Genomic DNA, 112,509 nt, shown 5'->3' on the forward strand with positions numbered 1-112,509 from the left:
TCGGCCGTGAGCTTGCCTTCACGCGTGGCGCGATCCATGAACTCGGTAAAGACGGAGATCTTGGTCATGCGGCTGTCCATATCGGCTGCAAGGGCCGGGTCGCGGATCGTTTCGCTCATGACCATGCGGGCCAGGCTCATGAAGCACGGGTTGATCATGAGCTCGCCTTCGGCCCAGCCGAGACGCACCAGGGCATCGCGAATGGGCGCCGCCGGGTCGTAAGCGACTTCAAGCGCCGAGTTGATCTGATCGGCAAGGCACTGGTTGATCTCCTTGAAAAGCACGTCCTTGCTTTCAAAGTGATTGTAGACCGTGCGCTTGGAAACCTGGGCTCGCTCGGAAATCCGGTCCATGCTGGCTCCGGCATAACCCTTTTCCTGAAACTCGGCGATTGCAGCCTCGACGATCTGCTTCTTTTTCTGATCCGATACGGACATTACCTACTCATATATACCCCGTTGCATTATCTGTCAGACGACAGGACCCCCGCCTCTTTAATCCCAAAAATCGCGCCCTATGTAAACTCTGGCGTTTACAGATGTGCAGTTACGAACTAAACTGCACGGTGTAGTTTACATCCTTTAGCCAGAATTGGCCAGCCAAAGGAGACGCCTCCTCATGTCAGTGACATTAAAAATCAACGGGGAAACGCGTACGCTCGACGCGGATCCCGAGAGCCCCCTGCTGTGGGCTCTGCGCGACGAGCTGGGAATGACGGGGACAAAGTTCGGTTGCGGCATCGCTTCCTGCGGTGCCTGCACGGTTCACATGGACGGTATTCCGGTCCGGTCCTGCCAGACGTTCGTCGGCGACCTTGAAGGTGCTGAAATCACAACGATCGAAGGTATCGACGGCAAGGCGGCTGCTGCTGTCCAGGCCGCCTGGAACGAGCTGGACGTGCCGCAATGCGGGTATTGCCAGTCCGGCCAGATCATGGCCGCAACAGCCTTGCTTGCCGAAACGCCCAAGCCGACCGACGAGGACATCGACGCAGCCATGGACGGCAATGTCTGCCGCTGCGCCACCTATGCCCGGATCCGCAAGGCCATCCACCTTGCTTCAGACAAGATGGAGGCCTGAGCCATGCTGCATCTCCTGAAACAACCGCTGGCAGCCGCAATGCCGACACGGCGCACCTTCCTGAAGATGTCCGCCGGTACCGTTGGTGGCCTGGTGCTTGCCATGAACCTGCCGCGCTCGACTGCCTCGGCCGCCGAAGGCGAGTTCATCCAGCCCTTCGTTCACATCCGTCCGGACAACACGGTCGTGGTGCTGTCCAAGCACTTTGACATGGGACAGGGGACTGCCAGTGGTCTGTGCAGTCTGGTCGCCGACGAACTCGACGCTTCCTGGGAGCAGGTCAGTGTCGAATTCGCACCGTCCAATCCGCAGGTCTATGCCAACTCGCTGTTCGGCGTGCAGGGCACCGGCGGGTCCACGGCCATGGCGAACTCCTTCATGCAGTACCGTCAGGCCGGTGCCGCGGCAAAGGCGATGATCGTTGCCGCCGCGGCAAAGGAATGGGGTGTGCCGGCGGGTGAAATCACCGTGTCGGGCGGTGTGGTCTCTCATGGTGCGGACAAGTCCGCGACCCTGGGTGAGCTTGCCGGTCTTGCCGCCAACGAGGACGTTCCGGCAGAGCCGACACTGAAGACTCCGGACCAGTGGGTCTACATCGGCAAGTCCTTCCCGCGTCTCGATGTCAAGAACAAGACCGTCGGCGCGCCCAGAACCTACACGATGGACTTCCAGCGTGATGACCTGCTGGTTGCCGTCGTTGCCCGCTCTCCCCGTTTTGGCGGCAAGGTGAAGTCGTTTGACGCCACCGAAGCCAAGAAGGTGCCGGGCGTCGTCAATGTGCTGCAGATCCCGAACGGGGTTGCGGTGATCGCCAAGTCCACCTGGCCGGCAATCAACGGCCGGTCCCTGCTCGAAATCGAGTGGGATGATGCCGAGGCGGAAACCCGGTCCAGCGATGCGATGATCGCCGAACTGAAGGACATGACCACCAAGCCGGGTGTGAAGGTTCGCGAAGACGGTGATGTCGACGCGGCGCTGGAAGCTTCGGCCAAGGTCATCGAAGCCGACTATGACTTCCCGTTCCTGGCCCATGGCGCCATGGAACCGCTCGACATCGCCATGATGTTCGACGGTGAAACGGCGGAATTCTGGTTCGCTTCCCAGATCCCGACCATCGACCACAACGTGGCGGCCACCGTACTCGGCATTCCGTTCGAGAACGTCAAGATCAACACCCTGTGGGCAGGCGGGTCCTTCGGGCGCCGCGCCCAGGCCGATGCGCATCCGGTCGTGGAAATCACCACGCTGGCCAAGGCGATGCAGGCCGCCGGCATGGCGCCGGCTCCGGTGAAGATCGTCTGGACCCGTGAGGACGACATGGCCGGAGGGTACTACCGTCCGATGTCGGCTCACCGGCTGCGGGTCGGTCTTGATGACCAGGGCAACGTGACGGCGTTCAAGTACAACATCGCCGCCAAGTCCATCGTCAAGGGCACGCCTTTCGAAGCCATGCTGATGAAGGACGGTGTCGACCACAACATGACCGAAGGCGCGCATGACACCACCTATGCGTTTCCGCTGATGAACATGGACCAGTCCTTCCAGGAAACGAAGGTGCCGGTTCTGTGGTGGCGTTCGGTCGGTCACACCCACACGGCTTACGTCATGGAAACCATGATCGATCGTCTGGCCAAGGAAGCCGGCAAGGATCCGGTTGCCTATCGCCTCGAGATGATCAAGGACGATCCGCGCAAGGTGGGCGTGTTGAAGCTGGCGGCTGAAAAGGCGGGCTGGGACACACCTTTGCCTGAAGGGCGCCACCGCGGTGTCGCCGTGCACAAGTCCTTCGGCTCCTTTGTGGCGGAAGTGGCGGAAATCTCCTTCCGCGACGACGGCACTGTGAAGGTGGAAAAGGTGACGGCAGCGGTCGACTGCGGCACGCCGATCAACCCGGACAATATCCGGGCACAGGTCGAAGGCGGCATCGGCTACGGCCTTGGTGCGATCCTGCGGAACCAGGTGACGCTCGCCGACGGTGTTGTCGAGGAAACCAACTTCGACACCTACGAGCCGATCCGGATGTCCGACATGCCGGAAATCGAGGTGCATATCGTTCCTTCGAACGAAGCACCGACCGGTATCGGTGAACCCGGTACTCCGCCAATCGGCCCGGCTGTCGCCAACGCGATTGCCGCTGCCAAGGGCGAGTGGTCAACCAGCCTGCCGCTGGCAAAGTCCGGTCTCGTCTGAGCCTCGCCAAAGAATACAAAAAGGCCGCCTGCGGGCGGCCTTTTTCATGAGAGCGTAACATTTGCCGGAGGTGCCAAGCGCCGGATTAGAGGCAAATGTGCGATCTATCTATGGTGGTATTATTTCAAGATGAATCCTCAGGTATAAGCATTGATGTAGGAATTAATCTTATTTTCTACCGTTAGTTACATTATTATTGTTTTCAACTTCTCTATTTTTCTAATTTTATCAATATTAACCAACATTAAATTGCTGAGATCTAGCCTTCTCATAATAATTCTACTTCGGGAGGGTGCCTTGGGAACCCGAATCTCAAAACTCAGTTTTCGTCTGCCGGCCATCATCTCCGGTTGTTCGGTTGTGGCCGCGCTGTTTGTAGGCACCCTTGCCTATTGGGTCAGTTCAACGGATCTGGAAGAGCAGGCGGAAGAGCGGCTTTCGGCTCTTGCAAGTGCGCGCGCCGGAGATCTTTCGCACTATCTGGACTCCATCGTGCAGGATCTGCAGGTCACCGCCGCAAGTCCGTTCGTGAAATCCGCACTGGCGGATTTCAAGGAAGGGTGGGCAAGCCAGGAGGGCGATGCCACGGCGAGCCTGCAGAAAGCCTACATTCACGACAATCCGCATCCGACGGGCCAGAAAGACGCGCTGATGCGCGCTGGCGACACCGCCTACGACGAGGCGCATGAACAGTATCATCCGTGGTTCAGCAAGATGCTGAAGACCCGCGGTTACTACGACATCTTCCTGTTCGCGGAGGACGGCTCGCTTGTCTACACGGTGTTCAAGGAACTCGACTACGCAACCAACCTGACCACCGGCAAATACAAGGATACGGATCTGGGCAATGCCTTCCGGGCGGCGTTGAACGGTGGGCAGGACGAAGTTCGCTTCTTCGATTTCAAACCCTATGCTCCGAGCGCGGATGCACCGGCAAGCTTCATTGCGACACCGGTTTTTGAAGGCGGCAAGCGTGTTGGCGTGCTGGCCTTCCAGATGCCCATCGACAACATCAACAGCGTGATGAGCAGCGCGGCGGGTCTCGGAGAAACAGGGGAGGCCATTCTTGTCGGCGCAGACAAGCTGTTCCGGAACGATTCGTCCAAGACACCCGGACAGAACGATATCCTGACCGCAAGCCTCGATTCGTCTCTGGTGGATCAAGCCCTTGGCGGCAAGCCGGCTTCCGGAAACCTGGAAGGGTTCCGCGACACGGACTATCTGGCCGCTGCAGTGCCTCTGACGTTTTTTGGAGCCAATCTCGCGGTTGTCACGGTCGAGGCACGCGATGAAATTCTCGCGCCGGTGCGGGCGCTGCGCAATCAGATCGCACTGATTTGCCTCGGGATCTTCGGCATCATGATGGCAATCGGCTGGCTGGCTGCACGCTCGATCGTTGCCCCGATCAAAAGCCTTGTCGCCAATGCGGCTCGCCTCGCCGGTGGTGATGTATCCGTCGTCTTTGCGGAAGCAGACCGAAAGGATGAGGTTGGAGAAATCGCGGCCGCCATTGCAGGCTTCAGAGATGGCGTCGCCGAGCAGGCGCGCCTGGAAGAAGCACGAAAGGTTGAAGAACAGGCTCGTACGGACCGTCAGCTCCGTATCGAGGCGCTGATCGAGGGTTTCCGCACGCAGTCGTCCGAAATGCTCGGTTCCGTCGATGCTGCCATGTCTGAAATGCAAGCCAATGCAAGTTCCATGATGGAAACGGCCTCAGGGGCTTCTGAAGAGGTGAGCAGCGCTGCTGCGGCAACAACCCAGGCATCGGGCAACGTGCAGCTTGTTGCGGCCGCCACTGAGGAGCTGTCGTCGTCGATCTCGGAAATCGGTCAACGTGTGGAGGAAACCACGCGGGTGATTGCCGATGCGACCAGCCAGACCCAGGCAAGCACCCAGAAAATGGAAATGCTGTCGTCGGGTTCTGCCAGGATCGGCGAAGTGATCGGCCTTATCCAAGCAATCGCTGAGCAGACCAACCTTCTGGCGCTCAATGCAACAATTGAAGCGGCACGGGCCGGCGAAGCCGGCAAGGGCTTTGCGGTGGTGGCTGCCGAAGTGAAAGAGCTGGCCACCCAGACCTCCAGGGCGACCGAGGAAATTTCCAACCAGATCGCGGAAATCCAGTCTGCCACCGAGCAGGCAGTGACCGCGATTGAAGGCATCGCTTCCATCATGGTTCGGGCGAACGAGAACACCACCTCGATTGCCGCTGCCGTTCAGGAACAGGATGCGGCCACCGGCGAGATCAGCCGCAGTGCTTCGGAAGCTTCCTCGGGCACACGCGCGGCCAGCGACAACATGTCGAATGTCAGCACTGCCGTGGAAACGACGGCCAATTCGGCGCAGTCGGTGGATCAGGCGACGCAGGTCGCCTCCGAGAAACTGCGTTCGCTGAATACGGCCGTAAACGACTTCCTGCGCGAGGTCGCTGCGGCCTGACGGATCAGAATCTGAAAACAGGTACGGCGGCTCCAGCGAGCCGCCGTTTTTCGTTCAGCAGATGATGTTGCCTCAGGAGGCTGCCAGGGCCTCACGGTCCTTCTTTCGCATGCGCTCGGACGCGGATTTCAGCTGTCCGCAGGCGGCGAAGATGTCGCGGCCGCGTGGTGTGCGGATCGGAGAGGCATAGCCGGCCCGGTTGACGATGTCGGCAAATTCCTCGATCCGCTCCCAGTCGGAGCATTCGTAATCGGTGCCCGGCCACGGGTTGAAGGGAATCAGGTTGATTTTGGCCGGAATGCCCTTCAGCAGGCGGACCAGTTCAAGCGCGTCCTGATTGCTGTCGTTGACGCCCTTCAGCATCACATATTCGAAGGTGATGCGCTTGGCGTTGGACAGGCCCGGATACTGCCTGCAAGCGTCCAGCAGTTCCTTGATGTTCCATTTCTTGTTGATCGGCACCAGCACGTCGCGCAGCTCGTCACGAACCGCGTGGAGCGAAATGGCCAGCATGCAGCCGATTTCTTCACCGGTGCGGAAGATTTCCGGCACGACACCGGAGGTCGACAGGGTGATGCGGCGCTTGGAGAGCGACAGGCCGTCACCATCGGACGCGATCAGAAGCGCCTTCTTGACGTTGTCGAAATTGTAGAGGGGCTCACCCATGCCCATCATGACGATGTTGGTCACCAGACGGCCTTCGGACGGCACGATGGCGCCCTGCGGGGTGTCCGCATGCGGGAAATCGCCCAGCCGGTCGCGCGCAATCAGGATCTGCGACAGAATTTCTTCGGCCGTCAGATTGCGGACCATCTTCTGGGTGCCCGTGTGGCAGAAAGTGCAGGTGAGGGTGCAGCCGACCTGGGAAGAAACGCAGAGCGTGCCGCGGCCTTCTTCAGGAATATAGACGGTTTCAACCTCGACCGGGCGGCCGGCGCCGCGCGCGGGAAAGCGGAACAGCCACTTGCGGGTACCGTCGACGGAGATCTGCTCGGACACAATTTCCGGACGGGCGATCGTGAAGGCTTCGTCCAGCTTCTGACGCAGGTCCTTCGCGATATTCGTCATATGCGCAAAGTCGGACACGCCGCGCACATAAAGCCAGTGCCAGAGCTGGGAGGCACGCATGCGCCATTGCTTCTGCGGCACGCCGATTGTACCGAGCGCTTCACCCAGTTCCTCGCGCGACAGACCGATCAGCGTCGGCTTGTCTTCGCCGGGCAGGACGGCTTCGGCTGAAACGGTGTGCGCGTTCGGATTGTCCCGCGCGATGTCGAGCGTAATTGCCATGTCGTGATCCGTAATCTCTTCCGGCAGGGTCTTCAGGCGTCTTGGAACAAGACTACGCGGTCGCCGGGCACCTGACTTGCAGGTCTGATTTCAAGGGCTCCCAAAACCACAAAAAGCGCCGAAAATCAAGTTTGCTGACGTGCAGGGGAGCTATGCAGAGCTGTTTTTACGCAACGACAACGACCCGGATAGGCCGTTTGGCCCGTCCAGGGTGACGTCGAGACTGAAAGGAAACCACCGGCCGACTTCGGCTTTTCGCCCTGCGGATGCAGGGGAAAGCCGGAGAAGCTGCTGCCTGAACGCGTTAGCGGCAGGCAGCGTTGGAGTCGTCGATCGCGGCTGTGACGCCGGACAGCGAGAACTTGTAGGTGGTGCGGGTGCCGCGGCTGGATTCGCCGGTCACCGTCATTTCCCGGCCTGCCCTCATGGCAGAAACGAGTTGCGCTTCGGTTGCAGCATTTTCGACCCAGGCACCGTCATTGTTGGTGAAGAGCGTGAAGCCCTTGCCGTCAATGTCTACGCTGACCGAGGATTTGTCCTTGAAAGGATAACCGACCAGCAGGCTCGGCTCGGACGAGACGCCTTCCGCCGGGCGGGTGGTCACGAAAAAGAATACGTCCCCGTGATTTCGATCTCCCGGAAGCAACGTCGTCGGTTTGGTAAGCGCGTAGCAAACCTTGCCGCCGCCACTGGTCAGCGCATAGGCCGCCCAGTCCTTGTGCTGCTTCAGAAGTGTCGGGGTTTGTGCGAAAGCCGCTGCACTCGAAACGGCAAGACCTGCTATGGCCAGAACCAGCGATTTTGCTTTCATCATCTCCACACCGTTGGATTTGAGTTTCCGTCAAATTTAGTTCAACTGCCGTCTGACATATAAACCTTGCTTTAATGATAACTTAAAGCGGGTTACGAAAGGGTTGAAGATCGACAATTGTATTTTCTGTTTTTCGGTGCGTGCACCAACCTAATCGCTTTGCGGTTAAACGCGGCAACAGTGTGGCAGACCTGCTTGACCCCCCTTTCGAATTATGCCGAACCTGATAAAGAAGATGGATCGGCAGGGGGATTGATTGTCTTTGACGCAGGTGCAGTATTTTTCCGATCTCATTGTCAAAGTGGCGGAAGACCGGGACAAGGCGGCTTTCATCGAGCTGTTCGATCACTTTGCGCCGCGCCTGAAGGGCTACCTGATGAAGCAGGGCGCCGATGAGGCCCTTGCCGAAGAAGTCGCGCAGGACGTCATGATGACGCTGTGGCGCAAGGCCGATTTGTTCGATCCGAAAAAATCCAATGCCAGCACCTGGCTGTTCCGGGTTGCCCGGAACCGGCGTATCGACAGGATCCGCCGCCAGAAGTCTGCCGCGCTCGATCCCGAAGATCCGTCTCTGCACCCGACGCCCCTGCCGGACATTGCCGAAGAGATGGATGCGAAGCTGCGGGAAAAACGCGTGCGTGCTGCTTTGTCGCAGTTGCCTGAAGAGCAGCGGAACGTGGTTCGGCTGGCTTTTTTCGCAGGACAGTCGCACAGCGAGATCGCCGAACACACGGGCTTGCCGCTTGGCACGGTCAAATCCCGTATCCGGCTTGCCTTCGGACGGTTGCGCCAGCTTCTGGAAACCGACACGTCCGTGGATGTGGACTAATTGGGACCCCGTGCAAGAGACACCCAAAATTCTGGTGGCCTGAAGTTCAGGCACAACTCATTCAGGTTCCTGGCACTTTCCGTCCCGTGCGCATTACCGGACCGCCGCTGACATGTTTCGGACGTTCGATCCTGGGAGCGCCGGCCGTGGTCGAGCGGTCCGCGTAGCGACCCAGCGCCCTGTGACGGTCGTACATGACGATCGCGCCGGCCATGGCGACATTGATGCAGAACTTTGTCGGGATCTTCACCACGTGGTCGCAGCGCGCGAGCATCTGCGGTGAAAGCGAGCCTCTTTCAGGACCAAGAACGTAGGCCGCTTGAAGGGGATGTCCGAAGCTCGGCAGCTCGATCGATTCGTCCGTGAGCTCGATGCCCACAAGCTGGCAACCTCTGGGCAGGTCCATCGTGTCTACGCTGTCCCAGGTGAAGACAGGCAGGTGGCCGGGGCTCTTGGAGGTGTCGGAGGGGGGCGCCTTGCGCAGCTTCTGGTCGGCATCCACCGTGAAGAAGAAGTTGGCGCCGAAGGCATGGGCAGAGCGCATCAAGGTGCCCAGGTTCATCCGTTTCGAGAGGCCTTCGGCCCCGATTGCAAAATATCCGCGCATCAGTTTGTCCGTTTTCGATTTGGCTGCCTCATAGCCGACTTTCGCCATGGCCGAAAGTTTTCAGCTTATCCGGAAAGCCAATTCCCGCCTCGAACAGGGCTTGCTAACGTCTCACCCCGCGCAGCGCGAGCGGCGCTTTACCCGTAGAATGTCATGAGGATGCCGTGAAAGCCTGTCTCTGCAAAACCTTCGGTCCGCCTGCCAGCCTGGTTGTCGAGGAGATTGCCGATCCGGTTGCCGGGCCGGGGGAGGTCGTGGTGCGGGTGAAGGCCTGTGCGCTCAATTTTTTCGATACGCTGATCATCAGGGGCAAGTACCAGTACAAGCCGGAAATGCCGTTTTCGCCGAGTGCTGAATTCGCCGGTGTGGTCGATCAGGTGGGCTCCGGCGTTGAAGGGGTTTCGCAAGGTGACAGGGTCATGGGCTACATGCGCTGGGGGGCGGCGCGGGAAAAAGTGGTGGTCGTAGCTGGCGATCTTGTCTCGCTGCCGGACGATATTTCCTTTGAAGTCGCGGCAGGTTTGACCGTGACCTATGGCACCACGCTGCATGCCTATCGCGACCGGGCCGGGTTGAAGCCTGGCGAGACTGTTGCCGTTCTGGGCGCATCGGGCGGTGTCGGCCAGGCTGCAGTGGAAATTGCCGCGATCATGGGGGCAAAGGTGATTGCCTGCGCCTCATCTGAGGAAAAGCTCGCTTTCGCCCGCTCGCTCGGCGCTGACATGACGGTCGATTATTCGGTTGAGCCGCTCAAGGAAACCCTGAAGGAGCTGACCGGTGGAAAGGGCGTTGATGTTGTCTACGACCCGGTTGGCGGAGAGCTGTCGGAACAGGCCATCCGGGCAACCGCCTGGGAGGGGCGGTTCCTGGTGATCGGGTTTGCCGCGGGCGACATTCCGAAAATTCCGCTGAATATCGTGATGCTGAAAGGTTGCGACATTCGCGGTGTCTTCTGGGGCGCAGCACTCGACCGGGATCCGGAAGGCCATCGCCGCAACATGAAGGAACTTTTGACCTGGGTGTCTGAAGGCAAGCTGAAGCCGTACATCCACGGCGTTTACAAGTTGGAAGAAACGGCAACCGCGCTTGAGGAAATCGCTGCGCGCCGGGTGCAGGGCAAGGTGATCGTGACGCCTTGAGGCCTGCGTTGCGCCTGATTGATGGCGCGGGGTCTTTCCAGGTTTAGGCAGTTCAGGTGCGGTTTTCGGGTATGTGGCCCATCCTTCGAGACGGACCTTGCGGTCCTCCTCAGATGAGGCTCTGGTTTTGGCAAATCCGGGAACATGCAACAAGGATGACCTCATCCCGAGGAAGCGCGAACCGCTTTCTCGTAGGATGGGCCACTTGCTAAGACTGACCTCAGATCGCGAATTCGGCGATCACCGGCGCGTGGTCCGACGGCTTTTCCCAGCCGCGTGCGTCGCGCAGGACCGTGGTGCCCTTCACATACGGGGCGAGTGGCTGAGACACCCAGACGTGGTCAAGACGGCGGCCCTTGTCGGCGGCAGACCAGTCCTTGGCGCGGTAGCTCCACCAGGTGTAGAGCTTTTCATCCAGCGGGGTGAACTGGCGCATGGCGTCCAGCCAGCCGCCTGCCTCGCGCACCTGCTCGAACAGTTCCGTTTCGACGGGGGTATGTGAGACCACCTTCAGGAGCTTCTTGTGGGACCAGACGTCGTGCTCGTAAGGCGCGACGTTGAGGTCGCCGACCAGAATGGCGGGTTTCGAGGTTTCCTCGCCTTTCAGCCATCCCAGCATCTCTGCCATGAAGTCGAGCTTGTGGCCGAATTTCGGGTTGATCGTGCGATCCGGCTCGTCACCACCTGCCGGCACATAGAAATTGTGCAGCCGGATGCTGGAGCCGTTGAAAGGCACGTCCGCCGCCACGTGACGGCTGTCACCCACCTGGCAGAAGTCGCGTTTCTCGATGTTGCTCAGCGGCAGCTTGGAAAGCGTTGCGACGCCGTGGTAGCCCTTCTGGCCGTGGATGGCCATGTGTTCGTATCCCGCCTTGCGGAAGGCGTTTTCCGGGAAATTGGCGTCCGGGCACTTGGTTTCCTGCAGGCAGATCACGTCCGGTGCGACTTCCTCGATCAACTGTTCCACAATCGGCATGCGCAGACGCACGGAATTGATGTTCCAGGTGACGAGTTTGATCCGGTCTGTCATGGGAAATTTGCCAAGGCTTGTTGCGGGAATAGCCAAGTCATACGGATTCGGCCACCGAGTGCAAACGAATTCAGGTCTCGGGATCGTCTTCCCCGGCCTTGCCGGTTTCGCCGACCCGTCTCAGGGCGAGCTGAGTAGCCGCGGGGCCGAGCAGTTCGAAGACGATGGTTGATCCGATGGCGACGGTCAGAATTTCGTCCCGGTACTGCGGCAGCACTTCGGCAGCGACCAGGGCCATGCCAAGCGCGACGCCCGCCTGGGGCAGAAGCGAGAGGCCGAAGAGATAGCTTCGGTCGGTTCCGGCCCCGCCGCTGAGCTTGCCGCCCAGCCAGCCTCCTGCCAGACGTCCGGCGAGCCGCAGCAGAACATATGCCGCACCAAGGAGACCAAGCTTCAAAAGCAGGTCCGGCTGCAGCGCTGCGCCGGCCAGCACGAAAAAGAAGATCATGAACGGCCATTCGATATGTTCGATCTCATAGAACGGCCGGGTATGGTGACGCCCGGTGTTGACCACCATGGCCCCGCAGGCAATGCCGGCAAGCAGGAACGAGAGGTCGAGCCAGATGGCCAGACCCGCCGTCAGGAACACGATGCCAAGCGCCTCGGCAAGGGTCGGGTCGCCGGGTTGGAGGCGGCCTGAAAGGTAGCCCGCCGGGAGGCCGACAATCGCGCCAAGCAGGAGCGATCCGGCAATCTCCCAAACCGCATGCAGCAGGGCGCCCGAGCCATCGCCGCCCATGAGCGCCTGTGCTCCCATGAGACAGAATGCGAAGACCAGAATGCCCCAGATATCGTCCAGCGCAACGATGCCGGACAGGATGGTTGTGAAGGGTCCCTTTGCGCGGTACTGGCGGATGACATCGCTGGTGGCTGCCGGGTCGGTGGCGGTCGCCAGGGCTGCCAGAATCAGTGCCAGTTCCAGCGGAAAGCCGAGCAGGGCGAGACCTGCAAAGACGACGATCGCTGTTGACACGACCGCTGAAGCCGAAACGACCGTTACGGCCTTGCCGCTGTTTTGCAGATGGACCCTGGAGAGTTTGCCGCCCAGAACGAAGGCGACCATCGACAGGGCCAGAACGGCGAGGGTTTCGTAAAGCTGGGTCAGGTTTTCAGGCAGAAGATCCAGAAAGGCGGGGCCCGCGGCCAGTCCGCACAGGATCAGCAGCGTCACGCGGGGCATCTGCGTCCTGTGGCCGATTTCGTCGGCCAGCATGCCGAGCAGCAGCAGGGCGCCAATGGCGATCAGGGTGGTCGCGATTTCCATGCTCATACATTGAGGGAAAGAGACCAGACGTCTTTGATCCGCCGCAATCCCGCCCTATTCGATTGCCGGCACGATAACAGATACGTGTTTATGCGGAGAAATCGTGATTTCGTCTACGCTCCGTTAGGAAATCCCGCGCATTTTGTGCGGTGAGTGAAAGCCTTTCTTAACCCTGCCGAGGACGCTGTGCTGGCAATCGTAAAATCGTTTTGTTCCATTTTCGGGTTCATCTTTTTAAGCTCGTGCGCGGCTTACGACTTTCCGGATCCAACGCCAGAAGACTACGCGGTACACGGCATCGACGTGTCCCGATGGCAGGGCGATATCGATTGGGCGGCCGCAAAACAGGGCGGTGTCGCCTTTGCCTGGATCAAGGCGACCGAAGGCGGCGACCACGTCGACCCGCGCTTTGTCGAGAACTGGGTAGCAGCGCGCCAGGCGGGCATGCCGCGCGGGGCCTATCACTTCTATTATTTCTGCCGTCCGGTTGAAGAACAGATTTCGTGGGTGAAGGAAATCGTTCCCGTCGACCCGCAAGCCCTGCCGCTTGTTCTCGACATGGAATGGAATGCGCATTCCAAGACCTGCCGGGAACGGCCGGAACGACCGCAGATCCTGCGGGACATGAAGATCTTTCTCGACGAAATGGAAAAGCACTACGGCAAGCGCCCGGTGATCTATTCCTCGGTCGATTTTCACCGAGACAGGCTGGTCGGTGCGCTCAAGAACGAGCAATTCTGGCTGCGCTCGGTCGCCAGCTTCCCGAACAACATCTATGAGCAGCGCGACGACTGGGTGTTCTGGCAGTATACGGCCGAGGGCCGGGTGCCGGGCGTCAAAGGTGACGTCGACCGGAATGCGTTCTTCGGAACCAAGTCGCAGTACCGCGACTGGCTGAACGGCAAGCTGAGGCGCTGACCGTTCCCTGAGCCAATACCGCTAGCGCACCTTGATCTGGTGCGTGACGTCCTTGCCGTTGCTGACCGTGACCTGGGTGAAGCCGATCATCTTGCAAAGATCGAGGAAGTTCAGGTCTTGCGGCTGGTTTGACCGTGCGAAGAGTTCCGTCGTGCGGGCCATCGAGGTCAGCGAGGCAAGCAGGGCCCGCAGCCGGAACAGCGTGTCATAGCGCCCGTCGCCGGTTGCCACCACAATCAGTTTTTCCAGTTCGGTGCCCTTGGCGAACAGGTGATATCCGGGCGGATACCCCAGTTTTGCGTTCTGGGATGCAAGGCCGCTGACGAAGGCTGCCCGCGACCGCTTGCCCGTGTCAGGTGCAAGGCCCAGTTCTGAGACATAAACCTCCTGGGTCTGCACCTCCGGGTAATAATAGCCCGCATGCGCATCGAAGGCCGACACCGGTGCAATGGATGCAGCAAACCAGAGCGCCGCCAGCGCCATGGCAGACGCAACAGATTGAATTCGTTTCACTTCACAAAGCCCCCCGGCTGTTCGTGCGCCTATCAAGCCCGAAATGCAGACCGAACGCAAATCGGACGCAAGCTGGGCGCAAGCTGGGGCGGGCAGCATTTGGCGTGAGAAGGAATAGAGACGCCTGCAGCGCTATACTTTTGCCATGATGCTAGCCGCTTCTTGAAAGCGTCAGGGCGCAGAACTTTGGAGTTTTGAACATGTTGATCCGCTTTTCGCTGGCATTTGCCGCGATCGTGATGATGGTGCTGCCAGCAAGCGCACAATCACGGCCGGCCATTGCCTTCACGACGGCCAATCTCAACATGCGCGCCGGACCGGGAACCAATTATCCCGTGATGGCCACCGTGCCGCGCGGGGGTGGGGTAACCATTTTCGGGTGTACGGCCGACTTCGGCTGGTGCGATGCCGCCTTCACCAATGTGAAGGGATGGGTTTCCGGCCAATATCTCAGCTATGGCGGTGAAGGCATCTATTATGGCCGGCCGATCCCCAGCGCGGGCATCAACCTGGGTGTGCAGCGCTACTACCGGGATTACCCGATCTATGCGGAGGCGCCTGCGCCTGCCTATCGCGGCGGGCCAGTCTACAAGGGCGATCCTCCCTATGATCCGCCGCCGGTTGAACCGGGCCCAGTCTATGCACCGGAACCGCTTTACGAAGCGCCGCCTGTCGTGGTCGCGCCGCCGCAGCCGATCATTATCCGGCCCTATTGGGATTCATTTCCCGGTTATCCGCAAAGGTATTTCGAGCCGCGTATCTATTGACGCGGGCTGTTACCGGGCCGGTTTCGGTCCGGCCATGACCAGCGACCAGAAAACCTTGTGCTTGGCATTGGGCGCGTAAGCCGTCGCGATGCCAAGCCGGGTGGCGTCTTTCGTCAGCAACACCTGGTTATGCTTCGGGCTTTCCCGCCAGCCTGAAAAAGCTTCGGCAAAGGTTCTGTATCCGGCGCTGACGTTTTCGGCGGCAGCCGTCTTCGGCTCGCCGATGGAGGCCATGCGGGTTGCCAGCTGCTGGTTCGGGGCGAGCGATGCCTGAACGTTTCCGGCCGCGGCCATTGCGTCGGCCTGCGATTTTGCAATGGATGTCAGCTGCGGATCGGCAATCACGGGCGACAGTCCGTTGTTGATCCGGTATTGCGAGATCATCTGAGCGGCCGTTGCAGCATCCACCACACCGTCGACACGCGCCATGTCCTCGTAGAAGGGCGGTGTCTGCATGCGGTCGCCCATGCAGGCGGCAACCGAGAGCAGCAGCGCTCCGGCGAGGGCGAGTTTCAGGGATCGATGGACCATCGGATTGTCAGCCACGCTGTTGAAGCTCCCGCTCAGGATCAATGAGATTTAGTGAGGCACATGATTCGCCTCACTTTGGAAGGTGATGGGACGACAGTTGAGCAGAATTGCGGCGCAAGGCTCCTGAAACCGGTGCACAAGCCTTTCAGCTGGGGTGTGCGCGCAATGGGTTGGAAAAAATGGAGCAGGTTTCTTGAATGGCAATTTTCAAGTTACATATAAAGTAACATGATGGTGCCGAACGTCTTGGTATGGATCGGAGCACCAGGCACACATTGCTTGAGGACCTTTTCCATGTCCCTGTTTTCCGGAGCCGCATCAACCGCCGGATATGCGGAAAGAACGGCGAGGCTCGTTCCCGGGCTTGCAGACATGCACAAAATGACCGGCCTGCTGCTGGCGGAGCGGGCGCCATCGGACGGGACAATCCTGGTGCTTGGTGCCGGTGGCGGCGTTGAACTGAAAGCCTTTGCCCGCATGCACCCGGACTGGCGTTTCCTTGGTGTCGACCCGTCCGCCGACATGCTGGAAAAGGCGCATGAGCATCTTGGTCCCCTCGGGGCAAGAGTGAGCCTGCTGGAGGGATACATCCATGATGCCCCCGAGAGACAATTTGATGGCGCTGCCTGCCTGCTGACGCTTCATTTTCTGGATCGGGAGGAGAGGTTGAAGACGCTTTCCGGACTGCGGCAACGGTTGAAGCCTGGAGCAGCCTTCGTTTCGGTTCATCACAGCTTTCCGACCGACCCTGCGGGCAAGGACAGGTGGCTGGCAAGATATGCCGCGTTTTCCACCGAATCCGGTACTTCCCGTTCGCTTACCGAAAACGGCATGGCTGCGATGAAGGAGCGATTGCCGGTGCTGACGCCCGAGCAGGATGCGGATCTGTTGAGGCAGGCCGGATTTGTCGACGTCGAGACCTTCTACACGGCCTTCACCTTCAGAGGCTGGGTCGCTACCGCCGGGTAATCAAAAAGAAAAGACCAGCCCGTGAGACACGGGCTGGTCAGGCTGCATGAGGCTAAGGGGGCTTGAGGCCCCCAGCCTTTCAGGGAGCTTGTTGAGCCCGCCGCCTGCAGGTGGTTGCCCTGAAGGCGACGTGCCGGATCAGCGGGTGGAGGCTTCCAGAACGTCCTCATAGGTCCGAAGGCCGGTGGTCGGCGCGCAGACCAGGACGGACATGTTGCCCGGTGCGTGCTGGTTCTTCCACATCTTGGTATGGGCCTTCGGGATCTGATCCCAGGGGAAGACCTCGGACATGTAAGGGTCAATGCGCCGTTCGATCATCAGCTTGTTGGCGGCCGAGGCCTGCTTCAGATGGGCGAAGTGTGACCCTTGAAGGCGCTTCTGGTGCATCCACATGTAGCGGACGTCGAAGGTGCAGTTGAAGCCTGACGTGCCTGCGCAAATGACGACCATGCCGCCCTTCTTGCAGACCAGGGTGGAGACCGGGAAGGTTGCCTCGCCCGGGTGTTCGAAGACAATATCGACGTTGTTGCCCTTGCCGGTGATGTCCCAGATCGCCTTGCCGAACTTGCGCGCTTCCGCGAACCATTCCGCATATTCGGGCGAGCCGACCGTCGGCAATTGACCCCAGCACTTGAAGTCCTTGCGGTTGATCACACCCTTGGCACCGAGATCCAGCACGAATTGGCGCTTGTCCTCGTCAGAGATGACGCCAATGGCATTGGCACCGGCTGCCGTAATCAACTGGATGGCGTAGGAGCCAAGGCCACCCGAGGCGCCCCAGACAAGCACGTTCTGACCCGGCTTCAGCTCATGCGGGTGATGGCCGAACAGCATGCGATAGGCGGTCGCGAGCGTCAGCGTGTAGCAGGCGCTTTCTTCCCAGGTCAGGTGGCGCGGCCGGGGCATAAGCTGCTGGGCCTGCACGCGGGTGAACTGCGAGAACGATCCGTCCGGTGTCTCGTAGCCCCAGATCCGCTGGGAGGTGGAGAACATCGGGTCGCCGCCGTTGCACTCCTCGTCGTCGCCGTCGTCCTGGTTACAATGAACCACGACCTCGTCGCCCACTTTCCAGCGCTTGACCTTGTCACCGACGGCCCAGACGATGCCCGAGGCATCGGAGCCGGCAATGTGGTAGGCGGCGCCGTGACCGTCGAACGGGCTGATCGGCTGGCCGAGGCCTGCCCAGATGCCGTTGTAGTTGACGCCGGCGGCCATCACCAGAACTAGAACCTCGTGGCTGTCGAGTTCCCAGGTTGGCACGACTTCCAGTTTCATGGCGTCTTCCGGCGGCCCGTGGCGTTCCCGGCGGATGGTCCAGGCATACATGTTTTTGGGAACGTGTCCGAGCGGCGGGATCTCTCCGATTTCATAAAGATCTTTCACCGGCGCGCCCTCTCGCGTTTGGTTGTCATTGGCTTCCGCGGTCGCTGTCATTCTCCCCTCCCAGGGCTTCTTTTGGGCCTCAGAATTTCGCATTTGCACAAGTCGTAATCGGGCAAATACCCAATTTTGCGCAACTATTGTTCAAAAACGATCACCGTTCTATACGACTATTGCTTAACTTGCGTTTTGATGCCAACCATATTTTGCATTGCACATTGGGGTTTCGCAGTCGCGTAAACTCCGGCAGACTGCTGACTGTTCGGGAGAAACAGGCTGACGCGGTGCTGCCAAATCAAGAAAAAACAGGCAGCAGAACGCCTTAGGAGGATGAGTGGCATGAGTGCATCGGGTGAGAGCCGGCCGGAGAAAGATCGTCCATGGATTTTCCGGACCTACGCGGGCCACTCGACGGCGGCCGAATCGAACAAGCTCTACCGTGGCAATCTTGCCAAGGGTCAGACCGGCCTGTCCGTTGCGTTCGATCTGCCGACTCAGACCGGCTACGATCCGGATGACGCCCTGGCGCGCGGTGAAGTGGGCAAGGTCGGTGTTCCGGTGGCTCATCTCGGTGACATGCGCACCCTGTTCCAGGACATTCCGCTGGAGCGGATGAACACCTCCATGACGATCAATGCGACCGCACCCTGGCTGCTGTCGCTCTATATAGCGGCTGCCGACGAACAGGGCGCCGACCGCAAACTGCTGTCGGGCACGACCCAGAACGACATCATCAAGGAATATCTGTCCCGGGGCACCTATGTGTTTCCGCCGGCGCCTTCGCTCAGGCTGACGACCGATGTCATCGCCTGGACCTATTCCAACATGCCCAAATGGAACCCGATGAACGTCTGCTCCTATCATTTGCAGGAAGCAGGCGCGACACCGGTTCAGGAGTTGTCCTTCGCGCTGGCAACGGCGGTGGCCATTCTGGATTCCATCAAGGCGAGCGGTGCCATTCCTGACGAAGATTTCCCGAAGGCTGTCGGCCGGATTTCCTTCTTCGTCAATGCGGGCATGCGGTTCATTACCGAGATGTGCAAGATGCGCGCCTTCACCGAATTGTGGGACGAGATCTGCCTGGAGCGCTATGGCGTTGAGGACGAGCGCTATCGCCGCTTCCGCTATGGGGTTCAGGTGAACAGCCTCGGGCTGACCGAGCCGCAGCCGGAAAACAACGTCTACCGTATCCTCATCGAGATGCTGGCGGTGGTCTTGTCCAAGAATGCGCGAGCCCGCGCTGTGCAACTGCCGGCATGGAACGAGGCGCTGGGCCTGCCGCGACCGTTCGACCAGCAGTGGTCGCTGCGGATGCAGCAGATCGTTGCCTATGAGACCGACCTTCTGGACTATGCGGACATTTTTGACGGCTCGGCCGAAATTACCCGCAAGGTGGAAGAGTTGAAGGCGCAAGCCCGCGAGGAACTTGCCCGGATCGATGCCATGGGTGGTGCGGTTGCCGCGGTCGATAGCAGCTACATGAAGCGCCAGCTTGTGGAAGCCAATTCCGCACGCCTTGCCGCGATCGAAGGCGGCGACCAGGTGGTGGTCGGTGTCAACCGCTGGACGGACAGCGAGCCTTCACCTCTGGCCGCCGGGGAAGACGGCGGCATTCTCACCGTTTCCGAGCATGTCGAGGAAGAAGCGGTCGAGAAGGTCAAGGCCTGGCGCGATGCACGCGATCAAGCCGCGGTCGAAACCGCGCTGGCGGACCTGAAAGCCGCCGCCCAGGAAGGCCGCAACATCATGGAGCCCTCCATTGCCGCGGCCAAGGCCGGAGCGACCACAGGCGAATGGGGCCGGACACTGCGCGAGGTCTTTGGCGAGTACCGTGCACCGACCGGTGTCGGCCAGGCCGTGCGGGACAATGCCGGCACTTTGGCAGACATCCGCTCGGACGTGGAGGCGGTATCAAAGAAACTTGGCCGCCGGCTGAAGTTCCTGGTCGGCAAACCGGGTCTCGACGGGCATTCGAACGGTGCGGAACAGATTGCCGTCAGGGCGCGCGACTGCGGCATGGAGGTGGTCTATGAGGGAATCCGGTTGACGCCGGCGCAGATCGTCAACGCCGCGGTGGAAGAAGACGTTCACGTGATCGGTCTGTCGATCCTGTCCGGCTCGCACCTGGCCCTGGTGCGTGACGTGATGGACCGCCTGCGGGCAGCCGGTGCGGACGATATTCCGGTCGTGGTTGGCGGGATTATCCCTGACGAAGACGCCGCACAGCTCAAGGCGCAAGGCATTGCGGCGGTCTATACACCCAAGGATTTCCAGCTCACCGATATTATGGCCGATGTGGTGAAGATTGTCGGCAACCGTGCAGAACAGGCTGCTTGAACCGGCCTTCGTCGAAAGTGACAATAATGCCGATTGAAGTATTTATTGGCGAAAATTATTCGCTCTTCTAGTCTCGGATAAACTTTCAGTTGCAACTGGCGCAGTCGTGGCTGCGTCGGTTTCGCTGGCGGGTTCAAGATTTATTTATACTTGGCCATTAGTAGTTTCCCTTAGCGCGGGTCTAAGCAGGAAGCGATCCGATGATACGTAAGCCAATTTCCAGAATAACTTCAGTCCTCATCGGATTGCGGGACGGGACCAGTCTGCGCCAGCAGATTGCCCTTCTGGCGGCTTCGCTTTGCATCCTTTCGATCGCGGTGGCCGCATTCGGTGCGGCCCTGATTGCACGCGGCGAAGCCATCCGGGAAAACCGGTGGGACCTGACCCTGGTTGCGCGCAGCATGGCGCAGCGGCTGGACCAGACGATGTTCGACCGTTACCGCGAAGTGCGCAACGTCGCAGACATGGAACTGCTGAAGCCTGTCTGGACCCGCAATCCCGACATCATCCGTGAAACGCTTGACCAGCTGCAGCGCAGCCTGCCGCAATATGCCTGGATCGGATTTGCATCTGTCGACGGCACGGTCGTGGCGGCAACCAAGGGCATGCTGGAGGGCGCATCCGTTGCCGAACGGCCCTGGTTCATCAGTGGCCTGAAAGGGCCCGCGGTCGAGGATGTGCATCTTGCCAAGCTGCTTGACCACCTGTTGCGGACAAGCCCCGACGAAGCACCGTTTCGTTTCGTTGACGTGGCAATGCCGGTAAAAGACGAAAACGGAAAACTGGCGGGCGTACTCGGTGCGCACATGAGCTGGAGCTGGGCGGAAGAAACCCGGCGCGATGTTCTGGAAAACAATCTCGGCAAGGAAGGGCTCGATCTCTTCGTGCTTGCGCGCGACGGCACGGTGCTTGTCGGGGAAGACGCCGAGGGCACGAGCCTCTCCCAGGAAACTACTGCCTACGATCCCGGCAATCCCGACATGGTGGTCGCGGAGGTCGAAACCTCGGGCCTTGGCGATTATCCGGGGCTGGGCTGGAAAGTTGCCGTGCAGCAGCCGGTCAGCGTCGTGTCCGCTCGGGTGGCGGCTCTGGTTCGCAATATCTTTCTGATCGGATTTGCGGTTGCCTGTCTTTCCGCGCTGCTGGCATGGCTTGCGTCTCGCACCATCTCGCAGCCGCTTCTCGGCCTGGTCTCAGCACTGGACAGGATCGGGCGTGACGAAAAGGAAACGACAGTTCCGCGCCTGCACGGGTTCCGGGAGCTTTCGCAGGTGTCTGCCTCCGTCAGGTCGCTGCTGCGCCGGCTCGGTACCGTGGAAGAAAGCGCAAGAACAGCCCGGGACATGCTGGCGGTTCTGAAGGACGAATACAGCCGCAACATACGGTCCAGTGAGGAACGGAACCGGCAACTGGGAGCCGACATCCGCTCCTTGAGAACGCTGGCGGAACACGATTCCCTGTCGGGCCTCCTGAACCGGCGTGCGTTCCAGCCATTTGCGGAAGATGCCTTTGCGACCTTCCAGCGCCATGACCGGCTGTTCAGCGTGCTGATGATCGATGCGGACCATTTCAAGACCGTCAATGACCAATTCGGGCACCGGGCCGGTGACGACGTCATCCGGGCCATCGGGGATGCCATCGTTGAAGAAATCCGTTCGACCGACAAGGCTGCCCGGTTCGGCGGGGAAGAATTCGTTCTCCTGCTGAGGGAAAATGACGCAAACGGTGCCTGGGTTCTGGCTGAGCGCATCAGGTTGAGAATTGCAGCCCTCACCGTGGATGCCGGCGTTGGCAATATCTCCGTCACGGTCAGCATTGGTCTGGCGGAAGTCACGGCTGATGATCGTGATGTCGAAGACACGATCGCCCGGGCGGATCAGGCGCTTTACATCGCCAAATCGTCAGGCCGCAACCGGGTCTGTGTCGACTATCCGACCCCTCGGTCCCAGTCGGCCTGAGGCAGTTGCCTTTGACAATACCGAGGGTTAACTTAACGTAAAGTTTTGTTAACCCTTTGTTGAAACAATTGGCGGGTTCCGCCAGAAGGCGGCAATTCTCTGAGGGCCAGGAGGCCGGAATGGCGACGATCGAAAGGCCGCAATCGGCCCAGGTCGTGGCGCATGCGACAGAGTACCCCGCGGACCGTGACGGTGACGGCACCGGTTACGACCGCAGAAAGAAGCGTGACACCGCAGAGCGCCACGAAAATGAAAACGGGATGTCCGAGGACACTCCGGCAGTTCTTGTTGACGATCACCACACCGTAAATCATGTGCTGGATGGCGTTGCCGCCTATCGGGCTGTCGCGTTGCAGGTCATGGAACCGGGCATCGATCACGGGCCGGTACACCCCTTGCGGGGACCTGTGGACAGGATGCCCGCGGACAACGTCCGTCATGCCTATGAGGATCACGAGGACGGTGAGACGCCCCATGAGGTGAATGTTGCGACCTGACGGACGAAGTCGTCCAAAAGGTTGAAGTCACTTGGCTCGTTACGTATTAACCCGTATCTATGGCCGGCAGGGGAGATCCCCTATCGTTCGTGCACAGGTGCGCGTCCTTCGGGATGCAGTGCCAGGTGCCGCCATTCCGGTTGGCAGGCCTGCCCATATCTGGCGCAGGTGGCTGATCCCGGGTGACAAGAGCTGGAGACTTGAGTTTGACTTTCCCCGCACATCTTCTCGAAGGCTACGGCCGTTACCTCAACAAGGGGTTCGTCAGGTACAAGGAAACCCATGAACGCCTGGCGGTCTATGGTCAGACGCCGGATGTGATGGTGATTTCCTGCTGCGACAGCCGCGTTACGCCGGAAGGCATCTTCAATGTCGGTCCGGGCGAATTGTTCGTGGTGCGCAACGTTGCCAACCTGGTGCCGCCTTACGAGGATACGGAAGGCCAGCACGGCACAAGCGCCGCGATCGAATTCGCGGTCAACGGGCTCAAGGTCAAGCACATTGTGATCATGGGACACGGCCAGTGCGGCGGCGTGAAGGCGTTCCGGGAAAACGCGAATGCGCCGATGGCGACAGGTCAGTTCATTGGTCGGTGGATCAAGCTGCTGGAGCCGGCGGCAATCGCGATGGCCTGCATGCCGGTGGACAAGGCTGACGATCCTCAGCTTGCCATGGAATATGCCGGTATCCGCCAGTCGCTGAAGAACCTGATGACCTTCCCGTTCATCGAGGCGGCCGTTTCGGCGGGGTCACTCAGCCTGCACGGGTCCTGGTTCGACATCGGGTCCGGCGAATTGCGGGTCATGGACGCCGAAACACAGAGATTCTCCACGACAGCCCCTGAAGCTCTCGCCACTGCGGGATAAGCGCTGCAAGGAAAGGGACGTCATGCTCGTCGATCCGGTGCTCTATCGCCGAATGGCCAAATACAACAGCTGGATGACCGAAAAGGTCTATGCGGCAGCGGATCTCATGAGTGACGAAGACCGCAAGGCGGACCGGGGTGCCTTCTTCCGGTCCGTGCATTCCACGCTTAACCACATTCTGTTTGCCGACAGGGCCTGGATGAGCCGCTTCACCGGCCGCAAATACGAAATCAAGGGCATGGGCGTTGACCTCTTCGAGAATTTCGATGAGTTGAAAGCCGCCCATTTCGACATGTGCCTGCAGATTTCCGACTTTGCCGAGTGGCTGACCATCGACTGGCTGGCGGAGGATCTGGAATGGACAAGCGGCCAGGACGGTATTCCCCGGTCCCGGCCGCGCTGGATGCTTGTCACCCACATGTTCAATCACCAGACCCATCATCGCGGCCAGGTGTCGACACTGTTGACACAGGCCGGGCATGACATCGGCGTTACCGATCTGCCGTTCATGCCCGATCTGGTGTGACGGGGAAGTATGTTCAGACTTCCGTCTTCATTCCATAGTTCTTCACCGCGCCAAGCACCGCGTCGATCTCGGATTTCGAGAGAATGTGCGGCGAGCCGATCGTCCGGCTGAGGATATAGGCCTTGGCCAGGACTTCCAGTTCCTCAAGACGCCAGAGGCCCTTTTCAAGGGTCTCGCCGACAACCACGGCACCATGGTTGGCCATCAGGCAGCCTTGCCGGTCTTTCATGACGTCTGTCACTTCCCGCGCAAGTTCGTCGCTGCCGAAAAGGGCGTAGCCTGCCAGGGGAACCGTGTCACCACCGAAGAGCGCGATCATGTAATGGCAGGAGGGGATCTCCATCCGGTTGATCGCCAGCGCGGTGCAGTGGACCGGGTGGGCGTGCACGACTGCGTGCATGTCCGGCTTTGCCCGCAGCAGCGCAAGGTGGAACTGCCATTCGGTTGAAGGTGGCAGGGGCCCTTCGAAAGCGCTGTCGCCGTCCAGCGGGATGGAGGCCAGCATCTCCGGGGTCATGCGGTCATAGGGCACGCCGGAGGGCGTGATGATCATCCGGTCGCCTGCGCGCGCGGAAATATTGCCCGATGTGCCCTGGTTGATACCGCGGCTGTTCATCTCCTTGCAGGAATCGATGATGGCCTGGCGAAGTTCGGGAGTGTCCTGATAAGGCGTCTTAAGCATTGTTTTCCGTCAGATTGAGCATTTCCGTCGCCGTTTCCGAGCAGGTGGCGATGTGGGTGGCGTAGCCGCCGCGCAGGGCGGCCAGCATCGGTCTGGCACGGTCCGGGCCGGAGCCGACCAGCAGGCCCATGTCCTTGCCGCGCATCTGGTCCAGCGTCACGGCAATCATCCGGTCCTCGATTTCCCGGTTGAGACCGTTGCCGTCGTGGTCGATCAGGCGGCCGCAGATCACGCCGATGGCACCACGTTCCGCACATGGGTCAACGTCGGCGGGGTCAAGCAGGCCGGTATGGACGACGTGGCTGTCTGCGGTGCAGGTGCCGCAGGCGAAGATGGTCTTGTTGCAGTCGGCCACTGCATCAAGCTGCATGCGGATCACCGGTTCCCGCTTCAGTTCTTCCACCAGCGCCCGGTTGGACAAGAGCAGCGGCACATGAAGGTTGACGCAGTGCGCGCCATAGCGGCGGGCGAGCGTTGCCGAGCAGGTTTCCGCGGCAAAGCCGAGAGCTGCCGGACGCGAACCGACCAGCTGAACCACGGTAAGGTCCGGAACCGTCACCCGCGGCGCGGCCTCCGCCACCCGGTAGACCGTTTCGCCCCAGGCAACGCCAAGCCGGTCGCCCGGTTCCAGCAGACCTGGCAGCCAGTCGGCAACCACCCGGGTTACTCGGTCAAGGGACTGATCGGCTCCGGCGGGGGATGTCGGAACGACGATGGCGTCCTGCAGACCGAACCGGTCGACGAGACGGCGCGCCAGGTCGTGATCGCGGAAGATGTCCGTGTCCAGTGTGATGCGGACATAGTCGCGCTTTCGCGCTTCGGACAGATAGTTGACGACCGTCGCCCGCGAAATGCCGAGGCGCTCGGCGATCTCGTTCTGGTTCATGCCTTCCTGGTAGTAGCACCAGGTGACCTCGATGATGGCATCGTCCTGGCTGCGCGCCCTGGTGGCCGCGGAGGGTGCCGCGGCCTTGGTGCCGGTTGGCCGGGAACTGGTCGGGCCAGGGCTCATGCGCTCTTGGCGATCCTGCTGAGATCCGGGAAGAGGGCGGCAAGGTCTTCGGCGCTGGCCTCGCAGACACCGCGTTCGGTAATCAGGCCGGTGACGAGGTGGTTCGGCGTGACATCGAAGGCAGGATTGCCGCCGGGCGTGCCGACCGGTGTCACCTGCACGACGCCGATCTTGCCGTCGTCCGTCAGGCCCTGGATGTGCGTGACTTCGCGTTCCTGGCGTTCCTCGATCGGAATTTCGGCAACGCCGTCATCTACCGTCCAGTCGATGGTCGGTGAAGGCAGGGCAACGTAGAACGGCACGTTGTTGGCCTTGGCGGCGAGTGCCTTCAGATAGGTGCCGATCTTGTTGCAGACGTCGCCGCGGCGTGTGGTGCGGTCGGTTCCGACGATGACCATGTCGACAAGGCCGTGCTGCATCAGGTGGCCGCCGGCATTGTCGGTGATGTAGGTGTGCGGAATGCCGTGGCTGCCCAGTTCCCAGGAGGTGAGGGCGCCCTGGTTGCGCGGGCGGGTTTCATCCACCCAGACATGGATCGGAATGCCGGCGTCATGGGCCTGATACATCGGGCTCGTCGCCGTGCCCCAGTCCACGGTCGCAATCCAGCCGGCGTTGCAATGGGTCAGGATGCGGACAGGCTCACCGTCCTTCTTGCTGGCCGCGATCTTGCGGATGATCTCAAGACCATTCTGGCCGATGCTGTGGTTGATGCCGACATCTTCGTCGGAAATCTCGTGCGCGAGCTTCAGCGCTGCGGCGGGACGGTCGGCTTCCGGCAGCGGGAGCAGGTGCGCACGGCAGCGGTTGAGCGCCCAACGCAGGTTGATGGCCGTCGGCCGGGTCTTGTCGAGAAACTCCCAGGCCGTGTCCAGATGCGCGTTGGACGGGTCGATCTTTGCGGCCAGTGCCATGCCGTAGGCAGCGGTAGCACCAATGAGCGGCGCGCCGCGCACGCGCATCTCAACGATCGCGTCGGCGAAGTCCTGAAGTGTGTCGACCTGCTGGATGCGGAATTCGTGCGGCAGCCAGCGCTGATCGATGATCTGCAGGGCAGCCTTGTCGTCATCCCACCAGAGCGAGCGGTAATGAGTGCCGTTGACCTTCATGGGATGTCCTTCTTGTTGAATTGGCGCGCAAGCTTCACGAGCGCATCGGTCGAGCCGTAACTTTCTGGCGACAGGATGAGGTCGGCCCCCATCAGCAGGTTGCGCGTTTCCAGACGGCGCTTCAGCTGCTTGTCCTCGATTTCCTCGAAGTCGGCATTGTGGGCGAGCGACAGGGTACGGCGGTGCATCTCGATACCGCAATAGCCCATGGCTTCGTTGCGGATTTCCTGCAGGAGGCCCGCACATGCGAAGTCCGATGCCTGCCCCTGATCCTCGAACAGGGAAGCCGGGTAAAGCATGCCGGTGCGCTCGGTGTTCCAGAGGCGGGTGAACTCGGCCTCGAAGGATGAGAAGGTTTCGGCGATGACCGACAGAACCCATTCCTGGAAATCGTCGAGTGTTTCCGCGCTGCGATGAGCCGGCTGGCTGAAATAGGCCATCAGGAAGTTGGCAGTCAGCATGCCGATGTCGAAGCCGAGCGGGCCGTATTGCACGAATTCGGGATCGATGACGCGGCTGTCGCTGTCCGTGGACATGATCGAGCCACTGTGCAGGTCGCCGTGCACCATTGTTTCGGTGTTGGAGGCAAATTTCATCAGGAACCGCTGCACCTTTGCCTTCAGTTCGGCATTGGCGCGCAGGTCTGCCACAACGGGGTCGAGACCTTCCGTGTGGTGGTTCATTTCAGCAGCAAAATAAGGATCGGTGAAAACCAGCGCTTCGGTGATTGCGGGGATTTCCACGTTGCCGGCGAACAGGCTGACATCGGCCTTCTTGTCCGCGCTCTTCATGGACAGTTCCGAGCCGCGAAACGCGGTGCGGGCGCAGAAGGTGCCAAGGAAAGTACCGAGCCCTGCAACCTTTTCACCATCGATCATCTTGCGCCGCAGGATCTTGTGCGGCGAGAGGAATTCCATGACGATCAGCGCCTGGTCCTCATCGAAGTGGTAGACCTCCGGCACTGCGCCCGGATCACGGGCGGCCTGTCGCACAAGCGCATGGTTCTCGTAAAGCGCGCGATAAAGCGGTAGCGGCCAGCTGTCGCCCACCAGGCGTACATAGGGCAGTGCCTGCTTGACGATGATCGTGCCTTTGGGGCCCTCGACAATGAAGACGAGGTTCAGGTTGCCGTCGCCAACTTCGCGAACGGTCCAGTCAGACGGGTCTGCTCCGATCCTGTCCGCAACGGCGGAAATGCCGGAAAGTCTTTCGCCGAGCGTTTCCGGCGTGAGGGGCCGATAGAGGTCTGGCGTGTCCATCTTGGGTCTTGTTCCTCCCTATTTTGCCCCGATAATGGTCAAGATTATTCAAAAGTCAACACAGTTGACAAATGCCTATTTAGCGTGTTGTAACGATGAGAAGCGGGGGAGGAACTCGCAAAAATATCGGGAGGAAAGGTGCCAGACGTCACCTGTAAATTGAGCGGCTTGGAAAAGTCCTTCGGGCGCAACCACGTGCTTCGGGGGATCGATCTGGAGCTGCGCGCCGGCGAAGTCACGGCGCTGATGGGAGCCAACGGTGCCGGCAAGTCGACGCTGGTGAAGGTCCTGTGCGGCTATCATTTTGCCGATGCCGGCGAGATCGAGCTGGCCGGTGCACCCTTCAAGCCGCTTGATGCGGCCGATGCCATCTCAAAGGGTGTCGTGACCGTTCACCAGTCCATTGATGACGGTGTCATTCCGGATCTCGATGTTGCCACCAACCTGACGCTGGACCTCCTGACCGAACCGGGTGCCGATTTCTTCGTCAACGACAGGAAACTTCGCCGGCAGGCCCGCAAGGTTGCCGAAAGCATGGGTCTGACGATGGACGTGCGCACCCGTGTTGCGGATCTGGAGGTTGCCGACCGCCAGATGATCGCGATCGCACGTGCCATGGCCCGCGCGCCGAAGTTGCTCATTCTGGACGAGCCGACCTCATCACTGTCCGCTTCCGAAGCCGACCGCCTGTTCGCGCTGATTGACCGGCTGCGTGCGGAAGGTGTCGCCATTCTTTATATTTCCCACCGCATGTCGGACATCCGCCGCGTGGCCGACCGGATCGTTTCCATGCGAGACGGGGCGATTTCCGGCCTGTTCGAGACAGAGCCTCTGGACTATGTCGGCGCGGTCAACGCCATGCTTGGCCACCAGATGACCGAGGTCGATATCGATCCGGTTGCCGGCGGTGATCCGATCCTGGAAGTCGATGGTGTGCGCCTACACGAAAATGGCCCGCAGATCGATCTGACTGCTCGCGAAGGCGAAGTGGTTGCCTTGACGGGTCTGCTCGGCAGCGGCACCACGGAACTGGCGGAAGTGCTGTTTGGCCTTGCGAAACCGGCCGGCGGCACCTTGCGCCTGGACGGCAAGGCCTACACTCCGAAGAGTGCGGAAGACGCCGTCGCCAAGGGTGTGTTCATGTCGCCCAAGGACCGCAGCGTGAACGCCGTGGTGCCGGACTTCGACATCGCCAACAACATGACACTGCCTTTCCTGGGGGCATTCAGCCGGTTCTCTTTCCTGAGCGAACGCGGACAGCGCCGGGCTGCTGACGACATGATCGGCAAGATCGGGATCGTCTGTCAGGGCAACGGCGACGGCATCAACACCCTGTCGGGTGGCAACCAGCAGAAGGTCATGATCGGCCGCTGGCTGTTGCAGGCAAGCCGCGTGCTGTTGCTGGACGAACCTTTCCAGGGTGTCGACATCGGCGCCCGGCGGGACATCGGTCACTACATCCGGCAGACCGCAAAAGGGCGCACGACGCTCGTCTTCGTGGCGGAAATCGACGAGGCCCTGGAAATCGCCGACCGCATCGTCGTCATGCACGAGGCCGCCATCGTCGGTGAATACATCAACAAGAACGTCGACCTGAACCGTCTGGTCGCGGATGTCTCCGGGCCCGCAGGCGGGCAGGGGCAGAGCGAGCCAGCAACGCAGGCAATGGCAGGATGAATACCGGAACAATGAACAAGAACCCGCTCGAACTTGCCATCCGCTACGGCTTCCTCGTCCTACTCGGCGGACTGGCCCTTTTCTTCAGCCTCTATGCCAGCGGCTTTGCCAGCCCGCGTTCGGCAGTCTTCATCCTGCAGTCGGTGGCCATTACCGGCATTCTCGCGCTCGGTGTCACCTGTACGCTGGTGGTGGGCGGGTTCGACCTGTCGATCGGCTCGGTCGCAACCTCGGCGCTGATGCTGTCCGCCTATTCCATGGTGGTGCTGGAGCAATCCGCCTTTGTCGCGGTTGCACTCTGCCTGGTGATGGGTGCGGTCGTCGGGCTGATCAACGGGTTCCTGATCGTGAAGATGCGGGTGCCGGACCTTTTGGCGACGCTCGGCATGATGTTCCTTCTCATCGGTTTGCAGCGCATTCCGACCCAGGGCAATTCGATTGCGACCGGGATGAGCCTGGGCGAGGGCGTCGTTGCGGAGGGAACGTTCTCCGCGGCCTTCCTGTGGCTCGGTCGGCACCGGTTCGACCTGTTCCTGGACCGGTTGCTGCCGGTGCCGGTGGTGGTGTTCCTTTTGATCGCGCTGCTGATCTGGCTGTTCCTGGGGTACACCCGGCATGGCCGCCTGATGTATGCCATCGGCTCCAACGAACGGGCTGCCGAACTGGTCGGCACCAACGTGCAGCGCTACAAGATCGTGGCCTACATGATTTCCGGCATGCTGGCATCGGTTGGCGGCATTCTGCTGGCTGCCCGCCTTGGCCGCGGTGACATCGCCTCCGGCAACAACCTTCTGCTCGACAGCGTGGCCGCAGCCCTCATCGGCTTCGCGGTACTGGGCGCTGCCCGCCCGAACGCCTTCGGCACGGCGGCAGGGGCACTGTTTGTCGGCATTCTTCTTCAGGGGCTGACGATGATGAACGCTCCTTACTACATGCAGGATTTCGTCAAGGGGGCCGTGTTGGTTGCCGCCCTTGTCTTCACATTCTACCTGTCCTCGCGACGTGGGGGCCGGAGAACAGCGTGACGCCCTGAATGGCGCCGTTTCCATTGGGAGGAAAACAAATGCTGAGACGTGAATTCATGAAGCTGGCGGTTGCCGCCGGGATCGGGCTTTCCGGCGGAGCGGCTTTTGCAGCCGACATGCCGGCGCCGTTCGACAAGCCGGAAGAGGTCAAGATCGCGCTGGTGCGTTATCTGTCCACCGGTGACTTCTTCCAGTCCTATCTTTCAGGTGTTGAAAAGCAGTCAGCTGCCCTTGGCGTTGATCTGCGTGTTCTCGACAGCCGTCAGGATGCCGCCCTTCAGGCCGACATGGTCGATCAGGCCATCGCGCTTGGTGTCGACGGCATCATCATCCAGCACGGCCTGACCGAATCCATGAAGGCCGCCGCACAGCGCGCCGTCGATGCGGGCATCAAGGTTGTCGCCTTCGACGTCAACGTTGAAAACGATGCGATCCCGCAGATCGAACAGTCCGACTACCTGCTCGGCAAGCTGGCCCTGGAACAGGCGATCAAGGACAATGGCGACAGCTTTACCGCCGGTTATGTCTATGTGCCGGGCATCGCGCCGCTGGACCGCCGCGACGTCGCCTGGAAGGAAGTCAAGGAAGCCAATCCGGGGATCACGGAAGCGGCCATGTTCGGCACGCTTGATAACCCGATTGCCAACTCCGTTGCCAACCAGGCCCGTTCGGTGCTGCAGGCCAACCCGAACATCAATGTCGTCTTTGCCCCTTACGATGAATTTGCCAAAGGCGTGAAGATCGCGGTCGATGAAGCCGGTCTCAACCAGGACATCGCCATTTATTCCGCGGACGTTTCCACGGCCGATATCTCCGCCATGCGCGAGCTGGATTCTGCGTGGGCGGCAACGGTCGCGACCAACCCGGCGGTTGTCGGTGAAGTCAGTGTGCGCACGCTGGCGCTGATGCTGGCAGGTGAAGACCCGGGCAAGCAGGTTGTCGTGCCGCCGACCCTGATTACCCAGGACTTCCTCAATGAGCAGGACGTCAAGAACATGGAAGAGCTGGGCCAGAAGATGCCGCAGTTCCAGCATGCCGATGTTTCTGTTGCCGAATGGATCCCGCTTCCGGCGCGCTAAGGCCAGGTTCAATAACCCGTCAAAAGAAAACCCGGTGCCTTGGCACCGGGTTTTTTTTGTCTGGCAGGGACTGGGCGTGATGTCAGATCGCGCGTCCCGTGTTCACATCAGGGATTGCGAGGCCTGCTTAACGTTCTTGGTCGCGGCGTCTATCTGGGCAGTTGCCGAGGAGATCGACTGCATGTTGGAGGTGATCCGTTCCACGCCCTGGGCGGCCGAATGCATGTTGGAGGATATGTCATTCGTAACCGCCGACTGCTCCTCGACCGAGGATGCGATGCTGGCGGCGATGTCTCCGACATTCTTGATGACAGCAAGGATCGATTCGATTGCGGCGACTGCCTGACCGGTCGTCTCCTGCATGGAGCCGATCTGGTTGGAGATCTCTTCGGTTGCCTTGCTTGTCTGCGCGGCGAGGCTCTTCACTTCGGAGGCAACAACGGCAAAGCCCTTGCCGGCTTCCCCAGCTCTTGCGGCCTCGATGGTCGCGTTCAGGGCCAGGAGATTGGTCTGGTCGGCGATGCCGTCGATCAGTTCGATTACCGAACCGATCGTCTTTGCATCCTCAGACAGCCCGCTCATTATGTCACTTGACCGCTCGGCCTCGGTCGCAGCGCTTTGCGAAACTTCAAGCGCGGTCTGGACCTGGCGGCTGATTTCCTGAATCGAGGCAACAAGTTCTTCTGCCGCCGCCGCGACAGTCTGCACGCTGGAATAGGTCTGTTCGGACGCTGATGCGGAAGTTGTTGCCTGTTCCGTGGTGTTGGAAATGGCCGTGGCGATTTCGGAAAGATCCTGGTCGATGCCCTGTTGAACGGTCGCGCGGCGACGTCTTTCGACAACCTGTGGCGTGCGGTCAGTCGCGAACTTCACGACCTTGAAGGGACGACCGGCGGAATCGAATATCGGATTGTAGGTTGCCTGGATCCAGACTTCGCGCCCACCATTGCCGATGCGCTTGAACTCACCCGCCTGAAATTTGCCTTCGGCGAGATTCTTCCAGAACTGCCGGTACTCCGTGCTCGCTGCATGGTCCTTTTCGACGAACATGCTGTGTTTACGGCCCTTGATTTCATCAAGGGAGTAACCCATCGCGGACAGGAAATTTTCGTTTGCGTCGAGGATCGTGCCGTCGAGGTCGAAATGGATCACGGCCTGCGACCGGTTCATCGCTTCAACCTGACCTTCAAAATCGGCGCTCTTTTGCTTGCGCTCGGTGATGTCCGAGGCGATCTTGACTACTTTGACCACCTTGCCGGCGGTGTTGAGGATCGGGTTGTACGAAGCCTGGATCCAGACTTCTCGGCCACCCTTGCCGTAGCGCAGATATTCGGCGGTCTGAAATTCGCCTTGCGCCAGCTTTTTCCAGAAGGCCTTGTATTCTGCCGATGCCGCGTAGGCGGGGTCGACAAACATGCTGTGAGGTTTTCCCTGAACTTCATTGAGGGCGTAGCCCATCGCTTTCAGGAAATTGGGATTGGCAGTCAGGATCGTGCCTTCGGGTGTAAACTCGATGATGGCCTGCGAGCGGTTTAGCGCATCAAAGGCGGCTTTCCACATGTTCGACCCTGAAAACAGCACCTTGTTTACTCCCGGTTTTTGCCTCTGTAGGGGGAGATATTGTCGTAGGGGAAACTGAAGAAAGAGTTTCAATGACCCTTTCTAGTCGGACGATATAGCTATTTTTGACAACACAAATAGGTGATCGCGCAATCCTGAGACGGTGTCGAATTTAGCACTGCAGCCTTGGGGTGTTTTCCCAGGTCTCAGGCCCTGGCCTGCCGCCGGACACGGCCGAATTCCGAGCTCAGCACCTGGGTTCTAAATTTTCGCAACAGGTCCATGTCGAGCTTGCCCTTCATCTCGAACATGATCGCAAAGGCCTGGCGCGGACTGAGGCTGTCCTTGTAGGCTCGTTTTTCGGTGAGGGCGGAATAGATGTCGCTGATCGTCAGAAGCCTGACCCTTTGCGAGATCTGATTGCCTTTGAGGCCATCCGGATACCCGGTTCCGTCCAGAAACTCATGGTGACACAGCGCCATCTCGACAACCTGCTTTGGAACTTCCTGGCGCGTTGCCAGCATCTCCCGGCTAAAGAGCGGATGTTTGTTGACAAGCTCACGTTCTTCCAGGGTCAGCCTGCCAGGCTTGTCCAGGATGGAAAGCGGGATCTTGACCTTGCCCAGGTCGTGCACCAGTGCACCCAGGCCGAGAATTGTCTGCTCCGCTTCGGAATGGCCGAGTGCACGCGAAAACGAAACCGTGTGTCCGGCGACCATCATCGTGTGGCAGAAGGTGTGGCTGTGGTGGCATTGAACCGCACTCAACCAACTGTCGAGACCGTCCGTCATGATGACCGAGGTGATGTCCTGGGCGTTGGTTGCCAGAAGCTGCATGGGCAGGGGAGCGCCGGAAAGGGCTGCGGCCGACATCAGGTTCAAGCCCATGCTGGTGGTTTCAACCGATTTGACGATCTTCTCCGAATACCGGCTGGGCAGCGTCGGTTTGGAATAGTCGCCCACCACTTCGCGTATTTTTTCGAATAGTGTCGCGAATTTTTCCTCGCGATCTATCAGATTGTAGAAGCCGAGCTCGCGGGCCTGCAGCACGCTCTGTCTGCTTTTTGTGTCAACGATGCCGAGCGCCGGCACGGATTGGCCGCTTCTCGAAAAATCCCGAAGGATTTCGATGTGGTCAGTGCCAAGGTCCAGAAAGTCGACAAGAAGCAGCGAGCGGGGCTTGATGTCCCTCAGGTTGGCGCGGGAGAAGGCAATTCGTTTTGTCGGGTAGAGGGTCGCGATTCTGGCGAAACGCGATGGAAAATTTCCGAAATCCACTGCCGCAACTAAAATTTGAACCATGATCAATTGGCATCTGAAACAATTTTGGTTGAAATCAAGGATTGTAGAAAAAACCTAAAAAAGGTTTAGTAAATCTGCCAAGTAAAAATACGCAGGATGCTGCGTAATTTTTGCTTCGGACACTTCCCTTTAACCGCATGTGTGAATTGGCCAGCCTGTAAACGTTAAAGGCACTTGGTGAATAATCGTGTGCAGTGCAGCAAAGTTTTGGCTACGCGAAAAGTGCTGCGTGACGGTTGCAGGGCTGAAAGTCTCGCCTTTTCAGGTGCTCGACGTTTCCTGCGCTCACCAACGTGCCGGGCGAGCTGGCCTGTGCGGTCTCTGGATGAACGTGGTTGGAGGCTGATTGCCGCGACGCAGGGCTCTCATGTCGGGAGCGTTCTGAGCGAAAACAGGATGCGGAAAACGAAAAGGCGCGGACGATGTCCGCGCCTTCCTGACAAGATAAATTGTCGATGGTTGGTTGCCTCAGGCGGCTGCCACACCGTTCAGGAATGTTTCCACTTCCTGTTTCAGCTCTTCCGTGCGCGAAGACAGCATTTCCGATGCGTCCAGAACCGATTGGGAAGCCTGTGACGTCTGATTGACCGCACTGGAAAGGTCGGACATGCAGGACGACACGAAGGTGGTGCCTTCGGCGGCATTCTGGGCGTTCTGCGAAATCTCGCCGGTGGCCGAGCCCTGCTGGCTCACGGCTGCCGCGATGGTGCTGGTGTAGGAATTCACCTCTTCCATGATCTTGGTGATTTCCGCGATCGCACCGACCGAGTCCTTGGTCGCATCCTGAATGGCGGTGATCTGGGCGCTGATTTCCTCGGTCGCCTTGGAGGTCTGGGTGGCCAGTTCCTTCACTTCCGCCGCGACGACCGCGAAGCCCTTGCCGGCTTCCCCGGCGCGTGCCGCCTCGATGGTGGCGTTGAGGGCCAGCAGGTTGGTCTGCTCGGCAATCGCCTGGATGAGCGTTACCACTTCGCCGATCTTGGAGGCGGAGGCTGCAAGGCCTTCCACCTTTTCGTTGGTCATGCGGGTGCCTTCGGTTGCCCGGCCAACAACTTCCGTCGTCTGGGCCACCTGGCGGGAAATTTCGCTGATGGACGCGGAGAGTTCTTCTGCGGCGCTGGCCACGGTCTGAACGCTCGATGTTGCTTCATCGGCAGAGTTCAGGGTTTCCGTCGCGCTTGAGGCGCTCTGGCCGGACAGGTCGGAGAGGTGTCCCGCGGTGCCTTCCAGGCCATGAACGGTTTCGTTGACCGAGTTGAGCACGTTGGAGACATTTGTCCGGAAGGTTTCGATCAGACCCTGAACACGGTTCTGACGGTCGATCGCAGCGGCTTCGGACGTACGCTGGTGCTCGGTCAGTTCGATCCGCTCGACGGCCCTGTCACGCAGGGTGCTGACGGCCTGGGCAAGCGTGCCGATCTGGTCGGAGCGTTCCTTGAAGGGGACTTCGTCTGCGAGATTGTCCTGCGCAATCTGGTCCGTGATTTCCGCAAGGCGTGTAATCGGACGCAGCTGGCGGCGAATTGCGAGGATCAGGAGGACCACCGAAACGGCGACGACCGGCAGCACCAGCATCGCGTAGCGGCTGGTCAGTTCCCATGCGTTGGCTTCGACTGCAGCCTTTTCCACGCCGGCATAAAGGATGCCGAGAATATCGCCCTTGGACGAGAAAATCGGCTGGTAAACAGTGAAGTAGTCCTTGCCGAGAATGGTGGCCTGCCCGTGGAAGGTCTTGCCCTGGGTAACGACAGGATAAACCGCGCCGTTCTGGCCGAGCTGGGTTCCGACGGCACGCTTGCCGTCACCCTTGATGATGTTGGTGGTCTTGCGCCAGAAATCCTTCGTTTCCGGATCCCAGGCAAAAACAGTCGCGGTTTCACCTGTCATGCGCCCGACGGCGTCGATCATGTCATGGTTTTCGAACACCGGCATTTCGGCCAGTTCGATCCGCTTGACGTTGTTGTTCGCGTCCCAGCTGACCTTTGCACCGTCGATGCGATCCTGAAACAGCGTCGCTGCCACGCGAAGGTTGATATCCTGTTTGACGAGGGCACGGTCCTCAGCCTGGCCAAGGGCTACCTGATACAGGATAAAGCCTACAACAATCATCGATATTCCAAGCACGCTGGCAGAAATAATTGCGAGCGTCGAAGTCACGCTTAATCGGGACAAGAACTTCTTCATCATTTCCCCCAAGGTCATAATTGGGATCATCTTTGTCGATTTGCGTAAATTAAGAATGAAAGAAAATTCGCGTAAAAATAGCAGTGATAATCACAGTTTAGTGAGCGTTTCATAGTTCCGTGAAAGAGCTGCAGTTTATGTTGTTTTTGTGTATTTTCTCCGCATGATCCATCTCTGTACCGATGGAGTTTCTGTCTTGTCGCTTTCCTGAAGCTGAACTGAAAGGAGCAGAAACCCTCGGTCAGTTACAAGAATGCTGGAGGAAACATGACGCGCCTGGCCGCCATTTGCCTTTTCCTGCTTTGCATTTCGGGGACGTCCGTCCTGGCGCGAAGCGTTACCGATTCCGCGGGTCGTACGGTCGAGATCCCGGAGACGGTGACCCGGGTGTTTGCTGCCGGGCCTCCGGCGTCCATTCTCGTCTATGCGCTCAAACCGGAAGCGCTGCTCGGCTGGCCGAGAGCGCTGCGGGACTACGAGAAGCCATTCATCGCCGAAGCCTTTCGGGACCTGCCCGAGACCGGCCGCCTGACCGGGCGTGGCGGGGAGGCAAACCTGGAGCGGGTTCTTGCCCTGAAACCCGATCTGATCATCGATTTCGGGTCCGTCCGCGATACCTATATCGATCTTGCCGACCGCGTGCAGGAACAGACGGGGATTCCCTATCTCCTGGTCAACGGCCGGTTCGATGAAACCGCCGGCGCGTTGCGTCTTGTGGGCGAGGCGCTTGGCGTTCCGGAACGTGGAGATCTTCTGGCAGCAGATGTCGAGGCAACCTTCACCGCACTGACGTCGGCACTCGGTGCCGTGCCCGAGGCGGACAGGCCGCGTGTTTACCTCGCCCGTGGGGCGGATGGACTTGAAACAGGCCTGAAAGGCTCGATCAACACCGAAATCATCGAAAAGGCCGGTGGGCGCAACGTTGCCGATGTGCCTGGGCAATACGGACTGGTGCAGGCAAGTCCCGAGCAGATTATCGTTGCCAATCCGGACACAATCGTGACGTGGGATCGTAGCTTCTATGAAGCTGTCTGGCAGGATCCCCTGTGGCAAGGCATTGCCGCGGTACGTGAAGGCCGGGTTTTCCTGTCACCAACGGCCCCTTTCAGCTGGATCGACAGGCCGCCGTCCGTCAATCGGATGATGGGTCTGAAATGGCTTGCAGGTCTATTCTATCCCGAACTCTGGGATGGGGAGCTGCGTCAGGAAACCGCCGACTTCTATAAGTTGTGGTATCATGTGGACCTGAGTGAAGCAGAGCTCGACACTCTGCTGGAATGGGCAAAGGGGCGGGCTCCCTGACCGGCAAATCTACTTCTTTCGCGCGTTCCGGCTTGTTCGTATGGCTCGGCCTCGCGCTTGTTCTTGGCAGTTTCGCGGCTCTTCTGATCGGTCCGTTTCCGCTTACGCCGTCCGAGGCCGTCGGTGTGCTGGCGCGCGTCGTATCCGGCGCACAGCCTTCGGGAACGCAGGACACGGTGCTGCTGTCGATCCGTCTGCCAAGGGTGGTTGCCGCGCTGCTGGTCGGCGCTTCGCTTGCTGCAGCCGGTGCATGTTACCAGACCCTTTTCCGCAATCCGCTGGTGTCACCGGATATTCTCGGTGTTTCTGCCGGCGCGGGGCTCGGGGCCGTGCTTGGCATCTTCCTGTCGCTTCCTGTCGCGGCAATCCAGCTGATGGGTTTTGCCGGCGGTCTTGCCGCTGTTGCTCTCGTCGGTTTTGTTGCCGCGACGGTGCGCGGGGGAGACAGCACGCTTGTCCTTGTGCTTGCAGGCGTCGTCGTCGGCGCTCTGGCGGGGGCGGCGACATCCTTGCTCAAAGTGCTGGCGGATCCGTATGACCAGCTTCCGGCGATCACTTTCTGGCTGCTGGGCAGTCTGGCAGGCGTGAAGGCCGGCGATATCCTGCCGGCGGTACCTGCAGTTCTGTTCGGCCTTGTCCCGCTGTTCCTGTTGCGCTGGCGGATCAACGTCCTGTCTCTGGGGGATGAAGAAGCGAAGGCGCTTGGTGTGGAGGCCGGTCGGCTGCGGCTTGTTGTCATTTTCTGCGCGACCTTGATCACCGCAAGCGTCGTCGCCATTGCCGGTGTCGTGGGCTGGGTGGGGCTGGTGATACCGCATATCGCCCGGATGATCGTTGGCCCTGGTTTCGGGCGCCTGTTGCCGGCAGCAGCCTTGCTTGGTGCGGGATACCTTCTTGCAGTCGACACGCTGGCACGCACGCTCTCGGGAACCGAAGTCCCGCTCGGTATTCTGACCGCCGTTGTCGGTGCGCCATTTTTCCTGTGGCTGCTTGCCAGGGGGAGGCGGGCATGGGCGTGAAGCTCAGGGCTGAAAACCTGTCCATCGGGTATCCGGGCCACGATGTCGGGAGCGAGTTGAACCTGACAGCTTCCTCCGGCGACGTCTATTGCCTGCTGGGGCCCAACGGGTCCGGCAAGACCACTCTTTTCAAGACGCTTCTGGGGCTGTTGCCGGCGCGTGGCGGCACGGTGCTGGTGGAAGGACGGCCGCTGAAGTCGCTGTCCCGTGCAGATATCGCGACGCGGATCGCCTACGTTCCACAGGCACACGCCGCGCCTTTTGCCTTTCCGGTTCTGGAAGTCGTGTTGATGGGCCGAACCGCAAAACTGCGTGCCTTTCAGCAGCCCGGCCCGCGTGACAGGGACGTCGCGTTGGCGGCGCTGGAAAGGCTCGGTATCGGGGAACTCGCCGGTGCAGACTATACGCGGCTTTCCGGTGGACAGAGGCAACTGGTGCTGATCGCCAGGGCACTTGCGCAGGAAACACGTGTCCTCGTGATGGATGAGCCGACAGCCAGTCTCGATTTCGGGAATCAGGCGCTGGTGCTTTCCGAAGTTGCGGGTCTTGCGGCGGACGGCCTGACTGTTGTCCTGTCGACCCACGACCCTGATCACGCCTTTGCAATCGGAACCAGGGTGGCTTTGCTACACGATGGTCGCATCAAGACGGATGGCCCTCCAAAGGAAGTGCTGACAAGCGCCGCTCTTTGCAAAGTCTATGGTGTCGATGTGCGGATCGAACAGCTCGCCGATGGCCGCACCGTCTGCCTGCCGTCACTTGCGCGCAAGCGGGAAGTGGAGCAGGTCTGAATTGCCCCTTGACTCATTCATAACTCCACGGTTATTGATTCAATCAATAACCGTGGAGTTATGAATTTGAGTGAGCCAACACCTGACCTTCTGTTTCGGACGCTGGCCGACCCGACCCGGCGGGCGTTGTTCGAGCGGCTTTGCCGCGAAGGCGAGCTGACAGTGCGGGTGTTGACCGATCAGGCCGGTGTCTCCCAGCCCGCAGTTTCCAAACATCTTGGCGTCCTGAAGGAGGCCGGGCTTGTCACGGACCGCCAGGAGGGCAGGCAGTCGCACTATAGCGCCAGGCCCGGAGCGCTCGCACCGCTGGTCGACTGGACTCAGCGCATGAACGTGTTCTGGGAACGCCGATTCGACGATCTGGAAGACCTTTTGAGAAGAATGGACCAATGAGTTTCTCGGACGAAGATACCCTTGCTGTTGTCGTGGAACGGGAAATTCCCTTTCCCGCGGAAAAGATCTGGCGCGCGTTGACCCAGCCCCACCTGATCGAGGAATGGCTCATGAAAAATGCCTTCAAACCGGTTGTCGGTCACCGCTTCGACCTGAGTGCCGACTGGGGAATGGTCGATTGCGAAGTCCAGTCGATCGAGCCGCATAAAGCGCTGGCCTACAGCTGGAACACCAAGGATCTTCGAAGCACCGTGACCTGGACATTGACCCCGACGGATAACGGCACCCTTCTACGTATGGAGCAAATCGGCTTCACGCAGGAACAACTGCCCTACTATCGCGGTGCAAGCGCCGCCTGGCCCCGCTTCATGGAAGCGCTGGAAAGCGTTGTTGCGCGGCTGGACGATGCCGGCAAAGACGCCTGATAACCGCAAGGAAGACGACCATGGACAATCAAATGTCCCCCGCGCAGCAGATCGACGCCAGGATCGCAGAACTTGACGACTGGCGTGGACGCACACTGGCGCGGATGCGCGCCCTCATTCACGAAGCGGTTCCCGAAGTCGAGGAAACCTGGAAATGGCGCGGTGTTCCCGTCTGGGAAAAGGACGGCATCATCTGCACTGGAGAGACTTACAAGAAAGCCGTGAAGCTGACGTTCGCAAAAGGCGCATCACTTGATGATCCGGCTGGTCTCTTCAATTCCAGCCTGGACGGCAACGTGCGCCGGGCAATCGACCTGTTCGAGGATGCAGTCATCGATGAAGCGGCGCTGAAAGCCCTCGTTTGTGCAGCCGCCGAGCAGAATGCCACTGCCTCGGCTGCCAGGAAAACGCGCAGGAAATCAGCCCAGGTCTGACAGTCCGCCACGTGGCGGACTGAGCGCACTCCCCCAACTCTCAAGAACCCTTTGCTGACGGATCTTTCCGGCAGACGGGATCTTGCGTCGTGATTACCAGGAGCAAACCATGAATTGGAACAAGATCATCCGTCAGCTGCACCGCTGGCTGTCCATAGCCTTTACGCTGGCCGTGGTTGTCAATCTGGCTGCCATGGGGCAGTCCGAGCCGGCACTCTGGGTCGGTTTACTGGCGTTGGTGCCATTGATCTTCTTGCTGGTATCGGGACTTTATCTTTTTGCCCTACCTTATGCCGAAAGGTGGCGTCGGCAGGCACGGTAACGAGCAGGCGATTGGAGGATAGCCCGAATTCGGCTTGCAGGCGCCGTTGGCCGTCAGGTCAACGGCATTGGTGTGCCCTATCCTGGAAACTTTATCGTGAAATAGGGGGCAGGGGCGTTTTCCCCCGGCGCAATCAACCCTGGAACGGGATTGTCATCCGGTGTCAGGGACTGCAGGTAGCTCGCAAGAGCTTCGGCGTCCTGTGTGGTCAGTCCGGCGTAGGCAGGCCAGGGCATAACGGGAATGAGCAACCGTCCGTCTGGTCGAACGCCGGTCGTCAGGGCCGTTACGATTTCTTCCGTACTCCAGGATCCCGCCCCGCCATTGGCGGGCGTGAGGTTCGGGCCCCAGACAATACCTGCCTGCGGAATTTCAAAGCCGACATTGCCGCCGATGAGCCCGGCTTCGGGCATCGGCGCGCCGTTCGGTCCGCGCGGACTGTGACAATCGGCGCAAGCCATGATCCGGGCAAGATAGGCTCCACGTGCAGCCTTGTTCTCATCCGCGGTCGCGGATCCTGAAAAGGCCGCGAGCACCGCAAAAGCCAGAATGGTTCTCTGGAAGACCAAGCAGATCATTGCCGCCTCCTAAGCCGCAGCTTGACCTGGAAGCATTTCCAGGCCGTAGTCGGGAGCAAGTTCCATGAAACGTTCTGCTCCTTCCGTGCCGGCTTCGGCAGCGCGCGCGAACATCGTTTCGAACCCGCCGGGCGTAACGGTCACATCGAGCCAGCCCTCGACATCGCCGACATTGCGAAACGCATGCGGGACACCGCGCGGCAGGACGACGACATCACCTGGATGGACGTCGAAGACTTCATCGGCGCACCAGATGCGGAAATGACCTTCGCGGACATTGAACATCTCGTCTTCCTTGTGATGGATGTGCAGGGGGACACCTTCTTCGGGCGGAACGATTTCCTCAAAAAATCCAAGCCGTCCGCCGGTATCGGCACTCCGCACCCTTAAGCGGCGGAAGCCGAGTATTTCGTTTTCGCAAGCGTCCCGGTGCGCCGCGATTGCGGCTGCATTAAAAATTGCTGTCATAATGGGTCTCCTCAAGCCGCAAACTGCGGCGAGGGCAAAAAATACGACTTTCCCGAAATTGCGGAAGTGGCGATACTCCGGACAGTTTGTCCGGTTTCACAGGACGTTCGCATGGCACTCTTTGATGCAATAGAGATCTTCGCCCGGGTGGTTGAAGCCGGAAACATTACCCGGGCCGCCGAGCAGCTCGGCTTGTCCAAATCCCGTGTCAGCGAATGTGTCATTGCCCTGGAAAAACGTCTGGGGGTACGCCTTCTCGACCGGACCACCCGTCACGTTTCTCCAACCGAAGCCGGTGTGATCTTCTACCAGCGCTGTACCCGTGCACTGGAAGAGGCACACGCGGGTGCAACTGAAGTGATGGCGTATCAGGAAACCCCAGTTGGCCATATGCGGATCGGTGCGCCTGAAGCTTTTGCTGACCGGTTTATCATTCCGGCACTCGGGTCTTTTCTTGCAGAGAATCCGCAAGTGACAGCAGAAATCGTCGAAGACATGCGCATGGTCAACCTCGTTGAGCAGCGTCTCGACCTGTCGATAAGGATCGTGCGTGAACCGGAGCCTGCGACGATTGTCCGTAAACTCGGCATGTCGGAGATCCTCGTCTGTGCCGCACCGGACTACATCGCAAGGCATGGGGTGCCGCAACATCCCGTCGACATTCCGGACCACAAGTGCATCGGGTTCGCTGCGCTCTACTGGGCACGGGAATGGCCGTTCTTGTCGCCTCAGAAACACACCGTTTCACTGTCTCCCGTGATGATTTGCAACAGCACAGCATCGCTACGGGCAGCGGTCGTGTCGGGTATCGGCCTGGCGGCACTCCCCCGTTGGGCGGTTGCCACTGAGCTGAATGAGGGGGCCCTCGTCAGGGTGATGCCGGACTGGACGCTACCTGAAAGCGGCATCTATGCCGTCTATCCTTCAAACCGACTGGTGACGGCGAAGGTGCGCCGCTTTGTCGATCACCTGGCGCCGATCCTGCGCAAAAGTCTAAGCGACATGCCGGACATGGACGTAGCGCAAGATGGATATCCCGCAGATGGCGTAAATGTGATTTCGGATGGTTCGCGCCCCGACGAACAGGCCGCCAGTTTGCGTTGATCTGCGCTCATTACCGTTCGGTTTTGGCGGCCGAAAGGCGCTGCTTGGCCGTAAATCGATGCTGACAACCGTTCCTGTCATCGAGGTGTTTGTTGCAAAAATACACCCAGTAGTAGTAATTCAGGCGATGTTGAGAAACGGGTTTAAGTAAATTTTTCGAAAAAAGTACCGATATATTCCCCAGATGGGGAATAGGAGATATGCCGTAGGGGCATAAGATCTTCCTGGCTGCGTCGGGGCGGTATGGCTGTTTAAGCTGGAACGTCTTGTTTGGTGTCAGCTGTGTTTTTGCCGGTTGCTTACTCGAGGGGCGGTCGGTCCTCGAAATTCGTTTCGGGTGTTTTTTAAACTATCGATACTGGCGTTAGGGAGCCGGGTGAGGTCGGAACTACCCGCTTGCAGCCCGCTGCAAAGTACCGGTTCGAATCCGGCTCCCATATTCCTCTCACACTTGTAGATCCATTGTTCCGATCTGCCAACTTCCCTTTGCCTAGCTGGCAAAGAGCAGCGCACTGCCTGCCACAACGCCTGCCGCGCCTACCCAGGCGCCGAGTGCCGGTGCTTCCCCGGTTCGCCACCACATCATCGGTAGCATGAGGACGGGTGTCGTTGCCGACAGGGTTGCGATGATACCGACTTCTCCGCCAGACAGCGCGAACAGGATCAGCGTCATGCCGAGACCCATGCCGAGCAAGCCGGAAATGGCGATCAGGCCGACGACCGGAAGCGTAAAGTTTCCTGCCGGCTTGACCCAGCTGACCGGAAGGCGTGTCAGGAGCAGCAGGCCCACAGCAGCAACGCCGACACGTATGCTGGAAGCTGCGACCGGGTCAGCACCGGTTTCCATGATCGGACGGGCAATGAGGGAGCCGACCGACTGGGACAGTGCTGCGGCAAGGCCGAGAAGCACGCCAATCCACACCGGACCCTTGATGTTTTCCCATTTGTGAAGCTGGGACTTGCGCTTGCCGAAACGGATGGCCAGCAGGACCCCCAGAAAGGTAAGGCCGATACCGACCATCTGCGTGGGGCTGAGGTCTTCGTTCAAGAGTAGCCAGCCGAGGATCGCCGACATGGGGGCATTCAGAGAGAACAGCATTGCGGTCCGGCGTGGACCCATGCGGTTCAACGTCAGGAAAAGCGCGGTGTCGCCAAGAAAGATGCCGACGAAACCGGACAGGACAAGAGGCAGCATCTGCGCGTCGCCGATGGAGCTCCACCCCGTGGTCAGGAGAACCCAGGCACACAGCATTAATGCCACAAGCACCATGCGGGTACAGTTGAAGGCAATCGCGCCGAGATGCTGAGCGGGGCCGGTGGACAGCAGACCTGTCAGCGCCCACAGGGCAGCCGCGCCGAGGGCTGCGGCTTCATAGAGAAACATCGGGTCAGGTCCGTAACAGATCGTCCTCCGGACCGGGCACTTTGCCGGTCCAGGCGGCTTCGAAGAAGGCGACTTCCAGTTTGCTCATCTGGCGGAAAAGGCCCGCAACGCGGGCTTGCTCGGGTTCCGGCAGAGTGGGGCCGATCCGATCCATTTCCGCCCGGATCCAGGCCACGAAGGCCTCGAAGCCAGGCACGGCGTGCAGGTCAATCCATTCGGCGAGATAAAACGCATCCGGGCGCGGTTTTCCCGCTTCGCGCTGGCCCCAGGTCAGGTAGCACCATTCCGCGCAGAGAAGGCATGCAAGTCCTTCGGCGTAACTGCCTTGTCCGGACGATTTCAGCAGGAGCTGCGAGAAAGCGCGGGTCACAGGGCCCTGTGCTGCGATCTCGTAAACTTGCGGTTCCACACCGAGCGCCTCGAACGAGCGCAGGAAATAGTCGCTTTCCTCCGAGGTCAGCAGAGCCAGGAAACCGGAGAGCCGCGACTTGGCGGGCATTCCGGGGGCTTTGGCGACGAGATATCCCAGAGTGGAAGCGAGATCCGTGACGAAGGTGTAATCCTCGATCAGATAACGCGCATAGGCTTCCTCCGGCATGGTGCCGTCGCCGATCGCTACAGTGAAGGGGTGGCTGCACGCATCGCTCCAGTAGGGCTCGGCGCAAGCTGCCAGCCAGTCGGTGAAGCGTCCGCCGGGAGCGCTTTCAAGGAAGTCGGTGAACGACCCGTCAAATTCAGAGGGCATGGGAGAAAACTCGTTGGCGACCTTTGCGAACGCCGGGAATAGGGGATGACAGAGGTGATGCTGTTTTGGCGGCCTGTCAACATCAAAACCTGTCGGTCGCCGGCAATGTTCGGGTTTGTGGCGCTGAGCTGGGTGTTGTCGCTTCAACGCTCGACATAGCGCGTCGAGCTTCCCCGCAAAGAGGAAATCCGGGGCCTGGATCGATGGCTCGGGAGGGGGGCTGCCCGGTAGGGTGTCGGGAACGCGGTTCCCGCTTCAGGACCTTCGCAGTGCCGTCGACCGGATGGCAGCCGGCAGGCCACAAGAAAACGGGCGCCCGAGGCGCCCGTTTGAACTGTCGATCAGGCTGCTGCCTTTTTCGGCGTGATCAGGCCGCGGTTCACGAGAACCTCGGCGATCTGGACGGCGTTGAGCGCCGCACCCTTGCGCAGGTTGTCGGAAACGACCCAGATGTTGAGGCCGTTTTCAACGGTTGCGTCCTCGCGGATGCGGGAGATGTACGTCGCATCTTCGCCGGCACTTTCGTATGGCGTGATGTAGCCGCCGTCTTCCTGCTTGTCGATGACGAGGCATCCCGGAGCTTCGCGCAGGATGTTGCGGGCTTCTTCAGCGGTGATCTCGTTTTCGAACTCGATGTTGACGCTTTCCGAATGGCCGATGAACACCGGTACGCGAACGGCGGTGCAGGTCACCTTGATGGCCGGATCGAGCATCTTCTTGGTTTCCGCCAGCACCTTCCATTCTTCCTTGGTGTAGCCGTCTTCCATGAAGCTGTCGATGTGCGGGATCACGTTGAAGGCGATGCGCTTGGTGAACTTGCTCGGCTCGATCGGATCGTTCACGAAAACCGCACGGGTCTGGTTGAACAGCTCTTCCATCGCTTCCTTGCCGCCGCCGGAAACCGACTGGTAGGTGGAAACGACGACGCGCTTGATCTTTGCGTGATCATGCAGCGGCTTCAGCGCCACGACCAGCTGGGCGGTGGAGCAGTTCGGATTGGCAATGATGTTCTTTTTCGTGAAACCGGCAACAGCATCGGCATTCACTTCCGGCACGATCAGCGGCACATCCGCGTCGTAGCGCCATGCGGAAGAGTTATCGATGACAATGCAGCCCTTGGCAGCGATCTTCGGCGACCATTCTTTGGAAACGGTGCCACCGGCGGACATCAGGCAGATGTCGGTGTCGGAGAAATCGTAGTTCTCCATGGCCTGAACCTTCAGCGTCTTGTCGCCGAAGGAGACTTCGGTGCCCTGGGAACGGCGGGAAGCGAGGGCGACGACTTCGTCTGCCGGAAAGCCGCGCTCAGCGAGAATGTCCAGCATCTCGCGTCCGACATTGCCGGTAGCGCCTGCAATTGCGATCTTGAAACCCATCTTTGACTAGTCCTTGTCCGTCTCCCCGCTTCGCCAGCCGCCCGGTTCTGGATGGGCGTGGCCGGCTCCCGGCGCCTCCCATCCCCGGGGAGGCGGGATGAGCGGCACCGTCAAGCGGTGGTCTTGGTGGTCTTGGTAGTGCGTTTAAGAGCGGTTGCGGCAGCCGTCCGGGGCTCGCCGCGCATGAAGGTAGCGCTGGCAAGGGCCTGGGACATCATATCCAGAATGTCGGCTTTCAGCCGGGTCATCGGGGCTCGCAATCGTCAAAACTTGAGACGGCGGTGTTTTTGCCCGGAAATCCCCGCGAGTCAACAAGGAATAGACAGGTGTTGCCAGCTAAGTGAACGAATTGATGCCGTTCGGGAACAGTCGAATAGCAGCAGCCTCGGCAATTTCACCGAAAGAAGACCTTCGGCAGCCTTGTGTTCTGGCGTGGATGTGTTCGTTTTTTGCGTGTCAGGTGGCAAAGAGCCGTCCCGGTCCACGGTCCGCCGTCGGCAGGTCCGCCAGATGCATCATGTGCCACGCGAGCGCCAGGTTGGAGCTGATGACGGGTTTGGAAAGACGTTTCTCGCAGGCTTCAATGACAGGCATCGTGCGCAAGTTGGTGCAGGAGGCAAAGACGGCTTCTATCTCCGGATCCTTGCCAACCTCGCAGATTGCCTCTTCCACGGACCGCAGGCTGATCCTTGCAACCACGGCTTCTTCCGCTTGCCCGAAAGAACCGACACTCAAGGGCGTTATGCCGTTTTCTTCCAGGAGACGGCAGAGTGCGTCGGAGACTTCCTCCACATAGGGCGAGATGATGGCGATCCTTGAGACACCAAGGTGTGCCAGGGCCGCAACGACTGCGCGGGCGGGGTCGGTCACGCGTGCGCCAGGATGAGTTGCCTGGATCGCACCGGCGACCTGATCCGATCCGATCACCGTTGCGCCGGACGTGCAGGCATAGGCAATGACGTCGAGTGGGCGTGTTCCCGGCAAGAGGGCTGCGGTGTCCTTCAGCCGGGCTTTCATCTGCATGAGTTTTTCGGAGGTGACTTCGGAAGCGCTCTCGATTCTTGCGTGAAGCAGCGAGACGCCTTCCTGATCAAAGAGGGGCCGAAACTCGCGCTCGATGGTTTCGTCAACCGACAGCAAGATCAGGCCGAAAGCCGCTTTGGTTGCCGATCCCCTGTCGCAGTCGAAGGAAAGTTTCATGCCGCGGTTCCAGGTGTTCTAGCGGGTGATAACCGGAATGTCCGGTCCTGCCGGCACGGTCAGGAATTCGGGCGATCCGTCTCGAATGACGATGTTTTCCTCGTGAACCATCATCCTGCCGGGGCCGAGAGCAAGGCTCGGCTCCAGTGTCAGCACCATGTTTTCTCGAAGTGGGGTCTCGTCGAAGCCGGTCAGGCTGGGCGCTTCGGTAAGCTGCATGCCAAGCCCGTGGCCGAGCCTGCCGACGTCACCTTCGCCCTGGTCCAGCACCTTGGCCATGGCCTGGAACAGATCGGCACAGGTGCGGCCCGGGCGGGCAATTTCGGCGGCTGCCTCAACGGCCCGGACAAGTGTTTCATGGGCGGACCTGACAGCATCACTGGCCTGGCCGATCGCAAAATTGCGGTCAAAATCGCAGAAATATCCGCTTTTGGTTGCACCCGTATCAAGCATCAGGACGTCCCCTTCCTGTAGGGGCCGGGCCGAGGGGGGAGAAATGACATCGCCGTAGCCGTCCTGTCCGGCTCCGCCGACCAGATAAGGCACATCGTCCGCACCTTGCTTCAGAAGCTCGATCCGGAAGGCCCGGAAAACCTCGTTGAGCGGTTGGCCGGTGTGGAAAAGCTCCGGTGCCCTGGCAAATGCTTCCGAACCGATACCGCAAATCTCGCGCAGGAGAGCAATTTCAAGTTCAGATTTCACCATCCTGAGGCTCAGGATCAGGCCGGTTCCGTCCAGATATTCAGCGTCGTTTGTGAGATCTCGAAGGCGCTGAAAATCGCGAAGCGGCATGCGAAGCACGCTTTCCCGCCCCATCGGCATGGCGATTTTCGTGAAGCCCTTGAGGGTGTCCGCGAGCAGGGCGATGCCGTCATCGACGGGGTGCGGGGCGGAAAATACCCGGATATCGTCAATCCAGGTACTTGCCATCAGGTGCGCGCCGATCTGCGGAATGACCGCAATCGGCTTGCCGTTTACCGGCACCACGAGGAACCAGGGCCGCGTGGGGCTCTGCCAGAACAGGGTCCGGAACCCGGTGAAATAACGCATTTCGGCTTCGGTCGTGAAAAACAGCGCGTCGATGCCCTGGGAATGCATGGCTTTTTGGGCTGCTTGCGTGCGCGCGGCAAATTCGTCTTCAGGAAAATCCTGTTCAGACATCTTCCGGTCCTTCGGAAAGATAGCAGAGCACCCGGGCTTCCGGTCCGAGGCCGAGGGTCGATGCCCCGCCACCTGCGTGTCGAACGGCTGTGATACCGCCCGCACCGGATGGCGTCGTCGCAATGCCGTTGTTGCCCAGCCAGTCGACCGTTTCAGCCGCTTCGCTGTCGGAAACGGTCACGAAGAAATCGGCTTCCCTGGCCAGGTACTTCAGCGCCAGATGCGAGGGTTCCTTGCAGTCTAACCGGCCCATGTTCGACACCGGGCCGGGCGCCGTGACGGGCTTTCCGGCTTCGATGCTGGCCATAAGGGCGGGTGCGTATTCTGGCTCCACCACGACGATGGTGACATCGCGGCCCCAGGTCAGGCGCGCGCCGACGGCACAGGCGGCGGCAAGTCCGCCGACACCCGCCTGCAGGAAGACATGCGTGGGCGGTGTCTTGATCTGCCGGGCAATTTCCGCGGCCATCACAAGATAGCCCTCCATGACGTCGTGTCCGGCGGCGGTCATGCCCGGCCAGGTGCTGTCCGGCAGCAAGGTCCAGCCTTCGGCCTCGGCGCGCCTCTGGGCTTCCGTCATGCTGTCTTCATAGGTGGCTCCGGCCCGGACAACATCAGCGCCCCGGGCCTTGAGGCGGGCCTCAAAGGCGCTTGGTACAGTTTCGGCAACGAAGACGACAGCCCTTGCCCCAAACAGCGGAGCGCCCGCGGCAAGGGACATGCCGTGGTTCCCGGCACTCGCACAGACAAAGGTTCTGCCGGTCAGCGCGGAAGCGTGAGACTGGGTCAGTCCGCCCCGAACGCGGCTGTCCGCCAGTTTGGCAATCGCATAGGCCGCGCCAAGTGCCTTGAAGCTTCCAAGACCCATGCGTTGCCGTTCGTCCTTGAGGGCAAGGTTGCCGATAGCAAGACCGACCGCGAGGTCATTCGCAATCAGCAGCGGGGTTTCATCCGCACGCGGGCATTTCCGAAAAAGGTTCTCTGCTCCGGCGACGTCCTGTGAGACGGATCCATCCGCAAGCCCGCTTTGCTCGGGAAGGCCTTTGCCGAGGAACGGATTCTTCAGTGTTTTCATCATCTGCCCCGCGCGGTTTCCCAGGCAGGTCAGCAGCTCTGAAGGCCGGTTGCAAGCGACTTGCTGAAAATGACGGTTACGAACCAGATCGGGCCGTGTCCGAGATGTTGCGCCTGGTTGCGAAAAAGACTTGCCTGTTTCTGATGAATCGAAATATCATGAATTATGGATATGAAAGATGCACTGAGCGCCTTTGGGGCGCTCAGCCAGAAAACCAGACTGGAAGTCTTCCGGTTGTTGATCCGGGCTGGTGACGCAGGAATGACCGCCGGCGAGATCGGTGAGGCTCTGGACGTTCGGCAGAACACCATGTCGGCGAACCTTGCTGTTCTGCTTCAGTCCGGGCTGGTCCGAAATGAACGCGAGGGGCGGTCGATTCGCTACTTCGCGGATCATGACGGCATACGCGAGTTGCTGACGTTTCTGATGGCCGATTGCTGTGGTGGTCATCCGGAACTTTGTGCGCAGGTCATCGAGACGATTGCCTGCGGAGAGACCTGTTGAGGTTAAGGGGGATCAAATGTCCGGCGATGTCTACAACGTGCTTTTCCTGTGCACTGGCAATTCCGCCCGGTCGATCATGGCGGAGGCGATCCTGAGCCGGGAGGGGCAGGGCCGCTTCAGGGCGTTTTCTGCCGGGTCACAACCGGCTGGAGCGGTGCGTCCGGAAGCACTTGCCTTGCTCAGCAAGCTCAATTTCAAGACGGATGAGCTGCGCTCGAAGGACTGGGCCGAATTCGCTGAGCCGGATGCCCCGGTCATGGATTTCGTCTTTACCGTTTGCGACAATGCGGCGAAGGAAACCTGCCCTGTCTGGCCTGGCCAGCCGATGTCAGCCCATTGGGGCCTGCCGGATCCGGCAGCCGTTTCCGGAAGCGACAGCGAAAGGGCTGTCGCATTCAACGAGGCCTTCCGGATGCTCAGCAACCGGATCTCGGTGTTCGTGAACCTGCCGATGTCTTCGCTTGACCGTTTGTCCCTGCAGAAGAAACTCGATCAAATCGGTCAGTCTGCCGAAGAGCCCGTGTAAGGCTGCTCCGGCGTACCTGTTTCGGGAATATTGCCTCAGGCGATTGCCTGGCCTTCGCGCGACGTGCGCAGGGTCAGCAGTGCGATGACCAGGGCGATGAGCGCACAGGCGGCAACCGCGCCAACCAATGGCAAAGCTGTCCGGTCGAAGAACGGGCTGCAGACGAGGATCATCACGCCACCGGCAACCATCTGGAAGGTGCCACCGAGGGAGGATGCCATGCCGGCATGTTCGCCATGTTCTTCCAGCGCCATGACCATCACCGGAGCAATGACCTGGCCGAGGCAGGTGTTGCCGATGAAGAAGAGCGCCATCAGAACCGGCAGGTCGTCGATGCCGCTCCACACAAGAATGACCAGCAGGACGTTGGCTGCCGCAAATCCGCTGACGGCCATCAATGCCACTCTGCCCATGCCGAAGCGCTCACCAAGCGAGGCGGCAAACTGGGAAGACGCAAAGAAGCCGATCGCGTTCAGCGCGAAAACAAGGCTGAAGGCTGTCGGCGTCAACTGGTACTGGGTCATGTAGACCAGCGGTGCGGCAGCGATGAAGACGAAGAAACTCGCCAGCGAGAAGCCACCGATCAGCGTCAGACCCATGAACCTGCTGTCGCGCATCAGGTAGATGGCGCTGCGCAGCATTGCTGTCGGGTCGATCTTGCCCCGGCGCTCGGCCGGTAGCGTTTCGGGTAGCAAGAAGGCCATTTGCAGCATGGCGAGAAGGGAAATCACGCCCAGGGCCACAAAGATCAGGCGCCAACTGCCGAACTGGATGATCAAGCTGCCGGCGAGCGGTGCAAGCATCGGCGAAACGCTGAAGACCAGCATCACCAGAGCCATCAGCCTGGTCGCCTTTGGTCCGGTGTGGAGGTCGCGGACCACGGCCCGCACGATGACCATCGGCGCGCCGGCACCAAGTGCCTGCACGAAACGGCCGAATGTCAGGGCTGAAACGTCGACCGCGGTCGCGCACATGACCGATCCGATGAGGAAGACGATCAGGCCCAGGAAGGCGGGCAGCTTGCGTCCAAACCGGTCTGCCAGCGGACCGTAGATCAACTGGGCTAGCCCGAAAGCGATGAAATAGACCGTGAAGGTCATATGAACCGCAGCGTCGTCCGTCTGCAATGCCTGCACGATTTCCGGCATGGCGGGCAGATAGAGGTCGATGGCAAATGGACCGACAGCAGCGAGAAGCCCCAGCACAATGGCGGAGCGGACAAAACCGATCTGCATTGGAAAATCCGATGAAAAATGCGCCGGAGGCACAAATGCGGGAAAGTCTGGAAGATGGAGGTGGCGGAGATCACCGCCCGGCCTTGATATGATGTAAGTGCTCGAAATGCAAATTCAAGGCTTGCTGGGTGTTGTCATGAAAGCTTCATGCAACTGTCACCGATATTGTAATCAGGGCCACTAGCTTGCGCGCACCATCAACCCGATATTTTGTGGGAGCGAGTGCAATGGCGGACCTTCGTGGGCGCTTTTTAAAAGGTGTCAGCCTTTCAGTCCTGTTCGGCCTTGGCGCCGTGTCGGCAGCACAGGCAGAGTATTTCGAGCGTATCAACACATTCCCGGTCTACAAGACCCTGCCGGAAGGCGTGGATCAGGCCACCGAAACCGTTGCCGAAATCATCTATGCCACGAAGGACGGACGCACGCTCGTCTTCACCGACAGCCCGGGCGAAGCCATTGTTTTCGTCAATGCGGCCAACCCGCTGAACCTGCAGCCGATGGGCCGCACCGCGCTTGGTGGTGAGCCGACTTCGGTCGCCGTCGGCGAAACATTCGCCTATGCCGGCGTCAACACGTCCGAAGACTACGTCAATGCGTCCGGCCATCTGGCCGTGATCGCTCTCGACGGTCTTGGGATCACCGCGAAGTGCGACGCCAAGGGTCAGCCGGACAGCGTTGCCATCTCTCCGGACGGCAAATTCGTTGCGATCGCCATCGAGAACGAGCGCGACGAAGATCTGAACGACGGCGTGATCCCGCAAATGCCGGCCGGCCATCTGGCGATCTTCGATCTGGACGAAACCGGCACGCCGACCAACTGCGACGCGGTTCGCATTGTCGACCTGACGGGTCTTGCCGAAATTGCGCCGACCGATCCGGAGCCGGAGTTCGTTTCGATCAACTCCCAGAACCAGGTTGTCGTCACGCTGCAGGAAAACAACCATATCGCCGTGGTCGATCTGGCCTCCGGTGAAGTTGTCAGCCATTTCTCCGCCGGTACGGCTTCGGCTGAGAACATTCCGGTTTCCAAGGCGCGCATGAGCGATGCCTCCGGTTCGACCGAAAACGTCAAGCGTGAGCCGGATGCGGTTGCCTGGATCGACGACGAGCGTTTCGTGACCGCCAACGAAGGCGACTACGAAGGCGGTTCGCGCGGCTTCACCATCTGGAACACCAAGGGCGAGGTCCTGTTCGACAGCGGCAACCAGATGGAACACCTTGGCATGGCCAACGGCCACTATCCGGCCAAGCGCGCGTCCAAGAAGGGCACCGAGCCGGAAGGTGTGACGGTTGGTGAATTCGGCGGTGAAAAGCTGATCTTCGTCAATTCCGAACGCGGCAACTTCGTTGCTGTCTACAAGGACACCGGCGCCGAGCCGGAATTCGTCCAGTTTCTGCCGACCCACGTCGGTCCGGAAGGCTCACTTGCGATCCCGAGCCGTGACCTGTTTGTGGTTGCCAACGAGGTCGACAGTGCGGAAGACAACGTTCGTGCGCAGGTCTCCCTCTACAAGTTTGGTGCGGAAACTCCGTCCTACCCGATGGTCGTGTCCGAAACCGACCCGGAAAAAGGCGCGCCGATCGGCTGGGGCGCCCTGTCCGCACTGGCTGCAGACCCGGAAGACGGCAACAAGCTCTACGCCGTCAGCGACAGCTTCTATGACGACGCCCGCATCTACACGCTGGACATCTCTTCCAAGCCGGCAAAAATCGTGGCCTATGCAACCGTTCAGGGTGGCAAGCAGGCAAAACTGGACCTGGAAGGCATCTCTGTTGCCAAGGATGGCGGCTTCTGGCTGGCTTCCGAGGGCAATCCGGAAAAGGAACTGCAGCACCTGCTGCTGAAAGTCGGCACCGACGGTCAGGTTCAGGAAGAAATCACGCTTCCGGAAGAGCTGAACGCCCAGTCCGCACGTTTCTCCTTTGAAGGCGTTGCCGAGTTCGAAATGGACGGCAAGACGCTGGTGGCCGTCGCCGTTCAGCGTGAGTGGAAAGACGACCCGAAAGGCATGGTGAAGCTGGCTATCTACAACCCGGCCGAAAAGTCCTGGGGCTTCGTTCACTATCCGCTCGACAAGCCGAAGAGCGCAGCCGGCGGCTGGGTCGGCCTGTCGGAAATCGTCTCCATGGGCGACGGCAAGTTCGCCATTCTGGAGCGCGATAACAAGGGTGGTGAAGACGCAGCCATCAAGCAGATCACCACGATCTCCCTGGAAGGTGTGACCCCGGCTGCCTACGGATCTGAGCTCCCGGTGGTCCAGAAGCATTACGCCATGGATATCCTGCCGGCTCTGGCCGAAGGCAAGGGCTGGGTACTCGACAAGCCGGAAGGCCTGACGATCACGGCCGATGGCCGTCTGATCCTGGTCACCGACAATGACGGTGTCGACGATGCGCCGGGTGAAACCCGGTTGATCAACCTCGGCCCGGCAAGCCGCCTGAACTAAGGCACTTCAGATAAAGGTCCTCCCAAGACCTGAGCGAAGGTCCGGCCGTTTTACGCAGCCGGGCCTTTCCTTTTCTGCATTGCCATTCTCAAGCCGTGAAACTTCGTCTTTGCCAGTGCCACAGGGCAGCAAGGCTGTGCAGTCCGGTGAGTGTTGCAAGCAAAAGCGCCGCGGCATGGTGCAGGTCTGCCGGTGGCAATCCGGCGAAAGCCGCAAGTCCCGGCAATGTGCCATTCGCAATCATTTCCAGGCTACCGGATATGACGATCATGCCGACACCGCTGACCAGAAGCAGAAGCGGTACGAGGCGCAAGGCGGCGTGGACGCCCTTGCCGATAGCTTGCTGCAACCCGGAATGAACGGCGAACACCGGCTGAGGGGCCCCCTTTGCCAGCCAAAAGATCGTGCGGACAAGAGCGAGCAGGCCCGCAGACAAGCCAAGTCCCAGATGGGTCCTCAGAAGGTCTGGCGAAAACGGTTCGTTGTTCGTCAGGGCATAGCCGGTAGCCAGGGCGCTGATGGTTAGAGCGGCAATCGTCCAGTGCAGCAGCCTGTTTCCGTTTACGGGCAAGGCCGCCATCACTCATCCTCCCGAATGACGTTGTAGAGCGCAGCATGAAAGCTGATGCCCTTGAATTCCGCGACAATGCCGCTTTTGCCGAGTTTGTGGATGGCGGCCTGATAGGCATCGGGACTTTCCCAAAGCGCGATGTTGACCAGCTGGAACTTCGCCTGCGGAGACAGGGACTGGTGCAGGCGCGTGGTGATGTAGCCAGGCTGCTCTTTCAGGAAGTCGCGCGCCTGTTCCCAGCTGCGAACTGCATCGGCAAGACGGTCTTCGGGAACTTCGAAGGAATTGATCAGCGTTACCGGGGCGTTGGTGTTGATTTCACTCGCCATGGCGGAGACTCCCAGGTTGGCGGTCAGGAAGGAAAGTGCTGCCAGATGAATGGCACGGCGTGTCCAGAGTGATGTCATTTCGAACTCCTAATTATATAGCTAGCTATGTTTATTTATATAGGGTGCTATCTATCGTATATGCAAGGGATGACCTTCGAAAAAGATTCCTCCGCCGGGTATCTGGCAAACCACATGGCACGGCTGTTTGCCGCCGGTCTCCATCGCCGCATCCGGCCGCTAGGCCTTTCGCCGGGCCAATTTCCGGCACTGGTCGCTCTTTGGGCAAAGGAAGGACGCACGCAAAAGGAACTCGTGCAGTTGCTTGATATCGAACAGGCAACGCTGGCAAACACCCTGGCCCGGATGGAACGGGACGGCTTGATCACCCGCCGGGCGAGTGAAGAAGACGGCCGGGTTCAGGAAATATTCCTGACCGACAAGGCCAAGGTGCTGGAAAAGGAAGCCATCGCGTCTGCGATTGCCCAGAACGGAGAGGCGCTGGAGGGGTTTTCGGAACAGGAAAAGGCGCAGTTCCTGGATTTCATGCACAGAGCCATTTCAGCCATGCAGAAAGCCCAGACCGGCAGTTCCCGATGAGTGCCAGCTTGATGGGCCTGTTCGGCGTCTCCTTTCTGGCTGCCACCCTGCTGCCCGCCCAATCCGAACTTGGCCTTTCCGGCCTGATTGCGCTTGGAACGGAACCCGTCGTTCTGCTGGTTGCGGCGGCAAGCCTTGGCAACACGCTCGGATCAATGGTCAACTGGGGTCTCGGCAGGGCAGCAACCGCCTGGTCGACCGCTTCCTGGTTTCCGGTCAAGCCTGACAAGCTCGCCAAGGCAACGGGCTGGTATCACCGCTACGGACGATGGAGCCTGCTGCTCAGCTGGGTGCCGATTATCGGCGATCCCCTGACATTGGCGGCAGGTGTGCTCAAGGAACCCTTCTGGAGCTTCAGCCTGCTGGTCGCAATTGCAAAGACAGCACGCTATGTCGCTGTCGCGTTGATCACGTTGCAGGTTATCTGAGACTGCGGGCCAGATGACGGAAAGTGCCCGGCTGGTTCCAGCCGGGCAGGTGACGTTGCTTCTGATCAGTCCCCGGCGCGATACTCGGGCGGTATCGTGAAGACTTCGTCGGCGCGGCCATAGCCGCCGTCCTTGACCTCTTCCACCAGAACCATGGTGTTGGGGCGCACGATCTCACCGAAAAAGGAAACGAGCAGATCGGTGGTCTTGTGGATCAGCTCTTCCTTTTGCGCTGTGCTCAACGCAGCTTCGGGCAGTTTGTAATTTGCAAAGGGCATTACGGTTCTCCTTGGGGGTTTGGTGTCCGTGTCTAGATGATGCCGCCGTTGGCACGCAGAACCTGGCCATTCATCCAGTCCCCGTCTGGACCGGCCAGAAAGGCAATGGTTGCAGCGATGTCCTCGGGGGTGCCGAGACGGCCGAGCGGGTTTGATTTCCGGATCGTTTCCACAAGCTCCGCCGGCTTGCCGGCAAGGAAAAAGTCAGTCTCAACCGGTCCGGGGGCGATCGCGTTGACCCGGATGCCACGCGGGCCAAGCTCCTTCGCCAGAACCCGGGTCATGGCTTCAACGGCGGCCTTGGTCGCGGCGTAGAGGCCGTAGTGAGGCTGATAGAGGCCGACCACACTGGAGGAAATGGAGATGATGCGGCCACCGTCCGCGAGCCGGCTCGACGCGAGCCGCATGGCGCGAAAAACACCACCGAGATTGACCGCGCATTGTCTGTCGAAATCTTCGTCGCTTGCTTCGGCAATGGTGGCATTGCGCATGGTGCCGGCATTGTTGACGAGTACACCCACCGGGCCAAAGGCCTTTTCTGCAGCTTCGAAGAGACGCTCGTGGGTCGCTGTTTCGGCAACGTCTCCCTGGATCGCGATTGCCTTGCCGCCCTGGTCTTCCAGGCTTCGGACAAGAGCGAGAGCCGCAGCTTCATCCTTGCCGTAATTGATCACCACCTGAAACCCGTCATGTGACAGCCTGCGGGCTATCGCTGCGCCTATGCCTTTGCTGGCGCCGGTGACGATGGCGGTATCGAGATCTGGTGTCATCTAAGTCTCCTTCTCGTTGATCCTGAAGATAGCGAGGCGGAAACTCCGGATAATGATGCTTTAAATGAAAAGATAATTCGGATAACAGGAACAAATGTACAGCAAGTTTGACGCAATGCAGCTCTTTGTCCGGGTGGTCGAACGAGGCAGCTTCACTGCTGCCGCGGCAGATCTGAACCTGCCACGGTCCACCGCCACGGATGTGATCCAGCGTCTTGAGCGTGATCTCGCCTGCCGATTGCTGGAGCGAACCACACGCCATGTGACGCCGACCCCGGATGGTGAAGCCTATTACCGGCGATGTGTGTCGATCCTGGCCGAAGTGGAAGAAGCCGAGGGCGCGCTGCGCGGGCACGAGCCTGCAGGACAGTTGCGGGTCGATGTGCCGGGACGGTTGACCCGCACTTTCCTGTTGCCGCACCTGCCGGACTTCATGGCGCGTTATCCGAAGATCGACCTGCAGCTCGGCCAGGGAGAGCGCTTGGTGGATCTGGTGCGGGAGGGAGTTGACTGCGTGCTCCGTGCCGGCGTGCCGGACGACAGTGGCATGATAATGCGAAAGTTGACGGAGATCGCGGAGATCACCTGTGCCAGCCCGGACTATCTGGCCACGCACGGTACGCCAACAAATCTTGAGGATCTGGAAGGGCACCTGATGGTCGGCTTTCTGTCGTCACGGACGAGTGCCGTCATGCCGTTTGACTTTCGGACGTCCGCAGGCGTGCGCGAAATAATGCTGCCCAGCCGGATCGTCGCCAACGATGCAGAAACGGTACACCAACTCGGGTGTCTTGGGTTCGGGCTGATCCAGGCGCCTCGGTACCGGCTTGCCGAAGATCTGGAAAGCGGTGCGCTGGTGCAGATCCTTTCGGAATTTCCACCGACCTCGTTGCCACTGGCTGCGTTCTACCCCCAGAACCGCCAACTTTCACCACGCGTTCGTGTCTTTGTCGAATGGGTGGCCGGTATCTTTTCCGCGGTGGAAATATAGACCTCAGAACCTCTGGATCAGATCCCACTTGTTGCCGAAGGGGTCTTGGAAGACGGCTACTTTGCCATAAGCCTCATGGCGTGGTGTCTCCAGAAAGGTGACGCCGGTCGTAAGCATCGCCTGATGATCGCGATCGAAGTTGTCGGTGTGCAGGAACAGGAACACACGGCCGCCGGTCTGGTTGCCGATGGCGGCGTGCTGATCGTCACCGTCGGCTTGCGCCAGCAGGAGACGTGTCTCGGAGCTGCCCTTGGGCGCGACCAGTACCCAGCGCTTGCCGTCGCCAAGGTGAGTGTCTTCGACCAGGTCGAAGCCAAGCTTGCCGACATAAAAGTCGATACCCTGGTCATACTCGGGCACGATGAGGGCGATCGCTCCAATCATCTGTTTCATGGCAGGCCGTTTCCTACTGCGCGCGCCGATAGACGGATACGTTCGTGTAGCTTGCAACGTCGACCAGGTGGACGGTTTGCGTCACGGTCAGCGTTCTGCCGTCGTCAGACAGTTCCCGGTCGGCTTTCATGATCGTCAGCCCTCCACGGCGGGCTTCCGAAATGAGGTTGCGATCTCCCTGGAACACGAGACGCATGGCGTCGACCAAACCGCTTTTGCCAAGGCGCACTTCCGGGCCGTCCGGCATTGCCTCGAAAGTGTCGTTGGTGACTTCGCCGTCGGAGGCCACCTGGTTCATCGTGAAGACGGCAACGCCGAAGTTCTCGTCAATCTTGAGCGTGGCGCTGCGTGGCGGTTCGCCTTGTTCGAAGTCGCTTTCCTCCGTGTCGAGGATCCAGGTGCCGAGAAAGGGGGCGAGTTTGTCTTCGATCATGGGACCAGCGGTATCTTGAAAAGGGAAAGCCGCCACCGGGATAACCGGTGACGGCTCTGCTTGCAAATGGCGATTGCCTATCAGGCGCTCAAGGCGTCCAGTTCGGCAATGATGGCGTCGCCCATTTCCACGGTGGAAACGGTGGCCTGGCCAGGCGCTGCGATATCTTTCGTCCGCAGGCCCTTGTCGAGAGCGTTGGCGATGGCCTTGTCCAGTTTGTCGGCGGCTGCAACTTCCTCGAAGGAGTAACGCAGCGCCATGCCGAAGCTGGCAATCATGGCGATCGGGTTGGCAGCGCCCGTGCCGGCAATGTCCGGAGCCGAGCCGTGGACGGGCTCATAAAGCGCCTTGCGCTTGCCGGTAACGCCATCCGGTGCGCCGAGCGATGCGGACGGGAGCATGCCGAGCGAACCGGTCAGCATCGCGGCAACGTCAGACAGCATGTCGCCGAAGAGGTTGTCCGTCACGATGACGTCGAACTGCTTGGGCCAGCGCACAAGCTGCATGCCGCCGGCGTCAGCCAGCATGTGCTCCAGCTGAACATCCTCGTAGCCGTTCTTGTGCGTCTGGGTAACGACTTCGTTCCACAGTACACCGGACTTCATCACGTTCCGCTTTTCCATGGACGTGACCTTGTTGCCGCGCGTGCGCGCCAGCTCAAAGGCGACGCCGGAAATGCGCTCGATCTCGTAAGTGTCGTAGACCTGCGTGTCGATGCCGCGTTTCTGGCCGTTGCCGAGATCGATGATTTCCTTCGGTTCGCCGAAGTAGACGCCGCCGGTCAGCTCGCGCACGATCAGGATGTCGAGACCTTCGATCACGTCCTTCTTCAGCGAGGATGCATCGGCAAGCGCCGGGTAGCAGATGGCCGGGCGCAGGTTGGCGAACAGCTGCATGTCCTTGCGCAGGCGCAAAAGGCCGGCTTCCGGGCGAACTTCGTAAGGAACGTCGTCCCACTTGGGTCCGCCGACGGCACCGAAGATGACCGCGTCGGCAGCCATGGCCTTGGCCATGTCTTCTTCGGAGATCGACTGACCATGCGCGTCATAGGCGGAACCACCCACCAGGCCTTCGTCGGTTTCAAAGGACATGCCGCCCTTTTCGTTGAACCAGGCAATGACCTTTTTCACTTCCTGCATGATTTCCGGGCCAATGCCGTCACCCGGCAGAAGCAGAAGGTTTTGTGAAGCCATGGGTGTTCCATCCCGCATTTTGAGAAATCTGATGGCGATGGGTTAGCGCGTCGGCCGTTGTCTTTCAAGATGAAGCCAGTTGCGAAGAACTCAAGCAAGCTGTGGGGAAAGGTCAAGAACGGCTGAAAGGCCCGGAGAGCAGCGGGATTGAAGCCGGTTCAGGACTTCACCTGCAAGGATCAACCGAGCCAGCCCCGCACTGCCTGGAACAGGAGGTTCAGCGCCAGCGCGGTCATCACCCATCTGAAGCCGGTCTTGAAGCTCTTCTCGTCCATTCGGCCGAGCAGGCGGCTGCCGGCGAGTGTGCCGAGAAAGCCGCTGGCGATCATCAGGACAATCAGTCCCAGCCAGGGCGCGAAGGCAAAGCCGAGCGCGCCGAACGCAATGATCTTGAAGATGTGCATGATCAGCGCGGTGATTGCCTGGTTGGCGACGAACCCGTGGCGCGGCAGGCCGAGGGTCGACAAAACGGCACCGCCGATGGGGCCGGCTGCACCGAAGAACATGGACAGGAACGTGGAGGCAAAACCTGCTGCTGCCATGACCCGTTTCGGCGCCTTGCCGAAATGCGGTGCCTTGCCCCAGACGACCCACAGCACGAACAGGCCGATGCCCGCCTTCAGAACGGCCGGTGGCAATTCCACCGCGATGGCGCCGCCCACGGCCGCGCCAATTGCCGCCCCGACTGCGAACCAGAGCGCAATCAGCCAGTCGACATGTTTCAGTTGCACAAGCGCACGCCCGGCGTTCGATCCGAGCTGAACGACACCGTGGACCGGCACCAGGGCACTGGCCGGCATGACGGTTGCCATGATCGCGATCAGCGCGACCCCGCCGCCAAGGCCGACGGCCGCCGTCAGGGCCGAGGTGAAGAAACTCGTGACGATCAGTGTCAGCGAAGCAGCAAGGTGCAGCTGATCGGGAAAGAAGAAGCCGGCGATGTCTGACATGTCACGACCATCTCTTGTTGGCGTAGTTGACCGCTTCGCGAACATCCAGTGCGCGGGTGGAATTGCCGCTGCGCAGATAGAAGACCGAGGCCTTGTTTTCTTCCAGATAGACGGCGCGGGGTGCCGGGCTGACGATGACCATCGCCACGTCCTTGCCGTCCACCCTGGAAAAGACCGTGTGGATGTAAGGACAGAGATCTCCGCCGAGTGTCTTGGAAACGATGTCGTTGACGGTGCGCTCGAACGAATCGAGGTCCGGGCTTTTCAGCGTTGCCAGGTCCTTGTCGAGACCAAGCGGTGTGCCGTTATCATCGACACCGATCAGCAGATGGCCGCCATCGGCATTGAAGAAGCCGGCAAGGGTCTTGGCGATGACCTTTTCCAGGGACCGGTTGGTCCGGTTTTCCTTCAGGTCCCAGCGCAGCGACGACTTGAACTCCACGCGCCGGTTTTCGCCCTGTTTCAGAAGATCGGGAATGAGCGCGGTCTGCTCTTCGCGCAGCGACCGGTAGGCTTCGGACGTTCGCATATAGTTGCGGGTGAAGATGCCGAAGGCGAGGCCGACAACTGCGCCGAGACCGGTATAGGCAACCGCAACATCCAGATGCCGGGGAAGCAGCACCAGCCACAGGCGCGCCGTCAGAAATTCAAGGAGGTTCGGAGCCGTTTCCGAAAAACGGGCCAGTTCCCACCAGACCACCACAAGGTTCAGCGGGTGGATCACCAGCACACCGACAATGGCCCCGACCACGACATAGGCTGCCAGAAAGGGAAGCTTGAACGGGGAAAGAGCCATATTTGAAAATCCAAATGAAAACGCCGGTCGGAACCGGCGTCACTCTTAATCCAAAACCTTCCCGCCGTCATCCCGGCCCGTCATCCCGGGTCGGCATCGTGCGAACCGGGATGGCGATGAAGGATTTCACAGGCGGTCAGGCCGCTGCGGGCAGGGCCGTTTCGACCAGTTTCACCCAGTAGGAACAGCCGACAGGGATCAGGTCGTCGTTGAAGTCATAGGCCGGATGGTGCAGGCCCGCGCTGTCGCCGTTGCCGGCGAAGATGAACGCGCCCGGGCGTTCTTCCAGCATGTAGGAGAAATCCTCACCGCCCATCATCGGCTCGATCTCGCGATTGACCTTGCCGACCCCGGCAATGCCTTCGGCGACGGCTGCCGCGAAATCCGTCTGCTCGTCGTGGTTCGCCGTGACCGGATACCCGCGTGTGAACTGCAGAACTGCCTTTGCTCCGAACGCATCGCCAACAGAGCTGACGATGGATTCCATCCGTGCCTGGGCGAGATCCCGCATTTCCGGGCTCAGCGTGCGCACGGTGCCGCGCAGCAGCACTTCCTGCGGAATGACGTTGAAGGCGTTGCCACCCTGGAAAACGGTCACCGACACAACAACTGAATCGAGTGGATTGGCATTGCGGCTGGCGATGGTTTGCAGCGCGGACACCAGTTGCGAGCCGATCACGATCGGGTCGATGGTCTCATGCGGCTTGGCGGCATGGCCGCCCCGGCCGGTGATGGTGATGCGGAATTCGTCGGTCGCGGCCATGATCGGGCCCTTGCGGATGGCGAATTCGCCCACCGGCATGCCCGGGAAGTTGTGCATGCCGTAGACTTCCTCGATCGGCCAGCGGGTCAGAAGACCATCGTCGATCATCGCCTTCGCGCCTGCGCCACCTTCTTCGGCCGGCTGGAAGATGACGACGACCGTGCCGTCGAAGTTGCGGGTTTCGGCGAGGTATTTTGCAGCGCCCAGCAACATGGCGGTGTGACCGTCATGGCCGCAGGCGTGCATCTTGCCCGGGATCTTGGAGGCATAGTCCTTGCCGGTGATTTCCTCGATCGGCAGCGCGTCCATGTCGGCGCGCAGGCCGATGGTCTTGCCGGCACCGCCATTGCGGCCCTTGATCACGCCGACGACGCCCGTCTTGCCGACGCCCGTTGCGATTTCATCGACACCGAAGCTCTGCAGCAGCTCGGACACCTTCTCGGCAGTCCGCACCGTTTCGTAGAGAATTTCGGGATTTTCGTGAATGTCGCGGCGCCAGGCGGTGATCTCGTCGGCCAGATCCGCGAGGCGATTAACGATGGGCATGAAGGACTCCTAGAAACACATCGGAACAGGAAAGCGCTTTAAGCTTGAACGGCTAACCTATCGCAAGCTGCAAAAAGAGGAAGTGGGATTGCGGAAAAAGTTATGTGCAAGGCGAAGGTCTGCAAGACTGATCCGCCGCCAGGTCATTCTCCGGATGATTTTTCCTGCAAACGGAAAACGCGCGTGCGTTTGATCTCGTTGTCTTCCAGCGCACCGACCACCGGAACGCTGTAGGCCGCCATTTCAATCAGGCGTGACGAGGGCAGATAGGACCGGCCAGGATCACCGACATAGACCTCGATGTTGTTCGCCAGCAACCTGTCGAGAAATGCCAGCACCTTGTCGGCCATGGGCTTGTCGTAGAAAACGTCACCACAGAAGACAAGGTCCGCTTGCGGCGGTTCTCCGGTGGTGATGTCCGCGGTCTCGGTGGTGATCTCCACCTCGTTGAGCGCAGCGTTGAGGCGTGTTGCGGTCAGGGCGTAGGGGTCGATGTCGACCGCGTGGCAGGACGCTGCGCCGGCCTTCATGGCGGCTATGCCGACCAGACCGGAGCCGCAGGCAAAGTCGACAACGCGTTTTCCCGCGACCAGTTCCGGCGTGTCGAGCACGTAGCGGGCAAGTCCCTGGCCGCCTGCCCAGGCAAAGGCCCAGAATGGCGGCGGCAGGCCTAGCTCGCCCAGTTCGTCTTCGGTCTTTTGCCACAGGTCCATGGCCTCGTCGGCCACATGCAGAAGGATTTCCTCCGCATGCGGCACAGGTTTGACCTTGGTCTCCTTCCGGATGAAGGCTGCCGGATCCTTGATAAGGGCCATTCAGGGCGGATCTTTCAGGAGAGGAAGTTAGGCAGGCTCTTTCAGGCCGCCCATTTCACAGACGATTTTCCATTCCTCTTCCGTGACCGGCTGAACCGACAGGCGCATGGAGGTGACCAGCGACATCTTGGCAAGGCGCGGCTCGGCCTTGACGTCGGCCAGGGTCACCGGCTTGGGCATGTCACGGACGGCCTTGAAGTCCACGCATTCCCAGCGGGGATCATCGATGGTGGTGTCCGGATGGATGTCACTGCAGACCTCAACGATGCCGACGACTGCCTTGCCGATGTTGGAATGGTAGAAGAACGCCTTGTCGCCGATTTCCATGGCCCGCATGTTGTTGCGCGCCTGGTAGTTCCGGATACCGTCCCACTGCTCACCCTTGTCGCCACGGGCCTTCTGCTGTTCCCAGGACCATTTGTCGGGCTCGGACTTGATCAGCCAGTACTGCACTCAGTTTGCCTCCGGGTTCTTGATTGCCCAGTTCCAGGGGCGGATCTCGACGCTTTCGAACAAACCGGCACGGGCGTAGGGATCTTCCTGGGAGATCGCCAGGATCTCGTCGCGGTTGGAGGCTTCGATCACCACCAGCGAGCCGGTCATGTTGCCGTCGTCGTCAAGAAACGGGCCGGCTGCCTTGAGGCTGTCGCCGAGGCCTTTCAGAAAGTCGAGATGGGCGGCGCGGTTGTCGAGGCGCGTCTGCAGGGCACCGGGCTTGTCGGTGCAGATCAGGGCATAAAGCATGAAGAATTCCCCGGGTTGGTCGAATCTGCGTCGAACCTAGGGCCGGGGCGGGGGAAACTCAATGGGGGAAAGTCTGAGAGGTGTATCACACCCTGTGCAAGCGGCCCATCCTTCGAGACGCCTGGCGTTGCCCGGCTCCTCAGGATGAGGGAGTGGGGGAGCTGTTCTCCCCTTCGTGGCAGGGCAACTGACTTTGGACTAAAGACAGGCAGCAAGCACAAGTGTCACCCCGGGCGAGCAACGCGAGACCCGGGGGCTACTCGTTTCCAGAGAGCTGGAATGGGTTGTGCCTCTTCAGGGTAACTTGTCTGCTTCGGCAAGCGGCGCGGCGAGTGGGCCCCGGATCTGCGCTTCGCTTGTCCGGGGTGACGCCGAGGGGATGAGGATATCGCTCATATGCCAATCCCCTATCACAAGCGGAAAGAGAACCTGGTGCCGACATGTGCCTATGCCAAACGCCGGTTTCCTTGCGAGAGGCTTAAAGCCCTGCCGTTTCCGATTTCAGCGGGCGTGCCATCAGGGTGTTGAGGGCGTCGTCGATGGTCAGGTCCTCGTCGATCATCCTGGCGACGGTCTCGCAGATCGGCACTTCGACATCGTATTTGCGGGCCAGCTTGACTGCGACGCGGGCGGAATAGGCGCCTTCCGCGAGCTTGCCACCTGCCGAAATCAGCTCGGAAGCCATGAAGCCTTCGCCGAGCCGCAGCCCGAAGGAAAAGTTGCGCGACTGGCTGGACGAACAGGTGAGCACAAGGTCTCCCAGACCGGAAAGGCCTGTCAGGGTTTCACCCTGTGCGCCCATGGCAGTGCCGAGGCGAGACAGTTCGGCAAAGCCGCGGGCGGTCAGCGCTGCCTGGGCACTGGCGCCGAGCTTGCGGCCGACCACGGCCCCGCAGGCGATCGCGAGCACATTCTTGAGGGCGCCGCCGATCTGGGCACCGAGAATGTCGATCGAGGCATAGGGCCGGAAACAGGGCGATTGCATCGCTTCGCACAGGCTGAGCGCGGTCTTGGCCGAATTGGCGGCAACGGTGACGGCGGTCGGCAGGCCCTTGGCGACGTCGTCGGCAAAGCTCGGGCCGGACAGGACGCCCGGTTCGACGCCGGGCAGTTCCTCGCTCATGACCTTGGACAAGAGCTTGCCGGAGGATTGTTCGATGCCCTTGGCGCACAGCACGACGGGGCCGCGCACTTTGCCGGTCTGTTTCAGGGCAGCCAGCATCGCACGTGTTGTCTGGGCGGGTGTCACCAGCAAGATGGCATCGGCGTCGGCAACCTCTTCCAGCGAAGATGTCGCTTCCAGTTCCTCGTCAAAGGTGATTCCCGGCAGATACCTCGGGTTCTGCCGACGGGACCTGATATCGGAGACCGTACCGGGATCACGCGCCCAAAGGCGCACTTCCCGTCCGGCACGGGCTGCGGTCAGGGCCAGGGCCGTGCCCCAGGCGCCGCCGCCAACGACGCCGATAGACCTAATGGCGCCCATTGCTCTGCCTTTCCACGCGCGTCCGTAATGTTTCAAGTTGCGCTCCAAACCCTTCAAAAAAGCGGGCCTCGGTCGGCGCATCCATGGTGAACAGGTCAATCCAGAACAGACGGAACCTTATCGGGGGACCGCCTGCGTTCGGTGACATTTCGAAATGTTCCCATTCTGTCGCGGGCTTTTCACGAATTCGGCCGTGAAAATGCCGCCGGCGATGCAAGCCGTCGAGACAACGGGGAACATCTTTGAAGATATGGTCCTGGTCGGCGAACGATTCGAGCGCGATATCCAACGAAAGTCCGGTCTCCTCGGCAAATTCTCTCCTGGCAGCCTGCAGATAGCTTTCGCCGGGGTCGACCGTGCCTCCGGGAACCTGGAGGCCGGCGTTCGGGAAATCGGGTTCCACAAACACGAGAAGCTCTGTTCCACAGGTCAGGTAGACATAGGCCTTTTGGTAGATCAGCACGGGCAGGTCCTTGAAAGAACTGTTGTTTATGCCGCGTTGGCGAGGCGTGTCACACGTTTGCGCAGGGCATCGAGGGGCGCGCCGAAGGCGGCGAAGAAGTTTTCCTCGTCGCTTGCCCGTTCGCCAAAGAGGTCAACCCAGAAGAAACGATAGCGAATCGGTTCGCCGCCGCTGCTGGGATGCATTTCGTAATGTTCCCACTCGCTCTTCGGCCGGGCACCAAGGCGGACATGGTAGTTGCGGCGGATGTGTCGGCCAAGCAGCGGACGGTTGGGTGCGGGCCGGTACTGTCCGACGGGAGGGATCGTTTCGAACGGGATATCCTGACTGGAAAAATGATCAAAGGCCACGTCCAGTTCGAGGCCGGTTTCCTCGGCAAATTCCCGCATGGCGCCATGCAGAAAGCTTTCGCCCGGATCGATGGTGCCACCCGGAACCTGCAGGCCCAGATGAGGCGTGTCCGGTTCGTCGAAGACCAGAAGGTCCGTGCCGCAGGTCAGGTAGACATAGGCCTTGTGGTAGACGCGCATTTCTCAGAACAGTCCTTGTTGGAAGGCTGAAGTTTCCTAACAGGGTCTTTGATCGCGCAAAAGGGTCGGTGGGAAATTGAGTGATGATTTACAGGTCCACACCCTAGACCTTGGCGCCTTTCTTGCCCGCGCCGAGCACACCGGCATTGGCTGAATCCAGCGGCCAGCGAGGCCTGGGTGACAGGCTCATGTCGTCCACGGGGCCAAGTCGAAGCCGCTCGATACCGGCCCAGGCGATCATTGCTGCATTGTCGGTGCAAAGGCGCATGGGCGGCGCGATGAAACGGGCATCTGCCTCTTCTGCCGCAGCCAGAAGACTGTTGCGGATTTCCTGGTTCGCCGCGACACCGCCAGCCACAACGATTGCCGGTTTGACACCCGGGTGGCGTGTCCGGAAGAGATCGAGTGCGGAGCGGGTGCGGGCTGCCAAAACGTCGGACACAGATCGCTGAAAGGCCGCGCAGAGGTCGGCAATCGTCTGTTCATCGACAGGTTCAAGCTTTTTCGCCTGGGTGCGAAGGGCCGTCTTCAGTCCGGCGAAGGACATGTCGAGGCCCGGGCGATCCAGAAGCGGACGCGGCAGGCGGAAGCGGCTGACGTCGCCCTTGGCTGCCATTTTTTCTACATGCGGGCCGCCGGGATAGGGCAGGCCCAGCAGTTTGGCAGTCTTGTCGAAAGCTTCGCCAATGGCATCGTCGATGGTCGTGCCGAGACGTTCATAGTCCCCGACGCCGCGCACCAGCAGGAACTGGCTGTGGCCGCCGGAGACGAGCAGCAAGAGGAACGGAAACTCGAGATCGTCGGTCAGGCGCGCGGTCAGGGCGTGGCCTTCCAGGTGATTGACGCCGACGATCGGCTTTCCCGCTGCCATGGCGATGGCCTTGGCGGTCATGAAGCCGACGATGACACCACCGATGAGGCCGGGACCGGCAGTTGCGGCAATCGCGTCGATATCGTCCCAGCCGCAACCGGCCTCGTTCATGGCTTCGGCAACGATCCGGTCGAGGATTTCGATGTGGGCACGGGCGGCAATTTCCGGCACCACGCCACCGAATTCTGTATGCTCGTCGATCTGCGATCGGATTGTATTGGAGAGGATCTTCTTGTGCGCAGGGCCGCACACAACCGCTGCTGCGGTTTCGTCGCAGCTGGTTTCAATGCCCAGGACCGTCAGATTGGTCGCATTGTCATCTGTTTTGACTGAGGTCATTGGTCTAAGTGCGGTGGCCTGTGTTAGGACATCCGAAAAGACATAAATCGGTGCCCGTCATTTCTGCCGGGCGTAGCATCTGGACGGTAAACCTTGCAATCAAATCCTTTGCGTATCGGAACAAGGGGCAGCGCGCTGGCGCTGGCACAGGCCAACGAAACCCGCGACCGGCTGATGGCGGCCCATGATCTGGCCGAAGACGCGTTCGAGATCGTGGTCATCAAGACCTCCGGCGACAGGATCCAGGACAGGCCGCTGTCAGAAGTCGGTGGCAAGGGGCTGTTCACGAAGGAAATCGAGGAAGCGCTTCTGGACGGACGGATCGATCTTGCCGTTCATTCGTCCAAGGACATGCCGACGGTCCTGCCGGATGGTCTGGCTTTGACGGCCTTCCTGCCGCGGGAAGATGTGCGCGATGCGTTCCTGTCGCCCAAGGCAAAGACCCTGACCGATCTGCCGCAGGGCGCTGTCGTCGGGTCCAGTTCGCTGCGCCGCCAGGCGATGATCAAGCGGCTGCGCCCGGATATCGAAGTGGTGATGTACCGCGGCAACCTGCAGACACGCCTGCGCAAGCTGGCAGAGGGCGAGGTGGACGCAACACTTCTGGCGGCTGCCGGTCTGCGCCGGTTGGGCCTGGAAGCGGAAATCACCAGCCTTCTGGAAACCGACCAGTTTCTGCCGGCTGTCGGCCAAGGTGCGATCTGCATCGAAAGCCGGGCGGACGACAAGGCTACCCTTGAAATGCTGGCGGCAATTCACGACGCGGCAACGCAGATCCGCCTTGATGCGGAGCGCGCCTTCCTTGCTGTTCTGGACGGGTCTTGCCGCACGCCCATCGGCGGTCTGGCAACGCTCGAAGGTGATACGATGCACTTCCGAGGGATTGTGCTGAAGCCGGACGGATCGGCCGCGCATGAGGCATCGGGCAGTGGGCCTGCGGCAGAGGCCGCGCGGATTGGCCGGTCTGTCGGGGAAGATCTGAAAACCCGGATGGGACCGGACTTTCTGGCAGGAACCTGACCCGGTCATGCGCTTTCTGGTGACACGCCCCCAGCCGGATTGCCGGCGGACCGCTGAAAAACTGCGGGCGTTGGGGCATGTTGCCGATGAAGCTCCCGTTCTGAAAACCGTTGAGGTGCGGTCTGCACAATTCGGGCTGGATGGCGTGTCGGCGCTGGCGTTTTCCAGCCGGCGGTCGGTCGCCGTCCTGTCGGCAAAGGGCCGGATCGATGCCTTGCGGAGCTTGCCGGTTTTCACGGTGGGCGACGCGACCGCACTCGCCTGCCGGGAAGCGGGCTTTTCAAGTGTAATTTCGGCCAGCGGTGATATCGCTGCGCTGGCTCAGCTGATTCTCGATAATCGGAGCGGGTTGCCCTCAGGGGTCGTCCTTTATCCTGCTGCCGAGGATCGGGCGGGGGATCTGGAGGGACTTCTCGCCGCAGGGGGCATTTCCTGTCGCACCGTCGTGCTTTACCGCATGGAGCCGGCGGAAAGCCTGCCTTCTGCCGTGGTTGACGGCCTTCGCCAGAATGCCTTTGATGGTGTCTTCATTTATTCCAAACGCACGGCCGAAGCTTTTCTGGCGCTGGTTCGCAGGCACGGTCTCGACCATATTTTTTCCAGGTTGCCTGTCTATGCCCTTTCGCGGCAGTCGGCCGAGCCCCTATTTGAGGTAAGCCAGGTGCGTATTGCAGCTGCGCCGAACGAAAGCGCCTTGATGGATCTGGCTTTAACACAGTGTTAACCAGATCCGGGGGAGTCGTTCTTTTGCAGCGCGCAAAAGTCTTTGCTGCGGCGGTACCGCTTCGCAAAGAGGTGTGTATAGTGAAGGTCTTGGGACCGGCAGGGTTCAGGAGGAGATGAGATGACGACGGACAAGAAATCCCCGGGCGGGACATCTTCATCGGGCGGCAGCGGCACCGGCGGCAAGGACAAGCCGGGCAGCAGCACTGCGTCTTCCTCCGGCAGCAGCAAGCGGCCGGTAACGATCGATCTGACCGCAGAGAAGGTCGGTGCCAAGCCGACAGACACGAAGCCAGCCTCTGGTACGAGCTCAACGACGAGCGCCACGACGGGGTCTGGCGGCACGACTGCAGGTGCAGCCAAGACAGGCGGTATCGGCAGCACGACTGCGTCCGGCAGCTCAACGTCAGCCGGAAATACAACGTCTTCCGGCAGCACTGGCAGTTCGGGCAGCACATCGTCGCCCTCTTCGTCTGCATCGACCTCGTCCTCGACCGGATCAGGCTATTCTTCTTCGTCGTCTACCGCTGCCGGGTCTTCCACAGCCGGAAAGCCCGCAGGAACGAGCACAACCGGGTCGTCATCTGCGACCGGCAAGCCGGCGTCTCCGGCAAGCTCATCTACGTCTGCCACCAGCCAGCCTGGAACCTCCTCGACAAGCAGCAGCTCCCGTCCAGGGGGATCAACCAGCTTTTCCAATCCGCCTGCCGCTGAAGACCGCGGCGGTGTCGGGGCATTCGGCGTTCTGATCGCGGCCGTTATCGGCGGTATCCTGGTGCTTGGCGGCGGCTTCGGCCTTTATCAGGCCGGGCTCGTCAAACTGTCGCCCGAGCCGAACCAGCAGCTCACCAGCGCGCTCAATGCCGCCGAACGCAAGATCTCCGATCTGGAGAAAAAACTCGGCGACGTGACGTCTTCGGTCTCCAGCCAGGGCAGTTCCGGTGCTGTTTCTGCTCTGGAAAGAAAGGTCACCGCGCTTGAAGCCAAACTGCAGGATGCGTCGTCGTCCGATCTGAGTGCCGCGGTCGATGCCCTGAAGCAGGATGTCGAAGGACTGCGCAGCACCGTTGCTTCGGCTGGGGCCGGCACCGGCGAAGGAACCCCAGCCGATCTCCAGCCGCTTGAAAGCCGTCTGGCCGCGCTGGAAGAGGAAGTGAAGGGCGACAGCCAGGTGGATCTGGCGCCGCTTGAAAGCCGCCTGGCCAAGCTGGAAACCGACACGACATCGACATCTTCCGAAGCCGACAAGCTTTCGGGTTCCGTAACCGGGCTCGAGGGCCAGCTTTCGGACCTGAAGACGACCCTTTCCGAGGTGGAAACCAGACTTTCCAATACCGAAACGACCGCGAAGGCAGCACAGACAGCCGTATCGACGTCGGACGTTTCCCTGAAGACCCTTGCCGACAGCCAGGCACGGGCAACCGAGACCCTGTCTTCGCTGGCTGCCGACATCAAGTCTGTCGGCGCGGCCAACACGGCAGCGCTGGAAGGTTTGCGCTCTGAACTGGACGCGCTTTCAACGCGCCTTGCCGCGGTTGAGGCAACGATGGGCGATGCGACGGCGCGTGAAGTTGCTGCAAGGGCTCTGTCCGTTTCCGCGCTGAAGTCGGCCGTTGATTCCGGCCGCCCATATGAAACCGAGCTGGCCGCCGTCAAGGCGGGGCTGCCGGGCGGGCTCGACCTGTCTGCACTGGAGGCCAACGCCAAGACCGGTGTCGAGCCGGTGCCCGTGCTGATCGCCCAGTTCCCACCGGTTGCGCGCTCTGTCTACCAGACGTTTTCCGAACCGGACCGGTCCGGTGATGTACTCGACAGCCTGATGACCAGTGCACAGTCGCTGTTCACCGTTCGCCGTTCGGGCTCGGGTGAAGGCGACGGGCCGGCCGCTGCCCTGCAGCGCATGGAAAACGCCGTCCGGAAGGGAGACCTCAAGTCGGCACTTGCCGCCTACAAGGACCTGCCGGAACAGGGACAGGCTGCTGCTGCCGACTGGGCAACGCGCGCCGAAGCCCGCGTCGAGGTTGATGACCTGACGGACAAGGCCTCGCAGGAAGTGCTCAACGCGCTTGCTGCGAAGGATAGCTGAATGCAGGCCGGCCACTCGCCCGCCCGTCAATGGAACTATGTGCCGGCAGAAGCCGGCCGTCGCAGGGAGCGAACTGAATGATCCGCGTTCTGTTCTTTTTCGCGCTGTTGTTTGCCGTTGCCATGGGCTTTGCCTGGATGGCGGACCTGCCGGGAACGATCCAGATTTCCTGGCCGGTTTATGAAGGCGGTCAGCAGGTCGGGACGGACATCTGGGAGCAGTCGCCTGCGATTGTTGCCCTTGCCGCAGCCATTTTCCTGGCGATCTTCCTGGCGATTGTCTGGGTGATCCGCGTCGTCCTGAAATCACCGCAGATTGCCAGCCGCTTCTTTCGGCGCCGCCGGAAAGACAAGGGCTACAATGCGCTGTCACAGGGCTTGATCGCTCTGGGCACGGGCAACGCCAAATTGGCGCGCCGCTACGCGCTGGACGCCGACAAGCTGCTGGATGATGAACCCGCGGCAAAGCTGCTGCTTGCACAGACGGCCCAGCTTGCCGGCAAGGACGACGAAGCGCGTCAGCGTTTCGAGGCGATGCTCGAAGATCCGGCCACCAAGGCGCTTGGTCTGCACGGCCTCTTCATCGAGGCCGAGCGGCACAGGGAACCGGTTGCAGCACGCCATTATGCGGAGGAAGCGGCCAAGACATCGCCGGGTCTGGAATGGGCCGGCAAGGCCGTGCTCGGCTACCAGGCGGTTGCCCACCATTGGGACGAAGCGCTCAAGACACTGGAGCGCAACTACGCCGCCAAGATGCTGGACAAGAAAACCTATCGGCGTCAGCGGGCCGTCATCCTAACGGCCCTTGCGACAAAGCTGGAGGACGGCGAGCCGGAACGGGCCTATTCGCTGGCCAAGGAAGCTCACGGCCTGGCACTCGACCTTGTGCCGGCGGCCGTGCTGACGTCTCGTCTGGCAACGCGCCGGGGCGACATTCGCAAGGCCTCCAAAGTGTTGGAGGCGACCTGGCGTTTGTTCCCGCATCCGGAGTTGGCTGAAACCTATGCCCATGTGCGTACCGGCGATTCGGCTGTCGACCGTTTGAAGCGGGTGAAATCGCTTTCCGCACAACGGGCAAACACTCCCGAAGGTGCGCTGGCCATCGCCCGCGCAGCCATGGAGGCGCGCGAGTTCGAAGAAGCGCGCAAGCAGCTGAAAAAGGTCCTGCAGTCCGAACCTACCCGTCAGGCGTTTCTGCTGATGGCGGAAGTGGAGGAAGCCGAACACGGTGACCGGGGCCGCACACGCGACTGGCTGGCCCGTGCCGTCAGTGCGCCGCTCGACAAGGTCTGGATGGCCGACGGCATCATTTCCGCCGAATGGCAGCCGGTGTCACCGGTCACCGGCAAGCTCGATGCGTTCCAGTGGGCAACGCCGGGCAGTCTGTCCGACGAGGACGGTCCGCTGCTTGAGGACAGCCTGTTCGAGGCGCCGGCCCTGCCGTCCGCCACTCCAGCCGAGCCGGTTCGGTCGGTTGCAGATGTGGATGACGGCGCTGTGGTGCTGGAAGCCGAACCCGTCAGCAGGCCTGCCAGTGCCAAGCCTGCGGGGCCCGAGACGGGTGACGTCAAATCCGGCATCGCCAAGTCAGCCGCCGCGGAACCTTCCGCTGCCTCTGTACCACTTGAAAAGCAGGGCTACGAAGGGACGACGGACGATGTCAAATACAGCCCTGCGCTGAAGGACCTGCCCGACGCCGAGGCTACCAAGGCACCTTCGGACAAGGCTGCGACCGTTGAGAAGACGACAGCCAAGGAAACCGCGGCAAAAGCCGAAGTCGGGGCAGGCGACAAACCTGCCGTGGTGACAGGCAAAGATGCCGAGACTGCGAAAGCTGGTGCGACCGGCAAGGCCGACACCCGGAACGGTTCCGAGACGCCTTCCAAGCCAGAGGCAACATCTGAGGCCAAGGTTGAGGAAACTCCGAAATCGGCGGATGCAAAGCCATCGGCAGCCAAAGCCGGGGAGGCCAAGACAGGCGAAACAAAGTCCGGCAGTTCCAAAGAGGATCTCAACCGGCCAATCGAATTTCCCCTGTCGCGGATGCCGGACGATCCTGGCCCGGATGAGGACGACGAGGAAGAGAGCGCCAAGACGCCGCGGCCGCGCTTTTTCAACTGAAGCGCTGCTGCGGCGATAGTCGGAATGTGCTGACGAGCATGTGTTTGCCTGGCTTCCGGAAAAGGGAAGATGTGTTCTTCCTGAAAGAACCGGTTTTAGGCTCTTGCATCTGACGCCAAGCTCCGGTAATTAGCGGCGCACTCGGGCTTGACCTGAGTGTCCGCGCCTAATCGCGCGATGCCCGGCATCTGCCGGAGAACGCCGCTGTAGCTCAGATGGTAGAGCACGTCATTCGTAATGATGGGGTCGGGGGTTCGAGTCCCTTCAGCGGCACCACTTTCCAGGCCCAGGTTTGTTTCTTCTGGTGCGCCCGACAGGGCTATCCCTTCCTCTGATGCTTTCCTCCGGATTGAGCAAGCTGTCACGAGACTTCAGAAACAGCTGTGCGATCGTTGGCCCTGCCACCAGTCCATGGGCTGCACAGGTCGCAGTGACAGCTTTGATGCTGGCGAACTTGTGTTGCCCTGCTGCTGATCCGATTTCTGTTTGTCGGACGGGAAGTGCCGCATTGATGGCCCGTCGGCAGTCCTTGCAAGAGGCAAGGTGATTGTCCAATTCTGACGCTACAAATTGACGTAGAGTTGGTGTGGCATGTTGCGGGCGCCCTTGTCCTGACGAGACGATCGTATCGGCCGACAGATCCTTGTTTAGGTCTCGTCTGATTTTCAGAAACAGGCTGGTTGGATCCCGTGTTTTGAAAAAGATGGCCACAGGTTGCTCCAATTCGACGGAAGTCACTGAACCATAATGTGACTGCGGGAATCCTGTGACGCCGGGTTGCGCCTGTTTCCTCATATTTTGTGGGATTTTCCCAGATGAGGTTTCGGTCTTTACATCCTATTTGTAAGAATTTTGGAATCGAGTGAATGAATATTCATGTAAATCTATGTATATCAAAGGTTGTAAAATGCCTGACGAGCTTCAGTAACAGAAAATATACAATTGTTTCCTTATTGTACTTGTTAATTTAGACATGGCCTCAAGTGACGATGCGAGAGCCGCACACAAGGTGATGAGAATTGCTGCATAAAATGATCCGCATTCTTGTCGCTGACGACAGCGGCATCGCTCGTGAAGTCATCAACAACGGTATCGCCGTTCATCGTTCCAAGCGGTACATCGAGGTTGATAACGTCGATAACGGTCGTTCCGCTGTCGAGGTTCTGAAGAAGAAGCAGATCGACATCGCCTTCATCGACATCAACATGCCGGGGCTGAATGGTCCGGACGTAATCGCCGCGATGAGCGAGACGAAGTCTGCAGATTGTCTGACGGTTGCGATTTCAAGCGGCCTTGATGAGCGCAATGCCAACATGCTTCAGCAGTTGGGGGCCTATCATTTCCTGAAAAAGCCTTTCACCCAGGAGGATGTGTCGGAGATCGTCGCCACTTACATGACGATGACGATGACCTATCCGATCCTGATCGTCGACGACAGCGGTACGATGCGCAAACTGACGCGCAAGGTTCTGGAGGCCAGCCGGTTCGACTTCGAAATCTCGGAAGCCGACAGTGCGCAGGCGGCGCTTCGTACACTGGCATCGGGCAAGTTCCGGATGGTGCTGACGGATTTTCACATGCCGGATGTTGACGGTATCGAGCTTGCCGGTTCGATCCGGGACCTGTCGAGCAAGATCGGCATCTACATGATGTCCACCAACGACACGAGCTATCTGGAGCGGTCCGCGGCCTTCGTCGGGATATCCGGTTTCCTGAAAAAGCCGTTCACGCCTCAGGACATAGATACGCTCATGCATCAGTTCCTGGAGCTGGATACGCCAAAATTCGGCAAGGTGCGCAACATGTTCAGCTTCATGGAACGAGAACGCAAGGCATCGTGAGGCTCGCCGGACTGGCGAGTGCTGATCGTTCCTCTTGGTTCTTCTGGGCATTTCGAGGGAACCATTTGCCGAACGCTTACATTGTTTCTGGATTGTTTGTCAGCATTCTTGATTTAAAACGCTTCAGTTGATTCAATGAAAGAATCAGAAGTCTCCCCCTAGTTCGTATCGGTTCCACTGTCTGAATGCATGGAGAGCGGTGTGGGCAAAACAGCAAAACTTGAATTACTTCGCCGGATATTGCCTCTCGGCCTCTGCGTGCTGGGTATAGTCGGCGGATATTTTTTCATGTCGGTGCTCAGCAGCCTGCTCTGCATTATCGCGGCCGCCGGGATCTATGCCGCCTTGCCGCGGCCGAACGTACCGTCCGGTGCCGTAAAGCCGGTATGTCATCCGCCGGTTCTGGTACTCGACATGATCGGGTTTGTTATTGGTGCCGCTTTCTTTTCCATAGCATTCATCGGGATGGCAGACTGGAGCGGAGGCGCAGCCCTGATGGCGCTGCTTTGCCTGGGTCCTGCCTCGATTGCACCGGTGCTGTTCACCGTGTCCGCACGACAGGAGACATCCTGGGTCCGTTTCTTCAGCAACGGTTTCGAATTCACCCAGTTCGGCCGGCGCGTCCGGGTGATGTATGAGGATCTGAAAAAGATCGACATCCGCCTGTGGCACGCTTCCGGATGGGCTGCCTGGTTCCAGTCGACGATCGGCTCGCTGGGGCCGAGATCAGCGGTTCTGCTGAATGGGGCTGAAACCACCACGACACTGGTCTTCAAGCGCCCGGACGGGGCAACCTTCACCATTTCATCCGAACTGGTGCCGGACCTGCAGCGGGTGCTGATCAACATCGACAGGGCCGGTATGGAGCTTCCTGACGGGATCAGTGAATATCAGCGCAAGAAGATCCGCCAGCGCCGCGAGCGCATGTACGGCGGCCCGCCGCAGGAACCGCCGCAGTCGGAACAGAAGGAAGTGGCGCGTATCGCGGCCCTTATCGAACACGCCAGGCGCAGCGCCGGCCATTGAGGGCGGTTTTTCACCTCACATCACATTCGGCTGTCTGCTGACCACAACTTCGTCCTCATCCTGAGGAGCGCGCTTGCGCGCGTCTCGAAGGATGGGCGGCACACGCAGGAGCTCCTGGCCCATGCTTCGAGACGGACCTGACGGTCCTCCTCAGCATGAGGGCGTGTGGGGGCGCCGACGGAAGGAGGGGCGATCTGCCGAAGACCCGGTACTGGCATCAGCCGCTGCAAACTATGAACCGACCCAGTTCGCCTTTCGCTTTTCGAAGAATGCGGAGATGCCTTCCCGGGCTTCGGGGGTTTCCCAGGTCTCGGCGAGACGGCGGATGGTGTCGTCGATGATTTCTTCGGTAATTTCCGGGCCAAGGCTGCGGGCCAGCGCCTTGGAGGCGGCTACCGCAGCAGGGGCAGCGGAGAGATACGGTTTGATTTCCTTTTCGATCGCCGCATCGAGGTCCGCCTCGCTCACGACCTTCGCCACAAGATCGAGATCCCGGGCCTCTTCCGCGCCGAACAGGCGGGCGGACATGAATACCCGGCGTGCCTTGCCTTCTCCCATGCGGGCCAGCACATAGGGGCTGATGGTTGCCGGGATGAGGCCGAGACGTACTTCCGTCAGGCCGAATTTGGCGCTGTCGACGGCAATCACGGTGTCGCAGACGCTCATCATGCCGATGCCGCCGCCAAAGGCCTGGCCTTGTACGCGGCCTATCAGTGGCTTCGGCAATTCGTTGAGGCTCTGCAGCATCATGGCAAGCTTGCGCGCTTCAGTCATGCGGGTTTCGCGGTCAGCTTCGAACTGCTCGCGCATCCATCCAAGGTCGCCGCCCGCGCAGAAGCTGGCGCCAGCACCCGTCAGGATAACGACACGGGCAGTGTCGTCCTCCGCCAATTGCGCGGCAACTTCCGTCAGTTCGGCGATCATCGTGGCGGAAAGCGAATTGTGCTTGTCCGGGCGGTTGAGTGTCAGCGTTGCGACGCCCCGGTCGTCAACGGCAAGGGAGATTGTCTCGAAGCTCATGCGTCAACACTCCTGAGGGTGCGGGCAAAGTCGGCGATTTCAGCAAGCTTTGCCCGGTCGATACCGGTCTCGAAGCCCTTGCGGGTCATCAGGTCGAGGACGGCTTCGGTTGCGACATTGCCTTTGGCACCCGGTGCATAGGGGCAACCGCCCAGACCGCCGACCGCACTGTCGAAGGTGCGCAAGCCCTTTTCGAGGCTGACCTCGATGTTCTCGATCGCCCGGCCCTTGGTGTCATGAAAATGGCCGGCAAGCTTGTCCGCAGGGATCGCGGTCAGCACGGCGTCCAGCATCCGGCCGATGGTCTCCGGCGTTCCGGCGCCGATGGTATCGCCGAGGGAAATCTCGTAGCAGCCGAGATCGAACAGCGTTTTGGCGACCTCCGCTACCTTCTCCGGTGGTGTTGCACCGTCGTAGGGGCAGTCGGTTACGCAAGAGACATAGCCGCGAACCGGAATGCCGTCCTCATGTGCCTTTTCCAGAAGCGGCTTGAAGCGTTCGATGCTTTCGGCAACCGAGCAATTGATGTTCTTTCTGGAAAAGCCTTCCGAGGCCGAACCGAAAATGGCGACTTCATCCGCCGACACCTTCTTGGCGGCCGTATAACCCTTCACATTGGGTGTCAGCACCGCATAGGTCACGGACGGGTGCCGGTAGATGCCTTCCATCACCTCCTGGGCGTCGGCCATCTGCGGTACCCATTTCGGACTGACGAAACTGGTCACCTCGATCTTGCGGAAGCCGCAGGCAGAAAGCCGGTCCACGAGGTCGATCTTCTGGGCCGTCGGCACAAAGGTTTTCTCGTTCTGCAGACCGTCGCGCGGGCCCATTTCAAACAGGGTGACGAATTCAGACATGTTTTCTTCTCTAGCTTCTCGTGAGGCCTAAAGGTGAGACCGGTTCTTCGCTGCGCTTCGTCCGGGGGACGGCACCAGGCAAATCGCGGAGGCATTCGTTAAACGGTGTTTGACACGATCACTCTTCCTGCTCGGCACGGGCGCGCAGTTCACGGCGGATGACCTTGCCGGTAGTGGTCAGGGGCAGGGCGTCGACAAAAGCGACTTCGCGCGGATACTCGTGGGCTGCAAGGCGCGTCTTGACGAAGTCGGCGATTTCCCCGGCAAGTTTGTCCGTCGGATCAATGCCGCTTTTCAAGACGATATACGCCTTGACGATCTCCGTACGCTGGCTGTCGGGTTTGCCGACGACACCGGCCATGGCGACCGCCGGGTGTTTGATCAGGCAATCCTCGATCTCTCCCGGGCCGATGCGGTAGCCTGATGACGTGATGACGTCGTCATCCCGTCCGACGAAGCGGATCCACCCGGTGTCGTCCTTGATGCCCGTGTCGCCGGTCAAAAGCCAGTCGCCCGCAAATTTCTTTTTCGTCGCTTCCATGTTGTTCCAGTAGTTCAGGAACATCACAGGATCAGGACGTTTGACGGCGATGTTGCCGAGTGATCCGGCAGGCAGTTCCTCGCCCGTGTCGCTGACGACGCTGACATCATGACCCGGAACCGGGCGGCCCATGATGCCGGGGCGCGCTTCCATCAGTCTGGCGCAACTGGAAACGATCATGTTGCACTCGGTCTGGCCGTAAAATTCATTGATCGTCAGGCCGAATGTGCGGCGGCCCCAGTCGATCAGCTCCGCGCCGAGTGTCTCGCCACCGGAGGCAACGGACCGCAGGGTGAATTGCCAGCGGTTTTCCGGGGCTTCCACCTGACGCATCATCTTCAGCGCGGTTGGCGGCAGGAAGGTGTTGCGGATCTTCTGGTCCTGCAGCAGCTGGAAGGCTGCTTCAGCGGTGAACTTTCTGAACCGGCACGCTACCACAGGCACACCCAGGAAGAGCGCGGGCATCAGAACGTCGAGCAGGCCGCCGATCCAGGCCCAGTCCGCCGGGGTCCAGATCCTGTCACCCGGCTGGCCAAGAAGATCATGGCTCATCTCGACGCCCGGCAGATGGCCGAGCAGCACCCGGTGGCCGTGCAGGGCGCCCTTGGGCTGTCCGGTGGTGCCGGAGGTGTAGATGATGATTGCCGGGTCATCGGGGCCTGTGTCGAAGGGGTGGAATGTGCCTTCGTGTCCGGCCATGTGATGATGGAGGCTCTCTGCCCCCGGGACGTCTTCATCTGCACAAAGGACAGTCGTCAGTTCCGGCAACCGGTCACGGATGGTCGCCAGCTTGGCAGCGCCGCTTGCATCCGTGATCACCGCCTTCGCGCCGGAATCCTTCAGCCGATACTCAAGTGCTTCTTCACCGAACAGAGTGAAAAGCGGAATGGTGATCGCGCCGAGTTTCAGGGCCGCAATATGGGCAAAGGCGGTTTCGGGCCTTTGCGGCATCAGGACGCCGATCCGGTCTCCGGGTTGGACACCTCGGGCAGTCAGCAGGTTGGCAAGCTGATTGGACAGCCGCCTCAGGTCGCCATAGGTGTAGCTGGTGGCGCTGCCGTCCTCGTCGGTATAGACCAGCGCCTCCCGGTTCGGCTCGCGTGCCGCCCAGTCGTCACATATGACAACGCCGATGTTGAACCGGTCTGGGATCTCCCATCGGAACCTGCCGGACAGGTCGTCATAACTCGTGGCGTCATGCGGCAGCATCGGCTTCCTCCGCGAGCGCCAGCAGAACGGTGCCGTCGGTTACCTGCTCGCCTTCGGTAACAAGAACCTCGCCAATGACACCGTCCCGCGGGGCTTTCAGCGTGTGTTCCATCTTCATGGCTTCCAGGATCACCAGAGGCTGGTCCTTCGTCACGGCTTCGCCTGCCTTGGCGTTCAGAACCTTCACGAGGCCGGGCATCGGTGCGATCAGCTGATCGCCCGCGCCGCCGGCTTCCTCGTCTGCGCTGAGCGTGTCCGGCAAGGCAACCGGGAAGGCATGGCCGCCGAGGAAGACCGTCAGTCCCTTGCGGTCCTCCACCACGACCGCGCGGGCACGGTGGCCGTCACAGTCGTAGGTGATCGCACCGCCTTCAACCTTCACCAGAGCATATTCGCGTGAGCCTTCCTCAAGCTGGACCGCGAACCGCTGATGGCCGAGGGCGTGGACCTCGACGTCCCGGCGCTCGCCTGCAATTTCAAGCAGTGCGTACTGGCGCGATGCACTCCAGATCCGCCATCCGGCCAGCGTGTCGAACGGATCGTTGCCACTTGCCGGCCTGGTCAGGCCGAGCGCCGTGAGAGCGGCAAGGGCAATGGCGTCCACCGGAATGGAGGGCTCTTCTATGAGCTGGGTCAGGTCCCGGTCGATGAGGCCGGTGTCGACATCGCCCGCGGCAAAACCTTCATGGCGGCACAGAGCCGCCAGAAAGCCGGCGTTGGTGACGCAGCCGGCAACTTCCGTTGCCTCAAGGCTTGCCAGCAGCTTGCCGAGTGCCGCCTGGCGGGTCGGGCCGTGGACGATCACCTTGGCGATCATCGGATCGTAATAGGGGGTGATTTCATCTCCGGAGCGCACGCCGCTGTCGACCCGGGCGCTGTCTTCCGGAAGGGCCAGATGCTCCAGCGTGCCGATGGCGGGCAGGAAGCCCTTCGGCGCATCTTCCGCATACAGCCGGGCTTCGAAGGCCCAGCCGTTGAAGGAAAGATCTTCCTGGCGCTTTGGCAAGGTTTCGCCGGAGGCCACGCGAAGCTGCCACTCGACCAGGTCTTCGCCGGTGATGAGCTCGGTAACCGGATGCTCGACCTGCAGCCGGGTATTCATTTCCATGAAATAGAACCGGTCGGACCTGAGGCCTTCGGAAACGTCGGCGATGAACTCGATAGTGCCGGCGCCGGAATAGTCGATGGCCTTGGCCGCGGTCACGGCGGCTTCCCCCATGGCGCGGCGCATTTCTACCGGCATGCCAGGGGCAGGGGCTTCCTCGATCACCTTCTGGTGGCGGCGTTGCAGCGAGCAGTCGCGCTCGAACAGATGCACGGCATTGCCGTGGCTGTCGCCGAAAACCTGAATCTCGATATGGCGCGGCTTGGTCAGGTATTTCTCGATCAGCACGCGGCCATCGCCAAAACTGGCTTCGCCTTCTCGCTGCGCGCCTTTCAGGGCGTCTGCAAAATCCTTCGGGTCATCGACCCGGCGCATGCCTTTGCCACCACCGCCGGCACGGGCCTTGATCAGCACCGGATAGCCGATCCGGTCGGCCTGCTCCTTCAGGAAGTCCGCGTCCTGGTTCTCGCCGTGATATCCGGGCACCACCGGCACGCCGGCCTTTTCCATCAGCGCCTTGGCGGCATCCTTCAGGCCCATTGCGCGGATGGAAGAGGCGCTCGGGCCGATGAAGGCTATGCCGGCCCTGTCAAGGGCGTCGACGAAATCCGGATTTTCCGACAGGAAGCCGTAGCCCGGATGCACGGCTTCGGCGCCACTCAGCTTGCAGGCTTCGATGATCTTGTCAGCCTTCAGATAGCTTTCCGAGACCGGTGCCGGTCCAATACGGAAAGCCTCGTCAGCCATGGCAACGTGCTTGGCCCTGGCGTCCGCATCGGAATAGACCGCAACGGTCTTGATGCCGAGCTTCTTGGCCGTTGCCATCACCCGGCAGGCAATTTCGCCGCGGTTGGCAATGAGGATCTTCTTGAACATTTCTCAGTTCTCCTCCCAGGGAGTGACTAGTGCGCCGGGGGTATCGGCAGTTCGGTCCGGAGCAAGATCCGGCATATGTTGTATGGGCAGCTCGCTGAACACCGTGATGGAGTTCCGGCTCCCGTCGGCAAGGAGCGCGCTTCGTCCGGTTGCCAGCACGCTCACCTTCAGGCCGCCGACGGAGAGGGTGTCGCCCTTGTCGATATTGCCTTCGTCGAGCGCAACCAGGATGGCCGTCAGGGGCTGCGTCAGCTGTATGTCGGGATGCTGGTCACGGAACGCTGCTTCGATATCCGGGCCGCATTCCACCATCGAGCGGACTTCACCCTTCATGAGGTTTCCTCCCGAGTGCTGCCAGAAGATGGGCATGGCTTGCATCGTCGAAGGCAACCAGTGTGACGGTTTCGATTTCCGGCAGGTCCTCCAGAACCCGTTTGACAGTTTCCACCGCGATCGACGCGGCGCTGCCGGCTGGATAGCCGTAAATGCCGGTGGAAATGGCCGGGAAGGCTATGCTTCTGCAGTCGGTTTCTGCCGCAAGACGCAGGCTGGTTTCATAACAGGAGGCAAGAAGGTCCGCTTCGCCCGACGTGCCGCCTTTCCAGACGGGGCCGACCGTGTGGATGACGTGACGGGCGGGCAGGCGGTAGCCACTGGTGATCTTTGCGTTGCCTGTTTCACAGCCGTTAAGCGTCCTGCATTCGGCCAGGAGCTCCGGACCTGCCGCACGGTGGATCGCCCCGTCGACACCGCCGCCGCCGAGCAGCGACGAGTTGGCCGCGTTGACGATGGCATCCACGTCGAGCCGGGTGATGTCGCCTATGTGTGTCTCGATCCTGCTCACGGCTTGAGCTCCGGCTGCAGATCTTCAACAACCTTGAAGCGCTCGCAGACAAGGTCCATTTCCGGGTCAAATCCGCCGTTGCGTTCAAAGAAGACCTGATGGTCCCTGCGCCAGCCGGCGAGGTCATCATTCTCGCCTTCCGCCAGGGCGAAGTCTTCCCCGACATCGCAGAAGCGCACGACGGACACTTCCAGTGTTTCGATCACCAGCGCGGGGGTGTCGTCCCAGTTCAGTGCAATGTCCCGCCGTCCATGAACGGGCAGGACCTCACCACCGTCCTCATAGCTCTGCAAGGCACCGCATGTGGCGGTTTTCCTGCCGGCGCGGACAAGGGCGATGAGCTGGGCACACAGGTCCGCATTGTCGCCGAACTTGAAGGTTTCGGCGCCGGGGTATCTTGCTTTCAGCTCGTCGATGGACATCGGATCACATCCTGAAGAGACCGAAGCGCGTGTCTTCGATCGGGGCGTTGAGGGCTGCCGACAGGGAAAGGCCCAGAATGTCCCGGGTCTTGCGCGGGTCGACAATGCCATCGTCCCAGAGCCGGGCAGTTGCGTAAAGCGGGTGACCCTGCTGTTCGAACTGATCGATGATCGGTTGCTTGAAGGTTTTTTCCTCATCCGTCGACCAGCTGCCGCCCTTGCGCTCGATACCGTCGCGGCGGACGGTGGCAAGCACGCCGGCGGCCTGTTCGCCGCCCATGACAGAAATGCGGGAATTGGGCCAGGTCCAGAGGAAACGCGGCGAATAGGCCCGGCCGCACATGCCGTAGTTGCCGGCGCCGAAGGAGCCACCCACCAGCATGGTGATCTTCGGGACCGAGGTGGTGGCGACCGCCGTCACCAGCTTGGCACCGTCCTTGGCAATGCCGCCACTTTCATATTTGCGGCCGACCATGAAGCCGGTGATGTTCTGCAGGAACACCAGTGGAACCTTGCGCTGGGAACAGAGCTCGACGAAGTGGGCCCCTTTCACCGCGCTTTCGGAAAACAGAACGCCGTTGTTGGCGATAATGCCGACCGGCATGCCATGGATATGGGCGAAGCCGCAGACCAGTGTGGTGCCGTAGCGGGCCTTGAATTCATCGAAGCGCGATCCGTCGACGGTGCGGGCGATCACTTCGCGGATGTCGTAGGGCGTTTTCAGATCGGCCGGAACGACACCGAGGATTTCGTCCGGATCGTAGAGCGGGTCTTCCGGGCTCTGCAGCGCGACGGATGGGGTCTTGGTGCGGTTGAGGCTGGCGATGGCGCGGCGGGCGAGCGCCAGTGCGTGGGCATCGTCGCGGGCAAGATGATCGGCAACACCGGACAGGCGCGTGTGGACATCGCCGCCGCCGAGATCTTCCGCAGATACTTCCTCGCCGGTGGCGGCCTTCACCAGAGGCGGGCCGGCCAGGAAGATGGTGCCCTGGTTCTTGACGATGATGGTCTCGTCCGACATGGCCGGCACATAAGCGCCGCCCGCGGTGCAGGAGCCCATGACGACCGCGATCTGGGCGATGCCTTTTGCCGACATGTTGGCCTGGTTGAAGAAGATGCGGCCAAAGTGGTCGCGGTCCGGGAAGACTTCGTCCTGGTTGGGCAGGTTGGCGCCGCCGCTGTCGACCAGATAGATACAGGGCAGATTGTTTTCCGAGGCAATTTCCTGAGCGCGCAGGTGTTTCTTGACCGACATCGGATAATAGGTGCCGCCTTTGACGGTCGCGTCATTGGCGAGGATCATCACCTCGCGGCCTTCAACCCGGCCGATGCCTGCGATCATACCGGCGGCGGGAGCCGCGCCCTCGTACATCTCGTGGGCGGCCAGCATGCCGACTTCCAGGAAGGGTGAGCCGGGATCGAGCAGGCGGGAGACGCGTTCGCGCGGCAGGATCTTGCCACGGGACACATGACGCTGTCGGGCGGTCTCACCACCACCGTCCAGGGCTGTCTGGGCTGCTGCCTTGACGGTGTCCATGGCCGCTTCGTGGGCAGCGCGGTTTGCTGCAAACTGTTCGCTTCTCGGCGATAGGCTCGATTTCAGGATGCTCATGTCACCCGGTCTCCCTTGGATCAACCTTGTGGACGGTCGATTGAGTTCAGTTGCTTGCTCCCCACGCGTCCGGTTTCACGCCTGAGGGGCCGGAATGTCTCGGTTCTCCGGCGCAACGGCCTTGCGCGCCAGGTCCAGGTAAATCTCTTCGATATCCAGTTTCGACAGGCGGCCGCCTTGGCGGTACCAGCTCGGAATGCCAGTCAGCATGGCGATGATCGCGCGGGTGGCGACCCTCGGTTCGCGTACGCTGTAGCAGCCTTCAGCGGAGCCGGTTTCCAGAATACCCGTCAGGATGCCCTCGTAGCGGCGGCGCTCCGCTTCGACGATGTCGAAGTTGTCCGGTTCGAGATTGCGCAGTTCCATGTAGGAAATGAACACCTCGTCCGCCCGTTCCAGGTGATAGCGGATGTGAAAGCGGACAAAACGCTCCAGCGGGTCCATGTCAGCCGGAAAAGCCGCTTCGTCCCAGGCAGCAAGGAGTTCGCCCATGTGGGCGAGCATCAGGTCCTTCAGGATGTCCTGCTTGGTCGGAAAATGATTGTAGAGCGCGCCTGGCTGAACGCCGACATCGGCGGCGATTTCGCGCATGGAGACAGCGGCATAACCGTTGGCGGCAAAGCGTTTCAGGGCTGCCTTGCGCACACGTGCGGCAGTCTCCTGGCCTTTCGCGCCCGTTCTGGATCGGCTTTGCGGTCTTGCGGCTGCACTTGCCATCTTGGTTCTCCCTATCGCAAAAAATAAATGAACGTTCGTTCATTTGCAAGGGTAATTTGAGTGCGAAAGCGTTGCTGCTAGAAAGAATGACAGGGGAACAGGCGCGACTGTCAAAAAACTTTCATGGATAACCTGTTCACAGTCCTTGGGCATTCTGCGTCCGGTTGAATGCGCTGACGAACCTGGGCGTACCTCCGGGATGTATTTCAAAGGAACCGATTGATGACCGAAGAAAGTGCAAAAACCTGGGTTGAAGCGGAATGGGCAGACAGCCTGGACGAAGAGCTGGAAATGGAGATCGACGATTTTCTCGTCGCCAAGGATCTCGCCTTCATCTCCGCGAAGAAGCACAAGTCGACCATCGACCGGAACACCTATTTCCACGAGTTGCTGCGTCTGCAGGCCGAACTGGTGAAGCTGCAGGACTGGGTGCAGCATACCGGTGAGAAGATCGTGATCATCTTCGAGGGGCGCGACGCCGCCGGCAAGGGCGGGGTCATCAAGCGCATCGCGCAAAGGCTCAATCCGCGTGTCGCCCGTGTGGTGGCGCTGCCGGCACCAACCGACCGTGAAAAGACCCAGTGGTACTTCCAGCGCTACGTGCCGCATCTGCCGGCCGCCGGCGAAATGGTGCTGTTCGACCGCTCCTGGTACAACCGCTCCGGCGTCGAGCGCGTCATGGGCTTTGCCAGCGATAGCCAGGTGGAGGAGTTCTTCCACGATGTGCCGGAATTCGAACGCATGATCGTGCGCTCCGGTGTGCGGCTGATCAAATACTGGTTCTCCATCACGGATGAAGAACAGCAGCTCCGCTTCCTGATGCGCATCCACGATCCGCTGAAGCAGTGGAAACTGTCGCCGATGGACCTGGAATCCCGCGTGCGCTGGGAGGATTACACCAAAGCCAAGGAAGAAACCTTCGAGCGGACCAATATTCCCGAAGCACCGTGGTTCATCGTGGAAGGCAACGACAAGAAGCAGGCGCGCCTCAACTGCATCAGTCACCTCCTGTCGATGATCCCTTACGAAGATATCCCGCACGACCCGATCAAGCTGCCGGAACGGGTCTACAATTCCGACTATGAGCGCAAGGTCCTGCCGGAACATCTCTACGTGCCGGAGAAATTCTGAGCCGCGACAGTGCTCCCTTCACGGGCGCGGCGCTTCTATGTGAAATCGCGGTGAAAGACCTTCGATGTCTCCCCGGATCTCCGCTACGCTTGTTCGGGGGGACGCGGTTGGTGTGAATGCTGCCCGCGTTCAGCCGATGAGGCCGGATTCAAATCAGCTTTTCACCAGCGAGCAGGCCTTTCTCCGGCCTTTCTGCCCTTGCGGAGTTAAATCGTTTTATGTCATCTGGCGTGCGTACCTCAAAATCATGGGAAGGATGCCAGCATGACGGAAAAGACTATCAGGTGGGGGATCGTTTCGACCGCGAAAATCGGTCTTGATAAGGTCATTCCGGGCATCCAGCGGTCGAAGACCGGCACCGCCTATGCGATTGCTTCGCGAGATCTCGGCCGGGCAAAGGAAGCAGCGAAGGGTCTCGGCATCGACAAGGCCTACGGATCATACGAGGAGCTGCTCGCAGATCCGGAGATCGACGCGATCTACAATCCGCTGCCCAACCACATGCACGTGCCCGTGACGATCCAGGCGGTGAACGCGGGCAAGCACGTGCTTTGCGAAAAGCCGGTCGCGCTGAATGCCGACGAGGCAAAGCAGCTTCTGGACCTGCCGAAGGACAAGCTGGTTGCCGAAGGCTTCATGGTTCGAGCGCACCCGCAGTGGATCAAGGCGCGCGAGATCGTGCGGTCCGGCGATCTTGGTGAGCTGAAAGCGATCCAGACCTTCTTCAGCTACTACAACGATGACCCGGGCAACATCCGCAACAAGGCGGATATCGGCGGGGGGGCGCTGCTCGACATCGGTTGCTACACGATGCTGGCCGGCCGGTATTTCTTCGATGCCGAACCTCAGCGGGTCGTTTCGCTGATCGACCGAGATCCCGCCTTCGGCACCGACCGCATGACCAGTGCCTTGCTCGACTTCGGCAATAACCGGCATCTCAACTTCACGGTCTCGACCCAGCTGACGCCTTATCAGCGCATTCATCTGGTCGGTACGAAGAAGCGGCTGGAAATCGTCATTCCGTTCAACGCGCCGCAGGACGAAGCTGTCCAGATCCGGCTTGACGACGGCTCGCTGCTCGGCGATGCGGCGATGCAGTCGGATATCATCGCGCCTTGCGATCAATATGCCGAACTGGCGGACGTGTTGGGCCGGGCGATCACCGGTGAAGCGCCACTTCCTTATGGCGCGGAAGATGCCGTCCAGAACATGAAGATCCTCGACGCTATCTTCGCGTCGGCGGAAAAGGATGGCTGGGTCAGCATCGGTTAAGCCGTTCGCACACCCTGCCTCCCGCAGTGCCAGGTCCCGGCCTCGAGCCGGGACCTGTTTTTTGAGGAGACCGCGGCGCAAAGGCCTGCGCAGCCACGAAAGGTCTTGGCGTGGTTGAAAAGCCGCCTTGTGTTCAAATCTCCACAAAAGCGAAACCGTTGTCACGTGTTTCCAGACATCCGAACCTGTCGGTAGACAGGTGCGTCGCTGCGAAAGGGATCCTGTCTGCCGACAGCCTGTCGAACAGAGCCCTTCGTGTTTTCACGGCCAGATCCGGGTCACTGTCGAGCGCATAGCGGACGTCCGGATTGGCAAATTGCAGCACATCGGACACCACGACATCCGCGAGCAGAATGGCTTCCTTGTTGCCTGAAGAAAGGTGCAAGGCCTGATGACCAGGGGTGTGGCCGGGCGCTGAGAGCAGGGTGATGCCATCACCGAGGTCGGCGTCGCCACGATGAAGCCGCAACTGATTGCCGACCGGTTTCGCAAGCGCCTGAATGAGGCCCACCAGCGGTCGTTTGTCTTCCGGTACGGAGGTCAGCAGGGCCTCGTCGGTCCAGAAGTCCCACTCGGCTGCCTGAACGTGGATCTCTGCATTCGGGAAGAGACTGCTGCCGTTCAGCGACAGTCCGCCGATATGATCGGCATGCATGTGGGTAATAACGATATCGGTCACCGCTGCGCGCTCTTCGGTCTTTTCCGGAGCCTGCCATGTCAGCGTGCCGCTGGCCGGAAATCGTTCCTTCAGATATTCGCCCGATCCGGCGTCGACCAGGATCTTGCGGGTGCCGGTCTCAATCAACCAGGTATTGGCGCCAAAGCGTGTGCTCGGGCTGACGGCGTCCTGTTCGGTCTGTGTCACGTTGGAAAAATAGGCTGCGGGAATGTCGAGATAACCGTCCGACAGGGCCGTGACGGTCAGGTTGCCGAGTGCAAGACGGGAAGCGGATTTATCGAGAGTGCCGAGCATAGGGGTCTCCATGTGTTTGTGCTTTGGAGAAACCTACCTTCGAGCATCTTTCGGGGCGATTGGCGCAAATGACAAAGAATGTGCTAAATCAGCCAAATGGACCAATCGCTGTCGATCGCCATTCTCGCTTATCCGGGCTCCTTGAAATCCGCTGTCTACGGGCTCCAGGATATTCTGGGCCATGCGGCGCGGATCAGCGATACCGGGATGAAACTGGATCTGTTGGAAGATTTTTCCGCGGCAGTGGACCGATATGACGCGGTAGTCCTGCCACCCTCGGCAGGAACGGTCCGTCTGGAAGAGGTTCCGGCTCTCCCTGCTTTTCTGCAGCATTTGCACGGTCGCGGCGCTGTTGTCTGTTCGGCTTGTACCGGGCTGACGTTCGTGGCGGCGGCCGGTCTGGCGGAGGGGCGCAAGGTTACGACCCATTGGGGACTGGAACAGCGTTTGTCAGCAGCCTATCCGGACCTCAGGCTCGATACGGACAGGCTGCTGATCGAATATTCCGACCTGATCACGGCCGGAGGCCTCATGGCTTGGGTCGATCTTGCGCTGGCGCTCATCGAGCGGTTTCTGGGGTACCCGGTGGCCGTTGCCACGGCGCGGCATTTCATTGTCGACTTTCGCCGCCGCGACCAGCGCCGGTTCAGGCGCTTCCTGCCTGAACTTCGGCACGGCGATGCTTCCATCTTGAAAGTGCAGCATTTCCTGGAAACCCGGTCGGGTGACGATGTGAGCGTTGCCGATATGGTGCGCACCAGCGGGGTGCCGGCGCGGACCTTTCAAAGGCGCTTCAAGCTGGCAACGGGACTTGCTCCGAAACAGTATCTCCAGGAGCTTCGCATTGAACGTGCGAGGGATCTCCTGATCGAAACGGATCGGCCCGTCTCGGATATCTGCTTTGCCGTCGGCTACAACGACCCGCCATCCTTCGTTCGCCTGTTTTCACGCCTTTCCGGCCTGACACCGGGCGCGTTCCGCGAGCAGTATCGACGGCAGTCAGATATGGCAGGGCAATCGGCTTGATCGACCCTCTTGTTGGTGCGACCTTTGCCGCTGCCGGCGAGCGCATATGAATATGAGAGAGGGACAGGCGATAGGCATTTTCGCAAGAATTTGGGGACTTCTGGCCGTGGTGGGCGCCTGCCTTCTCGCGGGAGGCGCCGCTGCGGACACGTTGCCTTCTCCCATCACGGGTGCGGTCGAGTTCGGCGGTCTCCAGATGAAGCTGTCAGAGGGCGACGGTCAAAGACGTTTGATCTTGGCAAACGGCGACCGTCTGCCTTTTCCGAAAGGTGGCACCATCGTTCTGGCTGTCGATCGGGTCCTGGTCTTTGATGCAGAGGGAAACACCGCCGGCAGTTTTCTTCATGACGGTCGGATTTCTTCTGAATTGCTGCAGCGGATGGCCGTTCTGGAGAGCTTTTCCGCAATAGGTGCAAACCAGACACGTGAAGACGCCGCACAACATCTTGCTGCCTTTGGTCTGCCTCGGACGTCTGCAGAACTGCTGGCGGCAATAAACCGGGATGTGCCGGAGTTTGCCCGCGCCAGTGGAGAGGAGTGTGGCGGCAATTGCGATTGGGCCGCGCTCAACGCCATCGAGCGTATTGCAGAAGACCTGGAACGCAAGGATGTCCGTATCTTCGAAAACGCCACTCGCTATCTTGTCGGCTTCGGGCCGCCGGAAGTAGAGACGAACCCTGACTACATGATAGCGGCAAATCCCGCTGCGCCGCTTTACCTGTCTGCGGACAAGACGGCTGCGGCGACGGATGCACTCGGCCTGAAGTTCTTGCTGCTGAATGCGGACGAGCAAACGGACAGCCCCGGGCGCCGGGCCGTCTGCGTTCCGCTTTCAGGCTGTGGTTGGGCGGAAATCGAAGTTCTGACAGAGGTTCGCCCGGAATGGCTCGAGTTTGAAAAATCGACCGGAAAATTGCTGCGCGTGATGTTTTGAGGTCGTTCATAAGGTCCTGAAAGAAAAGAAGGCGTACCTCTTCCGAGACACGCCTTTGGAGATGTTCGCTGGATTTCCCTGAAACGTCAGCTTTTCAGGAAACGCTCGCACTCCGTTGCCAGATCCGACAGATCCTCAAACGTTCCCGGACCGGCCGCGAGAACCGGGCCACCGTCCAGGATGGCATCCCCCGCCACCGGGAACGGGCGGTAGCTGCCGCCGGCTTCGGCGACCAGGCAATAGCCGGCAAGGCAATCCCAGGCATGCATGGACGGTTCGTAGAAACCGGCGAGCCTGCCCGCGGCCACGGAGGCCAGCATCTGCGCGCCCGATCCGGTGCGGATATAGTTGCCGCCACGCGCCATCAGACCGGCGATAATCGCGCCGATCATTTCCGCCGGTACGGCGTGGTTGGCGCCGATCCCGGTCAGGCTGTTTTGCAGGGTTCTGGATGAATCAAGCCGGAGGGGTTCGCCGTTAAGTGTTGCGCCGCCGCCCTTGACGGCTGCGAAGCTCTCGTCGTCGCAAGGCACGCGGATAACACCCATGACCAGGTCCGTGCCGTTGAGAAGGGCGATGGAAACACACCAGCTCGGCAGACCGTGAACGAAGGCGGATGTGCCGTCGATCGGATCAACCACCCAGGTGAACCCGCTGCTGCCCTGTTCGACGCCGTGTTCCTCACCCAGGATGCCGTCTTCGGGAAAGGAGGTGTGCAGCCTGTCGCGGATGAGGGTTTCAACGTTCTTGTCGGCGATCGAAACGACATCCTGCAGGCCGCCCTTGATCTCTATGGTGAGGTCCTTGCGCCGCCGAAAATAGTCGAGTGCCAGGGAGCCGGCTTCTTCGGCGATTTCCCGAGCCGCGGCGAACCTTGCTGTCAGCGCATCGGTCGATGGGGACATGTCTTGAGTAACCAGTGTCATCTCATGCCTCGATCAGGGCGAGACCGCGGTTGCGGAAGCCGAGGGAAACGGCTGTGTGGGGGGCAAACGACCTTTCGACCGAGTGATCGATGACGAAGAAGTTTCCGACCTGGGTCTCGATCTCATATTCCACATGATCGCCGAGATAGGCCGCGGTCAGGATCTCTCCGCCGAGGCCGGAAGCGCCTTCCGGGTTCAGGACGACCGAGCCGGGCCGTACCGCCAGCTTGGCCTTGCCGTTGGCGGTCTGGCGGGCGCGCAGCCGGTGCTGCAGGCCACCGACATCGATCAGTGTTTCGTCGCCTTCACGCCCGACGACTTCACAGCTGACGACATTCGCCTCGCCCATGAAGTCTGCGATGAACTCTGAAACAGGTTCTTCATAGAGTTCGCGCGGAGCGCCCTCCTGGGCGATCTTGCCGTCTTTCATGACCACGATCCGGTCGGACACTGCAAGTGCTTCGTCCTGGTCGTGGGTGACGTAGACGGCGGTGAAACCGAGCCGCTGCTGCAGCTCGCGGATTTCCGTCCTGACGCGCCGGCGAAGCCGGGCATCAAGATTGGACAGGGGTTCGTCCAGCAGAAGTACCTGCGGGTTCAGCACCAGAGCACGAGCGACCGCGACGCGCTGCTGCTGACCGCCGGAAAGCTCTGCCGGCAGGCGGTGACCCATGCCGCCAAGACCGACCTGGGCAAGGCCTTCTTCCGCCCGTTCGCGCGCCTCGCGCTTGTTGTATCCGGAGGATTCCAGGCCGTAGGCAACATTGTCGAGCGCGTTCATGTGCGGGAAGAGCGCATAGGACTGGAACACCATGGAGACGTCGCGCTCATGCGCCGGAACCATGGTGACGTCCCGTCCGCCGATCAGGATCCTGCCCGCGCTCGGGTGTTCGAGACCTGCCAGCATGCGCAAGGTGGTCGTCTTGCCGCAGCCGGAGGGGCCGAGCAGGGTCACCAGAGTGCCGGGTTCGATGGTGATCGACAGGTCCGGAATGGCGGTGAAGGTGCCGAAGTCCTTGCGGACGTTTTCAAAAACGACGGAGCCTGGTTTGAGGTCAGTCATGCAGTTTTCTCCTGCGCGATACGGATTTTATTGGATTTGGCCATGCCGGAGACGCGGTTTTCCCGGCGCAGGCGGCGTTCGCCGACCAGCAGCTGGAAGCCCGCAATGACCGTGATCATCACGAAGATCAGCATGGAGGAATAGGCGATGGCGATGCCGTATTCGCCGTTTTCGACGAGGCCGACGATGTAGGAGGTCGCCATGTTGTATTCCGCGCTGACCAGGAAGATGACCGCACTGATGGATGTGATTGCCCGGACAAAGGAATAGACCAGCGCGGCGGTGATAGCCGGCCGCAACAGCGGCAGGATCACCTTGCGCAGGGTCCGGGCGCTGTTGGCCCGAAGCGTCAGCGAAGCTTCGTCCAGGCTCTTGTCGAGCTGGCTCATGGCGGCAATGCCGCCGCGCACGCCAACGGGCATGTTCCGGAAGACGAAGCAGGCAACCAGAATCAGGGCCGAGCCGGTCATCTCGATGGGCGGCAGGTTGAAAGCCATGATGTAGCTGATGCCGATGACGGTGCCGGGAATGGCGAAGCTCATCATGAGGGCAAATTCGAAGGCGTTCTTGCCGGCGAATTTCTGCCGCACGATGATATAGGCCGTCAGCAGGCCGACTGCCGCTGTCAGGGGGGCGGAGATCAGGGCGATTTCCATGGTCGTCCAGAAGGAGTTCCAGGCAACGCCGGTCCACACGAGAGTGCCATCCTGGAAGGTGACCGAGAACGCCCTGGCGTAGTGTTCCAGCGTCAGGGAATTGTCGAGACCCCAGGTCTTCACGAAGCCGCCGAACAGGATCATGCCGTAGACGACGATGGTGAAGCCCATCCAGGGAAGAACGATGCCATAGACGGTGACGGAGAGGCTCTTCGGCAGGCCCGCATGGGCACCGCTGTCGCCCTTGCCGGTGACGGTTGCGAAGTTCTTGCCCGACAGCCACAGACGCTGCGCAAGGAAGGCGGTCAGTGTGAAGCTGAGCAGGATGATCGCGAGCACGGCGGCGCGGGACGGGTCGACCTGCGAGCCGACGACGGCAAAGAAGATTTCGGTCGAGAGCACGCCATGGCTGCCGCCAAGCACCAGCGGATTACCGAAATCGGCCATGCTTTCGATGAAGCCGATCAGGAAAGCGTTGGCAAGGCCGGGTTTCATCAACGGCAGAGAGACGCGCCAGAACGTGCGCCAGCGGTCGGCCCGCAGCGTTTGCGAGGCTTCTTCCATCGATGGGCTGACACCTTCGACAACACCGATCAGGACGAGGAAGGAGATTGGCGTGAAGGACAGGACCTGCGCAATCCAGATGCCCGTCAGCCCGTAGAGCCAACGGCTTGGTTCAATGCCGAACAGCGTGTCGAGCGCTTCGGTAACAACGCCGGAGCGGCCGAACAACAAGGTGAGTGCCAGGCCGATTACGAAGGGTGGGGTGATGATCGGCAGGACGGTCAGAAGCCGCAGGCCCTTCTTGAAGGGAAAGCGCGTGCGTGTGGCGACCAATGCGAAGGCGAGGCCGAGAATGGTCGAGCCGAGGCCGGTCATCACCGCAAGGAACAGCGTGCGCCATGCGACGCCGCAGCGATTGCCGCCGATGACACAGTCAAGGCTCCAGATCGCGGGATCCTGCATGTTGCGGATGAAGCCGTCCGGCTTGAAGGAGCCGTCGAAATCCTGCACCGAGCCGGCGAACATCGAGCTAATGGGATAGAAGATGAATACCGTCACCAGGAAGATCAGGATGGAGATCGATCCGACGACAAAGGCATCGCCCTTCATGAAGCCCCGTTCTGCAAGGCCGAAGGCGATGAAAAGGACGAAGATCAGCGAGGTGAGGATGGCACCTGCCCCCATGGCGGGCTGGCCAAGCGGCAAGGCTCCGAAGGCGGTTTCGGGAAAGGTCCAGGCCCAGCCGGTGAAGCTGATCGCAAGGCCCTGAAGTGCCATGTACAGAATGCCGATGGTGCCGGTGACGACGAGCAATCGGCCGCGCTTGTTGGCGTCGGCCATGAAGCGAGCGCTGCCGCCGATCAGGAAGAGAGCCAGTGCCAGCACAAGCCACACGCGACCTTCCGCAAAGATCTGCAGAAGACCGGGCGCGAGATCGGATGAGAACGGAAAGTCCGATGGCCACTCAAAGGAAAAGAAGCCGCGTTCGACCCTGTACCAGGGTACGATCAGAAAGGCGCCGATCCCCAGCCCGAGTAGAGCGTTCAGCCGTTTGTTGCCACTCAGCATGGCCACCCCTGTATTTATGGTTTTTCAATAACGGTCGTGCCCCGCCGCATGGCTATTGCGATGGGCTGGCGACGCCGGCCGGAAGTGCGGACGTGCCGCGGCACTGCCATCGACGTGTCAGATGCTTGTGGCGGCAGCTTTCAGCGAACATACGTCCGCCTTGCTGCGCAGTCTGTCCGGGCGAAGCCCGCACCCGGCTTTTAGGCAGCCGTGTGCGGACTTCTTCGGGTGTTGGGGTCAGTTGGCGATAGCGCCAATCTCACGGTCCCAACGCTCCAGGAGGCTCTTGCGGGTATCCGGGTTGCCGTAGGTGGTGAAGTCGTAATCGATCAGCTTGATGTCTTCGAACTTCGGTGCTTCCGGCGGAACTTCGGCAGCCTTGTTGGACGGCAGCTGGAAGGACTTTGCCTCTTTCATACGGGACTGAACTTCCGGAGACAGGGCCCAGTCGTACCAGACCTTCGCATTGTCGAGGTTGCGGGCATCCTTGACGATGGACATGGAGCCGATTTCATAACCGGTACCTTCGCACGGTGCGATTGCCTTGACCGGGAAGCCGGAAGCAGCTTGTGCAATGGCGTCATGCATGAAGACGATACCGAGGCCGGTTTCGCCGCGTGCCGCGGCCTTCACCGGTGCAGAACCCGACTTGGTGTACTGGGACACGTTGTTGTTGAGTTCCTTCAGATAGTCGAAGGCCTCGTCTTCGCCCATGATCTGAACCAGGGAAGCAAGCGCGGTATAGGCGGTGCCGGAAGAGTTCGGGTTGGCGACCTGGATTTCAGCTTTCAGCTCAGGTTTCAGGAGGTCTGCCCAGCAGGCGGGTTCGGCAAGGCCCTTGTCCTTGAAGATTTCGGTGTTGTAACCCCAGCCGAGAGCGCCGGCATAAACGCCAACGGTCTTGAAGCCGGAGCTTTCCGCCTGCTTCTGAGCCCACTCATGAAGGTCTGCGAGCTTTTCCGACTTGTATTCCTGGGTCAGGTTTTCAGAAGCTGCCTGAAGATGCGGGTCGCCGGTGCCGCCCCACCAGATATCGGTCTTCGGATTGCGGGATTCGGCGCGGATCTTTGCGTAGCTTTCGCCTGACGACAGGCGCACCATGTTGACCTTGATGTCATGCTTGGCTTCGAAGTCGCCCTGCAGCTGTTCACAGATCACGACATCTGCCGAACAGATGACATTGAGGTCGCCCGCTGCCATGGCCGGAGCAACCGAGTAGGTTGCTGCCGTTGCAAGCAGTGCGACGGAAAGTGATTTCAAAGACATGGTTTCCTCCACTTTTGGCTTTCAGCCTGTTACCTGCCCGGACGGGCAGGCGTTTGTTTCAGCCCGGGGGCTGATGTGTTGACCGGCATGAGGCAAAGCTTGCCCGTTCGGATCCGCCTCCACGGGTCCGTTGCCGGTCGAATTTCAAATGACGAACTCCGGATTTTCCTTCGCTGGCGAAGGGTCAATCTCGTCCTTTACTGGGTGGCTACAGGGGTTGCCGTCTGCAGCACCTCCTTGTCGAAACGGTCGAGCAGTCTTCGCCTCTGGTCAGGTGAACCGAAGGTGGCGAAGTCGTAGTCGACCATGCGAATGAGTGAAATATCGGGGGCTGCCGGTGGCAGCGACGCTTTCGCGTTTGCGGGTATCTGGTTCTGTCCTGAGGCCGCGCAGGTTTCCTGTCCTTCCGGGCTCAGCGCAAAATCGACAAACAGGCGGGCAGCCTCGGGGTTCCTGGCGCCCTTGACGATGCTGACGGCGCCGATCTCGTAGCCGGTGCCTTCGCAAGGTGCGACGATGACCATGGGCGCGCCGGCAAGTTTCTGCGTCACCGCGTCGTGGATGAAGGAGATGCCGATGCCTGTCTCACCACGGGCGGCTGCCTGAACCGGTGCTGCGCCCGAAGTGGTGAACCGGTCGATGTTTTTCGCAAGCGCCGCCAGATATTCGAAAGCCTCGTCTTCCCCCAGCAGCTGAACGAGCGTTGCCAGCATCGTATAGGCGGTTCCCGAGGAATTCGGATTGGGCATCTGAACAAGGCCCTTGTACCGCGGTGCGGTCAGGTCTTTCCAGCAGGACGGAGCGGCAACTCCGTGCTCAGCCAGAAAGTCGGAATTGTAGCCAAACCCGAGTGCGCCTGCATAAATGCCGGCCGCCTTGCCGCCTGACATCAGAAAGAAATTCTGCGCCCAGGGCAGCGTGTCCTCGAAGTTTTTCGGCTGGTAGGGTTCAAGCAGGTCTTCGCCTGCAGCCTGCAGGTGGGTGTCGCCGGTGCCGCCCCACCAAACGTCGATCTTTGGTGCGGCGCGTTCGGCCCGGACCCTGTCGAGGATCTCGCCGGTGCTTCTGCGTTCCATGGAAACATCAAGGCCGGTCTTTTCCTCGAAGACAGCCTCCATCATCTGGCACCACTCGACCTGCACGGCACACAGGACATTCAGGTCCTGCGCCGAAGCAGCGTTGAGCGACAGCGACAGCCATACGGCCGCACCCGCTCCGAGTGACGCGATGAATTTCATGTTTCCTCCCAGTCCGGAACCAGGCCCCGGACAGCTATTACCATGGCAGAAGAGGCAGTGTTCGCAACAGGAGATTGGTTACTGTTGTTTCGCTGGCAAAAGAAAAGAGTTACAAATATTACAAGCCTTACAAATGTGACAAGCAATTGAAAAACCAAGGCTTTGCATAATACGGCTCTATGCCTATGATGTCACTCGGGAGGACATAGGTTTGCTGAACGAAGGCATCAAGATCCTGATCGTGGAGGACGATCAGGATATGGCGGAATTGATATCGGATCTTCTGGAAGCCGAAGGCTGGTCGCCGGTTGCTGCGCGCTCGGCGGAAGAAGCTGCGCGGATCCTGCCGGAGCATGCCTTTCATCTGGTTCTGGTCGATCATAACCTGCCGGGCATGTCCGGCCGGGTGTTTGCGCAGAAGCTGCGATCGCAGACCGATATCGGTATCGTCATGGTGACGGCCGCCGGTAGCGCCGCAGATCGTGTGCTTGGCCTTGAAACCGCCGCCGACGATTATGTGGTCAAGCCGTTCGAGCCGATTGAACTCACCGCCCGGATCAAGGCGGTGCTCCGGCGGATGCATCCGTCCCTGCGCGGCAGCGACAAGGACACCATCAGCGTTCAGCACGAGCCGACCGCGCTGCTTCTGGGCGACTGGGTGATCGATCTCGTCAATCGCAAGGCCGTCTGCACGTCTCACCCGACCCGGACGCTGACGTCGTCGGAATTTTCCCTGCTGGAGATCTTGGCATCGACGCCGAACGAACCGGTGAGCCGGACCAAGATCCTGGAACAGCTGGGCGCGGAAACGGACAGGCTGATCGATCGCAACGTCGATGTTCTGGTCCTGCGGCTTCGCCGCAAGATCGAGCGAAACCCTGACCTGCCGCAACATATCAAGACCCGCCGGGGGAAGGGCTACATCCTGCATCAGGATCCCGCCCATGCACCTTAAATGATCAGCCGGCCGGTTCTTTCTTCCATTGCCTTCAGGCTGCCTGCCGCCATCGCGCTGATCTGCGCCGTCGCCTTCACGCTGTCGGCCATCGCGATCTACGGGCTTTTGAAGGCGCGTGAGGAAACCGCCGCTTACGGGCTGCAGGCCTTCACCAGTCTGGCTGATGCAGCGCTGGTCTCCAGGCAGGTGTCTGACCTCGTCTCCAGTGCGCCTTTCCTGATGAATGCGACCTCGCCCTACACCGTCTCTGGCAAGAGTCGGCTGCTGGTGGAGCAGGTCGACCAGTTGTTGAGTTCACTTCCTGACTATCCGCCGGGCAAGGAGACCTACCGGGCCGCCAACACGCGGATCTTCGAACTGCTCGGGCAGATCCGTGCGCAGACGCTCGCGCTGTCTGCAAAGGCCGAAACCGCCCAGCACTACAAGGAAGAAGTCTCTTCCGCGCTCGGCATGATCGCCGTTGCCGACACGGCCAGCCAGAAGGAACCTCGTCAGCGCCTCAATGCCATCGTGCATTCCGTGTCGAGTGCGGGCAGCCTGTTTCAGCTTGGCGAGTTGAAGCGGCGCTATGTGGCGGAGCCTGCCGCGGCCTCATTGCCGCCGTCGGACCTCAGGCCCTATGAGCGGGTTTTCGAGGCGCAGACCAGCTATCTCCTGGAAATGTTCGCCGTGCGCAGCGCAATTGCCAGACTGCACACGGTGGCGCGGGAGCTGTCCCTTGCGACGGAAACCCAGTCGGGCATCGTGACGGAAACCCTCAACCGGGATTTCCAGTCGACCTCGGCAACCCTGCAGCAGCTTCTGGTGATCGTTGCCGTGGCTTCACTGCTGGTGTTGACCATGGCGGTGATGTCGATCCGTTCGGTCATCCGGGTATCGAAAGGCATCGTTTCGCTGTCCAGCGGCATGAACGCCCTTGCCAAGGGGCAGAAGGATGTCGGTCCGCCGGTCTATCAGGGCGATGAAACCGAGCTCCTGAACCTGCAGCAGGCCTTTCTCGCCTTCAAGGAAAGCGTTGACCGGGTCACACGTCTGCGGCGCACGGCGGAGGCCGCTGCCAGGACAATCCGTTCCACCTTCCGCAGCATGAATGAGGGTATTGCCATCTTCGATGCTGCCGGCAAACCGGTCACCATGAACCGGCGGGTCATCGAATTGCTGGGTCACAAGGGTGCTGCCCGCAAGCTGCCTCTTGTCCAGTTTCTGGAGCCGGTCCCGGAAATCCGGACTGAACTGCTTCCGGGTGCGCCCGACGGCAGACCCCTGAGCGCCCCCTTTTCCGTACGTCATCGTTCCGAGAACGGGTCGGTGACGGAAATCTCGCTGTCGCGGCAAAGCGATGATGGTGTCGTGCTGCTCGCCCGGGATGTGACCTTGCTGGACCGCCAGGAAGCGGAGGCAGCCAAGGCCCAGAGGCTTGACGGCATCATGCGCCTGACGCACCAGCTCAGCCACGAGGTCGGCAACACCATCGGCATCATTACCGGAAGCCTCGGACTGCTGGAGCGGGACGGCGGCTTCAGCGATCGCCAGGCCCGCAACATTGCCCGCATTCGCAAGGCGGCGGATCGAGGTCGGTCGCTTGCCAGCAGCATGTTGACAATCGGCCGTCAGCAACCTGCCAACCTCAGCCGCATCGGTATGTCCTCGTTGCTGCGCGGCATGGCGGACATTCTGGAAATCGCCATCGGCGAGAAATGCAGTCTGAAACTGGATCTGGACGACAGCTTGCCACCGCTGGTGCTGGATCCGGAACTCTTCGAGCAATCGGTACTCAATCTCTGCCTGAATTCGGCAGCGGCGATGCCCGACGGCGGCGAAGTGCAGGTTGCCACATTTTCAAACGGGGACGCGGTCGTGGTTGCCGTCCGGGACACGGGCATCGGCATGAGCCGGGAGGAGGTCGACAAGGCCTTCGAGCCCTATTTCACCACCAAGACCAGCGAAGGCGGCGCGGGGCTGGGCCTTGCTGTCGTCTATGGCTTCGTTCGCCAAAGCGGCGGCACGGCAAATATCTTCTCCGAGCCGGGCAAGGGCACGACCGTCGAATTGCGGTTTCCGCAAGACGTGGAAGAAGCCGGGGAAGTCACTCCGCGCATCGAGGTCGTTCCCTGAGGTGCTGACCATCCACCTGGGGAACGTTTCCAAGTTCATCGTATTCGGAACCACCTCACCACCTGAGTCACCCCGGACAAGCGAAGCGCAGATCCGGGGCCTACTCGCGAAGCCGATTGCTGAAGCCGATGTCATCGTCTTGATGGTTGCTGCACCTTGCGAACGCTCTGGAAATGAGTGGGCCCCGGGTCTCGCGATGCTCGCCCGGGGTGACGCAGGGGGGGGTGAAGTGGGGGGCAATTTCTGATGCAGTGCTGAGCCGGCGAGAGCCTAGCTGCCTTAAGCCGTTGATAAGGCGGAGATGTCTGGAGACTTTGAGCAATGCGAACGTGTTGCTGATTGTTGTCTAACTCGATCATCGATCTCGTCTGTCTCTCCAATTTCACGTCCTTGCAAAATTCCACTCTTGACTCATTTGGAACGTTCCAGTAATTGTTCCAATTAAGAAATTGGAACGTTCCAAAATTAAGAGTTATTCGGGAGGAATGGATGCGTTGGGCCCTTATCGGTGCAAGCCGAATTGCGTCGAGTTACATGATCGATGCCATCCGCTCGCAGAATGCCGACATCCAGTCCGTCCTGAGTTCGGATGCGGCCCGCGGCGAGGCGTATGCACGTGAGCATGGTATTGCCGACAGCTTCACGGATCTGGATGCGCTCCTTGCGGATGACAGTGTCGACGCGGTCTATATTTCCACCACCAACGAAAAGCACCATGCGCAGGCGCTGGCCGCGATCGCTGCCGGAAAGCATGTGCTGTGCGAAAAACCGCTCGCCATGACCCTGGATGAGGCCAGTGAAATGGTTCGCACTGCCGCCGGCAAGGGTGTGGTCTTTGCGACCAATCATCATTTGCGCAATGCCGGATCTCATCTGGCCATCCGCGAGCTGATCGCTTCCGGCCGCGTCGGCAAGGTGTTGAGCGCACGCGTCTTCCACGCGGTCAACCTGCCGGACGCGTTGCGCGGCTGGCGCATCAACGATGCGGCTGCCGGTGGCGGCGTCATTCCCGATATAACCGTGCATGACGCGGACACCATCCGCTTCCACCTGGGTGAAGATCCGCAGGAAGTCGTTGCCAAGGCAGCAGCCTCAGGCCTCGGAGAAGGGGTCGAGGACAGCGTGATGTCCGTCTGGTCGATGCCGTCGGGTGCCATGGTGCAGTCCCATGAAAGCTTCACGCATAAATTCGCGGGAACCGGCATCGAGTTTCACGGCACGGATGGGTCGATCTTCGCCCGCAACGTCATGACTCAGGAACCTGTCGGAGCGGTTCGTCTGGTCGATGCGGATGGCGAACACGAGATCTCCTACGACAAGCATAACCTCTACCACCGCGCGCTCGGCCTCTTTGCCGATGCGGTCAACGGCAAGGGGCGTCCTTCTGCCGATGGTGTCGACGGGGTCAAGTCGCTGGCGGTCGCCCTTGCCGTGCGCGAGGCCGCGCAGTCCGGCAAGGCTGTTGCCGTCAACTATGGAGGCTTCTGAACATGACCTCCAAGATCGTTTCCATGGCGGATGCCGCCGCCCGCATTCAGGACGGCGCGGTCATCACCGTTTCCTCTTCCTCCGGTCTCGGGTGCCCGGACAAGATCCTTGAGGCCATTGGCACAAGGTTCGACAGCGAAGGGCACCCGAGAAACCTCACGACGCTCCATCCCATTGCCGCCGGCGACATGTACGGCATCAAGGGGATCGATCACCTTGCCAAGGACGGTCTGCTGTCGACCATCATTGCAGGGTCCTACCCTTCCGGTCCGTCCAACCTGCCGATGCCGGCGATCTGGCAGATGCTGGTGGAGAACCGGGTAGCTGCCTACAACGTGCCTTCCGGCATCCTGTTCGACATGCACCGGGATGTTGCGGCCCGCCGCCCGGGCGTCATGACCAAGGTCGGTCTCGATACCTTCGTCGACCCGATCCGTCAGGGCTGTGCCATGAACGATGTCGCGGCAGACCGGCCCATCGTGTCCCGGCTGGAGCTTGGCGGCGAAACCTGGCTGCATTTTCCGAACATCGTGCCGGATGTCGCGATCATTCGGGCAACGACTGCGGATGAACGCGGCAACCTCACCTACGAACACGAAGGCGCCTATCTCGGCGGCCTGGAGCAGGCGATTGCCGTGCGCAATCACGGCGGCCTGGTGATCGCGCAGGTGAAGCGTGTGACGGCCTCGGGCTCGCTGCGTCCGCACGATGTTCGTGTGCCCGGTCATCTGGTCGATCTCATCGTTGTCGATCCGGACCAGCGCCAGACCACTGAAACCGGTTACGACCCGGCGATCTCCGGCGAGATCATGCGGCCGTGGTCCAGCTTCTCGCTTGCCGAGCACGGCATCGAGAAGGTTGTCGCCCGCCGGGCAGCAATGGAACTCAAGTCCGGCCAGACGGCAAACCTCGGCTTCGGCATTTCGGCGATGGTGCCACGCGTGCTGCTGGAAGCCGGTCAGGAACAGGCCGTCACCTGGGCGATCGAGCAAGGTGCGACCGGCGGCATGCCGCTGACAGGTTTTGCTTTCGGCTGCGCTTCCAACGCCGATGCTTACATGCCGTCGCCGCAGCAGTTTACCTACTTCCAGGGCGGCGGTTTCGATGTCTCCTTCCTGTCCTTCCTGGAGATCGATCTGGATGGCAACGTCAATGTCTCCAAGCTCGGCAAGAAGCCCTATCTGACCGCAGGTTGCGGCGGGTTTGTCGACATCACTGCGAATGCGCGCAAGATCGTGTTCTCGGGTCTTTTCGAGGCGGGTGCCGATCTGGAGTTGACGGAGGACGCGCTGAAGGTGCGGACGCCGGGCAAGTTCACCAAGATGGTGGACGAGGTCGAGCATGTCACTTTCTCCGGTCGCAGGGCGAAGGAACTCGGCCAGGACGTCATCTATGTGACCGAGCGCTGCGTTATCCACCTGACCGATGCAGGTCTGGTGGCGACTGAGATCATGCCGGGCATCGATCCGGCACGTGACATCGTCGATGCTTCGAAGGGCCGGGTGCGGCTCGCAAACGATCTGGTCGAGATGCCGAAAGCGCTTCTGTCCAGGGGTGCGATGGAGCTGAGCCTGTGAGCGCGCTGCATCTCATCCGTCATGGGGCAATCGCCGAGCTGAAGCTGGACAATCCGGCCAAGCTGAATGCGTTCACGCTCGACATGCTGAAGGCGCTTGAACCCTTTTGCGATGAGCTGGAGCGCGATGCGTCGATCCTTGCGGTGGTGATTACGGCGGAGGAGAGCAAGGCCTTTTGTGCCGGCGCGGACATTCTCGAATGGTCCGAGCTGTCGCCTTACGACTTTGCCCGCCACTGGGTGCGCGAAGGCCACCGGGTTTTTGACCGGCTGGCGCGGCTTTCCAAGCCGACGGTGGCTGCGCTTGGCGCGCACGCCTTTGGTGGCGGACTGGAGTTTGCAGCGACCGCCGATATCCGCGTGATGGCGCCAAGGGCGACGCTGGCGCTGCCGGAAGCATCCGTCGGCATCGTACCGGGCTGGTCCGGCACGCAACGGTTGATCCGTTTGCTGGGTGAGCCGATGGTGAAGGAAATGGCCCTGTTCGGCCGGCGCATTTCCGCAGAACGTGCCTATGCGGCGGGCTTTGCAGCCGAGATATCCGACGATCCGGCTTCTGCTGCTTTCGAGATGGCCGAGAAGCTGGCCGACAAATCGTCCCGGGCCGTGGAAGTGGCCAAATACATGATCCATGCCGCCGTGGGAGAAGATCGCAGTGCCATGATCGAGGCGCTCGGCTCCGGCATGATCAGTCCGACAGAAGATCGCAACGAGGGCGTTACCGCCTTCCGTGAAAAGCGCAAACCGAATTTCCTGGAAGTTAAGTCATGAGTGACCTGAACGTCGTTTCCATCAGCGAAGCAAAACTCCCGGCCGAACCGTTCGTCGCCCGTCACCTGATCGATGGCGACTGGCGTCAGAGTGCTGACGGGTCCACCTTCGATCGTGTGTCTCCGTCCCATGGCAGCGTTGTCACGAAGGCGGCGAAGGGCGGTGCCCGTGATGTTGATGCGGCGGTTTCCGCCGCGCGGCTTGCTTTCGACAAGGGACGCTGGTCCCGCACCAGCGGCAAGGAGCGGGCAACGCTTCTCTTGAAGATCGCCGATCTGATCGACCGGGAACGGGAGCGGATCGCTTACTGGGAAACGCTGGAATCCGGCAAGCCGATCAGCCAGGCCATGGCGGAAATCGAAGGCGCGTCCGATATCTGGCGCTTTGCCGCTTCGCTGGCGCGCACCATGCACGGCGAAAGCTACAATTCACTCGGCAGCGACATGCTCGGCCTGGTTCTCAAGGAGCCGGTCGGTGTCGTTTCCATCATAACACCGTGGAACTTTCCGTTCCTGATCGTGTCGCAAAAACTGCCTTTCGCGCTTGCTGCCGGCTGCACCGCGGTTATCAAACCTTCCGAAATGACCCCGGCAACGACGGTCATTCTGGGTGAACTGTGCATCGAAGCCGGTATTCCGGCCGGGGTCGTCAACATCGTCCTTGGCTATGGCGATCCGGTTGGAACGGCGATGACCGCCGACAAGCGTGTCGACATGGTCACCTTCACCGGCTCGACCGGCGTCGGCAAGGCCATCGTCAAGGCGGCGGCCGGAACCTTGAAGAAGGTCTCGCTGGAACTTGGTGGCAAGAACCCGCAGGTCATCTTCCCCGATGCCGACCTCGAAAGCGCCGTCGATGCGGTTGTCTTCGGCGTCTATTTCAATGCGGGCGAATGCTGCAACTCCGGATCCCGGATCATTGTGCACGAAAACATCGCCGAGGCGTTCCTGAAGGCGACAGTGGATCTGTCGCGGAAGGTGCCCTTCGGCGATCCTCTGGACCCATCGACCAAGGTCGGCGCGATCATCACGCCCGACCACCAGAGCAAGATCGACAAATATGTGCGCGATGCCGCGGACGCCGGAGCGACTGTCCACCTGGGCGGGGAAGCCCTGACGGTTCCCGGCCTTGCCGGACAGTTCTACCAGCCGACGATCGTTGCGGATGTAAAAAGCGATATGCCGATCGCCCGCGAAGAAGTATTCGGGCCGGTACTTTCGGTGCTGACTTTCAAGACGCTGGATGAGGCGATCGATCTCGTCAACGATGCCGACTACGGTCTGTCCGCCGGTGTGTGGAGCGAGAACGTTCACACCTGTCTGGAATTCGCCCGCCGGGCGCATGCGGGCACGGTGTGGACCAACACCTGGATGGATGGTTTTGCGGAACTGCCCTTCGGCGGCGTAAAGGAAAGCGGCCAGGGCAGGGAACTTGGCAAATACGGACTGGACGAGTTCCTGGAAGCCAAGACCGTGACCATGCGCATCGGCAAGACCCGGGCACCCTGGGTGGCGTGATGAGCAGGCTAGTCCGAAATCGAGAAGGCGCCTTCGGGCTTCAGGAGGATCTGCATATCCTCCATGGGGGCGCCGTCGATCCTCGCGAGAAGAACCTTGGCCATGGCTCTGCCGGTGGCGCGCAGGTCCTCGTCGATGGTCTCGATTCTCGGGCGGAAATGATTGGAAATGGGCGAGGCGCGCTTGGCGACGACGTCGATTTCCATACCGGGTGTCAGACCGATGTCGTTGAGATAGGCCAGGGTGACCAGGGCCATGACCTCACCGACGCAGACATAACCGTCGGGCGCGTTGGGGCCGGCATGGAGCGAGCGCAGGGTCGCTGCGATCTCGTCGGGCTCGCTGTCGAGGTCAACGCGATCGGGAACCGTCAATTGAACGCCATGGGAAATGGCTGCCTGGCGGGCGCCGAACCGCAGGTGCTGACCGAAGGTGTAGCGTTCGTTCGGCATGACCATGCAAATGTGTTTGCGCCCCTTTGCAACCAGTCGCTCCACGGCCATGCGTGCGAAAACCTCGTTGTCGAAGTCGACGTAAGGGTGGGGCGTGGTGAAGTCCGTCCGGCCATGGGTGGCAAAGGGGAAGTTGTGCTCCAGCAGGTAGCGGACCCGCTCGTCAAAGCACTCGGTGCGGGTAAAGACAATGGCGTCTGCCAGCGAGTGCCTGCGGATGTTGCGGATTGCCTCAAGCCGGTCGTCGGCAAGACCGTCTGCTGTAATGGTGATCGCGTAGCCGGTTCCGGCAAGGCCTTCGGACATGCCGCCGAGAAACTCGGATGTGAAACTGAGAAACTCGTGCCGTGTGTTCAGGAGAAGGCTGATGACCTTGGTACGGCCGGTGCGCAGGCGCTGTGCCGCGCGATTGGGAACGTAGCCGAGACGGCGGGCAACTTCGGAAACGCGTTCGCGCGTCGTCTCCGCGATCCTGGGGTCTCCGGCAAGGGCGCGGGAAACCGTGGTCACCGCGAAGCCTGCCTCCTGCGCCACCGTGCGCAAGGTGGGACGCGGCAGCTTTTCGGCGGCGCGACCGCTGTTGGGTTCAAAGGTTTTTCGCGTCATGCCCGTTCACTTCAGCCGAAGCCTTCTAGCTCAAAAAGCAAGCCAAGTCTAATCAGGGCTTTTGTAACGTTACAACACAATAATGTGCTGCACTGCAGCACCGAAACATCCGCCTTAATAGTATGTAAGACAAACGAAACTCTTTGTTTTTCGGGAGTGATGAAAATCGTTGACACCACTCCGGTTTGCAACGTTACAATAAACGTTGCGTGACACTCGATTGCCGGGCTCCGGCACTCGAAACGCCTTTAGGCACCTTATGGGAGGAATATCGATGTCTTTGAAATCTCTGAAGCTGGGCCTCGCCGCCCTTGCAATGAGCACAAGCCTGGCGTCCGCCGCCGATGTTGAAGTTCTGCACTGGTGGACTTCCGGCGGTGAAGCTGCTGCTCTGAACGTTCTGAAGCAGGACCTGGAAAGCCAGGGCATCGGCTGGCAGGACATGCCGGTTGCAGGTGGCGGCGGTACCCAGGCCATGACCGTGCTGCGCGCACGCGTTACCTCCGGCAACCCGCCCACCGCCGTACAGATGCTCGGCTTCGACATCACCGACTGGGCCAAGGAAGGCGCACTTGCCGACCTGAACATCCTGGCCGGCATGGAAGGCTGGGACGACGTGGTTCCGGAAGCCCTGCAGAAATTCTCCAAGTATGACGGCAAGTGGGTCTCCGCTCCGGTGAACGTCCACTCCACCAACTGGGTCTGGGCGAACAAGGCCATCCTCGACGAGCTTGGTATCGAGCCGCCGCAGAACTGGGACGAGTTCGTTGCCGCTCTGGAAAAGGTCAAGGCATCCGGCAAGACCGCGATCGCGCACGGCGGTCAGGCCTGGCAGGACGCGACCATCTTCGACGCAGTCGTGATGGCGACCGGTGGACCCGAGTTCTACCAGAAGGCCTTCATCGACCTGGACGAGGAAGCGCTCGGCTCCGACACCATGAAGGAATCGTTCGACCGCATGGCCGTGATCCGCTCCTACGTGGATGACAACTTCTCCGGCCGTGACTGGAACCTTGCGACCGCCATGGTCATCAATGGCGATGCAGCCTTCCAGATGATGGGCGACTGGGCGAAGGGTGAATTCCTGAATGCCGGCAAGAAGCCGGATGAAGACTTCCTCTGCTTCCGCTTCCCGGGCACCCAGGACCAGGTGACCTTCAACGCCGACCAGTTCGCGATGTTCGCGCAGGGTCCGGAAGTCGGCAAGGAGCAGGCTGCCCTGGCAACCGCCATCCTGTCACCGAGCTTCCAGTCCGCGTTCAACGTCGTCAAAGGCTCCGTTCCGGCCCGGACCGACGTGCCTAACGATGACTTTGACGCCTGCGGCAAGAAGGGCATGGTGGATCTGAAAAAGGCTGCCGACAGCGGCAACCTCTACGGCTCCATGGCGCATGGTCACGCCAACCCGGCTGCCGTCAAGAACGCCATGTATGACGTGATCACGGCGCATTTCAACGGGGAATACGACAGCGAAACCGCTGTTGCAGAACTCGTTACCGCCGTTCAGATCAACAAGTAACGACCGCGCGGAGAGCGGTGATCCGTCACCGCTCTCCCACCGGTTCGGCGGACCGTCTCGCGGTTGCAAGCAACCGCCTGGAGCCGGCCGGAACCAAAGTCTCAGAGCTGCCGCGCGCGTTCGCTGGAACGCCGGCAAAAGTGCTCTAGGTCGGGGAACTCAAGATGTCTTTCTCTGAAACGGCGAACCCGCGCGGTTCCGTTGTTGACAGACTGCGTGATGCTTTGCCCAAACTCGTGCTCAGCCCGACGATCGCCATCGTGGCAATCTTCGTTTACGGCTTCATCGCCTTCACGCTTTACCTGTCTTTCACGGACAGCCGTATTCTGCCCACCTTCGGCTGGGTCGGCTGGCAGAATTATGAAAACCTCTTCAAGATCCGTGCGTGGGATACGGCCGTTTGGAACCTTGTGGTTTTCGGCGTTCTCTACATCACCATCTGCTGCGTCCTGGGTCTGCTGCTGGCGATCCTTCTCGATCAGAAGATCCGCGCAGAAGGCTTCATCCGCACGATCTACCTCTATCCGATGGCGCTCAGCTTCATCGTGACCGGAATTGCCTGGAAATGGTTCCTCGACCCGGGCATCGGTATCGAGGCCGTCGTGCGCGGCTGGGGCTGGGAAACCTTCACCTTCAACTGGATCAAGGACCGGGATTTCGCGATCTACACCATCGTGATCGCGGCGGTCTGGCAGACGTCGGGCTTCGTCATGGCGATGTTCCTTGCGGGCCTGCGCGGTATCGACAGCGAGATGATGAAGGCTGCCCAGATCGACGGCGCTTCCACTTTCGCGCTTTATCGCCGGATCGTGATTCCGCAGCTTCGTCCTGCCTTCATGTCGGCCTTCGTGGTGCTCGCCCATATGGCGATCAAGTCCTACGACCTGGTGATCGCCCTGACAGGCGGCGGACCGGGCACCGCCACCGAAGTGCCGGCAACCTTCATGTATTCCTACACATTCACCCGAAACCAGATGGGCATCGGTGCGTCTTCCGCCGTGATCATGCTGATGACGATCGCAGCGATCATCGTGCCCTACCTCTGGTCAGAACTCAGGGAGAAAAAGTGATGTCGACGATGTCCAAGTCTTCCTCCCTGCGTCCGGCCCGGGTGATCCTGTACCTGCTGCTCGCGCTGTTCTGCATCTACTACCTGCTGCCGCTGTACGTGATGGTGGTCAACTCGCTGAAGCCGCTGACCGAAATCACTTCGGGCGGGATGATGGCGCTGCCGCAGGAGTGGACCATCGCTCCGTGGCAAAGCGCCTGGTCGAGTGCTCAGGTGGGCGTTGAGGCAACGGGTCTGCGGCCCTATTTCCTCAACTCCATCATCATGGTCGTTCCGGCGGTCGCCCTGTCGACGCTGGTCGGCGCGCTGAACGGTTACGTGCTCACCAAGTGGACGTTCCGCGGTGCGACCATCCTGTTCGGCCTGCTGCTGTTCGGCTGCTTCATTCCCTTTCAGATGGTGCTGATCCCGATGGCTCGCATGCTGGGTCTGATGGGCATCGCCGGCACGGTGCCGGGTCTGATCTTCGTACACTTCGTCTACGGGATCGGCTTCTCGACGCTCTATTTCCGCAACTACTATGCGGCCTTTCCGACAGAGCTTGTCCGGGCGGCGCAGATCGACGGTGCCGGTTTCTTCCGGATCTTCTGGCGCATCCTGCTGCCATCGTCCGGTCCGATCGCGGTTGTCTGCATCATCTGGCAGTTCACCAACATCTGGAACGACTTCCTGTTCGGCGCGTCCTTCTCCGATTTCGACAGCCAGCCGATGACCGTTGCCCTCAACAACCTGGTGCAATCCTCCACCGGGGTGAAGGAATA

The 112,509-nt window shown here is 60.4% G+C and carries 108 protein-coding genes and 1 tRNA gene (2 of these 109 cut by a window edge); 50 read left to right on the plus strand and 59 right to left on the minus strand.

Going from position 1 to position 112,509, the window contains the following annotated elements; genetic code table 11:
* Positions 1-437: the 5' portion of a TetR/AcrR family transcriptional regulator gene (locus tag HEP89_RS10005; protein WP_152505326.1), read on the minus strand. 184 nt of this gene lie to the left of the window's left edge; 437 of the gene's 621 nt are visible here — the first part of the coding sequence; it begins with the start codon at positions 435-437; the stop codon falls past the left edge of the window.
* A gap of 181 nt (positions 438-618) precedes the next feature.
* On the opposite strand from HEP89_RS10005, the gene HEP89_RS10010 reads away from it, so the two are divergent.
* The 3 genes from HEP89_RS10010 to HEP89_RS10020 all read left to right on the plus strand — a co-directional run bounded on the left by HEP89_RS10010 (position 619) and on the right by HEP89_RS10020 (position 5,709).
* On the plus strand, positions 619-1,080 hold the full coding sequence (locus HEP89_RS10010) for a (2Fe-2S)-binding protein (protein ID WP_023002833.1): 462 nt from the start codon (positions 619-621) through the stop codon (positions 1,078-1,080).
* A 3-nt stretch (positions 1,081-1,083) separates the two neighbouring features.
* Positions 1,084-3,270 carry a xanthine dehydrogenase family protein molybdopterin-binding subunit gene (locus tag HEP89_RS10015; RefSeq protein WP_168691943.1) on the plus strand — a complete coding sequence of 729 codons (2,187 nt, stop codon included), beginning with the start codon at positions 1,084-1,086 and terminating at the stop codon, positions 3,268-3,270.
* Between the two features lie 297 nt (positions 3,271-3,567).
* The gene (locus HEP89_RS10020; RefSeq protein ID WP_168691944.1) at positions 3,568-5,709 is read left to right on the plus strand and encodes a methyl-accepting chemotaxis protein; all 2,142 of its coding nucleotides are present in this window, start codon (positions 3,568-3,570) and stop codon (positions 5,707-5,709) included.
* A gap of 72 nt (positions 5,710-5,781) precedes the next feature.
* On the opposite strand, the gene rlmN is transcribed toward HEP89_RS10020, so the two are convergent.
* Together rlmN and HEP89_RS10030 are read right to left on the minus strand one after the other, a co-directional pair.
* Positions 5,782-6,999, minus strand: a complete 1,218-nt coding sequence (gene rlmN, locus HEP89_RS10025; protein ID WP_077291540.1) for a 23S rRNA (adenine(2503)-C(2))-methyltransferase RlmN — start codon at positions 6,997-6,999, stop codon at positions 5,782-5,784.
* A 304-nt stretch (positions 7,000-7,303) separates the two neighbouring features.
* A complete protein-coding gene (locus HEP89_RS10030) occupies positions 7,304-7,813 on the minus strand; it encodes an invasion associated locus B family protein (protein ID WP_023002837.1) in 510 nt (169 codons plus the stop codon).
* A gap of 253 nt (positions 7,814-8,066) precedes the next feature.
* On the opposite strand from HEP89_RS10030, the gene HEP89_RS10035 reads away from it, so the two are divergent.
* Entirely contained in the window at positions 8,067-8,639 is a 573-nt protein-coding gene (locus tag HEP89_RS10035) for a sigma-70 family RNA polymerase sigma factor (RefSeq protein ID WP_035907892.1), read from the plus strand.
* A gap of 61 nt (positions 8,640-8,700) precedes the next feature.
* Here the strand turns inward: HEP89_RS10035 and HEP89_RS10040 are convergent, their stop codons facing one another.
* Positions 8,701-9,246, minus strand: a complete 546-nt coding sequence (locus HEP89_RS10040; RefSeq protein WP_031270178.1) for an RNA methyltransferase — start codon at positions 9,244-9,246, stop codon at positions 8,701-8,703.
* Positions 9,247-9,410: 164 nt separating this feature from the next.
* On the opposite strand from HEP89_RS10040, the gene HEP89_RS10045 reads away from it, so the two are divergent.
* Entirely contained in the window at positions 9,411-10,385 is a 975-nt protein-coding gene (locus tag HEP89_RS10045) for an NADPH:quinone oxidoreductase family protein (protein WP_168691945.1), read from the plus strand.
* Positions 10,386-10,605: 220 nt separating this feature from the next.
* Here the strand turns inward: HEP89_RS10045 and xth are convergent, their stop codons facing one another.
* The gene (gene xth / locus HEP89_RS10050; protein WP_023002841.1) at positions 10,606-11,415 is read right to left on the minus strand and encodes an exodeoxyribonuclease III; all 810 of its coding nucleotides are present in this window, start codon (positions 11,413-11,415) and stop codon (positions 10,606-10,608) included.
* 70 nt (positions 11,416-11,485) lie between these two features.
* A complete protein-coding gene (locus HEP89_RS10055) occupies positions 11,486-12,679 on the minus strand; it encodes a cation:proton antiporter (protein ID WP_209014594.1) in 1,194 nt (397 codons plus the stop codon).
* 153 nt (positions 12,680-12,832) lie between these two features.
* Between HEP89_RS10055 and HEP89_RS10060 the strand changes: the two genes are divergently transcribed.
* Positions 12,833-13,597: a GH25 family lysozyme gene (locus HEP89_RS10060; RefSeq protein ID WP_023002843.1), complete on the plus strand. Its 765-nt coding sequence runs from the start codon at positions 12,833-12,835 to the stop codon at positions 13,595-13,597.
* A 21-nt stretch (positions 13,598-13,618) separates the two neighbouring features.
* Here HEP89_RS10060 and HEP89_RS10065 read toward each other — a convergent pair whose 3' ends face one another.
* Positions 13,619-14,110: a hypothetical protein gene (locus tag HEP89_RS10065; protein WP_208984621.1), complete on the minus strand. Its 492-nt coding sequence runs from the start codon at positions 14,108-14,110 to the stop codon at positions 13,619-13,621.
* Positions 14,111-14,310: 200 nt separating this feature from the next.
* Here HEP89_RS10065 and HEP89_RS10070 point away from each other — a divergent pair, with 200 nt between their 5' ends.
* Positions 14,311-14,877 carry an SH3 domain-containing protein gene (locus HEP89_RS10070; RefSeq protein WP_023002845.1) on the plus strand — a complete coding sequence of 189 codons (567 nt, stop codon included), beginning with the start codon at positions 14,311-14,313 and terminating at the stop codon, positions 14,875-14,877.
* A gap of 9 nt (positions 14,878-14,886) precedes the next feature.
* Here HEP89_RS10070 and HEP89_RS10075 read toward each other — a convergent pair whose 3' ends face one another.
* Entirely contained in the window at positions 14,887-15,423 is a 537-nt protein-coding gene (locus tag HEP89_RS10075; RefSeq protein WP_306355459.1) for a CAP domain-containing protein, read from the minus strand.
* Positions 15,424-15,702: 279 nt separating this feature from the next.
* Between HEP89_RS10075 and HEP89_RS10080 the strand changes: the two genes are divergently transcribed.
* Complete coding sequence (locus HEP89_RS10080) at positions 15,703-16,377, plus strand: class I SAM-dependent methyltransferase (RefSeq protein ID WP_168691947.1); 675 nt, start codon at positions 15,703-15,705, stop codon at positions 16,375-16,377.
* Positions 16,378-16,515: 138 nt separating this feature from the next.
* On the opposite strand, the gene ccrA is transcribed toward HEP89_RS10080, so the two are convergent.
* Entirely contained in the window at positions 16,516-17,811 is a 1,296-nt protein-coding gene (ccrA, locus tag HEP89_RS10085) for a crotonyl-CoA carboxylase/reductase (protein ID WP_023002848.1), read from the minus strand.
* A gap of 285 nt (positions 17,812-18,096) precedes the next feature.
* Here ccrA and HEP89_RS10090 point away from each other — a divergent pair, with 285 nt between their 5' ends.
* The 5 genes from HEP89_RS10090 to HEP89_RS10110 all read left to right on the plus strand — a co-directional run bounded on the left by HEP89_RS10090 (position 18,097) and on the right by HEP89_RS10110 (position 23,941).
* On the plus strand, positions 18,097-20,094 hold the full coding sequence (locus HEP89_RS10090) for a protein meaA (RefSeq protein WP_077291546.1): 1,998 nt from the start codon (positions 18,097-18,099) through the stop codon (positions 20,092-20,094).
* A 200-nt stretch (positions 20,095-20,294) separates the two neighbouring features.
* Positions 20,295-22,052 carry a diguanylate cyclase gene (locus HEP89_RS10095; RefSeq protein WP_168691948.1) on the plus strand — a complete coding sequence of 586 codons (1,758 nt, stop codon included), beginning with the start codon at positions 20,295-20,297 and terminating at the stop codon, positions 22,050-22,052.
* Between the two features lie 119 nt (positions 22,053-22,171).
* Positions 22,172-22,549 carry a hypothetical protein gene (locus tag HEP89_RS10100; RefSeq protein WP_168691949.1) on the plus strand — a complete coding sequence of 126 codons (378 nt, stop codon included), beginning with the start codon at positions 22,172-22,174 and terminating at the stop codon, positions 22,547-22,549.
* A gap of 206 nt (positions 22,550-22,755) precedes the next feature.
* Entirely contained in the window at positions 22,756-23,415 is a 660-nt protein-coding gene (locus tag HEP89_RS10105; protein WP_139314252.1) for a carbonic anhydrase, read from the plus strand.
* Between the two features lie 22 nt (positions 23,416-23,437).
* Positions 23,438-23,941 carry a DinB family protein gene (locus HEP89_RS10110; protein WP_023002853.1) on the plus strand — a complete coding sequence of 168 codons (504 nt, stop codon included), beginning with the start codon at positions 23,438-23,440 and terminating at the stop codon, positions 23,939-23,941.
* Between the two features lie 13 nt (positions 23,942-23,954).
* On the opposite strand, the gene HEP89_RS10115 is transcribed toward HEP89_RS10110, so the two are convergent.
* From HEP89_RS10115 to mtnK, 4 genes are read right to left on the minus strand one after another with little or no spacing between them, the layout of a single operon-like run.
* On the minus strand, positions 23,955-24,623 hold the full coding sequence (locus HEP89_RS10115; RefSeq protein WP_075283982.1) for a class II aldolase/adducin family protein: 669 nt from the start codon (positions 24,621-24,623) through the stop codon (positions 23,955-23,957).
* On the minus strand, positions 24,616-25,635 hold the full coding sequence (locus tag HEP89_RS10120; RefSeq protein WP_062486654.1) for a sugar-binding transcriptional regulator: 1,020 nt from the start codon (positions 25,633-25,635) through the stop codon (positions 24,616-24,618). Before HEP89_RS10120 ends, HEP89_RS10115 begins: the two co-directional genes overlap by 8 nt.
* Positions 25,632-26,741, minus strand: a complete 1,110-nt coding sequence (gene mtnA / locus HEP89_RS10125; RefSeq protein ID WP_168691950.1) for an S-methyl-5-thioribose-1-phosphate isomerase — start codon at positions 26,739-26,741, stop codon at positions 25,632-25,634. The genes HEP89_RS10120 and mtnA overlap by 4 nt, the downstream gene beginning before the upstream one ends.
* Positions 26,738-28,000, minus strand: coding sequence for an S-methyl-5-thioribose kinase (mtnK, locus tag HEP89_RS10130; RefSeq protein ID WP_062486659.1), 1,263 nt, complete (start codon positions 27,998-28,000; stop codon positions 26,738-26,740). The genes mtnA and mtnK overlap by 4 nt, the downstream gene beginning before the upstream one ends.
* Before the next feature lie 138 nt (positions 28,001-28,138).
* Between mtnK and HEP89_RS10135 the strand changes: the two genes are divergently transcribed.
* From HEP89_RS10135 to HEP89_RS10145, 3 genes are read left to right on the plus strand one after another with little or no spacing between them, the layout of a single operon-like run.
* Complete coding sequence (locus HEP89_RS10135) at positions 28,139-29,677, plus strand: sugar ABC transporter ATP-binding protein (protein WP_031270191.1); 1,539 nt, start codon at positions 28,139-28,141, stop codon at positions 29,675-29,677.
* Positions 29,674-30,702 carry an ABC transporter permease gene (locus HEP89_RS10140; RefSeq protein WP_023002859.1) on the plus strand — a complete coding sequence of 343 codons (1,029 nt, stop codon included), beginning with the start codon at positions 29,674-29,676 and terminating at the stop codon, positions 30,700-30,702. The genes HEP89_RS10135 and HEP89_RS10140 overlap by 4 nt, the downstream gene beginning before the upstream one ends.
* A gap of 56 nt (positions 30,703-30,758) precedes the next feature.
* Positions 30,759-31,781, plus strand: coding sequence for a substrate-binding domain-containing protein (locus tag HEP89_RS10145; RefSeq protein WP_286201045.1), 1,023 nt, complete (start codon positions 30,759-30,761; stop codon positions 31,779-31,781).
* Between the two features lie 102 nt (positions 31,782-31,883).
* On the opposite strand, the gene HEP89_RS10150 is transcribed toward HEP89_RS10145, so the two are convergent.
* The 3 genes from HEP89_RS10150 to HEP89_RS10160 all read right to left on the minus strand — a co-directional run bounded on the left by HEP89_RS10150 (position 31,884) and on the right by HEP89_RS10160 (position 36,751).
* Positions 31,884-33,341 carry a PAS domain-containing methyl-accepting chemotaxis protein gene (locus HEP89_RS10150; protein WP_023002861.1) on the minus strand — a complete coding sequence of 486 codons (1,458 nt, stop codon included), beginning with the start codon at positions 33,339-33,341 and terminating at the stop codon, positions 31,884-31,886.
* A 206-nt stretch (positions 33,342-33,547) separates the two neighbouring features.
* Complete coding sequence (locus HEP89_RS10155; RefSeq protein ID WP_168691952.1) at positions 33,548-34,642, minus strand: HD domain-containing phosphohydrolase; 1,095 nt, start codon at positions 34,640-34,642, stop codon at positions 33,548-33,550.
* 468 nt (positions 34,643-35,110) lie between these two features.
* A complete protein-coding gene (locus HEP89_RS10160; RefSeq protein ID WP_023002863.1) occupies positions 35,111-36,751 on the minus strand; it encodes a Cache 3/Cache 2 fusion domain-containing protein in 1,641 nt (546 codons plus the stop codon).
* Positions 36,752-37,093: 342 nt separating this feature from the next.
* Here HEP89_RS10160 and HEP89_RS10165 point away from each other — a divergent pair, with 342 nt between their 5' ends.
* The 7 genes from HEP89_RS10165 (at position 37,094) to HEP89_RS10195 (ending at position 41,512) form a co-directional block, all read left to right on the plus strand.
* On the plus strand, positions 37,094-38,128 hold the full coding sequence (locus HEP89_RS10165) for an iron ABC transporter substrate-binding protein (RefSeq protein ID WP_168691953.1): 1,035 nt from the start codon (positions 37,094-37,096) through the stop codon (positions 38,126-38,128).
* Positions 38,104-39,147, plus strand: a complete 1,044-nt coding sequence (locus HEP89_RS10170; protein ID WP_062486666.1) for an iron ABC transporter permease — start codon at positions 38,104-38,106, stop codon at positions 39,145-39,147. The genes HEP89_RS10165 and HEP89_RS10170 overlap by 25 nt, the downstream gene beginning before the upstream one ends.
* Positions 39,144-39,938, plus strand: coding sequence for an ABC transporter ATP-binding protein (locus tag HEP89_RS10175; RefSeq protein WP_168692018.1), 795 nt, complete (start codon positions 39,144-39,146; stop codon positions 39,936-39,938). The genes HEP89_RS10170 and HEP89_RS10175 overlap by 4 nt, the downstream gene beginning before the upstream one ends.
* A gap of 60 nt (positions 39,939-39,998) precedes the next feature.
* The gene (locus HEP89_RS10180; RefSeq protein WP_023002867.1) at positions 39,999-40,331 is read left to right on the plus strand and encodes a metalloregulator ArsR/SmtB family transcription factor; all 333 of its coding nucleotides are present in this window, start codon (positions 39,999-40,001) and stop codon (positions 40,329-40,331) included.
* Complete coding sequence (locus HEP89_RS10185; protein WP_023002868.1) at positions 40,328-40,756, plus strand: SRPBCC domain-containing protein; 429 nt, start codon at positions 40,328-40,330, stop codon at positions 40,754-40,756. The genes HEP89_RS10180 and HEP89_RS10185 overlap by 4 nt, the downstream gene beginning before the upstream one ends.
* A gap of 20 nt (positions 40,757-40,776) precedes the next feature.
* A complete protein-coding gene (locus HEP89_RS10190; protein WP_168691954.1) occupies positions 40,777-41,190 on the plus strand; it encodes a DUF1801 domain-containing protein in 414 nt (137 codons plus the stop codon).
* A gap of 109 nt (positions 41,191-41,299) precedes the next feature.
* A complete protein-coding gene (locus HEP89_RS10195; RefSeq protein WP_055659743.1) occupies positions 41,300-41,512 on the plus strand; it encodes a hypothetical protein in 213 nt (70 codons plus the stop codon).
* Between the two features lie 77 nt (positions 41,513-41,589).
* Here the strand turns inward: HEP89_RS10195 and HEP89_RS10200 are convergent, their stop codons facing one another.
* Positions 41,590-42,090 (minus strand): c-type cytochrome, encoded by a 501-nt coding sequence (locus tag HEP89_RS10200; protein WP_168691955.1) that lies wholly within the window; start codon positions 42,088-42,090, stop codon positions 41,590-41,592.
* Between the two features lie 9 nt (positions 42,091-42,099).
* Positions 42,100-42,558: a cupin domain-containing protein gene (locus tag HEP89_RS10205; protein ID WP_168691956.1), complete on the minus strand. Its 459-nt coding sequence runs from the start codon at positions 42,556-42,558 to the stop codon at positions 42,100-42,102.
* A gap of 111 nt (positions 42,559-42,669) precedes the next feature.
* On the opposite strand from HEP89_RS10205, the gene HEP89_RS10210 reads away from it, so the two are divergent.
* The gene (locus tag HEP89_RS10210; protein ID WP_168691957.1) at positions 42,670-43,662 is read left to right on the plus strand and encodes a LysR family transcriptional regulator; all 993 of its coding nucleotides are present in this window, start codon (positions 42,670-42,672) and stop codon (positions 43,660-43,662) included.
* Positions 43,663-44,152: 490 nt separating this feature from the next.
* On the opposite strand, the gene HEP89_RS10215 is transcribed toward HEP89_RS10210, so the two are convergent.
* From HEP89_RS10215 to HEP89_RS10245, 7 genes are all read right to left on the minus strand, one after another.
* Positions 44,153-45,046: a DMT family transporter gene (locus tag HEP89_RS10215; protein WP_062486675.1), complete on the minus strand. Its 894-nt coding sequence runs from the start codon at positions 45,044-45,046 to the stop codon at positions 44,153-44,155.
* 4 nt (positions 45,047-45,050) lie between these two features.
* A complete protein-coding gene (locus HEP89_RS10220; protein WP_168691958.1) occupies positions 45,051-45,791 on the minus strand; it encodes a TenA family protein in 741 nt (246 codons plus the stop codon).
* A gap of 341 nt (positions 45,792-46,132) precedes the next feature.
* Positions 46,133-47,167, minus strand: a complete 1,035-nt coding sequence (locus HEP89_RS10225; protein WP_023002877.1) for an aspartate-semialdehyde dehydrogenase — start codon at positions 47,165-47,167, stop codon at positions 46,133-46,135.
* A gap of 110 nt (positions 47,168-47,277) precedes the next feature.
* Positions 47,278-47,415 carry a hypothetical protein gene (locus tag HEP89_RS10230; protein WP_006937785.1) on the minus strand — a complete coding sequence of 46 codons (138 nt, stop codon included), beginning with the start codon at positions 47,413-47,415 and terminating at the stop codon, positions 47,278-47,280.
* Between the two features lie 208 nt (positions 47,416-47,623).
* A complete protein-coding gene (locus HEP89_RS10235; RefSeq protein WP_168691959.1) occupies positions 47,624-48,367 on the minus strand; it encodes an aspartate/glutamate racemase family protein in 744 nt (247 codons plus the stop codon).
* 18 nt (positions 48,368-48,385) lie between these two features.
* Entirely contained in the window at positions 48,386-49,528 is a 1,143-nt protein-coding gene (locus HEP89_RS10240) for a Xaa-Pro peptidase family protein (RefSeq protein WP_168691960.1), read from the minus strand.
* A complete protein-coding gene (locus HEP89_RS10245) occupies positions 49,521-50,603 on the minus strand; it encodes a pyridoxal-phosphate dependent enzyme (protein ID WP_168691961.1) in 1,083 nt (360 codons plus the stop codon). Before HEP89_RS10245 ends, HEP89_RS10240 begins: the two co-directional genes overlap by 8 nt.
* A gap of 165 nt (positions 50,604-50,768) precedes the next feature.
* Between HEP89_RS10245 and HEP89_RS10250 the strand changes: the two genes are divergently transcribed.
* Positions 50,769-51,107 (plus strand): metalloregulator ArsR/SmtB family transcription factor, encoded by a 339-nt coding sequence (locus HEP89_RS10250; protein WP_077291564.1) that lies wholly within the window; start codon positions 50,769-50,771, stop codon positions 51,105-51,107.
* A 16-nt stretch (positions 51,108-51,123) separates the two neighbouring features.
* Positions 51,124-51,633 (plus strand): arsenate reductase ArsC, encoded by a 510-nt coding sequence (locus HEP89_RS10255; RefSeq protein ID WP_077291565.1) that lies wholly within the window; start codon positions 51,124-51,126, stop codon positions 51,631-51,633.
* Positions 51,634-51,668: 35 nt separating this feature from the next.
* Here the strand turns inward: HEP89_RS10255 and HEP89_RS10260 are convergent, their stop codons facing one another.
* Positions 51,669-52,868 carry a multidrug effflux MFS transporter gene (locus tag HEP89_RS10260; protein ID WP_168691962.1) on the minus strand — a complete coding sequence of 400 codons (1,200 nt, stop codon included), beginning with the start codon at positions 52,866-52,868 and terminating at the stop codon, positions 51,669-51,671.
* Positions 52,869-53,095: 227 nt separating this feature from the next.
* On the opposite strand from HEP89_RS10260, the gene HEP89_RS10265 reads away from it, so the two are divergent.
* Positions 53,096-55,315, plus strand: a complete 2,220-nt coding sequence (locus HEP89_RS10265; protein ID WP_168691963.1) for an esterase-like activity of phytase family protein — start codon at positions 53,096-53,098, stop codon at positions 55,313-55,315.
* Positions 55,316-55,403: 88 nt separating this feature from the next.
* Here the strand turns inward: HEP89_RS10265 and HEP89_RS10270 are convergent, their stop codons facing one another.
* Both HEP89_RS10270 and HEP89_RS10275 read right to left on the minus strand, forming a co-directional pair.
* Positions 55,404-55,895, minus strand: a complete 492-nt coding sequence (locus HEP89_RS10270; protein ID WP_168691964.1) for a cytochrome b/b6 domain-containing protein — start codon at positions 55,893-55,895, stop codon at positions 55,404-55,406.
* Positions 55,895-56,293 carry an antibiotic biosynthesis monooxygenase family protein gene (locus HEP89_RS10275; protein ID WP_168691965.1) on the minus strand — a complete coding sequence of 133 codons (399 nt, stop codon included), beginning with the start codon at positions 56,291-56,293 and terminating at the stop codon, positions 55,895-55,897. Before HEP89_RS10275 ends, HEP89_RS10270 begins: the two co-directional genes overlap by 1 nt.
* 69 nt (positions 56,294-56,362) lie before the next feature.
* Here HEP89_RS10275 and HEP89_RS10280 point away from each other — a divergent pair, with 69 nt between their 5' ends.
* Positions 56,363-56,812 carry a MarR family transcriptional regulator gene (locus tag HEP89_RS10280; protein ID WP_023002888.1) on the plus strand — a complete coding sequence of 150 codons (450 nt, stop codon included), beginning with the start codon at positions 56,363-56,365 and terminating at the stop codon, positions 56,810-56,812.
* Positions 56,809-57,240, plus strand: a complete 432-nt coding sequence (locus HEP89_RS10285) for a YqaA family protein (RefSeq protein WP_168691966.1) — start codon at positions 56,809-56,811, stop codon at positions 57,238-57,240. The genes HEP89_RS10280 and HEP89_RS10285 overlap by 4 nt, the downstream gene beginning before the upstream one ends.
* Positions 57,241-57,305: 65 nt before the next feature.
* Here the strand turns inward: HEP89_RS10285 and HEP89_RS10290 are convergent, their stop codons facing one another.
* Together HEP89_RS10290 and HEP89_RS10295 are read right to left on the minus strand one after the other, a co-directional pair.
* Complete coding sequence (locus HEP89_RS10290) at positions 57,306-57,518, minus strand: 4-oxalocrotonate tautomerase family protein (RefSeq protein WP_075283965.1); 213 nt, start codon at positions 57,516-57,518, stop codon at positions 57,306-57,308.
* A gap of 32 nt (positions 57,519-57,550) precedes the next feature.
* Positions 57,551-58,288 (minus strand): SDR family oxidoreductase, encoded by a 738-nt coding sequence (locus HEP89_RS10295; protein ID WP_168691967.1) that lies wholly within the window; start codon positions 58,286-58,288, stop codon positions 57,551-57,553.
* A gap of 94 nt (positions 58,289-58,382) precedes the next feature.
* Here HEP89_RS10295 and HEP89_RS10300 point away from each other — a divergent pair, with 94 nt between their 5' ends.
* A complete protein-coding gene (locus HEP89_RS10300; protein WP_168691968.1) occupies positions 58,383-59,279 on the plus strand; it encodes a LysR family transcriptional regulator in 897 nt (298 codons plus the stop codon).
* A 3-nt stretch (positions 59,280-59,282) separates the two neighbouring features.
* Here HEP89_RS10300 and HEP89_RS10305 read toward each other — a convergent pair whose 3' ends face one another.
* From HEP89_RS10305 to tsaD, 13 genes are all read right to left on the minus strand, one after another.
* Complete coding sequence (locus tag HEP89_RS10305) at positions 59,283-59,672, minus strand: VOC family protein (protein ID WP_168691969.1); 390 nt, start codon at positions 59,670-59,672, stop codon at positions 59,283-59,285.
* A 13-nt stretch (positions 59,673-59,685) separates the two neighbouring features.
* Entirely contained in the window at positions 59,686-60,105 is a 420-nt protein-coding gene (locus HEP89_RS10310) for a hypothetical protein (protein ID WP_023002891.1), read from the minus strand.
* An 80-nt stretch (positions 60,106-60,185) separates the two neighbouring features.
* Positions 60,186-61,298 (minus strand): 3-isopropylmalate dehydrogenase, encoded by a 1,113-nt coding sequence (gene leuB / locus HEP89_RS10315; protein ID WP_062486691.1) that lies wholly within the window; start codon positions 61,296-61,298, stop codon positions 60,186-60,188.
* A 179-nt stretch (positions 61,299-61,477) separates the two neighbouring features.
* Positions 61,478-62,248 carry a sulfite exporter TauE/SafE family protein gene (locus HEP89_RS10320; RefSeq protein WP_062486693.1) on the minus strand — a complete coding sequence of 257 codons (771 nt, stop codon included), beginning with the start codon at positions 62,246-62,248 and terminating at the stop codon, positions 61,478-61,480.
* A gap of 1 nt (position 62,249) precedes the next feature.
* Positions 62,250-63,044 carry an ATP-binding protein gene (locus HEP89_RS10325; protein WP_023002894.1) on the minus strand — a complete coding sequence of 265 codons (795 nt, stop codon included), beginning with the start codon at positions 63,042-63,044 and terminating at the stop codon, positions 62,250-62,252.
* A 136-nt stretch (positions 63,045-63,180) separates the two neighbouring features.
* Positions 63,181-64,353 (minus strand): M20 aminoacylase family protein, encoded by a 1,173-nt coding sequence (locus tag HEP89_RS10330; protein ID WP_055659708.1) that lies wholly within the window; start codon positions 64,351-64,353, stop codon positions 63,181-63,183.
* 143 nt (positions 64,354-64,496) lie between these two features.
* Positions 64,497-65,168 carry a methyltransferase gene (locus HEP89_RS10335; protein ID WP_168691970.1) on the minus strand — a complete coding sequence of 224 codons (672 nt, stop codon included), beginning with the start codon at positions 65,166-65,168 and terminating at the stop codon, positions 64,497-64,499.
* Positions 65,169-65,195: 27 nt separating this feature from the next.
* A complete protein-coding gene (locus tag HEP89_RS10340; protein ID WP_168691971.1) occupies positions 65,196-65,621 on the minus strand; it encodes an EVE domain-containing protein in 426 nt (141 codons plus the stop codon).
* Entirely contained in the window at positions 65,622-65,912 is a 291-nt protein-coding gene (locus HEP89_RS10345) for a YciI-like protein (RefSeq protein ID WP_055659704.1), read from the minus strand.
* Between the two features lie 478 nt (positions 65,913-66,390).
* Complete coding sequence (locus HEP89_RS10350; protein ID WP_023002899.1) at positions 66,391-67,398, minus strand: NAD(P)H-dependent glycerol-3-phosphate dehydrogenase; 1,008 nt, start codon at positions 67,396-67,398, stop codon at positions 66,391-66,393.
* Positions 67,385-67,861, minus strand: coding sequence for an NUDIX domain-containing protein (locus tag HEP89_RS10355; RefSeq protein WP_055659702.1), 477 nt, complete (start codon positions 67,859-67,861; stop codon positions 67,385-67,387). Before HEP89_RS10355 ends, HEP89_RS10350 begins: the two co-directional genes overlap by 14 nt.
* A 26-nt stretch (positions 67,862-67,887) precedes the next feature.
* Positions 67,888-68,391 carry an NUDIX domain-containing protein gene (locus tag HEP89_RS10360; protein ID WP_023002901.1) on the minus strand — a complete coding sequence of 168 codons (504 nt, stop codon included), beginning with the start codon at positions 68,389-68,391 and terminating at the stop codon, positions 67,888-67,890.
* 103 nt (positions 68,392-68,494) lie between these two features.
* Positions 68,495-69,601, minus strand: a complete 1,107-nt coding sequence (gene tsaD, locus HEP89_RS10365; protein WP_077291579.1) for a tRNA (adenosine(37)-N6)-threonylcarbamoyltransferase complex transferase subunit TsaD — start codon at positions 69,599-69,601, stop codon at positions 68,495-68,497.
* Between the two features lie 93 nt (positions 69,602-69,694).
* On the opposite strand from tsaD, the gene hemC reads away from it, so the two are divergent.
* The 7 genes from hemC (at position 69,695) to HEP89_RS10400 (ending at position 78,417) form a co-directional block, all read left to right on the plus strand.
* A complete protein-coding gene (gene hemC / locus HEP89_RS10370) occupies positions 69,695-70,621 on the plus strand; it encodes a hydroxymethylbilane synthase (RefSeq protein ID WP_077291580.1) in 927 nt (308 codons plus the stop codon).
* Positions 70,622-70,628: 7 nt separating this feature from the next.
* Positions 70,629-71,345, plus strand: a complete 717-nt coding sequence (locus HEP89_RS10375; RefSeq protein WP_077291581.1) for a uroporphyrinogen-III synthase — start codon at positions 70,629-70,631, stop codon at positions 71,343-71,345.
* Positions 71,346-71,465: 120 nt separating this feature from the next.
* Positions 71,466-73,430 carry a hypothetical protein gene (locus HEP89_RS10380; protein WP_209014596.1) on the plus strand — a complete coding sequence of 655 codons (1,965 nt, stop codon included), beginning with the start codon at positions 71,466-71,468 and terminating at the stop codon, positions 73,428-73,430.
* A 77-nt stretch (positions 73,431-73,507) separates the two neighbouring features.
* Positions 73,508-75,550: a heme biosynthesis HemY N-terminal domain-containing protein gene (locus tag HEP89_RS10385; RefSeq protein WP_168691972.1), complete on the plus strand. Its 2,043-nt coding sequence runs from the start codon at positions 73,508-73,510 to the stop codon at positions 75,548-75,550.
* 200 nt (positions 75,551-75,750) lie between these two features.
* Positions 75,751-75,826, plus strand: a tRNA-Thr gene (locus HEP89_RS10390).
* 743 nt (positions 75,827-76,569) lie between these two features.
* A complete protein-coding gene (locus HEP89_RS10395) occupies positions 76,570-77,391 on the plus strand; it encodes a response regulator (protein ID WP_209014598.1) in 822 nt (273 codons plus the stop codon).
* Between the two features lie 288 nt (positions 77,392-77,679).
* Entirely contained in the window at positions 77,680-78,417 is a 738-nt protein-coding gene (locus HEP89_RS10400) for a hypothetical protein (RefSeq protein ID WP_035907952.1), read from the plus strand.
* A gap of 231 nt (positions 78,418-78,648) precedes the next feature.
* On the opposite strand, the gene HEP89_RS10405 is transcribed toward HEP89_RS10400, so the two are convergent.
* The 9 genes from HEP89_RS10405 to HEP89_RS10445 form a co-directional block, all read right to left on the minus strand.
* On the minus strand, positions 78,649-79,437 hold the full coding sequence (locus tag HEP89_RS10405) for a crotonase/enoyl-CoA hydratase family protein (protein ID WP_168691973.1): 789 nt from the start codon (positions 79,435-79,437) through the stop codon (positions 78,649-78,651).
* Entirely contained in the window at positions 79,434-80,294 is an 861-nt protein-coding gene (locus tag HEP89_RS10410) for a hydroxymethylglutaryl-CoA lyase (protein ID WP_023002910.1), read from the minus strand. Before HEP89_RS10410 ends, HEP89_RS10405 begins: the two co-directional genes overlap by 4 nt.
* Before the next feature lie 118 nt (positions 80,295-80,412).
* On the minus strand, positions 80,413-82,044 hold the full coding sequence (locus HEP89_RS10415; protein ID WP_168691974.1) for an acyl-CoA synthetase: 1,632 nt from the start codon (positions 82,042-82,044) through the stop codon (positions 80,413-80,415).
* Positions 82,031-84,025, minus strand: coding sequence for an acetyl/propionyl/methylcrotonyl-CoA carboxylase subunit alpha (locus HEP89_RS10420; RefSeq protein ID WP_168691975.1), 1,995 nt, complete (start codon positions 84,023-84,025; stop codon positions 82,031-82,033). The genes HEP89_RS10415 and HEP89_RS10420 overlap by 14 nt, the downstream gene beginning before the upstream one ends.
* A gap of 3 nt (positions 84,026-84,028) precedes the next feature.
* Positions 84,029-84,358, minus strand: a complete 330-nt coding sequence (locus HEP89_RS10425; protein ID WP_023002913.1) for a hypothetical protein — start codon at positions 84,356-84,358, stop codon at positions 84,029-84,031.
* Complete coding sequence (locus tag HEP89_RS10430) at positions 84,348-84,869, minus strand: O-acetyl-ADP-ribose deacetylase (protein ID WP_168691976.1); 522 nt, start codon at positions 84,867-84,869, stop codon at positions 84,348-84,350. Before HEP89_RS10430 ends, HEP89_RS10425 begins: the two co-directional genes overlap by 11 nt.
* Entirely contained in the window at positions 84,866-85,291 is a 426-nt protein-coding gene (locus tag HEP89_RS10435) for an ASCH domain-containing protein (RefSeq protein ID WP_023002915.1), read from the minus strand. Before HEP89_RS10435 ends, HEP89_RS10430 begins: the two co-directional genes overlap by 4 nt.
* Before the next feature lie 4 nt (positions 85,292-85,295).
* On the minus strand, positions 85,296-86,903 hold the full coding sequence (locus HEP89_RS10440; RefSeq protein WP_168691977.1) for a carboxyl transferase domain-containing protein: 1,608 nt from the start codon (positions 86,901-86,903) through the stop codon (positions 85,296-85,298).
* Positions 86,904-86,978: 75 nt separating this feature from the next.
* Positions 86,979-87,620, minus strand: a complete 642-nt coding sequence (locus HEP89_RS10445; protein WP_168691978.1) for a TetR/AcrR family transcriptional regulator — start codon at positions 87,618-87,620, stop codon at positions 86,979-86,981.
* Between the two features lie 222 nt (positions 87,621-87,842).
* Here HEP89_RS10445 and ppk2 point away from each other — a divergent pair, with 222 nt between their 5' ends.
* Both ppk2 and HEP89_RS10455 read left to right on the plus strand, forming a co-directional pair.
* Positions 87,843-88,751, plus strand: coding sequence for a polyphosphate kinase 2 (gene ppk2 / locus HEP89_RS10450; protein WP_055659675.1), 909 nt, complete (start codon positions 87,843-87,845; stop codon positions 88,749-88,751).
* Between the two features lie 264 nt (positions 88,752-89,015).
* Positions 89,016-90,023, plus strand: a complete 1,008-nt coding sequence (locus HEP89_RS10455; protein WP_168691979.1) for a Gfo/Idh/MocA family oxidoreductase — start codon at positions 89,016-89,018, stop codon at positions 90,021-90,023.
* A gap of 133 nt (positions 90,024-90,156) precedes the next feature.
* Here the strand turns inward: HEP89_RS10455 and HEP89_RS10460 are convergent, their stop codons facing one another.
* Entirely contained in the window at positions 90,157-90,996 is an 840-nt protein-coding gene (locus HEP89_RS10460; protein ID WP_209014600.1) for an MBL fold metallo-hydrolase, read from the minus strand.
* Between the two features lie 96 nt (positions 90,997-91,092).
* Between HEP89_RS10460 and HEP89_RS10465 the strand changes: the two genes are divergently transcribed.
* Positions 91,093-92,022, plus strand: coding sequence for a helix-turn-helix domain-containing protein (locus tag HEP89_RS10465; protein ID WP_168691981.1), 930 nt, complete (start codon positions 91,093-91,095; stop codon positions 92,020-92,022).
* Positions 92,023-92,068: 46 nt separating this feature from the next.
* On the plus strand, positions 92,069-92,956 hold the full coding sequence (locus HEP89_RS10470) for a hypothetical protein (RefSeq protein ID WP_168691982.1): 888 nt from the start codon (positions 92,069-92,071) through the stop codon (positions 92,954-92,956).
* Between the two features lie 86 nt (positions 92,957-93,042).
* Here HEP89_RS10470 and HEP89_RS10475 read toward each other — a convergent pair whose 3' ends face one another.
* From HEP89_RS10475 to HEP89_RS10495, 5 genes are all read right to left on the minus strand, one after another.
* Positions 93,043-93,882, minus strand: coding sequence for an inositol monophosphatase family protein (locus HEP89_RS10475; RefSeq protein ID WP_197923191.1), 840 nt, complete (start codon positions 93,880-93,882; stop codon positions 93,043-93,045).
* A 1-nt stretch (position 93,883) separates the two neighbouring features.
* Positions 93,884-94,945 carry an ABC transporter ATP-binding protein gene (locus tag HEP89_RS10480; RefSeq protein WP_168691983.1) on the minus strand — a complete coding sequence of 354 codons (1,062 nt, stop codon included), beginning with the start codon at positions 94,943-94,945 and terminating at the stop codon, positions 93,884-93,886.
* Positions 94,942-97,173: an iron ABC transporter permease gene (locus HEP89_RS10485; protein ID WP_168691984.1), complete on the minus strand. Its 2,232-nt coding sequence runs from the start codon at positions 97,171-97,173 to the stop codon at positions 94,942-94,944. The genes HEP89_RS10480 and HEP89_RS10485 overlap by 4 nt, the downstream gene beginning before the upstream one ends.
* A 237-nt stretch (positions 97,174-97,410) precedes the next feature.
* Positions 97,411-98,439: an ABC transporter substrate-binding protein gene (locus tag HEP89_RS10490; RefSeq protein ID WP_168691985.1), complete on the minus strand. Its 1,029-nt coding sequence runs from the start codon at positions 98,437-98,439 to the stop codon at positions 97,411-97,413.
* A gap of 197 nt (positions 98,440-98,636) precedes the next feature.
* Positions 98,637-99,677, minus strand: a complete 1,041-nt coding sequence (locus tag HEP89_RS10495) for an ABC transporter substrate-binding protein (protein WP_168691986.1) — start codon at positions 99,675-99,677, stop codon at positions 98,637-98,639.
* A gap of 211 nt (positions 99,678-99,888) precedes the next feature.
* On the opposite strand from HEP89_RS10495, the gene HEP89_RS10500 reads away from it, so the two are divergent.
* The 6 genes from HEP89_RS10500 to HEP89_RS10525 all read left to right on the plus strand — a co-directional run bounded on the left by HEP89_RS10500 (position 99,889) and on the right by HEP89_RS10525 (position 108,102).
* Entirely contained in the window at positions 99,889-100,632 is a 744-nt protein-coding gene (locus HEP89_RS10500) for a response regulator transcription factor (protein ID WP_168691987.1), read from the plus strand.
* Positions 100,633-102,750, plus strand: a complete 2,118-nt coding sequence (locus tag HEP89_RS10505) for an ATP-binding protein (protein ID WP_168691988.1) — start codon at positions 100,633-100,635, stop codon at positions 102,748-102,750. It abuts the gene before it with no gap.
* Positions 102,751-103,239: 489 nt separating this feature from the next.
* The gene (locus HEP89_RS10510) at positions 103,240-104,238 is read left to right on the plus strand and encodes a Gfo/Idh/MocA family oxidoreductase (protein WP_168691989.1); all 999 of its coding nucleotides are present in this window, start codon (positions 103,240-103,242) and stop codon (positions 104,236-104,238) included.
* A gap of 2 nt (positions 104,239-104,240) precedes the next feature.
* Entirely contained in the window at positions 104,241-105,815 is a 1,575-nt protein-coding gene (locus HEP89_RS10515) for a CoA-transferase (protein WP_023002932.1), read from the plus strand.
* Entirely contained in the window at positions 105,812-106,585 is a 774-nt protein-coding gene (locus tag HEP89_RS10520; RefSeq protein ID WP_062486743.1) for an enoyl-CoA hydratase/isomerase family protein, read from the plus strand. Before HEP89_RS10515 ends, HEP89_RS10520 begins: the two co-directional genes overlap by 4 nt.
* Positions 106,582-108,102 carry an aldehyde dehydrogenase family protein gene (locus HEP89_RS10525; RefSeq protein WP_197923192.1) on the plus strand — a complete coding sequence of 507 codons (1,521 nt, stop codon included), beginning with the start codon at positions 106,582-106,584 and terminating at the stop codon, positions 108,100-108,102. Before HEP89_RS10520 ends, HEP89_RS10525 begins: the two co-directional genes overlap by 4 nt.
* Before the next feature lie 8 nt (positions 108,103-108,110).
* Here the strand turns inward: HEP89_RS10525 and HEP89_RS10530 are convergent, their stop codons facing one another.
* The gene (locus HEP89_RS10530) at positions 108,111-109,160 is read right to left on the minus strand and encodes a substrate-binding domain-containing protein (protein ID WP_168691990.1); all 1,050 of its coding nucleotides are present in this window, start codon (positions 109,158-109,160) and stop codon (positions 108,111-108,113) included.
* Between the two features lie 316 nt (positions 109,161-109,476).
* On the opposite strand from HEP89_RS10530, the gene HEP89_RS10535 reads away from it, so the two are divergent.
* From HEP89_RS10535 to HEP89_RS10545, 3 genes are all read left to right on the plus strand, one after another.
* A complete protein-coding gene (locus HEP89_RS10535) occupies positions 109,477-110,679 on the plus strand; it encodes an ABC transporter substrate-binding protein (RefSeq protein ID WP_228148126.1) in 1,203 nt (400 codons plus the stop codon).
* Between the two features lie 164 nt (positions 110,680-110,843).
* Positions 110,844-111,749 carry a sugar ABC transporter permease gene (locus HEP89_RS10540; RefSeq protein ID WP_077291602.1) on the plus strand — a complete coding sequence of 302 codons (906 nt, stop codon included), beginning with the start codon at positions 110,844-110,846 and terminating at the stop codon, positions 111,747-111,749.
* A protein-coding gene (locus tag HEP89_RS10545) for a carbohydrate ABC transporter permease (RefSeq protein WP_023002938.1) crosses the window boundary here: on the plus strand, positions 111,749-112,509 show its 5' portion. Its footprint extends 112 nt past the window's final position; the window shows 761 of its 873 coding nt (coding positions 1-761); the start codon lies at positions 111,749-111,751; its stop codon lies beyond the right edge, outside the window. Before HEP89_RS10540 ends, HEP89_RS10545 begins: the two co-directional genes overlap by 1 nt.

The sequence above is a fragment of the Labrenzia sp. 5N genome (assembly GCF_012395805.1).
In the GTDB taxonomy this organism is placed as follows: Bacteria; Pseudomonadota; Alphaproteobacteria; order Rhizobiales; family Stappiaceae; genus Roseibium; species Roseibium algicola.

Excerpts from the sequence above, each read along its gene's own strand:
- HEP89_RS10010 (WP_023002833.1), top strand. The coding sequence starts at position 619 with ATGTCAGTGACATTAAAAATCAACGGGGAAACGCGTACGCTCGACGCG.
- HEP89_RS10015 (WP_168691943.1), top strand. The coding sequence starts at position 1,084 with ATGCTGCATCTCCTGAAACAACCGCTGGCAGCCGCAATGCCGACACGG.
- rlmN (WP_077291540.1), bottom strand. The coding sequence starts at position 6,999 with ATGGCAATTACGCTCGACATCGCGCGGGACAATCCGAACGCGCACACC.
- HEP89_RS10030 (WP_023002837.1), bottom strand. The coding sequence starts at position 7,813 with ATGATGAAAGCAAAATCGCTGGTTCTGGCCATAGCAGGTCTTGCCGTT.
- HEP89_RS10040 (WP_031270178.1), bottom strand. The coding sequence starts at position 9,246 with ATGCGCGGATATTTTGCAATCGGGGCCGAAGGCCTCTCGAAACGGATG.
- xth (WP_023002841.1), bottom strand. The coding sequence starts at position 11,415 with ATGACAGACCGGATCAAACTCGTCACCTGGAACATCAATTCCGTGCGT.
- HEP89_RS10055 (WP_209014594.1), bottom strand. The coding sequence starts at position 12,679 with ATGGAAATCGCGACCACCCTGATCGCCATTGGCGCCCTGCTGCTGCTC.
- HEP89_RS10070 (WP_023002845.1), top strand. The coding sequence starts at position 14,311 with ATGTTGATCCGCTTTTCGCTGGCATTTGCCGCGATCGTGATGATGGTG.
- HEP89_RS10080 (WP_168691947.1), top strand. The coding sequence starts at position 15,703 with ATGTCCCTGTTTTCCGGAGCCGCATCAACCGCCGGATATGCGGAAAGA.
- ccrA (WP_023002848.1), bottom strand. The coding sequence starts at position 17,811 with ATGACAGCGACCGCGGAAGCCAATGACAACCAAACGCGAGAGGGCGCG.
- HEP89_RS10090 (WP_077291546.1), top strand. The coding sequence starts at position 18,097 with ATGAGTGCATCGGGTGAGAGCCGGCCGGAGAAAGATCGTCCATGGATT.
- HEP89_RS10095 (WP_168691948.1), top strand. The coding sequence starts at position 20,295 with ATGATACGTAAGCCAATTTCCAGAATAACTTCAGTCCTCATCGGATTG.
- HEP89_RS10100 (WP_168691949.1), top strand. The coding sequence starts at position 22,172 with ATGGCGACGATCGAAAGGCCGCAATCGGCCCAGGTCGTGGCGCATGCG.
- HEP89_RS10110 (WP_023002853.1), top strand. The coding sequence starts at position 23,438 with ATGCTCGTCGATCCGGTGCTCTATCGCCGAATGGCCAAATACAACAGC.
- HEP89_RS10115 (WP_075283982.1), bottom strand. The coding sequence starts at position 24,623 with ATGCTTAAGACGCCTTATCAGGACACTCCCGAACTTCGCCAGGCCATC.
- HEP89_RS10120 (WP_062486654.1), bottom strand. The coding sequence starts at position 25,635 with ATGAGCCCTGGCCCGACCAGTTCCCGGCCAACCGGCACCAAGGCCGCG.
- mtnA (WP_168691950.1), bottom strand. The coding sequence starts at position 26,741 with ATGAAGGTCAACGGCACTCATTACCGCTCGCTCTGGTGGGATGACGAC.
- mtnK (WP_062486659.1), bottom strand. The coding sequence starts at position 28,000 with ATGGACACGCCAGACCTCTATCGGCCCCTCACGCCGGAAACGCTCGGC.
- HEP89_RS10140 (WP_023002859.1), top strand. The coding sequence starts at position 29,674 with ATGAATACCGGAACAATGAACAAGAACCCGCTCGAACTTGCCATCCGC.
- HEP89_RS10145 (WP_286201045.1), top strand. The coding sequence starts at position 30,759 with ATGAAGCTGGCGGTTGCCGCCGGGATCGGGCTTTCCGGCGGAGCGGCT.
- HEP89_RS10150 (WP_023002861.1), bottom strand. The coding sequence starts at position 33,341 with ATGTGGAAAGCCGCCTTTGATGCGCTAAACCGCTCGCAGGCCATCATC.
- HEP89_RS10155 (WP_168691952.1), bottom strand. The coding sequence starts at position 34,642 with ATGGTTCAAATTTTAGTTGCGGCAGTGGATTTCGGAAATTTTCCATCG.
- HEP89_RS10160 (WP_023002863.1), bottom strand. The coding sequence starts at position 36,751 with ATGATTGTTGTAGGCTTTATCCTGTATCAGGTAGCCCTTGGCCAGGCT.
- HEP89_RS10165 (WP_168691953.1), top strand. The coding sequence starts at position 37,094 with ATGACGCGCCTGGCCGCCATTTGCCTTTTCCTGCTTTGCATTTCGGGG.
- HEP89_RS10170 (WP_062486666.1), top strand. The coding sequence starts at position 38,104 with ATGGGCAAAGGGGCGGGCTCCCTGACCGGCAAATCTACTTCTTTCGCG.
- HEP89_RS10180 (WP_023002867.1), top strand. The coding sequence starts at position 39,999 with ATGAATTTGAGTGAGCCAACACCTGACCTTCTGTTTCGGACGCTGGCC.
- HEP89_RS10185 (WP_023002868.1), top strand. The coding sequence starts at position 40,328 with ATGAGTTTCTCGGACGAAGATACCCTTGCTGTTGTCGTGGAACGGGAA.
- HEP89_RS10190 (WP_168691954.1), top strand. The coding sequence starts at position 40,777 with ATGGACAATCAAATGTCCCCCGCGCAGCAGATCGACGCCAGGATCGCA.
- HEP89_RS10195 (WP_055659743.1), top strand. The coding sequence starts at position 41,300 with ATGAATTGGAACAAGATCATCCGTCAGCTGCACCGCTGGCTGTCCATA.
- HEP89_RS10200 (WP_168691955.1), bottom strand. The coding sequence starts at position 42,090 with ATGATCTGCTTGGTCTTCCAGAGAACCATTCTGGCTTTTGCGGTGCTC.
- HEP89_RS10205 (WP_168691956.1), bottom strand. The coding sequence starts at position 42,558 with ATGACAGCAATTTTTAATGCAGCCGCAATCGCGGCGCACCGGGACGCT.
- HEP89_RS10210 (WP_168691957.1), top strand. The coding sequence starts at position 42,670 with ATGGCACTCTTTGATGCAATAGAGATCTTCGCCCGGGTGGTTGAAGCC.
- HEP89_RS10215 (WP_062486675.1), bottom strand. The coding sequence starts at position 45,046 with ATGTTTCTCTATGAAGCCGCAGCCCTCGGCGCGGCTGCCCTGTGGGCG.
- HEP89_RS10220 (WP_168691958.1), bottom strand. The coding sequence starts at position 45,791 with ATGCCCTCTGAATTTGACGGGTCGTTCACCGACTTCCTTGAAAGCGCT.
- HEP89_RS10225 (WP_023002877.1), bottom strand. The coding sequence starts at position 47,167 with ATGGGTTTCAAGATCGCAATTGCAGGCGCTACCGGCAATGTCGGACGC.
- HEP89_RS10230 (WP_006937785.1), bottom strand. The coding sequence starts at position 47,415 with ATGACCCGGCTGAAAGCCGACATTCTGGATATGATGTCCCAGGCCCTT.
- HEP89_RS10235 (WP_168691959.1), bottom strand. The coding sequence starts at position 48,367 with ATGAAACTTTCCTTCGACTGCGACAGGGGATCGGCAACCAAAGCGGCT.
- HEP89_RS10240 (WP_168691960.1), bottom strand. The coding sequence starts at position 49,528 with ATGTCTGAACAGGATTTTCCTGAAGACGAATTTGCCGCGCGCACGCAA.
- HEP89_RS10245 (WP_168691961.1), bottom strand. The coding sequence starts at position 50,603 with ATGAAAACACTGAAGAATCCGTTCCTCGGCAAAGGCCTTCCCGAGCAA.
- HEP89_RS10250 (WP_077291564.1), top strand. The coding sequence starts at position 50,769 with ATGGATATGAAAGATGCACTGAGCGCCTTTGGGGCGCTCAGCCAGAAA.
- HEP89_RS10255 (WP_077291565.1), top strand. The coding sequence starts at position 51,124 with ATGTCCGGCGATGTCTACAACGTGCTTTTCCTGTGCACTGGCAATTCC.
- HEP89_RS10260 (WP_168691962.1), bottom strand. The coding sequence starts at position 52,868 with ATGCAGATCGGTTTTGTCCGCTCCGCCATTGTGCTGGGGCTTCTCGCT.
- HEP89_RS10265 (WP_168691963.1), top strand. The coding sequence starts at position 53,096 with ATGGCGGACCTTCGTGGGCGCTTTTTAAAAGGTGTCAGCCTTTCAGTC.
- HEP89_RS10270 (WP_168691964.1), bottom strand. The coding sequence starts at position 55,895 with ATGGCGGCCTTGCCCGTAAACGGAAACAGGCTGCTGCACTGGACGATT.
- HEP89_RS10275 (WP_168691965.1), bottom strand. The coding sequence starts at position 56,293 with ATGACATCACTCTGGACACGCCGTGCCATTCATCTGGCAGCACTTTCC.
- HEP89_RS10280 (WP_023002888.1), top strand. The coding sequence starts at position 56,363 with ATGACCTTCGAAAAAGATTCCTCCGCCGGGTATCTGGCAAACCACATG.
- HEP89_RS10285 (WP_168691966.1), top strand. The coding sequence starts at position 56,809 with ATGAGTGCCAGCTTGATGGGCCTGTTCGGCGTCTCCTTTCTGGCTGCC.
- HEP89_RS10290 (WP_075283965.1), bottom strand. The coding sequence starts at position 57,518 with ATGCCCTTTGCAAATTACAAACTGCCCGAAGCTGCGTTGAGCACAGCG.
- HEP89_RS10295 (WP_168691967.1), bottom strand. The coding sequence starts at position 58,288 with ATGACACCAGATCTCGATACCGCCATCGTCACCGGCGCCAGCAAAGGC.
- HEP89_RS10300 (WP_168691968.1), top strand. The coding sequence starts at position 58,383 with ATGTACAGCAAGTTTGACGCAATGCAGCTCTTTGTCCGGGTGGTCGAA.
- HEP89_RS10305 (WP_168691969.1), bottom strand. The coding sequence starts at position 59,672 with ATGAAACAGATGATTGGAGCGATCGCCCTCATCGTGCCCGAGTATGAC.
- HEP89_RS10310 (WP_023002891.1), bottom strand. The coding sequence starts at position 60,105 with ATGATCGAAGACAAACTCGCCCCCTTTCTCGGCACCTGGATCCTCGAC.
- leuB (WP_062486691.1), bottom strand. The coding sequence starts at position 61,298 with ATGGCTTCACAAAACCTTCTGCTTCTGCCGGGTGACGGCATTGGCCCG.
- HEP89_RS10320 (WP_062486693.1), bottom strand. The coding sequence starts at position 62,248 with ATGTCAGACATCGCCGGCTTCTTCTTTCCCGATCAGCTGCACCTTGCT.
- HEP89_RS10325 (WP_023002894.1), bottom strand. The coding sequence starts at position 63,044 with ATGGCTCTTTCCCCGTTCAAGCTTCCCTTTCTGGCAGCCTATGTCGTG.
- HEP89_RS10330 (WP_055659708.1), bottom strand. The coding sequence starts at position 64,353 with ATGCCCATCGTTAATCGCCTCGCGGATCTGGCCGACGAGATCACCGCC.
- HEP89_RS10335 (WP_168691970.1), bottom strand. The coding sequence starts at position 65,168 with ATGGCCCTTATCAAGGATCCGGCAGCCTTCATCCGGAAGGAGACCAAG.
- HEP89_RS10345 (WP_055659704.1), bottom strand. The coding sequence starts at position 65,912 with ATGCTTTATGCCCTGATCTGCACCGACAAGCCCGGTGCCCTGCAGACG.
- HEP89_RS10350 (WP_023002899.1), bottom strand. The coding sequence starts at position 67,398 with ATGGGCGCCATTAGGTCTATCGGCGTCGTTGGCGGCGGCGCCTGGGGC.
- HEP89_RS10360 (WP_023002901.1), bottom strand. The coding sequence starts at position 68,391 with ATGCGCGTCTACCACAAGGCCTATGTCTACCTGACCTGCGGCACGGAC.
- tsaD (WP_077291579.1), bottom strand. The coding sequence starts at position 69,601 with ATGACCTCAGTCAAAACAGATGACAATGCGACCAATCTGACGGTCCTG.
- HEP89_RS10375 (WP_077291581.1), top strand. The coding sequence starts at position 70,629 with ATGCGCTTTCTGGTGACACGCCCCCAGCCGGATTGCCGGCGGACCGCT.
- HEP89_RS10380 (WP_209014596.1), top strand. The coding sequence starts at position 71,466 with ATGACGACGGACAAGAAATCCCCGGGCGGGACATCTTCATCGGGCGGC.
- HEP89_RS10385 (WP_168691972.1), top strand. The coding sequence starts at position 73,508 with ATGATCCGCGTTCTGTTCTTTTTCGCGCTGTTGTTTGCCGTTGCCATG.
- HEP89_RS10400 (WP_035907952.1), top strand. The coding sequence starts at position 77,680 with ATGTCGGTGCTCAGCAGCCTGCTCTGCATTATCGCGGCCGCCGGGATC.
- HEP89_RS10405 (WP_168691973.1), bottom strand. The coding sequence starts at position 79,437 with ATGAGCTTCGAGACAATCTCCCTTGCCGTTGACGACCGGGGCGTCGCA.
- HEP89_RS10410 (WP_023002910.1), bottom strand. The coding sequence starts at position 80,294 with ATGTCTGAATTCGTCACCCTGTTTGAAATGGGCCCGCGCGACGGTCTG.
- HEP89_RS10415 (WP_168691974.1), bottom strand. The coding sequence starts at position 82,044 with ATGCTGCCGCATGACGCCACGAGTTATGACGACCTGTCCGGCAGGTTC.
- HEP89_RS10420 (WP_168691975.1), bottom strand. The coding sequence starts at position 84,025 with ATGTTCAAGAAGATCCTCATTGCCAACCGCGGCGAAATTGCCTGCCGG.
- HEP89_RS10425 (WP_023002913.1), bottom strand. The coding sequence starts at position 84,358 with ATGAAGGGTGAAGTCCGCTCGATGGTGGAATGCGGCCCGGATATCGAA.
- HEP89_RS10435 (WP_023002915.1), bottom strand. The coding sequence starts at position 85,291 with ATGTCCATCGACGAGCTGAAAGCAAGATACCCCGGCGCCGAAACCTTC.
- HEP89_RS10440 (WP_168691977.1), bottom strand. The coding sequence starts at position 86,903 with ATGAGCATCCTGAAATCGAGCCTATCGCCGAGAAGCGAACAGTTTGCA.
- HEP89_RS10445 (WP_168691978.1), bottom strand. The coding sequence starts at position 87,620 with ATGGCAAGTGCAGCCGCAAGACCGCAAAGCCGATCCAGAACGGGCGCG.
- ppk2 (WP_055659675.1), top strand. The coding sequence starts at position 87,843 with ATGACCGAAGAAAGTGCAAAAACCTGGGTTGAAGCGGAATGGGCAGAC.
- HEP89_RS10455 (WP_168691979.1), top strand. The coding sequence starts at position 89,016 with ATGACGGAAAAGACTATCAGGTGGGGGATCGTTTCGACCGCGAAAATC.
- HEP89_RS10460 (WP_209014600.1), bottom strand. The coding sequence starts at position 90,996 with ATGCTCGGCACTCTCGATAAATCCGCTTCCCGTCTTGCACTCGGCAAC.
- HEP89_RS10465 (WP_168691981.1), top strand. The coding sequence starts at position 91,093 with ATGGACCAATCGCTGTCGATCGCCATTCTCGCTTATCCGGGCTCCTTG.
- HEP89_RS10470 (WP_168691982.1), top strand. The coding sequence starts at position 92,069 with ATGAATATGAGAGAGGGACAGGCGATAGGCATTTTCGCAAGAATTTGG.
- HEP89_RS10475 (WP_197923191.1), bottom strand. The coding sequence starts at position 93,882 with ATGACACTGGTTACTCAAGACATGTCCCCATCGACCGATGCGCTGACA.
- HEP89_RS10480 (WP_168691983.1), bottom strand. The coding sequence starts at position 94,945 with ATGACTGACCTCAAACCAGGCTCCGTCGTTTTTGAAAACGTCCGCAAG.
- HEP89_RS10485 (WP_168691984.1), bottom strand. The coding sequence starts at position 97,173 with ATGCTGAGTGGCAACAAACGGCTGAACGCTCTACTCGGGCTGGGGATC.
- HEP89_RS10490 (WP_168691985.1), bottom strand. The coding sequence starts at position 98,439 with ATGTCTTTGAAATCACTTTCCGTCGCACTGCTTGCAACGGCAGCAACC.
- HEP89_RS10495 (WP_168691986.1), bottom strand. The coding sequence starts at position 99,677 with ATGAAATTCATCGCGTCACTCGGAGCGGGTGCGGCCGTATGGCTGTCG.
- HEP89_RS10505 (WP_168691988.1), top strand. The coding sequence starts at position 100,633 with ATGATCAGCCGGCCGGTTCTTTCTTCCATTGCCTTCAGGCTGCCTGCC.
- HEP89_RS10510 (WP_168691989.1), top strand. The coding sequence starts at position 103,240 with ATGCGTTGGGCCCTTATCGGTGCAAGCCGAATTGCGTCGAGTTACATG.
- HEP89_RS10515 (WP_023002932.1), top strand. The coding sequence starts at position 104,241 with ATGACCTCCAAGATCGTTTCCATGGCGGATGCCGCCGCCCGCATTCAG.
- HEP89_RS10525 (WP_197923192.1), top strand. The coding sequence starts at position 106,582 with ATGAGTGACCTGAACGTCGTTTCCATCAGCGAAGCAAAACTCCCGGCC.
- HEP89_RS10530 (WP_168691990.1), bottom strand. The coding sequence starts at position 109,160 with ATGACGCGAAAAACCTTTGAACCCAACAGCGGTCGCGCCGCCGAAAAG.
- HEP89_RS10535 (WP_228148126.1), top strand. The coding sequence starts at position 109,477 with ATGAGCACAAGCCTGGCGTCCGCCGCCGATGTTGAAGTTCTGCACTGG.
- HEP89_RS10540 (WP_077291602.1), top strand. The coding sequence starts at position 110,844 with ATGTCTTTCTCTGAAACGGCGAACCCGCGCGGTTCCGTTGTTGACAGA.